We start from the raw sequence: 115,343 nt of genomic DNA, 5'->3' as shown, positions 1-115,343 counted from the left end.
GGTGCGCTGGATAAACAGTGCCTGATCGCTTTTTGTGGTGGCATGACCCAAGGGCAAACTCGCTCAGAAGCGAGCGCGATGCTTGAGCACTTCACTCTTCTTTGCCAGCAACAAGGGTTGGTCGTTGCGCCTGAGCGAATTCTTTTAGAAGAGCAATCAACCAGTACGGTAGAAAATATTCTGCAAGTCTCGCGGGTGCTGATCGAAAGCGGTGTTTGTCAGCGGGGTAGTCAGTTGAACGTGACGTTTGTCTCGAACGATTACCACTTGCAGCGCATCTTTGAGATCCAGCAATCGATGGACGAACAAGGTCTGCTGCGCGTTTTGCGAGAGCGCTGCGCGGCGCTTGGCGCTGAATTAGCCATCAGCTATCGCTTGCAAGATCATCTGAGTGTGCCGTATCCGCATCATGGCCCGCAGGCGGAGCTGTTTTTGTTGATCGACGAATTAACGCCCTATCGGGTCTATTTGGAAGGGGTGGCACGTGGCGTTTTCCAGCGGCCGCTTGCCGAGGTAAGAGCGCTACCACTGCAAAGCGCGACGCGTGCTTTGACGCGGATTGGGGCGATTATTGCCCAGCGCGCCGAGTACGCTGCGCTAAACTTTGACTTTGCGCGTTTGCAGGGCTGGATTGGTGATACACCACCTGAGGCAAATATTGAGTCGGTAAAAGCAATTGCTCGCGTGTTCAACCAACAGCTTATCTCGCTCAACCGCCAGCTCGATCCGGAACAAACCTCAATCTTTTGCCTCAATTAAGTGAGAGGTTTGTTAGTTATCAAGGGCTCGACTATCCTTACCTTAGTTTCAAAGTGGCGAAGTTCTTATTTTTGTCATTGATATTTACCGGGTTATTGCGCCGCTTTTCTCTCTCCGGTTATCGTATGGCAATCCATCATTGGCAAAGGAAATGTAAATGTCACAACAAAAATTCCGACTGGTAACGCGCAGTGATTTCGACGGTTTGGTTTGCGCTGTGTTGCTCAAGCAGCAAGATTTGATCGATGAGATAAAGTTCGTGCACCCGAAAGACATGCAAGACGGGCTGATTGACATTACGGCAAACGACATTGTGACCAACTTGCCTTACGTCGCGGAAGCGCACTTGGTGTTTGACCATCACTTATCCGAGACGATTCGTAACCGTGGCGAGCGCGCAAACCACATCATCGACCCTAATGCGCCTTCGGCGGCGCGAGTGGTATGGGATTACTACGGCGGTACATCGGTTTTCCCGCATGAGTGGTTGGAAATGATGGAGGCGGTGGATAAGGGCGACTCTGCGCAGTTTTCCCGCGATGAAGTGCTTGATTCCCAAGGGTGGAACTTACTTAACTTTTTGATGGACGCGCGCACCGGATTAGGCCGTTTTCGCGAATTTCGCATCTCAAACTACAACTTGATGATGGATCTGATCGAGTACTGCAAACATCACACCATAGAGCAGATTCTGGAGCTGCCGGACGTCAAAGAGCGTATTGATCTCTATCGTGAGCATGAAGTGATGTTTAAAGAGCAGATCCAGCGCTGCGCCACGGTGTATGACAATTTGGTACTGCTCGATTTGACCGGTGAAGAGACCATTTACGCCGGCAACCGTTTCATCATTTACGCTCTGTTTCCGCAATGTAACATTTCAATCCACAAGATGTGGGGCTTTCAAAAGCAGAACATCGTGTTTGCCACGGGTAAGTCGATTTTTGATCGCAGCTCGAAAACCAACATTGGCGCATTGATGCTCAACTATGGCGGAGGTGGCCACCACGCTGCGGGAACCTGCCAAATTAAAGTGGAAGACGCCGAGCGTGTCCAAGCGGAGTTGATCGCTCAGATCAATCGAGACGGATAGAGCAAGAACACTAGGAATCGAGAACTCCAACCGCGTTTTGGTGGTCAAAGCCAAAGTCGGTGACTATTCTCGGTCCCTCTCCTTTTCAAGTTAAACAGATATACTTGTCTTTAATTTAAATGATAATAAATATCAATTCTATTTGTAAAATAAGGTAAGATTCATATAATCAGTCGCTTCGATAATAACGATAAGCGGTTGCTATGAAACCTCATTTTCCAATTTCTTGTAAAGTAAGCCTAATCTCTTTAGCGGTATTCCACAGTCTCGTTCTGCATGCCAGTGAACAAACTGATGAATCAGTGGAAGTACTTGGGGTGCGTTACGCCAAACCCATCACCGTCGCCAAGCCGGCAGAAACCATCGTCGATTCTGATCAGATTGAAGAGCAGCAGTACGCAAACTTTGCTGAGCTAGTTGGCTCGGTACCCGGTGCGACGCTGGATGGTGGAGCGCGTTCTGGTGGCGAACGGATCAACATTCGCGGTTTTAGCGATCCAAGTGACATCGCTGTTTACGTTGACGGCGCACCGATCGGTTTTCAGCAGTATCGCTATGGCACCTTTTTCTTTGACCCATTCTTGATCGGAGAAACCGAAGTCATCAAAGGGGCACATGATTACCAAGCGTTGAACGGCAAATTTGGCGGCGTGATCCGCATCAAAACCAAAACGGTTGATGATCTTCTAGAGGTTGGGCAAAACTTGGGCGCGCGCGTTTCCACCGGTTACAACACCAATGGTAATGAGAGTAGCCAAACCTTAAGCTTTTACGGGCGCAGTGACACAGGGTTTTACTTCTTAGCCAATGGTTCACTCAAAGATTCGCAAGATGTGCAAGTCGGCGGCGGCGAAACAGTCGATTACTCGGCGTTTGTGCAAGATAACTTGCTGTTGAAAGTCGGTTATCTAAGCAATCATCACCAGTTGAACGTGATCACCACACGTTATCGTGATGAAGGACGCAAGCCTTGGGCGAACCGCCGTGGAAAAATGCCGGATATCTCCGACTACAACATCAAAAAATATGGTTCGCTTGAAGCGGCGCAGTACGCCAATACGGCATACAACACTTATCAAGACAACACCACCACCTTGTCTTATCGCTACATGCCCTCCAGTCCGTACCTCGATCTTACCTTGACTGCGGCGCGTTCCAAAAACGAACGGCACTGGGTTCGCCCGGATATCGCTTTTGAAAAAATGTTTGTGTCGGTTGGCAATTACGGGCACGAATCATGGCTCAGTTACCAACGTGACTACGTCGATTTGTCCAACCGCGCGAGTTTTCGTGACCACGATCTGGTGATGGGGCTGCAATACGAAAAAACCGATCGTCAGTCGCTGGTGTACAACGAGTCGTACAAAAGCAAAGCGGAGAAGAACTACGGTTGGTATACGCCCTATTTTGAACCGTCGGGCGAGCAATCGATTTATGCCGTGTATGTGGCGGATCACTATCGCCTGAGTGATGCGCTGCAGATTATTCCGTCACTGCGCTACGAGTACATCGAAAGCCAAGGGAAAGGCAACGCGGCGCCCGATTACAATGACCCTGATGCAGGGCATAATTATAGCAAAACCACACATAAGGGCTTTAGTCCACGTTTAGACATCAACTACCAGGCGAGCCCAAGTACGCTGCTCAATTTCTCTTACGCGTACGCACTTAAAGCGCCTACGATTGACGATCTCTATTCGGTGCAGTTTGCCAAGGCCAGCGCTCCCGCCTCAGCGCAAGATTTAGACGTGTCGCGCGTGCATGCTTATCAGGGCAGTGTCATTCAGATTGATGAGGATTTATTTGGCGACAACAGTGCACTGGCCACAGAGCTGACGATTTTTTTCAACGACATCAGCAACAATGTTGGCAACCGACAGGGAGACAACTTAGCGAAAGAGAGTAAAGCGCTGCAAAGTTGGAATACCAATCTCGATGGTTACAAAATTTATGGTTTTGAGCTGATTTCGCAACTTCGTTGGCACGATTTCTATTCCGATTTCTCCGCCAGTTATGCTCGCGGCAAAAACAAAGGCAGCTTGAAAGATTCGACGGGAGCCGATGAGGATCTCCCAAACGTACCACCGCTTAACATCAACCTCGGTCTTGGTTATGAGTGGATGGAAGGGTTACGCACCGGCTGGAAGGTACGTTGGTACGATGTTCAAAACAAAACCGAACCGGGCAATATGCTGTCAAATCTGCCGAGCGATCAATACACGCTGCAAGACGCTTATCTTAACTGGGACGTCAAACAAGTACCGGGGCTGCGCACCGGAGTTGTAGTGAAGAATCTTACGGATCGCTACTACGAACCCTATTTGATGAACGGGGTGCCAGCGCTCGGACGAGAAATCAAGCTGCACCTTAGCTACAAATATTAGCAGCAACAAATGCTTACGGTGTCGCCAAGAGCGCAGGCCGTGAGCAAAACGGTTGGTCCCCATCGCGATTAGCTTAGTGCGGTTCCTTCTTTTTGCTCTGTGATCAAGGTTGATTACAGAGCGATTTTTGCTAGTATCCCTGCCACTGTTTACCCAGAGCTGTGACACCATGAGACATCTACAAACCGCCGTTCATCCGGATATTGATCATCTCGACGATAAAATCATTGTCAAACGCAACGCCGCCCGGGCGATTTGCCTTGATGGTGAGGATATTCTATTGCTTTACACCGAGCGTTATCATGACTACACCATTCCCGGTGGCGGTTTGGACCAAGGGGAGGATGTGATTGCTGGGATGATCCGCGAGCTGCAAGAAGAGACGGGGGCGATGAATATTCATCACATCAAACCGTTTGGTATCTATGAAGAGTTTCGCCCTTGGTATAAAGGAGAGGCGAATGTGATGCACATGCACTCGTATTGTTATACCTGCAACATCGACCGAGAACTCGGTGAGACGCGCTTTGAACAGTATGAAATCAACAACGGTATGCGACCTATGTGGATCAATATTCATCAGGCGATTGTGCATAATGAGCACACCATGGCGCTAAGTTCGAAAAAGGGGTTAAGCATCGAGCGAGAGACCTTCTTGCTACGCTTGATTGCCAAAGAGTTGCTCTAACGTCCCCATCTCATTCAATTAACCATTTTTGTTATCAATAATTTAGCGCCACGATTGCCGCTAAATTATTGGTTTTCATAAAAGATTGCGACATTGTTCGAAGAAAGGTAACGATTAGTAACATAGACGCTGTAACTAAAGTGCGCTTGAATATACTCAAGTAAGTTTTGACTACAGATGATGGCTATGAATAGAAAACTTCTTGTGACCTTTAGTGCGACGCTGCTTGCCAGTTTGTGCAGCGTGGCGTCTATCGCTTCCCCTATGTTTGTGCCTGATCCACCGCAACTGAGCGCCAAAGGCTATGTGTTGATGGATTACCACTCCGGCGAAGTGCTCGTCGCCAAAAATGCCGACGTGAAGATGAACCCTGCCAGCTTGACCAAGTTGATGACCGCATATGTGGCGGGGCAGGAGATGAATCGCGGTAACATTCATTTTGACGATCAAGTGGTGGTGAGTCGCAATGCTTGGGCAAAAAACTTTCCCGACTCTTCAAAAATGTTCATTGAAGTCGGTACTTCAGTCAGCATGAGCGATCTGTATCGCGGGCTTATTGTTCAGTCTGGAAATGACGCCAGTGTGGCGATTGCAGAGCATGTTGCCGGCAGCGAGGCGGGGTTTGTCAGCTTAATGAACGCTTGGGCGGAGAAACTCGACCTGCAAAACAGTGCGTTTACCAATCCGCATGGGCTCGACAGCGATGGGCTTTATTCAACTCCACGTGATATTGCCAAGTTGGGCCAAGCGATTATTCGTGATTTGCCCGCCGTCTACCCGTTTTACAGTGAGACTTCGTTTACCTACAACGGTATCACCCAGCACAACCGTAATGGCTTGCTGCTCGATCGCAGCCTCAATGTGGACGGAATGAAAACGGGCTTTACTAGTGGTGCGGGGTATAGTCTCGCCACGTCCGCGACCAGCGGTAACATGCGCCTCATCTCGGTGGTGATGGGCTCAAACAGCACCAGTAGTCGAGAAATTGAGAGCAAGCAATTGATCAGTTATGGCTTTCGCTTTTTCGATACGATTTCTCCTACCGATGCAAACCAAGTATTAGCCACGCCAAGGATCTGGATGGGTAGCCAAAATGAGCTCAAAGTCGGTATCGCCGAACCCGTTTATTTAACGTTAAGCAAAGGTAAGAGCAAAAGTTTGCAAGCGGAGCTGGTGTACACCAGCGATATAACCGCGCCAGTGAAAAAGCAGCAGGTGGTTGGTCAGGTGCGGTATAAAATTGATGATAAGGTGGTCAAGCAAGTGGACTTGGTGGCATTGGAATCGGTGGACGAAGGTAGCGTGTTTAAACGTGTAGTAGATTGGTTTAAGCGTTGGCTGAGCAATCTATTCTAAGTTAAGAGTGAAAAAAGCACCGCGCTAAACGCTAAAACAGCAAGACCAAACAAAAATCCCTTTGCCAGTGCAAAGGGATTTTTCTATCCGGCGCGATCAGCTCACTTCAATCCGAGTGACCAATAGTTGGTCGACTTTGTAGTTGTCGATATCGACCACTTCAAATTTGTACCCTGAGTAGATGATGGAGTCGGTGCGGCGCGGGATCTTGCGCAGCATATACATCATAAAACCGGCGATGGTTTCGTAGTTTTGCGGGTGAGGAAATTCATCAATGTTGAGCGCGCGCATCACGTCGGTGATGGGGGTGACACCATCCACTAGCCAAGAGTTGTGGTCGCGGGCGACGATTTGCTCTTCCCCCTCGGCCAATACCCAAGTGCCCATTACGGCGCTTTGCAAATCGTTAAACGTGACGATCCCCAGCACCAACGCGTACTCATTCATGATCACCGCAAAATCGACGCGGCTGTTTTTAAAGTACTCCAGTGCTTCAGAAAGGCTCAGCGTATCCGGGATGATTGGACAGGTTTGCACCATACTGCCCTCTTTTAGGTTAAGTGGCTGGCCGTTAATCAGGCGCGTTAGTAGCTCCTTCGAATCGATGTAACCTTTGATCGCGTCCAACTGATCATCGCAGACCAAAAACTTATGGTGCGGGTCTTCGGAAATCTTCTTCTTCAACACCTCTTCATCATCTTTCATCGACAGATAGGTCAGGCTTTCACGAGGCGTCATCGCCGACGTCACCGGGACCGATTGCATCTCAAACACGCTCTCCATCATCTTCTGCTCGCCGCGATCGAGCACGCCCGCTTCGGCTCCCGCATCCATCACTGCGTAGATATCGTCCGAGGTAATATCGTCGTTGCGCTCAGCAGGCACGCTAAAGAGGCGGAAAATGGTGTTGGCCAAGCCGTTGAAGATCCATACAAAAGGTTTTAGCAGTGAAATGCAGATCAGCATCGGTCGAACCAATGTCATGGCAATTTTTTCCGGCATTACCATGGCGATACGTTTCGGCATCAAATCCGCAAATAGAATGAATAGGCTAGTGACCAAAATAAAAGAGCAGAAAAAGCTTAACTGGTTAACCCAAGTGGCAGGCAGCCAGCTTTCCAAGAGTGTTTTGATATGCGGAGTAAAGGCCGATTCACCGACAATACCGCCCATAATGGCGACCGCATTTAGGCCAATTTGTACCACGGTGAAGAAGTTGCCGGGATTGCTTTGTAAAGCCAGCACGAGAGTGGCACGTTCGTCTCCCTCTTCAGCAAGTTGACGGAGGCGAATTTTTCTCGCCGCAGCCAAGGCGATTTCAGACATAGAAAAGAAGCAGCTGGTGAGTATCAGCGCAATGATGATTGAGAAGTTCTCAAATAAACTCATGATGAGTGTCCAAGTAGCGTTCAATAAAATCCACCAACGAATGGAACAGGAAGATTGGGTTGGTGGCTTGTTTGCTTAAACTAGAAAGATATCCAAATCGCGGCTCGGTCAATGGAGCCGATTCGGCTCGGCTATTCTATACGTAAGGACGAAATAGATGAAGAAACGGATGCAGTGCTCACCACCTTTTAACGCTGTGAAGAGAAACATAGCGCACAGGCTTTGTTAATCTTGCGAGGAATCACGATTACGCCAGAAAGCATAGTCGGCTTGTTGTGTGACTTTACCCAGTAAATGAGCCGCAACGGGAGCGGTCAGAAAAATAAACAGCATGATGCCAACCAGTCGTGATATTACGTCAATCTCAGGCATACAGAGTGCGACAGCAAGGAGCAATAAAGACAAGCCTGCGGTACCGGCTTTGGTGGCGGCGTGCATGCGAGTATAGAGATCGGGCATGCGCAAAATCCCTAGGCTCGCAAATAGCGTGAATAAGGTGCCGAGAACCAGTAAGAGGGCCGCTAACATCGACATTAAAGTTCTCCTTTTCGTTTAGCGATAAATCGTGCAAATGCTATGGTGCCAAGGAAAGCCACTAAGCCTAGGGTTAAGGCAATATCCAATAGCGTTTGCTGACCACCGTCTAAGCTATAAACGACAATAAAGCCTATGGTGATAAAGGAAATTAAATCGAGAGCCACCACGCGATCGGCGAGCGATGGGCCTAACACTAAGCGGATAAACGCCATTGCCAAGCTAAGCAAAAGTCCCAGATAGGCGAAGTGAATCGCCAGCGGTAATGAATTATCCACGAGTGACCTCCAGTATCCGTTTTTCAAGACCATTTTTGATGTCGTTGATCACCGCTTGGTGCTCTGGTGCAAACATCGCGTGAACGATCAAATATTGTCTATCTTCGCTAACATCGAGACTTAAAGTGCCGGGAGTGAGCGAAACCATGTTGGCCAAAAGGGTAATCTCAAGATCGCTGCGGGCATCTAATGGCACGTAAACAATATCAGGATCGCTCAAATGCTTTGGCGTCACGACATCCCATGCGACTCGTGCGACAGAGACGATCATCTCGTAGATGAAATAGAGAATTAAAGTGGTGATGGCTCTAAAACGGCGAAAGTAAGTGGTTTTTAAGCCAAATGGCTGGCTGAGGCGCAATGCCCAAAACCCCACCACGAATCCCAATAAGAATTGCAAGCTGGAGTAGTCACCATTGAGCAGCATCCACGCTGTGGCAAGAAAGAGGTTGAGGAAGAGATAAATCATTTTGAGCCTCCCAAAACAGCATGGATATAAGCGGTTGGCGTTAATAATTGTTCTGCCGCTAAGGTTGCAAATTGGTAAAACGGCTGCGCAGCCAAACCAATCACTAGGCTAAACAGAGTGAGCACGAGGATCGGCAGTGCATAAAGACCGAGTGTTGAGCGGGCTAACGTCTCCTGCGGTAGAGCGGCAGGAGCATCTTTCCAAAACACTTCATTCCAAATTTTGCTCATCGAGAAAATCGTTAGCAGGCCAACCAATAGCGCAATTGCGGCAAGCCAATACAGCTCAGCAGCCAAACTCGCTTTGATGACTAGAAACTTACCCCAAAACCCCGACAGAAGAGGGAAGCCCGCCAAAGAGAATGCGGCGAGCAAGAAGCCAAAGGTAAGCCAAGGCATGGCGCGATAGACTCCGCCGAGCTGCGTCAATTGTGTAGTGCCGTACTTTCTGCCAATCAGGCCACCAATCAGAAAGAGGTTCCCCTTTACTAAGATATGGTGAATGACATAAAAAATCGCCCCTGTGATAGCTAAAGGGGTGTAAATGGCCAGCCCCATAATCATGTAGCCAATTTGGCTAATAATATGAAAAGAAAGAATTTTTTAATGTCATATTGGCTTGCTGCACCGAGTACGCCAGTGAGCATGGTCAGCGCCGCAATCCCCAGTAGAACCGGTTGCCAACCACTGCCATCGAGCGGAAACACCAGAGTGAAGACCCGCAGCAAAGCGTAGACACCGACTTTGGTGAGTAAAGCGGCAAACAGGGCAACAATGGCGCTCGGCAAGGTGTGATAAGACGCCGGTAGCCAAGCAAACAGAGGAAACAGCGCTGCTTTGATAGCAAACGCGAACAATAGCAACCCAGCGAGCATGGTTTTCATCTCAGGAGCGAGGGATTGAGCTTTGTCATGCAAATCTGCGAGGTTTAAGGTTCCTGTGGCACCATAAAGCAGTCCTATCGAAAGTAAAAACACCAAGGTAGAGATAAGATTGAGCAGCACATATTTGATGGCGCCATCGATTTGCTGCTGGTTTGCATCCAACACCATCAAGCCGAAAGAAGCGATCAGCATGACTTCAAACCAGACATAAAGGTTGAAAATATCCCCCGTTAAGAAAGCGCCATACACACCAGCCAGTAGAACATGCAACAGCGCGTGGTAGCGTGCGTATGAGGGTTTGGCGCTTAAATCGGCAATCGCATAGATAACGCTAACCAAACCAATAATGGCCGTCACCATGACCATAGCGACGCTCAATAAATCAGCGACAAAAACGATGCCAAAGGGGGCTGGCCATTGCCCAAAGGCAATAGATGCTGGGCCATGGGTGTAAATGGTGATCGTGAGTAGAGCGCCAGTAAAGAGATTGATGACACTGCAGATCACACTCAAACCGTTGGTTAGCCAACGATTACGCCCCGCTAAAAAGATCGCAACTGCGGTGAGCAGTGAGATCACAACGGGTAAGGTCAACCCAATCGCGGTCATTCTTCCTCCTCTGAGCGACGCATCTCATCGACGTCCGCGCTGCGAGTCTCAAAATAAGCTCGGTAAAACAGCATCAAAGCAAAAACCAGTAAGCCAAAACCGATCACAATGGCGGTTAAAATCAGCGCTTGTGGCAGCGGGTTCGCCGCACCTTCCGCTGGTAACAAGGCTCCTACCTCAATTAATGGTGGTGAGGCGGGGGTTAAGCGTCCTGCGGTAAAAATGGCCAAGTTCACTGCACTACTGAGGAGGATCAGGCCAAACAATAAGCGCAGTAAGTGTCGCTCTAGCATTAAGTAGATACCGGCGGCGACAAAAACACCGACAACAATGCTCCATAATCCTTCCATTAGTCGAGTTCCTCCTTAACGCGCAGCAACATGCTCATGACACCGCCGATGATCGCCAGATAGATGCCGACATCAAAGAGCAGTGGGGTGCCAAGCGGTAAAATTTCTTTCCACCATAATCCAGTTAGGAAAGGTAAACCGACCGCGACACTCATGGCTCCTGCCATAAAACTGAGCAGGATGCCAAACAGAGCAATATTGAGTGGCGAGAAGTGGAGACGATCTCTCACGTATTGGGGCGATTCGGCGAAAAGGAGCAGCGAAAAGCCAATCACCGCGATCAATGCGCCGATAAAGCCCCCGCCGGGAGCATTGTGTCCTCGCAGCAGCAGATAGAGGGAGAACATCAGCATCAAGGCGGTCACAATATGTGCGGTAGTGGCAAAGATTAGAGAATGAATCTTCTGTGGTTGCTCGGTTTGTTTGGGTAAGAGGCTAATCGCGACAAGGCTCGCCATGACGACCACAATGACTTCTCCCAAGGTATCAAAGGCACGAAAATCGACCAAAATGACATTGACGATATTGCGGCCATGACCGCCGGGAACGCTCTGCTGCGCAAAATAGTCAGACAAAGTGGTATCGATAGGATGCGCCGTGATATTGAGCAGGATTAAGGTTACGGATGCACCAATCACACTGGCTATCACCGCATTCAATGTGCGACGCGGTACAGAATGGCGAGCGACCGTCGACAAGTAGGGCATATGGCGCATCAAAAGCACTACAAACACCACCATCAGCGTTTCGACCAGCAAAAGGGTTTTGGCAACATCAGGAGCGCTGTAAATCATAAAGACCAGCGTCGTCATAAATCCAGCCATGCCGAGCGCTAATACCGACAGCAAACGTGACGTGCTCAGCACACACAACAGCGCAGAAGCGATGAGTGCGAGCGCAATTGCGACTTCATAAAAATGAACATCAAACAGCGAGGCGCTGAAAGTGGCTGGTAAAGGTAGCGGCTGATAGAGCAGCATTAAGGCTAAAACGGCAAAAAATAGCAGCATATAACCGCTTGAGCGTTTTTGTTGCAGCATTTGCGTTTGCCAGCTTGCCAATGTCGCTAAATAAGCCAGCACGGCATCAAACATTTGCTCAGCTTTGGGCAGCGGCTTCACCAGGCGCGTGAGCCATGTAACTAGGGTTGCGTAGTTCAGATACAGCACGCCCCCTAACACAAGCGTGATACCACTCAAAGCCAGCGGGATATTGAAGCCTTGCCATAATTTTGCGGCTTGTGGAACGCTGTTTGGATCCATCGCCATGACTGCTGGTATGACTAAATGCTGGTTAATCCAATCAAGGGCAAAAACAGGCAGTAGAAAACTGGCTATAGCCAATCCCATCGCAGGTAGCCAAAGGGATTTTTTCTGCTCGATCGCTTTGGGTGGGTGGCTTTCACTCTCCTTGGTCGCTTGGCCAAAAAAGGGTTTGTAAAGTAGTGCGATGGCTAACGCCACCATCAGCGCATTAATCAGTAATAAGACCAGCGAAATCCACGTAATGCCAGATTCCATACTGGATTTGTACATGTACTCCTTGCTCAAAAATCCGAGCATAGGCGCAACACCGGATTTGGATAAAGCGGCAATAACCGCAGCAATAAGGCTCAGCAGCAAGACGGATTTTAAGTTGCCGAGCTTGTCTCGCTCTCGAGTGCCCGTCGCTTTATCAATATTGCCGACCACCATAAAGAGTGCGGCTTTGTAAAATGAGTGGGCGAAAATAAACAACACAGCAGCGGTCAGCGTGACCTCGGTACCCAATCCCAGCAGCAGGGTCAATTTGCCTAATGCAACATTGGTGCTATAGGCCAACATCAGTTTTAGATCGGTTTGTTTGAACGCCAGTAGCGCGCACCAAAGTGCCGTTACCGCGCCCACAATGGTTAAGCAGTAGAACCAAAAATCACTATTGGCATAAATCGGCGATAAGCGGGCCAAAAGATAGATTCCCGCCTTAACCATGGTTGCGGAATGCAAGTAAGCGCTCACCGGTGTCGGTGCTGCCATGGCATTGGGTAGCCAGAAATGGAATGGAAATTGCGCAGATTTAGTGAATGCACCGAGTAAGACTAAAATCAGCGAAGGCATAAACCACGGATCTTGCGCGATGTGATCCGCGTGCTCAATGATGACGCTGATTTGATAACTATTGGCTATCAAGCCAAGTAAAATCAGTCCGGCTAAAAGCGCGAGTCCTCCGGCCCCCGTGACTAAAAGTGACTGTAGAGCATTTTTGCGTGAGACCGGTTTGTCATGATTAAAACCAATCAGCAGATAGGAAGTGATGGTGGTCAGTTCCCAGAAGATGAACAGCAGTAAAATATTGTCGCTTACCACCACGCCAAGCATGGCGAGCATGAAGAGAGTGAGGTAGAGATGAAATGAGAAGCGCGCTGCTTTCTCTTTCATATAAGCGAGGGCATAGATTTGAATCAAGGCACCGATGCCTGTGATCAGCGAGGCAAAAAGAAAAGAGAGCCCGTCAAGTCGGAAACTGAGATTCAGATCCAGCCCAGGAACCCAAGTGACTTGCCAAGCGTTACCGCCGGTTTGATGCCAATAAAACACCCACCCAAATAGAAGAATGGGTAAAACGGCGAAAGGAAGTAATCTCGCCGACACTGTATTTGGGGTGAGGGATGTATGCTTATCGAGTCCTCTCTTCAAGATGGCAGCCTCTTCGATGTCATATTTACGCCGCTCAGTGCGTCTTTGTTGCGACGTCCTGAGCGGTTACCAGTCTCTACTAAGTTGAAAAGTATAGGCTCATTCTAGATAGCGTCGAACTCGTTGCTGGAAGCGTGACGCATGATCTACTTTGATTGTGAATCAAATGAGGTTGCTCGTTGATCAAAATGGCTGCGCGCTGAGCCGAAAGGTTGGGCGGCACGTGGCGGCTCATCTATAAGCATGGCGTCGTAAACACAATCACCAATCGCATTTCTTGGGCAGATATAGAGGTTAGCACGCTCCAACATCTCACAGTGGCAGTGTGGGCAGAACTTTTTCATCACATCCTCCTTAGACTAAGGATCACAACGGTCTAACCAACAGACAAAAGTAGGTTGACCAAACGTGGTATTAGTTACTCGACTTTGATCGGTGAGACGAATCCCTCTGGCTTAAGGGCGACTAAAGAGCACTCAATCGACTGAACGATATTTTCTGCCGTATTGCCAATCACAAAGCCTGCAATACCTGTTCTAGCGAGAGTCCCCATCACCAGAATATCGATATTCTCTGTCGTGACCCATTTAGGGATCAGCTCATCGGGTTTACCGTGCAGATGGTGTATCACCAACTCGCCTGTAATGCCTGATTCATCAATCAGTTGGCGTAAAGCTTGTTCATGGCTGATTTTAGCTTGTGCGATTTCTTGTTCCATCTGCTGTTGATCCACTTGGATCCAGACATGATCATGCAGATAGTTTTCTAAATAGTATTCCCAGCAGGACACAATATGCAGGCGACTGTCACACGTATTGGCAATTGAACGTGATAATTCGAGTAAACGCAATGCAAGCGCCTTTTGCGGCTCGGTCGTGGTGACCGGGTCGATAGCAACCGCAACACGCCGATTGGCTTTTGGCTTGGCTAACGGGCGATGTAACCAAACCGGGCAAGGACATTTTCTCAGCAGTGTCATATCCAAAGCTTTAAAACCTTGCTGACTATGAGTCATAGGTTCCGCTTCTTTGATCAGCAGATCGATATGATGGTTGAGTGCCGACTTAATAATAGCGACCGCGGGTTGCTCACTGTGCTCAACCATTAAAGGAAAAGGGACCTCATCTTTATCGATGTGGTGCTGTGAGCGACATGTGTCTATCGCTTCCATCAAGCTACTTAAAAAGGACTGCTCATAGGGTTCTTGATAGCGTTGTAAATCGGCAGGAAATGCTGGAAATGCAATCAAACCAGCAAGTTGACCATGGTTGTTGTCAGCAAGTTGAATCGCTTGCTCTAAGGCGTCACTGTCTCCTGGTAAGCCTTGAGTTGCAAATAAGATATTCTTAAATTTTTTCATCGCCAGCTCCTTGGTTGATTAAATATTAGTCATCACAAGAGATTATGTACTAGCGAGTAATTGTAAGGGTTTGTGTAACAATGAGACCAATTCTCATTAAACTACCAAGCTATCTTTTGTCTTTTGAGAGATTTACAACTGGGTAAGAAAACACTATCTTACGCCGCGTTATTTTTATTCAATCGATGATTTAAGGAACTCATGGCTGTTTTAGATATTCTGACCGCACCTGATCCGCGACTTCGCGTGGAGTCCAAACCTGTAACCGATATTGCTGCTGTGCAAACACTGATCGACGATCTATTGGATACCCTCTACGCAACCGACAACGGTGTTGGTTTGGCAGCACCTCAAGTGGGCCGAGAAGAGGCGATTGTGGTGATCGATTTATCGGAAAAGCGTGATGAGCCTTTGGTTCTGATTAACCCGGTTGTTGTCAGTGGTGATAACAAAGCCATGGGACAGGAAGGGTGTTTGTCGGTGCCAGAATACTACGCCGACGTTGAGCGCTACACTTCTGTGGTGGTCGAAGCGTTGGATCGTGATGGTAAACCGCTGAGAATCGAAAGCAGTGACTTTCTTGCCATTGTGATGCAGCATGAAATTGATCACCTGTCTGGCAATCTGTTTATCGATTATTTGTCGCCACTCAAACAGCAAATGGCGATGAAGAAAGTGAAGAAGTTTGTCAAAAATCGCGCGCGTTAATCGCCAATTTGCTGGATTCAAGCGAAAACAAGGCCACTGCTAAACAGTGGCCTTTTCTTTACCCAAATTTACCAAGATGAAACGCTGCTTTACATTAGGTTGGTTACTCTAAAATAACCTTAGTTTAAAAGTGGGATTGGTTATGGATAAGGTTAAATATGGCGTTTTAAGCGTGGTTGCGCTTGTCACATTGCTGTGGATTCAAGCGGAGCCATTATTACTCACCTCGGATAACTTCTTCCAGTGGCGATCGGGATTAATACAGTATTCTGGCATTCTGTCTCTCATCCTGATGTCGATCGCGATGGTGCTAGCGCTGCGCTTGCCGATAATCGAGACTTGGACGCAAGGGCTGGATAAAGGATATCGCATTCACAAATGGCTCGGCATCGCCGCTGTGCTGCTTGGAGCGTTCCACTGGTTGGCATATTATTTACCCAAGTGGTTGATTTCACTAGCGGTGATGTCGAAGCCTGTCAGGTTTAATGGCTCCGGTCCGAATGCGAACTTGACGGGCTGGGCACAGTGGCTGAAACAACTCAAACCAATGGCACTGGAAAGTGGTGAATGGGGGTTTTATCTGTTACTCGCTCTGCTTGTGCTCTCGCTTTGGTCTGCCGTCAAGTATAAACCCTTTCGCCTCACTCACCGCCTAATGGCTGTCGTTTACTTGCTAGTGGCTTTTCATTCGTTTGCGCTGCTAAAACGTGCCTATTGGGGAGAGCCTATCTACTGGTTAACCACCAGTTTTCTTGTGGTTGGCTCTTTAGCCGCTTTGTACAGCCTTGCGGGATTGGTCGGACGCCGAGCGCGTTACTCTGCGTCGGTAAAAGCGTTACGCTACTGTGCGTTAAGTCAGACACTGGATCTCACCTTGGAAGCCGAGGCTAAGTGCCCAAGCCACCAAGCCGGGCAATTTGCTTATCTCTGTTTTGCCGGGGAAGAGCCGCACCCTTTCACCATCGCCAGCGCACCGAACTCTTCTCAGCTCAGGTTTTTGATCAAAGAGCTGGGGGACTTTACTACCGGGTTACATCAACGCTTAAGTCTGGGGGATGTTTTGCAAATAGAAGGGCCGTACGGCAAGTTTGCGTTTACTGCGGATAGACCACAGATCTGGATTGGTGCGGGCGTCGGTATCGCGCCGTTTATGGCGGGCCTAGAGTGGTTCGCCAGCCAACAAAGCCATCCGCAGACGCATCTGTTTTTCTGTTGTCAGCAGGCGGAGCCAAGCTTGTGTGATGAGCTTAAGCAAAAAGCGCAACAAGCCGGAGTGTCATTGACGAGCATTGACGCAAGCAATGGCCTACTACTCTCGGCGCAAACCATTGCCCAGCAATGTGGGGATTTGCGTCAGTTCGAGTTCTATTTCTGTGGCCCGGCGCCGTTTTCAAGCGCATTGAAAAAAGCGCTCAAACCATATCGAGTGAATGTTGATAAGGTTTTCCACGCCGAAAAGTTTGTGATGCGTTAGAAAATCAGTCAGCCCGTAAATCTGCGGGCTGACGGTTTTAGCGATTAAAAGCGATATTGGTAGTTAATAAACCACGTATCTTTGCTTTGAGGATAGATCTATACACATTACGATCACTTGTAGTTGTATTTGTGATGCATAGATAGGGTGAGGAAAATATCATGTGATTCATTGCTTTATTTTATAATTATTCTAAATATCAATGGTGAATCACAAATTTATTGGTTATTGATAATATTGTTTTTTTGTTGCAGGTTGTTAGCCCTATTTTGCTGCACGCTTGACATCGCCATTGTTCAATTGTTAACCTCCCGACATCCTTTCTTTCGGAGATGACGCCAACATGGATATCTAACTTTCTTATACCGATGATATTTCATTCATTCGGCTCTTGGAGTTAGTTGGCGTAGTTGCGTTTCCGTTTATCTAAAAATCTAAATTAGCTTAACCTTGTTTACTCGATGCTCCGTGCTATTTGAGCGGATTAACACTCGAGTCAGAGGGTAATTTTAGCCGACTGACTTCTTACTGTGTTTAATAGTAAGGGGGTCTCATGCCCAATATTCATGCTCATCAGTTGAGCTTTCAATTAAATAGCGGTGAATGGTTATTCCATTCGCTGGATTTTCATTTTCCTGCCGGAAAGAGTGGTTTAGTCGGGCGCAATGGCGGCGGAAAATCTGTGTTGCTACAACTACTCATCGGCAAACTCACCGCGACATCAGGCCATGTCCATGTTGGCGCAACGATAGGCTATTTCGATCAAAATATTCACGAGCAAGAACGTGATGCAACGATCGCGACCTACTTAGGGATGGCAGATCCACTTGCGGCTTTTCGCGCCATTGAGGCTGGGAGTGTGGACACTGAACACTTTACCCAACTTGGTGAGCAGTGGAACATCGTTGAAACGATACAAAGCATATTAGATGAGCTGAGAATCACGCTGCCACCTGATGCGAGCTGCCGTGAACTGAGCGGCGGGCAGTTTACTCTTTTAAAGCTCAAGCGCTTGTTTCTGGCGTCAAGTGATGCCTTAGTGTTGGATGAGCCCACCAATCATCTCGACACATTGAGCAGAGAGTGGCTGATAACTCAGTTGCGAAAAGAACAGCGTCCAGTTTTAGTCGCCAGTCATGATCGCGCCTTGTTGATGGAGATGGATCGTATCGCGCGTTTGACTTCAGAAGGGCTGCATTGGTTTGAAGGTAACTATGCGGCGTACCATAGCCAGTGGCAATTTCAGCAACAAGCACTAGAGAGAAAAGTCGCCCAACTGAAAAGTGAGCAAAAATCGATTGCGCGAGAGTTGCAAAAAAGCCGTGAAAAAGCGCAACAGCGCGCAGCTCAGGGGCGCAAAGCGCTAAGAACAGGTAGCCAGCCGAAGATATTGATGGACGGCAAAAAAAACAGTGCGGAAAAAAGTCGCTCTGCAGCTGTCATCAATGGGCAAAATCAACTGAAACGTAATCAGCAGCAGTTGTTGAGTTTGTCCGCAAAACGAGTGCGTGAATCGCCAACGGCAATCTACCTGACTGATGTTGAGAGCAGCAAAAATCGGCAGCTGCTGAGTGTTGAGCGTTATCGCTCTTGCGGTGCAAATCATCAGTTATTGGACTTTCAAGTTAGGCAATTTGAGCACCTGCGCCTAAGTGGTGCCAATGGCTGTGGTAAAAGTCGCTTACTCAAAGCGATTGCGGGGTTGCATCAAGAGTATCAAGGTCAAATCAAGCTCAACACATCGGTGGTTTATTTAGATCAAGATTACCGTTTGCTTGAGCTTGAACGCAGTGTGCTGGAAAACCTCGTGGATTTTTGTCCAAGTTTAGGTGAGGGTGATGCTCGTTTGCTGCTGGCTGGGATCGGCTTTCGTGGTGACTCAGTACATCGCAAAGCACGACATCTGAGCGGTGGGGAAAAAATGAAACTAGCGATGCTGATGGTTAGCCATGTTGACGGCGATCCTTTGCTGCTATTGGATGAACTGGATAACCACTTAGATATCGAGTCGAAAACAGTCTTAGCCTCTGCGCTGCGCGATTATCGTGGTGCTTTGATTCTCGTCAGTCACGATGACTATTTCGTTGAGGCCGCAAAATTGGACAAAGAGTGCAAAGTGGAGTCGCTCGGCTAGTGAGGCGTTGTGCGCAAAGGTAAGTGCTCTGTCAAGGATGACGGAGGCGGAATTTGGGCTAGACTTAAGGTTAACGAGCAATTATGAGCAAAGAGGAAATTGTGCAACGGAATCTCCAGTCGATGGACGTGAAGTATGAGAAGCGAAGAGTCGCGCTGCTGCACTCGCTGAAAATTCTCGATACAGAGCGAGAAGAGCGTTTCGAGCGTTTTACTCGTTTGGCTAAATTTATCGCTGGTAGTGATATTGCCTTGATAAGTCTGGTCGACAGTAATCGGCAGTGGTTTAAGTCTCGTGCTGGCTTGGATGTGTGTCAAACAGACAGAGACTCTTCTTTTTGCACTCACGCAATCCAAGGTTCTGAGCCGCTGATTATCAGCGATGTATTTGATGACCAGCGTTTTAAAGATAATCCCTTAGTTTTACACGAGCCTTTTATACGTGCCTATGCTGGTTTTCCTATCGCTATTGATGGTATTCACCGTCTTGGCACTCTGTGTGTTATTGATAAAAAGCCGCACCAACTTTCGACTGAACAGGTACAAGCGCTCAGTGATTTGGCGCGTATTCTGGAGACCGAGCTTAAGAGCAGTGGATTAGCGATTGTCGACGAACTCACTGGTTTGATGAATCGACGCGGCTTCTATCAAGAAGCGCTGCGCATATTGTCGGTCAGTAGCCTAAGTCATGACGGCTATACGCTGATCTATTTTGATCTAGATGGTTTTAAGCGGATCAACGATCAGTTCGGTCACGATGTTGGCGACGAGGTGCTGCGGCAATTTTCTTACAGTTTGGCTGAGTCGATTTGCTGTTCTCAGGATGTGGCTTGTCGATTAGGCGGCGATGAATTCTGTGCTCTGGTCCAACATGGCGGCCATTATGATGTGGCTAGCACCATTCAGCGTTTGGAGGAGAGCCTTAACTCTCAAGGCGAATCGGGTATTCCGCCAATTGAGTACAGTTGGGGAGCGGCTACACGGTTGCAACATCTCTGCGGAGACTCGGTTGAAGCGTTGCTCTCTGAAGCAGATGAGGCGATGTATCTTTGTAAGAAGCAGCGGCGTAAATTGCGACAAAGCTCAGTCTCCTGAACCTCATTTTCAATGACAGCCAGTCTCAATGACTGGCTTTTTCTTCGCCTAAAGTTCAGTCCACATTCTGCTTTATTAGCATTGACTGTTTGAATACTAGTCTAAACTGAGAAAATGGTCATAAAGCGATACTCCACTCCCTAGCTCGTGTGCAAATTGCAAAAAACGACGTGCGTTGTCTGGCAAGAGTTTAACGATTGGAAACAAGGGAACAGCATTTGTGACGAACGTGTTTATTTTGCGCAAGGACAAATGAATATGAAATGGTTAAACAATTTAACGATAACGCAAAAAATGAGTAGCTTAGTTGGCGCACTACTGAGCCTCATCATCGTTGTCTCTGCGTTTGCGGTCACTAAAATGGAGAAAGTCGCCTTAGAGATAGACAGTATCGCCAACAACAATATTCCTCTGACTAAAGTTGTCACTGACTTAACCGTTCACCAACTTGAAAGTGCAGTCATGCTGGAAAAGTTGCTGCGTTTCTCTCAGATCCCGCTTGAGTCCTCTGCGAACGAACAACAGCAATATCTCAACAAGTTGCGACTCGGTGTCGACAAGGGGCGGCTAGAACTAGAGAAAGCCAACCAGGCGCTAAACATCGCTTTACAACAAAACGTCATGCCAGAAGTTCAACGTTATTTACAAAACTTAGAGCGAGATTTTCAAGCGTTGCAGCAAGAACAAGCAAGTTTTGAGCGTCAACTGAATAAACTGCTGGAAGAGTTGCACAAAGGCGTTGCTGCGGCTGAACTCGTTACCTTAGCCGCAGAGTTAGAGGCCTATACAGAGCAACTGGATCATCATTTAGTTGAGGTGTTGGGCAAAATTGAAGCGGCAACGATTCAATCGATCCATATCGCCGAACAGGGAGAAAAAGAAGCGCTTAGTGGTATGTTGCTCCTTTCTTTGTTTGCGTTAGCACTCGGCGCGACATTGGGTCTGTTGTTTAGCAAGCAGATCGTTAAATCGGTGGCCTATGCAAGAAATCTCGCTTACAAAATCGCTCATGGCGATCTTACCCAACGAGCTCAGGTGGATTCCAATGATGAAATCGGTCAGTTGCTAACACACATGAACAGTATGGCTCAAGCACTTGAAACCATGGTAGGAGAGGTTATCGATCGTGCTAACACGATTGCATCCACGGTTACCCAACTAACCGCTGTGGCGGATAGCAACCGTCGCTCTGTTGAGCGACAACAGCAGAATATGGATCAAGTGGCGAGTGCGATGCATCAAATGGCTGCGAGCATTACCGAGGTTGCCAGCAGTGCGGAAGAGGCAACGACCTCGACAGCAAGAGCGGATGAAAATGCCAAACACACTTGCGTTGTGATTAGCCGAACTCAATCCCTATCTAAACAGTTAGTGGAAAGCGCGCAAAGTTCGCAGAAAATCATAGAAGAGCTGCAGACTAGCACTCAGCAGATCCAAAACTTTGTCATGGTGGTCGAAGGCATTGCTGAGCAGACCAATTTGCTCGCGCTAAATGCGGCGATAGAAGCGGCTCGTGCTGGCGAACAAGGACGAGGCTTTGCCGTGGTGGCCGATGAAGTGCGCGCGCTTGCCTCGAGAAGCCAACACGCGACACAAGAAATCGGTAATCTCATCAATACGTTAGTTGCACGTGCTGGCACGGCGGTCGCGATGATCAACTCCAGTGATGAAAAGATCGAGAGCAGTTTTGCGTCTATCGAAGAAGCGAAAGTGCAGTTGGATGTGATTTCAAATGCGCTTGCTGAGTTGACGGAAGCGAATACCCAAGTGGCAGCAGCAAGTGAGGAGCAGGCGGTATCTGCCGAAGAAATTAGTAGCAATCTCAATGGCATTCGCGATGCAGGGGAAGTGGTGATGCTGAGCACTCAAGAAACTTCCCAAGCCAGCGAAGATTTAGCACAGCAAGCACAGGCATTGAAAATGCTTATGGGCAGATTTGTGGTCAAACAGTCAATATGAGTAAAGCCGCCGTTTACACCACAGAGTAAATGGCGGCTTTGTTTTTTGCCTTGGATACAAAGCACTGATTACACACTTACGGCATTGGTGCCCAAGTTAGTGCTTTCCCATCACTGAGCTTGGCCATCAGAGTGTGTGGCGCGATAACTTCTCCTTCTGCGAGTTTAAACGGCAGCGCGCTAAAATTCGCACTGAGAATCGAGCCATCACTAAAGCGCGTTTGTTGCACTTGGCCTTGCTTATCCAGCCAGCGAAAATCGACCAAGGCTTTATCCCACAACTGCTCATGCAAGGGCAAAAAACCTTGTTGATAGTGCTTAAGCTGCTCGATACGCGCGGAGTTTTTATGCGTTTCATCGCGGCTTAAATGCACCATTGCAGGAGTGTTAAACAGCATGGAACGCAAATCGCGCACGGCTTTGACATTGGAAAACTTCAAACTGTCGCTGTGCCAGTGGTGGCTACTGATCAGCTCGTCATGAAACACCGCTTGATAGAGCGGCACTTTATACTCAGGGGCAAACAGTAAGCTGCGATAAGGCTCTTTGACTTGCGCTGATTTAAAGAAAAAATCCGGCTTTTCATCGGGATACCAGTTGCCCAAATAATAGGGTGACTGCTTGTCACTCTTCATCGCTTTGTCTGTCCAGCCAAAGCCGACTGTTTCCATACCATGAGCAAACACCAGCCCTTGAGTGGTCAGGGCATTGCCATCTTCCGATCCCAAAATCAGCGTCGGCGTGTTTGCAATATCCTGCATTCGGGTGTTAAAGGCGGCCAGCATCGCAGTTTCGTTGCTGCGCGAGCGGTAATCTTCCCGCGCCATGGCGGTGCCATCCACATCGAGAAACAGGCTGTTAAAGCGCCCGAAATGGAGAATATCTTGCACGCGCTGTTTAACGTAATCGAGTTCACAGGCGGGATTGAGATAAAAGCCGTTACCGCGAAAGCCCAGTTGCAACGTGCCATCGGCTTTTTCAATCGCGCAGTTTTCACGCATGCGATCCGGCAACTGCGCGGTCAGCCAACTGTCGTTGATGCCTTTTTCAATCGCGGTGTTGTATGAGTCATACACGCCAATCAGATAGCCGGCTTGTTTGGCGCTATCGACCACTTGCGGCTGATAAAAGGCTGGCATCCAGTTATCGAGACCTAGCCAGAGTTTGCTTAATCCCGCATTCTTGAGGGTGCTGATCATGGGTTGCGCTAACCCTTGTCCCCATTGATCGCTCGGTTTGAGGTATACGCCAGCGTGTTCAGTCAGCCACGCTTTGCTCTGCTGCGCGGCTTGGTACTGCGCTTGAATCGACGCCTGATTGGCGCTGAACTTTTGCTTCAAGGCTTGGTTTATCTCTCCGACCAGCAATTTTTTCTGATACTGATTAAGCCAGTCTTGGCCTTTTTTTAGGCTCGCCAGTTCCTTTTGTAATTCTGGTGAAGGGGTAAACTCAGAGCGCCAAAACCAATCGCGCAGTCCCCACCAATCCACCACATCTTGCACTGCGATTAAATCACGCCCGAACAGATAGACGTGGCTTGCACCAATCATTTTTTCGATCTGCGGATTTGCCTTGCGTTTTTCCGCAAGTGAAACACGCAGCCCCGCGGCTTCGCGCCAGTCGCGATAGGCTTTGGCTCCGGCCAGCATCTCATCGCCCACGGTGATGCGCACGCTAAAAGGCTCACTTTGGTTCAGTGGGGTAAACCAGTGCTCCGCTTGTAAGTCCAACTTATTTTGCTGCTCACTAAAGTGCAGCTGGTTATTGGTGGCGTTGAGCAGTTGATAGCTGATGAAGTGTTCGCCCTGCTGCGCGCTCCAGAACGGCATTTTGAGATCTTGCGTGGTATTGGCACCCGAATGATTGTCTATCAAATAACGTGTCCAAGTCGGGTTATCGGTCGGCACTCGCATTCCTTCGTCAAACGGCAGTAACAGCGTTTGGGTCGATGCTTCACTGAGATCAAACCAGCGCAGTGCTTTGGGAGCGTGGCGTTCAATCCCTACAGCACTTGGCCAGCGAAAATCGATGTTCAACCCTTGTTGCAACTGCGCAGACACTTGCACGCCACTTGGCTTGAGTGTCCATGAGGCTTGCTCGGCGCTTTGGGTTACTTGCGTTGCCTGTTGTGTCTGCCCGTCAATCTGTAGGCTGCCTTGGTTGATGGCGAAAGTTTGCGAGTCTTGCTTGAGGCTGATGGCCAGTGTGTCGGGGTCAATCTGCCAGTGCTGATCGCCCTGTTCTAAGGTCAACGCAAAGCTCGGTGCGCTCACCAGCAGCAGTAGCCCCAGTGTGAAAAAGGTCAATTTCATATCATTCTCCTATCGAGTAACCCAGATATTTAACCTTGTCTATCGATAGGTTTTGTCACCAGTATGTCTTTCCCTCTTTTGCCTGAACAAAGTGAAAGGTGGTTTAGTCAATCGGTATCGTCAGGCGCTGCATTTGCTCCACGCGAATGGTGCCTTGGTATTCACTTTGGATAACGCTGAGGCTACGCCAGCGCGCTTGAGAAGGCGCTGAGGGTGGGGCAGGAGGCTGATCACGGTTGACGGTTTGTGAGTGCAGCAGGGTAAAATTTTGATCAAAAAATTGCCAACGAGCCAGTGACGATGCGCAGCCTGAAGGCGTGGCGGGGAAGCGGATAGTGAGATCGGCCGCGCTGGATTGTTCAATCCACGGTGTGCTGGAAGGGGCCGAAATCAGCAGCGCCATGCGCTGCTCGCCCAGCTTGAGCCAATAGACACCTGCGGCATACGGCGAAAGCAGATCGCGACTTTCCACTTCGGCGTAATCGGCCGGCACAAGCTCTGCTGCTAACAAGGTTGCACCTTGCGCAGAAGCCAGACGCACCGCCAGCGGCTGGGTGAGGTTTTCGGCGCTCAGCCTCACTTGGTAGCCTTGGAAGGTCTGATTGAACTTATGAATAAAAGTCACCGCAATCGAAAGATCGTTAGTCGATGTGCTTGGCAGTGCTTGTCCGCATTGGGTTTGACTGAGAATGGCCTCTTTAATTGGTTGCCAAAAAGGCTCGGCTACAGGTGTGGTAGAAAGTGTGTGGATGAGCTCGTGCCACGCTTGCGTGGGATGCCCCTCAACCAATAGCTGGTAACTGCTTTGCAGCGGTGTGGTGCGAAACCAAGCATGGGTGGGGCTTGGCGGCGTTTCCGCTATCGCGGCGCCGCCTACTAACGCGCTGAGCATACCAAGTTGCGTAACGTGATTGCGAAAAGAGGCGCAGATCATACGGAGGCTCCTTTGAGGCGATAACCCACGCCGCGCAGGGTCTCGATATCCAGTTGTGGCAGTTTTTGCCGCAAATGCAAAATGTGGTTATCCACGGTGCGTGTGGTTGGGAAATATTGATAACCCCAAATAAGATTGAGCAGCTCATCACGGTGATAAACGCGCCCCGGATTTTGCAATAGCATCAACAGCAGTTGAAACTCTTTCGGTTTGAGCTCAACCGGCGTTTGGTTATGCAGCACAGATCGATTAGCCACATCGACCACAATATCCGCGTAGCTGAGTACGCTACTGCCGAGTGGGCGCAGTTGCGCTTCGATACGTGCCAGCAACTCTTGGTGGGAAAAGGGTTTGAGCACATAATCTTTCGCGCCAGCTTTGAGCCCTTCAATCCGTTGCTCCACTTCAATTTTGGCGGTCAGTACGATCACCGGCAGGGCTTTGAGCATCAACCAGTGCGGCAGATGTTTCAAGCTGTCACCATCGTGTAATTGCCGATCCAAAATCACCAGATCGGTACTGAACCAGTGCTTTTCGACCTGTTGGCTCTGCGTTACCCACTCGCATGCATAACCATGATCATGCAGATAATCGCGCAGACCTTGGCCGAGTAAGGTGTCATCTTCAATCAGCAAAATACGCTTCATAGCGGCAGCTCCAAAATACAACGGGTTGGATGACGACGGATCACAAGTTTGCCGCCCATTTGGGTGATGAGTTTTCGCACCAACTGTAAGCTAACGCCCATGTTATCTGTGTTTGGGCGAGAGTGAGTGTCTTGATGCCTCGAAAGTCGTTTGCACAGACGTTGGTAGAAAGAGGGAAATTCACCGCAATCTTCCACTTCAATGCGCAGCGTTTGTGCAACCACACTCACCGTAAGGCGAATGGGCGGCGCGCCATGCTGCTTGGCATTGCTGAGTAAGTTGGTGACGCACAGTCCAAGCCAGTAATAAGGTAGTGCCAGTATTGAGTCGTGTTTGAGATGAAGCTCAACCTCAAAGCCCTCGATACAATGCTCGATGAAGTCACTCAACTGCGCTGGATGGCGCGCCATGCTGTCGTGGCTTGGGCTTAAGTAGTGGCGACTGGTCTCGCTCAACTGCGCTAGCCGCTGATGATCGGCCATTAATCGCCATAAGCTCTCTTGCGCCTTGGGGGATAACTCATCAAATTGGCTGCGTAGTGATTCGACGGTAAACCCTAAACTGGTGATGGGCGTGCGCAGTTCGTGAGTCAGCAGTTGCAAAATAAAGCGCCGCTCGCGCCCTTCTTGATAGCGCAGCCAAAGTGAACGCAGCGCAGCGCCAAACGCAAGCAACACGCCGATCACCAAACCGCTATACAGCAACGCATGATTGCTAACACGCTGATTAAAGCAGAGGTTACTGTAACGCTCATCGCAAGGCTTTTGCGCTTGATAAGGCTCAAGTGTGAATGGCAGTGGTGCGGTGAGTGCGCGCCACTGCACGCTCGAAAGCACATGCCAGCCCGCTTCGCTGCTTAGTCACAGCTCATCATTTGGCGCAAGATAAAGGCGAAAACCGTTGAGCAGTGCATCCACTCCGGCAGCGCCCGGTCGTTGCCACAAGGCATGCAACGGATGATAGCGGCTCGCCAAAGTAAAACGTGTTGGATGCGTCGAAGCAAAGCTTGCCTGTTCTGAATCCGGTAAGTGTTCAATATAGCGATCTGCGTAGCTGCCTCCCGCCGGATGTTGCCACGCAACACGCTGAAACCACTCTGCGCCGAGCGGCGTTTGGCGACATAACGCCAACTCAAATTCGACCGCTTTCGCCAAATACGGTGAAGAGGAGTTTAGCGGCTGGCACTGCTTGGCCGTGGCGGCTAAATCTGCGATGTCTTGCCACGTATATTGAGTAAAATCAGGATATTGACTGTGACTGCTGAGTAGCGCAAACGGGTATTGATTGAGGGTTTGGCTCGCCACCAGTGGCGTGCTTTGCTGCTCAAGCGCTGCGCGATAAAAAATCGACCAGCGCTGAGTTTCAGGCAGGTCAATATTGGCCAGTGCGGGCACTGCCCATAAGCTACACAGTAAGAGGCTTAACCAGCGGTGAGTCAGCAGCAAGGTCATGATCTAAACACTTAGAATGGGGTTCATGCCAATAGTAGTGTCTCAAGACGGAGATTTGTAATCTCTATGTCAACAAATGTGTCATTCAGAGCAAAACGAGCGGCAGATTGTTCACATTAAGGAAGATATCCGCCGCTCGATTGGTTAAAAGTAAAACGATGCGCCTATAACTCGATGCTTTTCACCATACCCGCTTCGGCGTGGCCTGGGATGTTACAGGCAAACTCGACTTTGTTATCGCCATGGAAATGCCACAACAGCTGTTTGGCTTTGCCTGGTTGAACCGTCACGGTGCTGCCACTGTCATGAGTGTGATTTCCCATTTGTTTCATCATTTCGCGGTGTTTTAACTGCTCAGCCGCGGAGCCAATCGAAAACTCATGGTCAATTTTGCCTGTGTTCATCACAACGAACTGCACCACGTCGTTTGGCTCAATCGTCACTTCTTTTTTGAAGGTGATCTTCATGTCATCGCTCAAAATTACGTGCACCACTTTATCCGGCTTCGCCCCTTTTGCTGGCATGCCAACGTCAGACATGCCTTCCATACCCATCATCGATGAGTGATCCATTTTGCTGTGGTCCACTTTTCCATGATCCATCTTAGAATGGTCCATTTTGGAGTGATCCATGGTGTTGGCCAATACTGCGGTGGCAGAGAAAGTCAGTGCGGCTGCAATCAGTGTTTTTGTCATCTTGTTCATGGTGGTTTCCTTTTTAAGTCGTGTTCTTTTGTTTTCTGTTGTTGATTGTTTTGCTAAGGGGCAGTAAGCAAGCACTGCCCCTGATTTTTTATTCGGTTTTGGTCAATTCGGCGCTCTTCCATAACTTAAAGATGGCAGGGAGAACCAACAGCGTTAGCAGAAGTGCTGAAGCCATGCCACCAATCATTGGGGCCGCGATACGCTGCATCACTTCAGAGCCCGTGCCTTCACCGTACATGATTGGGATAAGGCCAATGATCACCGTTAGCACTGTCATCATGACAGGGCGTACACGTAAACCAGCGCCTTCGCGGATCGCGTCGGTGAGATCTTGTGGCTTAAGCGCCTGCTTGTTTTCTTCAGCGTGAAGCTTTTTGTAATGCCACGCTTGGTTGAGGTAGACGAGCATGATGACGCCGATTTCCACCGCCACTCCGGCCAGTGCGATAAAGCCGACCCCCACCGCAATGGAGAAGTTGTAACCGAGGTAATGCATCAGCCACAGTCCGCCCACCATCGCCAGAGGGAGTGTCGCCATGATAATCAGTACTTCGCCAACGCGACGGAAGCTGAAGTACAACAGCAGCATGATGATGGCCAGCGTAATTGGCACCACCACACTGAGCCGCTCTTTAGCGCGTTCCATATATTCATACTGACCAGACCAAGCGAGTGAATAGCCTGCGGGAAGTTCAAGTTGCTCCGCCACCACGCTTTGCGCTTCTTGTACGTAAGAACCCAAATCGCGACCATCAATATCGACAAACACCCAGCCGTTTGGACGTGCGTTTTCGGTTTTGATCATCGGAGGGCCATCTTCATAGCGAATGTCTGCCACGTCGGCGAGTGCAATGCGTGCTCCGTTGGGCGTTACCAGTGGTAGGTTTTGCAGTTTGACCACGGAATCACGGTAGTCTTGTGGATAACGCACATTGATGGGGTAACGTTCCAGACCTTCAATGGTTTCTCCCACGTTCATGCCGCCAACCGCGGTGGAAATCACTTGTTGAACATCTTTAATACTCAAACCGTAACGTGCTGCCGCTTTACGTTTGATGTCGATGGTGACATAACGTCCACCCGCAACACGCTCAGCGTAAACAGACGCGGTGCCTTGCACGCCTTTGAGGATCGGTTCGAGTTGTGAGCCGATCTGCTCGATCACTTTCAAATCAGGACCGGCGATCTTAATTCCGATCGGTGTTTTGATGCCTGTGGCAAGCATGTCGATGCGGGTTTTGATGGGCATCACCCATGCGTTGGTTAAGCCCGGGAACTGAACAAGGTTATCAAACTCCTTGCGAAGTGATTCTGTCGTTACGCCTTCACGCCATTGGTCGCGCGGTTTGAGCTGAATAACCGCCTCGATCATCGTCAGTGGCGCGGGATCGGTTGCGGTATCGGCACGGCCAATTTTTCCCCACACCGTTTCCACTTCCGGTACGGTTTTGATCAGCTTGTTGGTTTGTTGCAAGAGCTCACGCGCTTTACCGATGGAAATGCCCGGATAGGTGGTTGGCATGTACATCAAGTCGCCTTCATCCAATGGCGGGATAAATTCACTGCCTAATTTACTGGTTGGATAGTAAGCCGAGGCCATCAGTCCCAACGCCAGTACAATCATCGATTTCGGGTATTTCAGACTTAAACTCAGTAGTGGGCGATAGAGCGAAACCAACCCTTTGTTGACTGGGTTTTTGTGTTCAGGCAGTACGTTACCACGAATAAAGTACCCCATGAGCACGGGTACAAGTGTAATCGCTAGACCCGCTGCCGCCGCCATTGCGTAGGTTTTGGTGAAGGCAAGTGGCGAGAACATTTTGCCTTCTTGACCTTCAAGAGCGAACACGGGCACAAAGCTTAACGTAATGATAAGCAGTGAGAAGAACAGCGGTGCGCCGACTTCTTCGGCCGCTTTACCAATCACTTGCCAGCGGTTTTTATCCGTAAGCGGTGTGCGTTCAATGTGCTTGTGGACGTTTTCGATCATTACGATCGCCCCATCCACCATGGCCCCAATCGCAATGGCGATGCCACCGAGAGACATGATATTGGCGTTAATTCCTTGCCAGTGCATGACAATAAAGGCGGAGAGAATACCGACAGGGAGGCTCAGTGCGATGACTAAGGATGAACGAATGTGGAACAAAAACAGCGCACAGACCACTGCCACCACAATGAACTCTTCGGCGAGTTTTTTCCAAAGATTCTCAACCGCCGCATTGATCAGGGTCGAGCGATCGTAGGTCGACACGATTTCCACGCCTTCTGGTAGGCTGCGTTGCAGGTCTGCCAGTTTCGCTTTGACGTTGTCGATCACTTGGCTGGCGTTCTCGCCAAAACGCATCACGATCACGCCACCCACGGCTTCCCCTTCACCATTAAATTCAGAGATGCCGCGGCGCATTTGTGGGCCAATATTGATATCAGCAATGTCACCGAGGAGCAGTGGTGTGCCTTTATCGGTCACTTTAAGCGGTAGGGACTGAATATCCTCAACGCTGCTGAGATAGCCTGTGGTGCGCACCATATGCTCGGCTTCTGCCACCTCAATTACTGAGGCGCCCGTTTCTTGGTTGCCGTTTTGAATCGCCATGTTGATTTGCTGCAACGTTAAGTTGTAAGCACGCAATTTCGCAGGATCGATCTGCACTTGGTATTGTTTGACCATGCCGCCAACGGTGGCGACTTCCGACACCCCTTCGACGGTTTGCAGCTCATACTTTAGGAACCAGTCCTGTAGGCTTCGTAGCTGAGCTAAATCATGCTTACCTGTTTTGTCTTGCAGCACGTAGCTGTAAATCCAGCCCACACCTGTCGCATCGGGGCCGAGTGTCGGCTTGGCATTGGGTGGCAGTTTTGGCGCCACTTGGCTTAAATACTCCAAAACGCGCGAGCGCGCCCAATACATGTCGGTTTTATCGTTGAAGATGATGTAGACGTAGGAATCACCAAAAAACGAGTAACCGCGCACTGTTTCAGCACCCGGCACCGCTAACATGGCGGTGGTGAGTGGGTAGGTAACTTGATCTTCCACGACCTGCGGCGCTTGACCTGGGTAACTGGTTTTGATGATCACCTGCACATCAGAGAGATCGGGAAGCGCATCGACGGGCGTGTTTTTAACGCTGTACAGCCCGCCGAGGGTAAGAAATAGCGTGGCTATCAACACCAGAAAACGGTTGTTGAGAGACCAACGAATGATCGCTGCTATCATTATTGACCTCCCATCGCTTCAAGCTGTTTCAACTGGTAGTCAGAGCCTTCTTTGGCGACTAGAAAGCGCACTTTTTGTCCCTCCTCAAAGCCCGACAAGTTGATTTCGTCACCCACAGAGAAGTTGATTTCGCCTGCTTGCCAGTTCCACTCTGTAACGGGAAGGTGACTCAGCGTGACCATGCCAAAATCCGCCATCAACATGGAGATATCCCCACTGAGCCAAACTTCAGACGCCATGACGCTGTTGTCTGCCTTGATAGCGACGATTTGGTATTGGCCGTCGTCGTTTTTTTGCATTTCGAATTCGATGGCTTGTCCTTTGGTAAGACCCGTTAAATCCACCCCTTGCGCGGCGTTGAAATTCATCGTCATGCCGGGCCAGTTCCACTCTGGTACAGGCTGGTGGTTAATGGTTAACATGCCGTGTTCGACCATAAGATCGGTGATTTCACCTTTGGCCCACGCGGTTTCTGCTGGCGCTTCAACACCATTAATACGAGAGAGGTCAGCGCTTTGGCTCGATTCCGAATCAAGCATAAAGTGCGCAGAGGTGACAATGCGATCCCCTTGGTTTAAGCCTTGGAGCACTTCCACTTTGTCATCGGCTTCTCGGCCGGTTTCGATGCGTGCTGAGCGGTATTTGCCCTCACCTTCCGCCAAAACCACGCGCGTCATGCCACCTGAGCGGATCACCGAAGATTTTGGTACAGTGAGCACTTCGGAGTCGCTGACGGGCTGCAAGGTAATGTTGGCGAACATGTTTGGTTTGAGTTCACCATTTGGGTTGGCAAACTTAAGACGCATGCGTAATGTGCGTGTTTTCGGATCAAGAATTGGGTAAACGTAGTCGACCTCACCTTGCCAAGCTTTGCCGGGCAGTGCATCCAACGTCATGCTCGCTTGGCTACCATTAGTTAACCAGTGTGCTTGTCGCTCGAACACTTCCGCATCTACCCACACTTCATTGAGAGGGCCGGCGCTGATGACCGCCTGTGCGGGTGATAAATAACCACCCTCGCGAATGTTGAGACTGGCGATAACGCCATTAGCGAGCGCTTTGATCTCGATGGTTTGTGATGCTTTACCACGTCGAATCACTTGGTTGATCTGCTCGCGGTCGACGCCCAAAGAAAGTAATCGCTCTGTCGCGCCTTTCACCAGCCCATCACGGCCAGTGCGTTTGGCATTGAGCAGTTCTTCTTGCGCTTTGACCAGTTCAGGAGAGTAGAGGGTAAAGAGAACATCGCCCTTTTTCACCTGCTCACCCACGGCGTTGATATACAGTTTTTCCACCCAGCCAGACACACGCACGTTGGTCTGCCACAGCTGGCTTTCGTCAAACGCTATGTAACCCACGGTTTCGATGCGTGGTGATAGCTTGGCCAGTTCGACTGCGGCCGTTTTTACCCCTAGGTTGTTTTCAACTGAAGGGTCGATCTTCACCGTTCTGGGCTTGTCGTTTGCCCCAGCGAGATCGTCGGCATAGACGGGAATGAGATCCATACCCATAGGTGACTTGCCGGGTTTATCGCGTTTGTAATTTGGGTCCATTGGCGCAACCCAATACAGCGGCTCATGACTTGCTTTGTTGTCGGTAGCAGCCATGGCACTCATATCATGACCATTGAAATATTGGTTAGCCGTAAAACCGAGTACAGCGCCAATCAGTAGGGTAACCGTTGCGATTTGTAGTGATTTCATTCTGTCATTCCTTGGCAAATTAGCGACGATTCGCGTCAATATCAGCGAGTTCGGGTTGGGTGACGGTATAGGTGAAGCCGCCAAGCAACATCGCAAGATTACTGTTCACTTGATTAAGGTCGGTGAGAAGGCGCTGCGACTCCAACTCCACTGCCAATTCATCTCTTGTAGCGGCGATCACGTCGTTAAATTGTGCAGTGCTGTTTTGGTAGCCCCGCTCAACGGCTTTGGTGCGCGCTTTGGCTTGTTCAAGCAAGGTATTTTGGTAGCGTTCAAGGCGCTGTTCGAGATTGCTTCTATCCACCAATAACGCGTTCACTTTGGCGTTCATCTGCGCCAGGAGGAGATCTTTTTGCGACTGAGCCGCACCCACCTGATATTGGGCCGCAGCGTGCGCTCGGTCTTGACGATTCCCGGTAAACAGTGGGATATCCATCGTGAGATACGCGCTAACCAGATCGGAGGCGGGTTCCCCCTTCATATTGTTGGCTTGGCGGTAGGCATACATTACTTCGACACCAAATTGAGGGGTGTAAGATTGCTCGGCAAGCTCTACTTGCGTTTGGCTGACCGCAATATTGGCGTTGGCCATTTGCACCATCGGATGTTGGGCCAACATTGAAAAATGCTGAGTAGTGGATGACGCCGATAATAAACGCTCTAACGAATCCCAATTGAGTTGGTTACTCGCTTTGAGATCGCGTTGTTGATACAGCCATTCGCTGCCGAGCCATTCAGACATTTTTGCCAGAATGCGGCGTTGCATCTGCTGGTTGGCTTGCAGCTTTTCTTCTAATTGGCTGACTTGCAACTGTGCATTGATCAGGTCCTGGGCTTCACTCTTACCAATCGAATAGTTGGTGCTAATGAAACTTTCTAGCTCACGCATTAAGCGCTGATTTTCAAGCAGAACGCGCTCTGCTTGCTGTTGATAGCCGAGCTCCAGCCAGAGTTGGGTGATGCCATTGGCCACTTCGCGCTCTCGCGCTGCCACTTGCAAAGCCATTCCATCTGCTTGTTGTGATGCCTTTCTACTTTGCAATTCAAGAGTAGAACCACGTTCAAATTGCTGCATTAGGCCGACAGAAATGTTGGTCATTGGGTCTTCGTCGAACTTAAAGCTATCGACAGGTAAACCACCAAAGCCCACTTTCAGTTTGGGATCCATCAAGGTAGAGGCTGCAACGCCACTTTCCCGCATGGCTTGTGATTGGGCAAAAATCTGCTTGCGGCTGGCGTCATTCGCCAGAGCCTGTTCAATCAGCAGGGTTAAAGGATCGCTCTGTGAGAGCAACTGACCTGATGTGGTAGTTGAAGACTGCGCCATCACCGGAGTTGCAACCAGAGCACAAACGCTGATACACAGCGCCAATAAGCTTGGTTTCATTTTTATAATCCAATCTGCACGTCAAAAAGCGACGTGAAAATACACACCACAGCTCGTTAGAGCTTGTGACACGACATATTGATGATCGGATTACACTATTGGTGGGCGATAGAGAGATTGCTGTCTTTCAATAGACCAAGCCGCGGATTCACGAGGGATCAGCGCCATGTGATAAGAGGCAGGTAAGGAGTGCGCAGTTTGAGGCAAAAACGCAAAGACACTGGCACAAGCCGCAGTGCAGCAATTGTGTATCGATGGGGCGTCTGTGGCGCAGTGGTTGGTTGGCGTCTTAGCTGCTTGATTGCTTTCGGCTTGAGAGCTTGCCGAGTGATGGCTTCCAGAGTGCATAGCATGGGGATCAACCACCTTCATCCTCATGCCACAGTCGGATGTCATTGTGATTGGAGACTGCACCGTACTTTGAGATTGCGCCGTACCTAGCATCTGAAAAGTCATTAAAGGCGCGCTGGAAACAATACCAGAGGTCAGCATGGCAAAGATGCTGATGATGGATATCCAGAAGATGCGAACGGAAGAGAAACGCATGTCGTGCCTTAAATGAAAAAGATAGCCGTACTTTAAAGCTTAACCCTAGGGGAAGGTCAAGCAGAAAAGCGTTCTGAAGGATGGTTTTGCATCATCGTGTTAGCGCGAGTTTGCCGCAGAGCCCCAATTCTGTTTTCCATCGCTATTGAGATAGTAATTTGCGAGAAATCGCGCATAATCCTGCTATTCAACACTCACAGAAGAAATGACTTATGACTAATTTCCAATATTACTTTCATCCACTGCCTTGTTTTAACTGTAAAAAAACTACCGTTAGCACGGATCTGGGTTGGTTAACGGCAGCGATGAAAGAGGATGTGTTAGCGCAAGTGGCAGTAATTACTGCACAAGACAATGTGGAACCTGATCTGGCGGTCAACGTGACTTGTACTAAAGAAGAAGCGCGTGATTACTTGTTACTGAACTTCTACGGCTACTCAGAAGAAGAGCTGGTGGATCAAGTGGAAGAAGAAGATGAACAAGAAGTCGCGGCTGAAATCGCCGATCTCACCGCAGAAGGTAACGAGACAATGGTGTTCGAACACGAAATTGCCCTACAAAGTTGTACCGATTGCGATATGGATAGTGAGTGACACGGAGCGAAATGAGTTAGCTTAAACGCGCTTTTCAGGTCAAAAATAAAAAATCCCTCAACGTTGGTTGGGGGATTTTTGTTTCTAGAGCAGAGCCTTAAACTTCGCTCCACACTATTTCCCCGTTAATGTGGCGCATAGCTGACGTTGTACAAATTTGTTGCTAAGCTATTGGTCAGACCAGATAAGGTCATGGATGAAATGCCTAACTAAAGGCAATAAAGGGAAATTTTGGTGAGATTACATACAATTCAAGGCTATATCCAGATCATGTATTTGGCGGAATACCCTGACAAACTGATGCTCTTGGATGGAGCAAGCCGGGCCGATATTCCCTATCTTAAGCAATTTATTGAGCACGAGTTGGGAAAATCATTCTCCGACCTTAAAGTGGTGGTGGTGACGCACATGCATCCGGATCACGCGGGTGGGGCCCATCTTCTGCGACGTTTGACTGGGTGCAAACTGGTTTCGGCTGACAAAACGCACGATTGGTATCACGGCTGGGATGGTTTTTTGATGCATTTAACCGATCTGGCGTTAGCACGTTGGATGGCTAATCGACTAAAAAAGCCAAGGCGTAATCTTTGGTATTCGAGGCGGCTTAAACCGGACTACCGCTTGTGTGACGGTCAAGCGATTCCGGGCTTTGAAGATTGGCAAATTTTAGAAACGCCGGGGCATACCGATCGCGACCTCTCGGTCTATCATCCTCAGCAAGATATACTCTATGTCGCTGATTTAATGGTGGAAGTGAAAAAACATCTGATCGCGCCTTTTCCTGTTTTTCATCCCAATAAGTATCGTACATCGCTTAAGCGAGTGTTCGACATGCAGCCGAAAAAGCTACTTGCTGCGCATGGTGGACAAGTCGTATTTGATGAGGTTGCTTATCAGCACATTCTGAATACCGCACCGCGCAGCCCAGCAACACATTGGCGGGTAACCAAAGTTAAGCTGAGAGGGTTAGTTGGTTCGATATGGCGTTTTGCTGTTGGCAGCAACAAAGGTCGTAAAAGAGAGTGAGGAGGAGAAAATCTCCTCCTATCAACTCAAGAGGCTAATACGTGAGACTGACTTGGGTCCACGAGGACTTTATCTGACATGCCTTGACGGCCTAACAACATCATGTAGGTCATATCTTGGCGGTTACTAAGGGTGATCTCAATCGGCCACTCTTGGTCTCCCATCCGTAACAGGGTTTCGATCACACAGCGGTGTTCAAAGGTTCCGTTGGAAGATTTCACTTTTCTGCATGCTTTAAGAGGCGCACTGCAACGCACAATTTTTTCCAAATGATAAACATCAGGATGAAGGTCAAACTCGACGTACTTTCTGCCTTTCTTTCTCAGGCAAAGCAGATTATCAACGTGCAGAGAAGAAGTCTGCGCGCCAGTATCAATTCGTGTCTCTAAGTGAGTAATCCCTAACTCTGGTAAGCAGACAGCTTCAGTATTTCCGATGATCAATTTCTGAGTCATTGTATATATCCAAGCTTGCTACGCAATTTTAAGTATAGTGAAAGGCTCGCTTTCACCGCGGATGATTATCCTTTGCCTCGTGTGCGATTGGCATTCGGCTTCGCGTTCTTTTCGATAAACTCATAGATCATACCGGCGATGTCTTTTTGCGTGGCTTTTTCGATCCCTTCTAAGCCAGGAGAAGAGTTCACTTCCATGACCACAGGGCCGTTTTTCGACTGGAGAATGTCCACACCACAAAGGTTCAGTCCCATTGCTTTGGCCGCATTAATCGCGGTCGCACGCTCTTCTTTGTTCAGACGAATCAGTTGCGCCGTTCCACCACGGTGTAGATTGGAGCGGAACTCACCCTCTTTCGCTTGACGCTTCATCGCGGCGATGACTTTGTTCCCTACCACAAAACAGCGAATATCAGCGCCTTTGGCTTCTTCGATAAACTCTTGCACCATGATGTTGGCTTTGAGGCCCATAAAGGCTTCGATAACGCTCTCTGCCGCTTTGCTGGTTTCAGCCAATACCACGCCAATGCCTTGAGTGCCTTCAAGAAGCTTGATCACCAATGGGGCTCCACCAACGTTTTTGATCACGTCTTGGATGTTGTCTGGATGATGCGCAAACCCGGTGCGTGGTAAGCCAATGCCTTTGCGCGATAACAACTGCAAAGAACGCAGTTTGTCGCGCGAGCGGCTAATGGCAACCGATTCGTTGATACAGAATGTGCCCATCATTTCAAACTGGCGAACCACTGCAGTACCGTAGAAGGTGACTGAAGCGCCAATGCGTGGAATGACAGCGTCATATTCCGGCAATTCTTCACCCTTGTAGCGAATCTTAGGGTTGTTGCTCGTAATGTCCATATAGCAGTGCAACGTGTCGATGACATCCACTTGGTGTCCACGTGCTTCACCAGCCTGCTTTAAGCGAGTGGTGGAATATAGACTCTCATTACGAGAAAGAATAGCAATACGCATGGCATTTCCTTAGTAAGTCATTACCAATTTCAAATCATTTAAGAATAAAGCGAACGGGTTTAAATGATGTGACATACCCCTTAAATAACGCGGGCAAAAACCATTCGTTCACACGATTCAGGATTGTGGTAGAACACCACATCGTTTTTGAGGTGCGCACCTTAGATTTTTTTAACTAGCGATGAAAACGAAAAAAACTCATCGTAAGGACAAAAATATTCTATCAACGTGGTAGCCCTTACGGCTAATGATTGTCAAGTGAAAAAGGCGTCGGATATTAGAAAAATTGGTTATGGTAGCGTGAGTTACAACTGGTCCGATTAGACTTCTGGCCGTCTGAAGTAGCTTATAAGCGGATGATGCAACAAGTGGCTCGCTACCTGTTTAGTAATAATAGAAGAGGGAACTCATTTGGTGCGATTGTTTTTTCTTCTATCTATGTTCTTAGATAGGAGTGACAGTGCGTAGTCGGTAATCGATCTCGCCAAACAGCCCACCTCATTTCTTGAACGTTTATTAACCACTGGTAGCAACTTAATCGATCTCGACAAGGTTCTCTAGCACTGAAGGTTGAAAATGTGCAAAAACACAACTTTTTGTGCAGCTATCTTGCTGGCGGGATAAAATAAAACCCCGCCTGGTTTCCCAGACGGGGCTTATTCTCTTTCGCAGCAATCCAGCTACTGATAGTGCTCCCTGCATCTATCCATGATATTGGCTAAATCCTTTAACCTAATCCTTGTTACATCGCCTTCCTAGCGGTGTCCTTGCTGGCCTGTCATCCTGACGGGCGTAACTCTATCCCAGAGTGTCACTTCCTTGCTGATAACTCATCCTAAGTCATCAAATCTTCATCCTGAAGATACCCAATCCTTTAGGCTTTGTCCTGTTCCCGCCAACATCCTGTTGACGAACCTAGTATTGATTTTTTACGTAGCGCTGACAATTGCTGTTGTGGAAAATAATTAGTGAGAAAAAATACCATTTGAATGAAAATCATATAAAAACAATGGGTTGTGGCTTGTACTGGCTGTGGTCTTAGCTGAAAATAGTAGAAAGGCTTACATTGCTTGTAAGAGATCTCGCACAAATTCGATGGCAAAAGTCGTTATTAACCATTTTATTGTTATGGGAAAAGATGCTGCGCCTGTCACACTCTCGCTGATGGATGAATGCGGAGTGGGTGTGCCGTTACTAAAAATGAGGCGGATGGACTGGCATGAGAATTGTATGTGTTTTAATCATCAGGAAAACGGAACAAATTTGCCATTTTTCTGTCATATGAGCTGAGTAGATTGGTCAGTGCCATGACAATAGGTACCATCAGGGTCCAGAAAATGAGTTGCAACTCTTGATGCTTTGTCATTATCTTGTGAAGTCAATCACAGCCAGAGCCGAGGTTACTCGATATGTTATCGAGGCAAATAAACCTCAGAGAAAATAGATAAGCCTATATTTAGGCAGATAATTTAAGGAGATTGCTATGAGAAAAGTGAGAAGAGCTCAGCTTCATCGCATCCGTATCCAATATTGGAAAGATGTGAAAGATGCATCTAAAAAATCTTGCTAAGTAGTTACAACCGTAAACCGTAAAGTTAATACCGCAATAAATTAGTTATACCAAAGAAATCGAGCTGGCATTGGGACGAGTGATCCCCACAACTGCCAGCTCAAATATCTCTTCATCTAGTCAGTTTTATCTCACCAGAATCCGAGTTTGTATCAAGATCTTAAATAGATCTTATAAGTAGTTTGCGTCGGCTAGATCGCTTGCTAGAACCGATTTGACTTCTGCACGTGCGTTTAGCCATTCAAGTACTTGCGCTTTTTGCTCTTCTGTCGCGCTCGCGTAACGCTCTTTGGCACAAATGAAGCCTTCGAAATGTTCTAAACCGCCACCGCCAAAGCACAGACCCAACGCATCGATGAAATCAATGAAATCATCGACAAAAACGTCATAGCGATCAAAGTCGTGGATGTCGGTTTCACAGCTGATTTCGAAACCAAGAATAGCGAACTCGCCTAAAAACAGTTTTTTGCGAAGACGACGGTTTTTGTTTTCCACTTTATCTAGTTTCATTATGTTCTCTCGCTAGGGTTGTAATGATAAAAAGCCCATACTGCAAAAACCACTGAGTATGCTTTGCTTGTTCAGGCGTGCGTCTTTATAACGTTGTTTGTCCGAGAAACCAAAGACTATTGCGCTTATTCGCTTCTAATTGACTAATTCATAACATTTATTCAAACAAACCTTCATAAAGATAGACAAAATTTGTCATTTTTCTATCTCATGATGTTCCCCGCTCAACTCTAATTATTAACACTTGGGACAATAAACTTATGAGTAAGGAAACATTTGACGCGACGCGTTATAACCATAGCCAAAACAAGCCTTTTGAAGAGGTTTTAGAAGCGAGTCTTACTCGACGTAACATCCTCAAAGGAGGGCTTGGTATCAGTGCGATGACGGCGTTTGGCGCATTTGGTTTGGCGGGCTGTAACAGCTCTTCAACGGCCGCATCGGCTGGCAGTAACGCCGGAGCAGGAAAAGCAACGGCGGTGCTCAATTTTGACTCAATTGCCGGATCGTTAACCGATGCGGTGAGCGTTCCACCCGGGTATAAAGCGCAAGTTTTAGTTCCTTGGGGAACGCCGCTCAACAGCAAAGCGGCGGCATGGAAAGCGGATGCCAGCAACAGTGCAGACGACCAGCAATACTCGCTTGGTATGCACCATGATGGGATGCATTTCTTCCCACTCAATGGCGATCCTAATGATGGCTTACTGTGTATCAACCACGAATACATTGATGAAGATGCCTTGCACACCAATGGCCAAACTTTTGTCAACGGCGTTCGTACCATCGTCGATGAAGTGCGCAAAGAGATTAATGCACATGGCGTTTCCGTTGTGCGTATCAAGCTCGAAGATAATGTGTGGAAAATGGTGGACAATGACCCGCTGAACCGCCGCTATACAGGGGCGACGGTCATGGACATTTCCGGCCCGATGGCCTACTCCGAACATCTAGTGACGCGCTTTTCACCAGACGGCAGCCAAGCGCGCGGCACGCTAAACAACTGCGGTAACGGCTATACACCGTGGGGCACGTATCTCACCTGTGAAGAAAACTGGCCGGGTTACTTTGTTAATACTGGTACTTTGACCGCAGAGCAGTCTCGTATCGGTATTGAAAAAAGTGGCACAACGCGTTACGCGTGGGAAACGCTAGCAGGACATGCAGAAGAGCGCTTAGACGAATTTACCCGTTTTAGCGTTGCACCGACTGGGGCAAGCGCGATGGATGACTACCGCAATGAAGCGAGTGGTCACGGTTACATCGTTGAGATTGACCCATATACCGCGAACTCAAGAGCGGTAAAACGTACTGCGCTTGGCCGTTTCCGTCATGAAGGTTGTACGTTTGGTAAGCTGCAAGTGGGTAAGCCAGTAGTCTTCTATTCCGGCCATGATTCACGCTTCGAGTATCTGTACAAGTTTGAATCGAAAGCGCTGTGGGATGCAGCAGATGCTGAACCCGCTAACCGTTTAGCAACTGGCGATAAATACATGGACGAAGGCACCTTGTATGTCGCACGCTTCAACGAAGATGGAACAGGTACTTGGCTACCACTTACTCTGGAGAGTGTGACAACAGACGGAGGCACACTAGCAGACAGTTTTGCTTCGCTGGCCGATATCATTCTCAATACCGCAGGTGCTGCAGACTTGGTTGGCGCGACGCCTATGGATCGCCCTGAATGGTGTGCGGTTGATCCCTACACAGGCAGCGTTTATCTCACTTTGACCAACAATACCCGACGGGCAGAAGCCAACTCGGCTAACCCACGTTTGAACAATAAGTTTGGTCACGTGATTCGTTGGGAAGAAGGCGCAAGTGCGACGGAGTTTAGCTGGGATATTTTTGTCTTTGGTTCTCCTGCCAACGGCAATGCCGATACCAACCGCTCAGGTTTGACGGATTTGAACCAGTTTGCCAGCCCAGACGGCTTGGCCTTTGATGGCCGCGGCATCTTGTGGATCCAAACGGATAACGGCGCCAGTGAAGTCACCGGTTACACCAATGATCAAATGTTGGCAGTCGTGCCTTCACGTATGGTCGACGAAAATGGTAAGCAGGAGACGGTTGGTGCCGACAACCAAACGCAGTTGAAGCGCTTTTTTGTTGGACCAAATGGTTGTGAAGTGACGGGGTTTGCCATTAGTCCAGATTACAAATCGGTGTTCGTGAACATTCAACATCCGGGCAACTGGCCATATTCCGATGATGCAGCAGAAGCCACACCTGCTGGCGTTACGGTAAGACCTCGCGCTGCGACGGTGGTGATTCGCCGTGAAGATGGTGGAGAAATTGCGCTCTAATCGCATTTTTTCAGTCAAGCCACAGTCAAAAAAATGGCCCCGATTTTGAGGGGCCATTTCGTTCCTATCAATTTTCTTTCTCGATAGTCTCTTCTCATCAAATCCTTTTCATCTGAGAGCGCCGCTACTTAATGCCATATTTGCGTAATATGTTGTCGAACGTACCGTTTGCTTTGATTTCAGCCAGACCTTTGTTAAACGCAGCAATAATCTCACCATTTCGCGCGTTCGCGACCCCAGAGGTGACGTGGAGAGGGTTAATTGAAAGCGCATTTTGGGTGAACTCAAAATCAGCCAAATTCATTCCCGCGCCTGACAAGATGGATTTGGCCACCAACTCATCTTCTAAAGTAAGGTCAATACGGTTGCCCAACAGTTTTTTTGCGTTAGTCAGCAGATCGTTGGCTTCGGGCTTATTGAAATTGGTCGCATTGAGAAATTCGTCGCCGTAGCCATAGTTGCGCACGATGCCGACGTTCTTTCCGGTCAGGCTGGACATGTCTTGATACTCGAAGCTATCCCCTTTGCGTTTGATAAACTTAAGCGAGTTTTCCAGATAGGGCTGACTGTAATTGAGGTAGGAAGGTATGTAAGGCACTTGTAGGCTCAACCTAACAAGTCGCTATTACCTGTTATTTGCGTTTTTCTAGATAACATATAACTGAATGCAGATAGGTTGCGAATTAGGCTACGTGTTTTGAGTTATCGGATTTATCACTGATATATTCAATGTTTGATATTGGCCGTATTTATTCGTTACAATTCGGCTCGTTTAAGGGAGTAGCCTTCCACTACTGATCAGTAGTGGAGTGAATATCAACAGTCTCCAAGCCTCACGCTTGTGGTATTCACGTTCGACATGTTCTGGCAAGACTTAAGCTAAATCGCGATACGGGTAGGATTGCGATTTAGCTTTTGTTTTTTGCCTGCCCGAGATGACAAAAGGAAACCTGCTGTGGATGCATGGTACGCTTTGTTTTTAGGGATAGTGCAAGGAATTACCGAGTTTCTCCCCATTTCTAGCTCTGCTCATTTGATCTTAATGCCGACCTTCCTTGGTGTAGTCGATCAGGGAGTTAGCTTCGATCTCGCCACTCATATCGGTACGCTGCTCGCCGTGCTCGTCTACTTTCGACGAGATATTGCTCTATTGATCACTGAATGGGGTAAATCGATCACTCAGCGTCAATATTCCTCCGCCAACAGTCGCTTAGCCTGGGCGATTTTGTGGGGAACCTTTCCTGCGGCATTAGCTGGGTTATTTCTTCTTGACTTAATCGATGACCAGCTTCGCTCTGTTATGGTTATTCTGTTTACAACCGTTGCTTATGGCGTGATGCTGGGTTTAGCCGATATCTTTGGTCGAAAAGTTAGAGAGTTAGAATCTCTCGGTTGGAGAGATGTACTGATTGTCGGGTGTGCGCAAGCATTAGCCTTAATCCCTGGCACCTCTCGTTCAGGTGTAACCATCACCGCAGCATTGATACTAGGATTTAATCGACAAGCAGCTTCTCGCCTGTCCTTTTTGCTTGCAATACCGATTACTGCTCTCGCGGCAGCAGCCAAAATCGCTGAAGTAGCGATGGATAGTTCGGTAACCGTAGATTGGCTGGCACTTTTAATTGGTAGCGTTACCTCTTTTCTCACCGCAATACTTGCGATCCACTACTTCCTCAAATTCCTGAATCAATTTGGGATGATGCCTTATGTCATCTACCGATTAATTTTGGCCGTTATTCTATACTTTTACGTTATTTAATAGGGATTAAACATGCTATTAGCTTCACTCGCGATTATCGCTGGCTTTGCACTGCTTGTCTGGAGTGCAGATAAATTTGTTGAAGGCGCAGCCGCTAGTGCCAACTACGCAGGAATGCCACCTTTATTGATTGGTATGTTGGTCGTCGGATTCGGTACATCTGCACCTGAAATGGTGGTTTCGGCTATGGCGGCTATGGATGGCAACCCTGCTCTGGCGCTTGGAAATGCTGTCGGTTCGAACATTGTCAACATTACCTTAATACTCGGTGTAACCGCGATCATTGCACCGATTGCTGTACATTCAAGCATCATCCGTAAAGAACTTCCCATTCTTTTGGTCGTCACGCTTGTCATTGGCGCAATGCTGTGGAATCACCATATCAGCACATTAGAAGCCTGGGCGTTGATTGGTGGATTCATGCTTTTGATTGGTTGGTCAATCTGGAGCGCATTACGCTCAAAGGGAGACCACTTAGAACAAGAGATGGACGACGAACTGTCTAGCCAAAGTATGTCACTGAAGTCATCCATTTTCTGGCTGATTACAGGGTTAGTGTTACTGATTATCAGCTCGCGTATTTTGGTGTGGGGAGCGGTGGAAATCGCACAACAACTCGGTGTCAGCGATTTATTGATTGGCCTAACTATTGTTGCCTTAGGAACGTCCTTACCCGAATTAGCAGCATCCATCGTGGCAGCTCGTAAAGGCGAGCATGATATAGCTGTGGGTAATGTGGTCGGCTCAAATATGTTTAACTCCTTAGCCGTCATCGGTATTGCTGGTACCATTGAACCTATTGCCAATATTGGTGCTGAAGTCTTCTGGCGTGACTGGACATCGATGCTTTTTGTCACGGGATTACTGCTGTTGACCGCCGCTCGTTTTGGCAAATCACAGACGATTTCTCGCAGTGAAGGTGCTGTTCTGTTGTTGTGTTATTTGGGGTACAATGGTTATCTCATCTATGGAGCGCTGTAATAGACAAATACTGAACGGTGAACTTATTGATTCACGTAGTAACCATTATCAATCCGTACAAAAAGAGATAGAGGAGTAACCATGGAACATATCACGGGTTTTTACGATACGCATCAGGCGCTTATTATGCAGATCTTGCAAAATGCGCTCTTGACGATTTTTATTTTTATCTTGGCTTCTGTGATATCTAAGCTCGTCAATCGCGGAGTATTTAAAGCGACAGAGAAAGTCAGCGGTGGGGATGAAATTATCGCTCGCTTGCTTTCTCAAGTGGCTTCTTATGCGGTTTATTTAGTCGCGTTGGTCATCGTTTTAGACCTCTTTGGTGTGAATACCGCCAGCTTGGTTGCCTTAGTCGGTGCTGCGGGTTTAGCTATTGGCCTTGCTCTGAAAGACACACTGAGCAACATTGCCGCAGGTATCATGATTTTATTTCTGAAACCGATCAAAAAAGGCGAGTTCGTTGAATTCGGAAGCTACTCTGGTAGCGTGGTCGATATTGGCCTATTCACTTCTGTGTTCAAGACGGCGGATGGCCTCTACATTTCCAGCCCGAACAGTGCCGTTTGGAATTCAACTATCCGTAATTTTAGTCGAAACAGCAAACGTCGTATGGATATCACGGTTGGCATCTCTTACCAAGATTCAGTCGAGGTCGGATTGAATGTGCTTAAAGAACTGGCATTATCTCAGCCACACATTCTTAAAGATCCTGAGCCTAAAGTGATTGTCCACATGCTGGCTGACAGTTCAGTGAACCTCCAACTTCGCGCCTGGTGTCCAACGGATAAATACTGGGAGACTTATTGGTCTGTTCAGAAGGAGGTCAAACCAAGAATTGAAGCCGCTGGTTTAACCATTCCTTTCCCACAGAGAGATCTGAACATGAAGTGGGTTGATGAAGGCTCGGCTAAACATTAACCAATGCATAAGTCGAGGAAGTTACGATGTTATTTGTAACTTCCTCTGATTGGAGATTTCGTTTCTAGATCTCGCCATTTCTGTCCACCATTTTTTGATCTGCGCCAGAAGTTTTGGGCGAAGAGTTAAGGTTCTTTTCCATACTTTAGGTAATTCATTAAATGCTAATTTTCTAGTTCCCGAACCTCACTTTTGTCCATCTTCGTTTCAGCCTGATCTGGCTGAAACATTTTTGCCCCATACCTTCTACGGCAAAGAGCATTACTGTCAACTGTACTATGCGTAGCCCTAATAGAACTTATCTCTGATGAACGATGGATCCGTATCAGAACTAAGAGTTGCCTTTAAGAAATTTATCTGTTGTTCTTTGTTGTGTTTGGATTCATAAATTGAAGCAATAGCCAACATTGAGAGCTGAACGTTACAATCGTCATATACAGTGCTAAGTCGGTCAGAAATAATATGAGGAAATTGAGTTGGTATACCGAATCAACTTGAAGATGCTGGCTTGAGAACCTGAAAATTATCATTAATTCGAGATGTCAAAGAGCCTGCGATCTCTGGAAGAGGCACTGCAAAAAATTGGTCTATTGCCGCCTTGAAGTCCCGTTTTCTTTTGAAGTAAACGTTGTTCCTCGCCTTCTCATTCATTACTTTCCATAGCCGCTCGATTGGGTTGAGGTTTGGACTGTAAGGTGGAAGTTAATGCAGTTCAATATTCAGGACAAACGCCGCATCTTTGACTAAGTCACTGCGGTGATATCCCGCACCATCCAAGATGATATGAAGCTTATGGGCTAAGGTATAACTCTTTCTTAACTCACAGAAAAAGCGAACAATCGATTCACTGTTAATGCTCTCATAGTTGTGAACAATGGTTGCTCCAATATCCGACAAGTTCAGTGCGCCAATAATGTTCAATCGGCTACGATTACCCGTTGTTTCAATCACTTTATCCTGACCAGTTCGTATCCAGCCATGAGATATTTTTGTTGATAGTGTTGGGTGAACTGCGTCGATAAAGACTATCGATTCATCCTTGCCACAGCTTGCCTTTAACGCTTCATAAGCCTCTATAAATGCTTGCTGTTGTGCTTCATCAAACTTGTGTGGTACGCCTTTTGGTTGCTTGTAGCTAAAACTATTGTGGTGAAGCCATTTATTCATACCAGAAACCGTGTAATCCAGTCCAAATGTCTCTTTAACGTAAGTGACAATTTGATGCGTATGAGAATAGGTTTTCTCAGTCAAATGCTCGATTAGGTGCATGGTTTGAGTAGCAGAAAGCTTGCTTTGGCTTCCGCCATTTTCAGGCTTAAGTTTTTCAGAAAGAACGTAGTCGCTGAGATGACGAGCAACGGTCGATTCATGAATACGAAGAGCTTGTGAAATCATAGTCTGACTCCAGCCTTCAGAAGCCAGCAAAACAGCCTTAATACGGTCGCAAACTCGACTATCACGTTCAATGTCGTGCATTTGTTCGAGTTGCAGTTTCTGTTGAGGAGTCAGTGTAATTTTCATGGTTCGTAGCATGATCCTGATTCTATCGAAAATCAAGCATCTTCAATGATCACGGGTATATCACAGATTAATGAATCTCTATCTTCTCACCAACACCAAAAACATTAACACAATATTATTCCTCTCTTGGAAAGGAGGAAAAATCATAAATTAACCAATCTCCTCTAATTTCACGATTTTGCCAAATGCATCACATTATGCATCAATAAAAAGCCATCAAATTCAATAAAAATCAGATGGTTAAATGATAACTTAATCTCTATTCCAATTTTTATTTTTTATTTCATGCTTGATGTGTACATTTAGTGACTGTATTTAAATCTATCAAAACAAACACCGTACAAATAATGACCATTCTCACAATCACCTTTCTTTAAAGATGTATTCCTTTTTATCTGTCCTAAAGTTCTGCTGTCTTTTTAGACACAATACATTTTTTCTTACATTTTAAGATTTCAAACTTAAGGAAAGAATATGAAATTCAACAAGAGTTTGTCTGCCGGGCTCATGTTATTCGGGAGTTTAATCGGGGGGGCACCAAGTTATGCCCAAGACGTTCCCAAAACCGCCTTCGTCCATTTATTTGAATGGGGTTGGCAAGATATTGCTCAAGAATGTGAAGAGTTCCTAGGACCTAAAGGGTTTGCTGCGGTACAAGTCTCCCCTCCTCAGAAAAGTGTCGATAACCCGGCTTGGTGGTCTCGCTACCAACCCGTTAGTTATGCTTTTGAAGGCCGTAGTGGTAACCGTGCACAATTTGCGGATATGGTGCAACGTTGTAAAAACGTAGGGGTAGACATTTATGTGGATGCCGTCATTAACCATATGGCGGCATGGAATCGCAACTTCCCAGAAGTTCCATATGGAGTTAATGACTTTAATAGCTGCACCAGTGACATCAACTATTCTAATCGCTGGTCAGTACAAAACTGTGATCTTGTCGGACTTAATGATCTCAAAACCAGTTCTGAGTATGTTCGCCAAAAAATTGCAGACTACATGAATGATGCAATCAGTATGGGGGTCGCTGGGTTTCGTATTGATGCGGCGAAACATATGCCAGCCGAAGATATCGCGGCAATAAAGAGTAAGTTACATGGCACCCCTTATATTTTCCAAGAAGTGATCGGAGCGGAAAATGAGCCAGTAAAACCGGGGGAATACACTTATATTGGTGATGTTACTGAGTTCTTCTTTGCTCGCACCCTAGGACCTAAGTTTAAGCACGGGGGAATTAAAGACTTACAAGGTATTGGTTCTTGGAATGGTTGGCTAAGCAGCAGCGATGCCGTGACTTTTGTAACCAACCATGATGAAGAGCGCCATAACCCAGGGCAAGTACTCAGCCATCAAGGCTTTGGTAACCTCTACTTCCTCGGTAACGTTTTTACTTTGGCCTATCCTTATGGGTATCCCAAAGTCATGTCAGGCTACTACTTCAATGATTTTGATGCAGGCCCCCCCGCAACTGGCATACATACGGGTAACGCCTGTGGTTTTGATGGAGGAGACTGGGTTTGTGAACATCGCTGGCGCGGCGTAGCCAATATGGTGGCTTTTCGTAATCACACTGCAGCAGAATGGCGCGTGACCAACTGGTGGGATGATGGCTATAACCAAGTGGCCTTTGGCCGTGGTGGGCTAGGTTTTGTTGTCATTAACCGAGACGACAACAAAGGCATCAACCAAGGTTTTGCTACCGGAATGCCAGCGGGTGAATATTGCGACATCATCAGTGGTGACTTTAACTCACAAACGGGAACATGCAGTGGCACCACCATCAGTGTAGACAGTTCAGGTTATGCTCATTTCACCGTGGCTTCTCATAATGCGGCGGCCATTCATGTCGGAGCAAAAGTAGGACAAACCTGCACCGATTGTGATAAAAAACCAGCAACTCCCGTCACAGCAACCAACCTCTGCTACGACAATGCCGCTAATCACACTTCACCAACACTCTACTACTGGGGAGCACAACCAGCAGGCTCACTCACAAACGCCACTTGGCCTGGCGTTACCATGACGGCAAATGGTGATTTCTATTGCCATGATGTTGAAACTGAGCTTTCAAGTGTGAATGTGATTTTTTCAAATCAAGGTGCCAATAAGAGTAACGATCTCACCACCACTACTGGAACGTGTTATAGCGATGGTAGCTGGAAATCTTTAGCCGACTGTGGGTTTACCCTAATCACAGAAGAGGATAATGATAACGATAATGCCACCCAAATCTGTTATGACAATCAGCAAGGTTTCTCTCAACCTTACCTCTACTTCTGGAATGTGGATGCAGCAACGCCTATTGCTAACGCAACTTGGCCAGGGCAAGCAATGACTCAACAAAATGGTCAATATTGCTATGACTTTGGTACTAACCTCACTAGCTTGAAAGTCATTTTCAGTGATCAAGGCAGCCGCCAAACACTCGATATGAATGTTTCAGCACCAAACCTTTGTTATGCCAATGGTGAATGGAAAGATCTCTCCCAGTGCACCAGCAACACAAATGGTGGAAATGAAACTTGGTACTTCCGAGGAACAGCAAACGGATGGGGATTAACCGCATTGGATTACAATGAGCAAACCGGCCTTTACACAACAACCCAAACCTTCAATGGTGAAGAGTCACCCGCAAGGTTTAAAATTGATGATGGTTCGTGGACAGAATCCTACCCAAGTACGGATTATCAAGTCGGCGACTACGCCACCTATCAGATTCATTTCAATAGCAGTACAAAAGCCATCAGTGTGACACAACACTAATAACCTTATCGGTACAGTCTGAAGACTGTACCGATTTTCACCTCTTACAACCAATCCTTCGGATAAGCATTGAATTTATTTGCGGGGCTGCTACATTCATGAGGTTCAATAACAAGCAATGCGCAATTTCGGTCAATAACTCTAACTCAATTTATGTATGAATAACCAAGAATATCATCAGCTCGGTAACGCCATTGCAGCACTTATACCCGTTCAACTTGAAGATACAGGTTTCAATATCTGAAAATTATCCGTAATTCTGGATACGAGTGTACCTGCAACTTCTGGTAACGTTATATCGAAAAACTCTTTGATGGCTGAAGTAAATTCTGGCTTGGAGGAGAAGTAAATATTGTTCCTCACATGCTCATTCATCACTTTCCAAAGCCGCTCTATTGGATTTAAATTTGGACTGTAAGGCGGTAAGTAATGAAGCTCGATATTGAGCACTTTTGCCGCATTTTTCACCAACTCTGACTGATGATAGGCGGCACCATCAAGCACTAGGTGAACTTTTTGCTCCAACGGATAATGCTCCTTTTTGAGCTTCCAGAAGAAGCGAACAATGCTCTCGCTGTTTATCGTGTCATACGTTTCTGTCACGGTTGCGCCAATATTTTGAAGTGGTAACGCACCGATAATATTAAGACGACTTCGACTGCCTGTTGTCTCAATCACTTTGTCTTGGCCTTTTCGTATCCAGCCATAACTGAGTTTTGTTGACTGCGTAGGATGAACGGCATCCATAAATAACACAGGGTCTTCGCTGTTTCTTAGCGTCTCGTTGTAGTATTCGATAAAGGCTTGCTGCATCTCTGGGTCAAACTTGTGCGGTACACCTTTCGGCTTCTTATATGAAAAGCCGTGATGATGTAGCCATTTGTTCATGCCTGCAACGGTATAGCGAATACCAAACTCGGCTTTCACATAAGCGACTATTTGATGGGTATGAAAGTACGTCTTCTCAGATAAATGTTTGATAAGCTGCATGGTTTGCTCAGCAGAAAGTCGGCTCTGGCTACCACCATTTTCAGGCTTAAGTTTTTCAGAGAGAGCGTAATCACTGAGATGACGAGCAACGGTCGATTCATGAATACGAAGAGCTTGAGAAATCATCGTTTGACTCCAGCCTTCAGACGCAAGTAAAACCGCTTTGATGCGGTCACGCACTCGACCATCACGAGTTGAATCGTGCATCACTTCGAGTTGTTGTTTCTGTTGAGGAGTCAGTATTATTTTCATGGTGCGTAGCATGATCCTGATTTCATCAGAAATCAAGCATCTTCAATGATCACGGGTATATGATTACAGTTAATACTGATGTTCCCCTAAATATTTTTATTAGAGGAACATCGAAGTATTAGTATTACTGGTAGTTGCCCTTGATTGATTCTTGCTCAAATTGTTGTAGTTTTCCCTCTGCCAGTACTTTAGCGAGACCGCGGTTGAAAGCATCTAAGATCTCTTGCGCTCTGGGGGATGCGCCTACGCAGAATGGGCTGTAACAGCCCATTCTGCGTTGCAGCGGAAGCTAGGATTGCTTTTCAAATACCTCAACACCTTGTGGAATCTCATACCAGCTCTGTTTCTCCTTGACCCAAACATGGGTAGTCGGTTGAAACAGGGACTGCACATCAGGCGCAACGGGCTTGAGTTTCAGTTTAATGACCTCTGGTGCCGCGGGGTTGAAGTGATATATTCTGTTGCCACAGCCGGGACAAAATTTAGCAGCATTGATATTGCCACTTTCGGAGGAGCGTTGCCAATCATGCATCTCACCTTTAAATTCAATGTCTTGCACATGAACCAGCGCGGTAACACTAAAGGGGCTGGTAGCGAGTTTTTGACATTCAGTGCAGTGACAAGCAAGCACTTTAAAGGGAGCCTTGTGCAGTTGATACTCGACTTGTCCACATTGACAGCTGGCGCTAATTGGAAATTCCATAAACAGTTCCTTTGGTGAGTTGATGTTGGATACTGTAGGGAAAAAGAGCATTGCTCTGCCACTAGAATCGTGGCTTTAGTGTGATTTCATTGCAAAGAGTGATCTGGGTGGGAAATTAGGTGGAATAGAAAGGGCAGAGAGCGATGTGGCTTTCTGCCGTTGAGGGATCACAATCGGATAAGCATTGAGAGCCGGCCACTTAGTGCGCTTCAAATGCGAGGGCTTTTTTCTCAATCTGACGGAAAAGCAAGGTCAAGATCGCATTGATGGTGAGATAAAACGCCCCAGCGACACCGAACACGGTCAAGGTATCGTAGGTTTGTGCATTGATGCGTTGTGCATAACCCATCAAATCCATAATGGTAATGGTGCTGGCCAGCGACGTCCCTTTGAACACCAAAATCACTTCATTCGAGTAAGCCGGTACAGCACGTCTTAGCGCATAAGGCAGTAATACTTGTAAGGTTCTGATTTTATCCATGCCTAATGCACGGCAAGCTTGCCATTGTCCGGAAGGGATAGCGTTAAATGCGCCTTTAAACAACAGAGTACTGTAAGCTGCTGTATTGAGAGCCAGTGCCAGCATGGCGCAAAACCAAGGTTGGCTAAACCAGTGCCATAGAAAACTGTCGCGAATCCAATCAAACTGCCCTGGGCCGTAATAGATTAAGAAAATCTGTACCAGCAGCGGCGTGCCAGTAAACAGGGTAATCAAGCCGCGGCTTAGCCAATGCAACACTGGCACTCGTAAAATCAATGTTGTGGTCATTAAAAGCGACAGGATACAGCCCACAAGCAGTGAAGCGACAGTCAGTTCTAAGCTGGTGGCTAAGCCTTGCAGTAATTGCCAAACATGTTGCTCTTTCATGCTTTGCCTCCTTCGCTGATACTCATTCCTTGAATCGAGAATTTCTTATCGATCACTTTCACCAAGCGTTGGGTGATGAGTGTGATCAGCAGATAAATCGCCGCCGCTGTGGCATACCAAGTAAAGGCTTCATGAGTTGCTGCTGAGGTTAACTGCGCCTGTTTGAGCAGGTCCGTCACGCCGATCAAGGAAACCAAAGCGGTATCTTTTAGCAGCACCAACCACTGGTTAGTTAATCCAGGCAACGCGTGACGAATGGCCTGTGGCAGGACGATGCGAAAAAACGCATGACTTTTGGCTATGCCCAGCGCACTGGCCGCTTCACGTTGTCCTCTGCCAACCGCTTTGAGTGCGCCGCGTAGGGTTTGCGAGGCATAAGAGGCGAAAATCAGTGATAACGCCACCACACCAGAGAGAAACGGGCTGACTTCGATGAAATCCCCCGTGAGCAAAAACAGCACCTGCGTTGAGCCGAAATAGATGAACAGGACGACGAGAAGTTCAGGCAGGCCGCGTAGCAAGGTGACCAACAGCGTTGTTGGCCACTTGACGACGGCAAGCCGAGCCATCTCGCCACTGGCGAAAATGACCGCCAGAACCAGACCAACCAACAGGCTGACCACTGCAAGCTGAACGGTCATCCAGCTTGCTTGAACCAGTGAAAGTGAGTAGCCCGTCAGCCCCATATTAGTTTCCGAAGTACTGGTTAAAAATGGTTTGATACTCGCCGTTTGCTTTCACTGCTTTAAGTGCTGCATTCAGATCAGCGACCAGTTTCTGGTTGTCTTTATTGACCGCAATACCAAAGCCGTTTCCGAAGTATTGTGTGTTGGTAACGTATTCGCCGACGTAAGCGAGATTGTTCTCTTTCTTGAACCATTCCGCGACAACCGCAGTGTCACCGAACACCGAATCAATACGGCCATTTTTCATGTCGATAAAGGCGTCTTGATAGCTAGCGTAAGGTACGGCGGTCACGCCTGCCATTTGCTCAAGTAAGTAGCTTTGGTGAGTTGAACCGTTTTGCACCCCAACGCGTTTGCCTTTCAGAGCGCCTTGATCGGCCACTTTACCTGCAATGGAAACAAATGCTGCGGAGTTATCGTAATAAGCATCTGTAAAGCTCACTTGCTCAAGACGGGCTTCGGTGATGTCCATAGCGGAAATCGCGGCGTCGTAGCGTTTGAACTTCAGGGCAGGAATAAGGCTATCAAACGCTTGATTGTGGAAGCTGCATTTCGCTTGCATCTGTTTACACAGCGCGTTGGCTAAATCGACATCGAAACCTTGGATTTGATTGTTCTCATCCATGTATTCGAACGGCGCATAAGTGGCTTCCATGGCGAATTTAATTTCCTGCTGCGCAGCTACGTTGGCAGAGACGAGTCCGATAAGGGACGCCAGTAAAATCTTTTTCATTGTAATACTCCGTCTTTTTATGCGCAGATGCTCCTTCTGGAGCCCGCTTCTTGTTTTGTTTAGTGCTTTAAATAGTCCGCAAACTGGCTAGTTTGTGGCTGGGTAAACGCTTGTTTAGTGCCATGCTCAACGATCTTCCCTTTCTCAAGGTAGAGCACATGGCTGGCAATTTTTTTTGCAAAATCGACTTCGTGTGTCACGACCACTTGGGTAATACCCGTTTCACTCAACTGATTAATTATCTTCACGACTTGATTGGTGATTTCAGGATCGAGCGCCGCCGTTGGCTCGTCAAACAGCAGTACCTCGGGTTTCATCATCAGAGCGCGGGCGATAGCGACACGCTGCTGCTGACCACCGGAGAGTTCCAACGGCCAAGCATCTGCTTTTTCAGCCAATTGCAACGTGGTTAAGATCTGCGTCGCTTGCTCTTTGGCTTCGGCTTTGTTCAAGCCTAAGACCTTGACCGGGGCTTCGATTAAATTTTCTAGCACGGTCATGTGCGGCCAAAGATGGTATTGCTGGAAAACCATGCCAACTTTACGTCTTAGTTGCAAACCCAGATGTTCACTCATTGGCTGAGCGAAATCGAAAGTTTGCCCGGCGATGTTCAGCTGACCGCTATCGGCATTTTCAAGTAGGTTCAACACGCGCAAAAGAGAACTTTTACCCGCACCGCTTGGGCCGAGTAAGACTAAGGTTTCGCCTTTGTCACAACGAAAATGAATATCGTGCAATACTTGGGTGGTGCCGTAAGACTTATTGATGCCATTAACCTGAATCGTCATGTCTCATTTCTGCGTTAGTTGTTATGTGGCTTATGCTAGCATTTTTGCTGATCTATGCAATAAAAATGTATATAAATTTATTTTGTTGCTTTTTTGTATAGTTTTAAGCCGATCTGTCAGACAGACCTACTGGTTAAACCAGCATCTGTTTTGCCAATATTGAGTCAATAATAGCGAAGCGACGCTGTTTTTCTCAGCAAAGGAGCTAAGATGAGACGAAAGCAACGAAATAAGGAGTGAAAATGAAAATAAATGCAATTGTTGCCTTAGGAATTGCCTCATTATTGTTGGGTTGCCAGTCCAGCGAGAATCTTAGTGCGGACGTCCAAGCAACGAAAAGTGAGCCAGTGATGAGTGTTGCTGACAGCGAGCACAATGCGAGAAACTCACTCGATTGGAACGGCACTTACCAAGGTACGCTGCCTTGTGCTGATTGCGAGGGTATTGAAGTTTCTCTCACACTGAATCAAGACGGCACCTATCAGCTCATTCGCAATTATCTTGGCGAAGTCAGTGGGCAATTTACTTCGCAAGATCGCTTCCATTGGGATGAGCGCGGCAGTGTGGTGATTCTTTCTGGTGAAGATGCGCCGAATCAGTTCTTCGTTGGGGAGAATGTCCTCTTCATGCTCGATAGACAAGGGCAGCGCATTACCGGGCAATTGGCGGACCTCTACCGTCTGAGTAAACAGTAAATAACTCTGGTGAGTTAACGTTTTTGCCGCCGCCGTTTGAGCTCTGTCGGCCAGTTTTATAGAGTGTGCGCCTACACAAACTGAGGGATTGAGCCCTCTTTTTTCTATGGGGTATTTTGTGGAGAACGTACTGCTGGTTGTCAATTTTCTTCTGCAGCACAAATTGATTTTTACCGCGTTGATTGTGTTATTCGTCATCGCGATTCGCCGTTTTACTTTGTCAATTATCCGCGGTGATGCTGCGTTGATCACGCAGAAACAGCGTAACTGGATGTCGCGCACTAAAAATGGCACCTTCGCTGCGACGCTGCTTATTCTATTTGCCCTTTGGCAAGCGGAGATCAACCAGTTCGCTCTTTCGGTCACCGCAATTGCGGTGGCAATCGTGGTTGCCTCGAAAGAGATTATTCTCTGTTTTACGGGCTCCATTCAAAGAGCGAGTTCGCGCTCGTTTCGCGTCGGAGATTGGATAGAAGTGGGCAAGATCTGCGGTGAGGTGATCGAACACAATATGATGGCGACCGTGATTCAAGAGATCGATTTGCACCACGGCCAGTATCACTTTACTGGAAAAACCGCGACATTGCCGAACAGCATGTTTTTTACCTACCCGGTGAAAAACCTTAATTTTATGAAGCGCTACGTCTACCACAATTTTTCCATTGTGGTGCCGGAGTTCGTTAACTTGTATCCGCTTATCCCTCTTTTAACCGAAAAGATTGAAGAACACTGCCACTATTTCAGTGACGTGGCTCGCCGCTACAACGCCATGATTGAAAAGCATGCCGGTGTCGATTTGCCGGGTTCGGAACCGCACATACACATTACGACCACCGCCGCTGGTGAACAGGTTGTGCACTACATGATCTTCTGTCCGACCGATAAAGCGACTCATTTGGAACACTTGATCCGCCAGGATTTTATGCATGCGTACGAAGAGCGCTTTAAAATTCAGGAAAAGAAAACAGCTGAATTGTCCCTGTCCGCTTGAAGCTGCGTAGCCGAGGTCTAGACTGAAAGGTGTGATCAAAGGCAATGTCGCTGGGGAAAATGGCAGGACGATGGAGAAGACAGAGAATTGATTGATGAACGATGCTGTCAATTGAGAGCTGTTGACGTCGGCGTTGACTTGCAATTACCCGACTACTGATGCACATAAAGAAAAAAAGCCTTATCTTATGATAAGGCTTTTTAAAATTGGCTCCTCCTGCTGGGCTCGAACCAGCGACCTGCGGATTAACAGTCCGTCGCTCTACCGACTGAGCTAAGGAGGAAGTATTCTTTCATCGTGCTTGGCACTTACTGACGCTTTTATAAAACACCAGTCATATATGGTGCATCGAGGCGGAATAACGGGCTCGCCCAGAGCACTGACCGGGGTTTTCAACAAAAAACACCAGCTAATTTAAATGGTGCCTCGAGGCGGAATCGAACCACCGACACGAGGATTTTCAATCCTCTGCTCTACCGACTGAGCTATCGAGGCAAACTATCTAGCACAAGCTAAATAGTGCAAAAGTGGCGGAGAGATAGGGATTTGAACCCTAGGTACGCTATTAACGTACGCCGGTTTTCAAGACCGGTGCTTTCAACCACTCAGCCATCTCTCCGTAGGCCGCGATAATAGGGGGAAGCGATTCGCTTGTAAAGCGAAAAAAATTCAATTGCTTGATTTATCGCCATTTAAGCGCTTGTTCGCTGTGATTTTGAGCGCTTGATCTCTTTTTACGCGACGTTCCGTCGCAAAGTATGCGTGCAAATAACAAAGATAAAAAAAACCGGAGTAGTGTGACTCCGGTTGGTGACGTTTTTTCTGCTGCTGGGCAATTAGAATTTGTAAGTGACACCCGCATAAACTGCGCCGATGCTGTAAGCCACGTCTTTGGTGACCACAGTACTGTTTTGCACATAAGTGGTGCTGATACCGAAGATCTCGGTATCGTATCCAACGCGAAACGCTAAGCCATCCAGTGCTGGCGGCGCATATTCTAGACCGAGGCCGAAATGGATTGCGGTACCCTTATCGTCTTCGAGTGTTTGTGCCGTTTCGCTCAGGTCAAGCGCCGAAAGACCAATTAAACCGTACGGGCGAAAGCCGTTGTCAAAGCTGTATCCTAGGTTGGCGTTGATCGACAATGTCGTAGGCGACCAAGTATTCACGGGGTTAGTGAACTTAATATCACCGTATTTATTGTACTGTGCCTCGATACCCACGATACGGTTAAACTGATAGCCAACGATAAGTTTTAGCGCGCTGCCATCGGCTTTGCCATCCACACTTTCATCGCTGTCGAAATCGGTAGAACCCACGCCACCACCAACATAAAATCCTGACACTTTCGACTCAGCTTGAGCTGCAGACACGGCGGCTAAGCTCAATATGGCGAGCGCGATCGCTTTCATTTTCATTGTTATTTCCCACTAAGTTGGTCTTTGGTCTAAGGAGTTGCTTGCTGTATTTTTTTGGCAACCCACAACACTTTCTGTGCTCTGGTTTTGAACACTGTTTTATAGTGGGCAGGATGATATACAAATCTCATAATAATTGCCATAGCCAGGATGGAATTTATTGATGATGTCTATTTTAGATGGTGGTTTTTAACCCAACTCTTGTTGTGTTTAAAACGAGAATAGCGAATAAAGTGGTCAATCTGTTTGGCAATGAAGCGACTATAGATTAAGCCAGTGTGACTACTGCGTGCCATTAAATGGTCAGTCATGCCAGCGATTTTGGTCTCTTCGACAGTGACGGTGCCGTCCGAAAGGGTGTGATTGTCCATTAGCAGTAAAGGTCTTGCTCCTAAAGGCAGGGTGCCAGCAATACTGCCCGTTTTTGCGGCCATCGCCAACGGTCATCGTGCAGATCCAAACCGTGTTTAGGCGCGTTACCAAGCATGGCGCCAAAACCTAACTCTTTAATGCGCTCGGCAATGGATGCCCCTTGTAATGGTGAGCCTATCGCCACGACATGGGAAATGCTGGCTGTCGAAGGTTGCCGCGACGCAAGATACTGTTTAATCATCAGCCCGCCAAGGCTATGACCCACTAACACGTTGGGTGAGAAGGGGTCGAGCGCCTCATCGATCGTCTGATAGACTTTTTCCTCATCAATCTTGACTGAGTTGTAGGTCAGGGTTTTCGTTTGATAGCCCAGCTTTCGCAAGCGGTGGCTAAGTGGCTGCATGACCAAGCCATGCATATACAACCCATGTAAGATGATGATTTTCATCTCGACTCCTTTCGTGGCAGCGATGAGTATCGCATGCGATTTATTCTGTTACTGTGACTCTGCTTGAGCAAGCAAGTTTTGTACTTGCTGAAATAATTGGTGACGGTCAGTGACATCACCAGACACGACTTCGCCAATGTTGACGCTGACTTTTGACCAGAAGCGGCTTGGTCGCTTAGCACAAGCATGTCCATTTTTATGACTGAAAAACGATCCCCACAGCCCGACTAAACCCACTGGAATCACCTTGACTGGGTTATGTTGCAAAATCTTTTCTACTCCGGGGCGAAACTCCCCCAGCAACCCATCGGTGGTCAAACGACCTTCAGGGAAAAGACACACCACTTCGCCATTGTTGAGCGCTTGGTCTATTTGCTGAAAAGCGTTTTGATAGGTGTCACGACATTTTTTCGGCGAACAGATAGGGATAACGCCAGCGTGTCGGAATAGAGGTTTGAGCAGCGGTATTTCGCTGATCTCTTTCGCCATCACAAAACGAACTGGCCTTGGTGATACCCCCATCAGAATCAGCGCGTCAACGTAACTGACGTGGTTCGCCACCAGCAGGGCGGCTCCTTGCTGAGGGATCAACTCTCGGCCACGAATCGTCACGCGATACATCAGGTGGCTGAGTAAGTAGCTGACAAAACGTTGTGTAAACTCAGGCACTTGGCGATAAACGTATACCGCCACGATAAGATTGACGACCGCGAGCAGAGCAAATAACTGGACGATAGAGAGCCCGAGTACCGTTAAAAGGAGGATGGCCAAAGCGGCTGACGCGACCATAAACAGCGAATTCATGATGTTGTTGGCGGCGATTGCTTGCGCACACTGTCCTTGCTCGGCGCGTGATTGGATAAAAGCATACAGAGGCACAACGAACAGGCCGCCACTAACGCCAACCATGAAGAGATCAAACATGACTCGCCAGTGTGCTGACTGAGCGATAAATGCTCCTGCTTGCCAGTATGAATCACTCAACGGTTGGCTGTGCGGAAGAGCAAGCAGCAAGTCAATGCCAAACAGTGTTAAACCAGCAATGCCAAAGGGCAAAATACCGAGTTCGACTTGATCAAAAGAGAGCTTTTCACACAGCCAAGAGCCAGCGGCAATGCCGATAGAAAAGAGGGCCAGCAGCAGCGAGACCACAGTACTGTCGGCGTGCAAGTGGATTTTCGCAAAGTTAGGGAACTGAGTGAGATAAGTTGCGCCCAGAAACCAAAACCAACTGATGGCGAGGATTGCCATCCAGATGCCGCGATTACGCTGGCTGTGTTTGAGTGTGGTGATTAAGGCAGAAATTGGCTGGAAGCTTCCCTTGCCCCCAGTGCTGGCAGGTAAGGAAGGGATCAAACGGCTGGTGAACACCCCAATTAGTGACAAAACGAGCACGAGCCCTGCGGCAATCGGTAGCCCATCGTCGAGCGCGATGAGTAATCCGGCGGTTAGAGTACCTGCAAGAATCGAGATAAAAGTGCCCATTTCGACCCAAGCGTTGCCTTTGACCAGCTCACGAGGCAGCAACGCTTGCGGCAGCAGAGAGTATTTGACCGGGCCGAAGTACGCCGACTGGGTTCCCGTGAGAAACAGCAGCACCAGCATGGCGATAGGGCTTTGCGTCAAAATAGCCACGGCCGCGCAGCCCATGATAAAAAACTCGGCGATTTTCAAACGGCGGATCAGGCGTGCTTTGTCCATGTGATCGGCGATTTGCCCTGCATGCGCAGAAAAGAGTAAAAAGGGCAGAATAAACAGACCCGCAGCCAAGTTGACAAATAGATCGACAGGCATTGGCAAGCTATCGAGCTGGCTGTAAGTGACCATCAGCAGCAAGATATTTTTATAGACATTGTCATTCAAAGCGCCCAAACATTGGGTGCAAAAGTAAGGAAAAAATCGACGAGAAAATAACATTGTAGCCTCCATGAGTGCGTGGCTTAACCAGGTTCCAATGGCTGGCAGAGTGCCGCAAATCTCATTTAGGCGCGAGAATAGCGATAGAAGTAACGTATATTGTTACTCGAAATCTAATCTAATGTTACTTTTTATGTTGGCTCGCGTTTGCTTCTCGCTCGGCGAACAGCGGAAAAGTCCAGCGGCGAATCGCGAGCACCAAGGATGTGCCGTGACGATCTTTGATATCCAGTTCATTGTCACTTTGGCAGGTGGCGTAGAATTCGCCGACCAGTTTTTGCATCTTCTGCTGCATTTTCTGGTTGCTGGGTAACGACATCAAGCCCGTCGCCATCACCAGTTTCTCATCCTCTGCGGAAAAATAGCTGTTGAAAAAGGCGTGTTGCACTTGCTGCTGGAAAAAAGACTGAATGGGGCCACCGGCAATCCAGGCAAACTGCTTAGCGACCTTCAATTTAAATCGGTTGTTGGGCTGCAGTTCGATGATACCAAGACGATCGAGTTGCACGCACTTTTGTATTAGATCCGGTTCACTGAATTGGTACTGTTCGGCTATCTGTTTAAAGGTGTAGCCATTCACGACGCACACCGCGACCAGTAGCAGTGCTTTGTCGTCAATCAGCTCTTTCTCCTGTTGATAACTGAGCGCGGTCAGCTCCTGTTTTTGCGCATAGGCGAGCTTAAATAACTCACTCATCTCTAAGTCGATAAGCTGGCATATACGTTCCAAACGCGCCAAGCTGATGTGGTTGCCCTCTGCCAGCAAGCGTTTCACCGAGCCTTCACTAAGATCTAAGGCGGTGGCGATGTCGGCATAGTGCACACCACGTAATTTCAGTTGGGTTTTCAGTTCAGCGATCAGTTGCTGCGATTCGGTCATGGCCTTTGTTCCATCTGATTTGCTCAGTTTCCAGTTTGGCCTAGTATGCCCACCTCAATATAAAATTGCGAACAACAAAAAATGGCCCTAAATAGGGCCAAGGGGGAAACAACGTTAGCCTCTCGGGGAAGAGACTTCGTCGACCAAATACAAAATGGATTGATAGGGTATGCCGCTGTGATGCGACAAACCAATTTCACAGGTGCGGCTATTGCTAAAGCCCCGAGTGCAATCGCTTGGCACTTGTGCTTTGAGCGGATGAACAGCCGCTTCGTTCAGCTCTGGCGTGGTAAACCCTTTGTCGCCAGCCCAGCCGCAACACTGAATATGCTCAGGCACGATCACTTGGCTGGTGCAGGTTTTGGCCAGTGACAACATGTCGTTTTCTAGTCCCATGCGGCGTGAACTGCACGTGATGTGCAGCATCACGGTTTCATCGAGTGGCTCAATGTGCAGATGCTCCAGCAGATACTTGCGCACAAAACCCGTAGGCTCAAGCACTTCCAGCGGTTTGCTAAACTGTTCAATACTCCGCTTGGCGCAGGGGCTGGTGTCCATAAGCACAGCATATTTGCCTTGACGAGTGGCCTGCCACAGCACCTCTTCCAACTGTTTCGCTTTACTTTCAGCCAGTTCGCTCATGCCTTTGCTGTCGTAGGGCATACCACAGCACTGCTCATTCAGGCTCGGTGGAATAATCACATCGTAGCCCGCTTTCTCTAGGAGTGACAATGTCACCTCTGTCAGCGGGCGTTGATCTGCCGCGCTGCTCTGCTGGCCCATATTACGGCTCGCACAAGAGGGCATGTAAACCACTTTCTTCTCGTCGGAGCGCTGCGCCAGTGGGACTTTACCTAAGTCATGCGTATTGGCCTGCGGATATTCTGCATACCAGATAGGCGTCGCCCCTTTGGAAAGCGAGCGCAGCCCGTTGGTCAGTTTACCGACCGTTTCAGCGCCGAGCGCCTTAGTGGCGATCTGGTTGGCTTTGAGACCAGCGCGCGCCAGTGCGGTGGTGGTGGAAAAATGCTCCGCCGTCCATTTGGCGATCGGCGTAAACTTCTGATACTTAGCGGTGCGAAGTTTTTTCACCAAATCGCCAGTATTAATGCCAACTGGGCAGCGGTCGGCACACAATCCGGTTGCAGCACAAGTATCAATGCCTTGATAGTCAAAGACTTTCTTTAATTCCGACGCTTGAATATCTTCGCCTGCTCGTTCACGTCGTTGCAGCTCACGATACAATACGATCCGTTGACGTGGCGACAGCGTCAGTGTTCTCGAAGGGCAAACTGGTTCGCAAAAGCCGCATTCGATACAGCGGTCGACCAAAGGATCGGCGGCCGGCATGGGTTTGAGGTTTTCGATGTGGGAATGCGGATTGTCGTTGATAATCACCCCGGGGTTGAGCAGGCCCTGCGGGTCGAACAGCGCTTTGATCTGCTGCATCAGTTGATAGCCTTCTTTACCCCATTCCAGCTCAACGTACGGCGCCATATTGCGCCCTGTACCATGTTCTGCCTTGAGCGAGCCTTGATACTTGACCGCGACCAGCTCCGCAACCTCATCCATAAACTTGCCATAGCGGTCAATTTCTGTTGGGCTGTCAAACCCTTGAGTGAACACGAAGTGCAAGTTGCCTTCGAGCGCATGGCCGAAAATGATCGCTTCACTGTATTGGTAGCGATCAAACAAGGCTTGTAAGTCGCGCACGCCGTTAGCTAAGTTTTCCACTGGAAAAGCAACGTCTTCGATAATCACCGTGGTGCCGACTTCGCGCACTGCGCCCACGGCAGGGAACATCCCTTTGCGGATCCCCCACAGTGTGGCAACGGTTGCAGCATCGCTGGTGAAGGGCACGGACTCAATAATGGTGTACTCTGCCAACGCATCCATCACTGATTTACATTGTAAATCTAACGTTGTTTGGCAGCTTGCATGAGACTCAACCAAAATGGCCGCCGCTTCGAGATCCAGCGATTGAATAAAGCTCGGCATACCGGCTTTGTCGGCAACAGAGCGCAGCGCACGGCCATCCATCAGTTCCACAGCGGCCACGGGCAACTTAGATAATGTGGTGACGGCGCGACACGCTTCTTCAATGCTGGCAAAGACCAATAATGCTGAGGCTTTATTGGGGTGCTCAATCACAGTGTTGTAGGTAATTTCGGCAATAAAGCCTAAGGTGCCTTCCGAGCCAATCATCAGGTGTTCAATGACTTCAATCGGATCTTGGTAATCCACCAAGGCATTGAGGGCGTAACCTGTGGTATTTTTAAGACGATACTTGTGCTTAATTTTATCCGATAATTCTTTATTATCAGCTACTTGTTGGCAGAGTGCTTCAATGCCAGAGACGAGCGAAGCGTGGCTTTGCTTAAACGCAGCGATGCTGGCTTGATCTGCGGTGTTCAGTATGGTGCCATCACTAAACACGATCTTCATACTATCCACGGTGCGGTAAGAGTTTTGCGCGGTGCCGCAGCACATGCCACTGGCATTATTGGCCGCTATGCCGCCGATTTTGCAGGTATTGATCGAGGCTGGATCTGGGCCGATCTTGCGTTGGAAAGGCGCAAGGTATTTGTTGGCATCTGCGCCGATCACGCCGGGTTGCAGAGTGATCTTATGGCCATTGTCGATAATTTCATGCCCGCGCCAGTCATCGGTCAGTGTGATCAGTACTGAGTCGGACACCGCTTGCCCGGAAAGGCTGGTACCAGCGGCGCGAAAGGTGCAGTGCACGCCCAGTTCGCGGCAACTTTGAATGGCGAATATCACTTCGTCGAGATCTTTGAGGCGCAGAACAATCTTGGGGATCAAACGATAAAAGCTGGCATCGGTGCCGTAAGCGAGGCGCTTGGCTTCTTGAGTGATGATTCTCTCTGGCTCAATGCGTGTCGCCAACAGCGCTTCGAGTTGTTGATAAGTGGCGTTGGAAAGGGTGTTGGCCATCAATTGCTTCCTTCTTCAGTGCAGCCGATGTGTTTTTATGCTTGAAATGGCTGCGGTGCTGGACTCATGCTTTCCAGCACCATTTTTTATATCAATCGCTTAAGGCATTTTTACCAGAGAATCGCGCGAAAGATCGCCAATGGTTTTCGCCCCTGTGAGCGTCATCGCAACGCGCATCTCTTTAGCATAGAGATCCAGCAAGTTCTCCACTCCAGCACCGCCTTGCGCCGCCAGTGCGTACACAAACGAGCGGCCAATCAAAGTGCAATCGGCGCCAAGCGCCAGCATACGCACTACATCTAGGCCAGTACGGATGCCCGAATCGACGAAGATTTTCAGGTCGCCTTTGACGGCATCGGCAATCCCCGGCAGCGCTTTGGCGGTCGATAAGACGCCGTCTAGCTGGCGGCCACCGTGGTTCGAGACCACAATGCCGTCAGCGCCAAAACGAACCGCGTCTTTGGCGTCTTCTTGGTCTAAGATGCCTTTAATCACCATCGGCCCATCCCAGAAGTCGCGGATCCACTCGAGATCTTGCCACGAGATTGAAGGGTCGAAGTTTTCCCCCAGCCAACCGATGTAATCTTCCAGCTTAGTTGGCGTGCCGCGATAGGTGGAAATGTTGCCCAGATCGTGCGGTTTGCCCAGCAAACCAACGTCCAGCGCCCAGCTTGGGTGCAGCATCGACTGAAACACGCGACGCATCGCCGCATTTGGGCCGCTCATGCCAGAGTGCATGTCGCGGTAACGCGCGCCCGGTACTGGCATATCAACCGTGAACACCAGCGTGGTTACACCTGCGGCTTTGGCGCGCTCAAGCACGTTTTTCATAAAGCCGCGATCTTTGAGCACGTAAAGCTGAAACCACATTGGGCGCTGAATGGCGGGAGCGACCTCTTCAATCGGGCAGACGGAAACGGTCGACATGGTAAACGGAATGCCTTTCTTCTCCGCCGCTTTCGCCGCTTGCACTTCGCCGCGGCGAGCGTACATGCCGGTTAAACCGACAGGGGCAAGCGCGATCGGCATCGCCAACTTCTCACCAAAAATTTCTGTTTCTAAGCTGAGATCAGCCATGTCGCGCAGTACGCGTTGGCGCAGTGCGACGTCGCCGAGGTCATCGGTGTTGCGTTTGAGCGTGCGCTCGTCATAAGAGCCGCCATCAATGTAATGAAAAAGAAACGGAGGCAATTTGGCTTTTGCCGCAGCGCGGTAATCGGTAGAAGCAGAAATAATCATATTGGGTTCCTAGCTGTCAATCTAAGGGCGCGATTTGAGCGTGTTGCACTGCTCAATCCGCTTTCACTGACTGCGCGACAAGTCGCAGTCGACATCTGAAAGTAAGCTTGCCAAGCATGCGCGCCGAATCGATGTGGCGCGCGATGTTGTGCAATGACATGGTATTTATGGGATCATCAGGGCGTCGGTCAGTTGCAAGCCATAGATCAAGACCAAACCTATGATGCCTGTCATCACAAGATAGTAGAACGTGGGAATAATGGTCTTGCGCAGCGTCGCACCTTCACGCCCCAGCAGTCCGACAGTCGCAGACGCGGCGACCACGTTATGAATAGCGATCATATTGCCTGCGGCAGCGCCTACCGCTTGCAGCGCCACCACAATCGCACTGGAAATGGTCAGGGTTTGCGCCACTTCAAACTGGAACTGGCTGAACATCATGTTAGAGACGGTGTTGGAGCCAGCGATAAACGCGCCCAGTGCGCCGACGGTGGCACTCAGTGCCGGAAATGCCGAGCCCACTAAGTCCGCAGCGAAGTTCGCGGTAGTGACGGGCATACTGGCTAAATCCGCGGCGTTAACCCCTGAGTTGATAAAAATACGTACCATAGGGATAGTAAAGACCAGAACAAAGCCAGCACCAAGCAAGGTTTTGCTTGATTCACCGAACGCTTTCGCCATCGGCTTGACACTGCCCGATTGGATAAGCACGGCCAACAGTGCGACGAAGACTAAGATCCCACCCGGCAGATAGAGTGGCTGAAACGCGGTAGTGATGCCTGTTTCACCGAGAATATTGCCAGACGCAATACTGATGCCAGTGAGCAACGCTTTGAAATCGGGACTGACACGGCTGGCGACCAGAATCACCGCCAGTAGCACGTAAGGTGTCCACGCTTTGGCCAAACTCATCGGCTTGCCTTTGACCTCTTCAAGGTCGATTTTCAGTGAACCCAACCACTCCGTTGGCCATTTTTCTTCCGCTTCAAAATCCCATTGGCTTTTGGGGACTAAAAAGCCTTTTTTCGCCGCGGTTACCACAATGGCTAGGCCAAGCAAACCACCAATCAGAGACGGAAACTCTGGGCCAAGGAACACGCCAGTTAGCGCGTAAGGCACGGTAAACGCCAAGCCAGCAAACAGGGCGAAAGGCAGAATGTCCAAGCCTTCGCTCCAACTGCGATTCTTGCCAAAAAAGCGGGTCAGCATCATCGCCATCAGTACTGGCATCACAGTGCCAACGGCGGCGTGAATAAGCGCGACGCTTGAAGTGATTTGCTGTAGGTAGATATCCCAGCTTGAACCGTGGGCGAGCAGGCTTTCACTGATGTTATGAGTATCGAGACCTTTGTTGACGCCGACGATGATCGGCGTACCGACTGCGCCAAAAGAGACCGGCGTCGATTGTATCATCATCCCCATCAATACCGCTGCCAATGCAGGGAAGCCAATCGCTACCAGCAGCGGAGCTGCGATCGCCGCGGGCGTGCCGAATCCGGATGCGCCTTCAATGAAAGAGCCAAAACACCAAGCGATGATGATGGCTTGGACGCGCCGGTCAGCGGAGATGTCGGTAAAGCCGTTACGTATGGTGGTGATGGCACCCGTGTGTTTTAGGGTGTTAAGCAGGAAAATCGCGCCAAACACGATCCACAGTACTGACACTGTGATGCCAAGCCCTTGTAGGATAGAGGCCAGCACGCGTGTGCCGGACATATCCCAGAAGAATAGGGCAATGACAACGGTCAGGCCAAAGGCGACTGGCATGGCTTTTTTGGCTGGCCAGTTAAGGCCAACAAGTAGGATGGCGGCGACGACAATCGGCGAAAAGGCCACCAAGGCAAGTATGGTTTCACTCATGGGTACTTCCTCGTACTCTGACTTTCCAATCTCAGGCGAGTTCGGCTGAAATCTTGAAAATCCTTTATTGTTTTTGTAATGGGGTTGTTAATTTGTGGTGAATTTACCCCTTTATTTTTTATTGATATAGGGAAATAATGAAATTCATTATTTCCAAAAATCACATAATAAGATGCGAGCAGATGACCTAATTTTGTTTTGCCAAGTGGTAGAACAGGGCAATTTTAGTAAGGTAGCTGAAGAGAATAGCCTTACAAATTCAGTAGTTAGTAAAAGAATTGCCAGACTGGAAGAAGAGATAGGCGTGCAACTATTGTATCGAACCACGCGAAAATTGACGTTAACCGAAGCAGGCAAGGCGTTGTTACACAGTGCTAAAAATGTGAAGCAAGCCACGATGGAGGCGATGGACGCGATTTCCGGTTTCGGCGAAAACGTCAGCGGCCACATCAAAATGTCGGTGCCGACCATCTCGGGCGATCTGATTTTAGCCGATGCGGTGGCTGAGTTTTGCAACCTGCATCCGGGGCTGACGGTAGATATGTCGCTGGACAACCGCTTTGTTGACTTAATCGCTGGAGGATACGATCTGGTGATCCGCACTGGCTATTTGGAAGATTCCAGCCTGATCGCGCGTCACATTCTCGACTCGCAGTGGGTGGTGTGCGCCTCGCCCTCGTATATCGCCAAGCATGGTAAACCGATCAAACCGGATGATTTAACCAACCACAACTGTCTGCAATACGCCTATCAAACCACGGGCGCGTCAGATTGGGAGTTTAAAGGCAGCAAAGGTAACTACATTGTCAAAGTCTCTGGCTGCTTTTCCACAGACAACGCCACCGCACTGCGCAAAGCGGCGCTCGGTGGCCACGGTATCGCTTATGTGCCACGTTGTTTGGTCTACCACGATTTTCGCAACGGCCAGCTGGTGGATATTTTTCCAGAGCAAGTGGGGAAAAAGCTGGGCATCTACGCCGTCTATCCATTTACGCGTCAACCACCGAACAAAGTTCGCCTGTTAATTGAACACATTCGCGCGCGCTATCTCACCATCTCGCACTATTTCTGAACTGCGATCTATTCAGCATTTCGATGATTGTTGCCAATTTAACCTTGAAAAAGCCGCCTCTCACCCCGAACTAAGGGGTGAAAATTATTCTTATTAGCAAGGAATAGCCGATGGCTGGCGATTCCTTTCATTCCAAGCATAGAAAGACCACAGGGACGTTATGCAATATATAAACACACGAAAACAAGAACTTATCGAACACTATTTTGGCCATCCTGTCGCCGATCCTTATCGCTGGTTGGAAGACGATCGCAGCGAGGAAACCGCGCAATGGGTGGATGGACAAAACGCCGTGACCTTCGATTACTTAGCGCAAATCCCGTTTCGCAAGGCGCTGCGTGAACGAATCGCGGCCAGCCAAAATTACGCCAAGTACTCTCAACCGTTCGTGCGCGGCGAGTATACCTACTTCTATAAAAACGATGGCCTGCAAAACCAAAGCGTGTTGTATCGCAGTAAAGGTGAACAGGACGAGGCGCAGGTATTTCTTGACCCCAATGGCTTTTCTGCCGATGGCACCACTTCGTTAGATCAGGTCTATTTTTCTAAAGATGATTCGCTGGTGGCGTACACCATTTCTGAAGGGGGCAGTGACTGGCGCAAGATCTTTGTGCTCAACACACAAACAGGTGAGCAGATTGAACCAGAAATTGTCGATGTGAAATTTACCGGCGTGGCGTGGCTCGGTAGCCAAGGTTTCTACTATTCTCGCTACGACAAGCCGCAAGGCAGTGAGCTCTCGGCGCGTACTGAGCAGCACAAGCTCTATTATCATCAGCTCGGCACCCCGCAATCAGAAGATGTGTTGGTGTTCGGTGAAAATGAGGGCGAAGTGCATCGCTATGTCTCTGCTCAAACGACAGACGATGATCGCTATTTGCTGATTAGCGGCCATGAGTCGACCTCAGGTAACCGGCTGTTTTATATCGATCTGCATAGCGAGGAGCGCCAAGTCTTCACGCTGCTGGAGCATGTTGACTCGGACACTGAACTGCTCGACGCAACCGACAGCCACTTTATCCTCTACACCAATTTGCATGCCCCTAACGGCAAAGTGGTCAGCGTGGACATTGCCAGCGGCGAGTGGCGCGATGTGATCGCCGAGCAAGAGCAGCCCTTAGAGGTGGTAGCAGCGGGTGGCTATCTGTTTGCCACTTACATGGTCGATGTGCTGTCGAAAGTGGTGCAGTACAGCTACCAAGGCGAGCTGATCCGAGAAATTCAGTTACCCGGACAAGGCAGCGCGAGCGGTTTGGAAGGGAAAAAGTCGCAAACAACGCTCTACTATACCTTCACCAACTACGTGACGCCGCCGACCATTTTTGCCTTGGATGTACACAGTGGCGAATCGGTGGTGTATCGCGAATCGAGCGCGCCATTTAAGCGCGAGGATTTTATCTCTGAGCAGGTGTTTTACCCCTCAAAAGATGGCACCTTGATCCCGATGATCATCTCTTACAAAAAAGGCATTCAGCTCAACGGCAAAAACCCGACCATCCTTTATGGCTACGGTGGTTTTGATGTCAGCCTCACGCCTGCGTTTTCCGGCATGGTTTCAAGCTGGCTTGAGCTGGGCGGCGTGTACGCAGTAGCCAACTTACGTGGCGGCGGTGAATATGGGAAAGCATGGCACAACGCCGGCACGCAAATGCAAAAGCAAAACGTGTTTGATGACTTCATCGCGGCGGCCGAATACTTGATTGAACAGCAGTACACCGACAGTGCGCATTTAGCGATTCGCGGCGGCTCCAATGGTGGCTTGTTGGTTGGCGCATGTATGACGCAGAGGCCCGAGCTGTTTAAGGTCGCACTGCCTGCGGTGGGGGTGTTGGATATGTTGCGCTATCACACCTTTACTTCTGGTGAAGGTTGGAAATATGACTACGGCACTTCGGCGCAAAGTGAAGAGATGTTCCGCTACCTGCTGGGGTACTCACCGGTGCACAACGTGCGAGAGGGTGTACATTACCCGGCGACTCTGGTGACCACCGCCGATCACGATGATCGCGTTGTGCCTGCCCATTCCTACAAGTTTATCGCCCAGCTACAGCAAAAGCAGGCGGGAGACAATCCTGTTCTGATCCGTATTGATGTCAATGCGGGACATGGTGCGGGAATGCCAATGAGTAAGATGATCGATCTTTCGGCAGACTTATACGCCTTCACTCTGTTCAACATGGGGATCCGTGAGCTCAGCCCAGCTTAAGCCCGCGAGAAAGTGAAAATGCCGCGACAGTGTCGCGGCATTTTTGTCAGCGTCTGCTAAGCCTCAGACAACTGACGGGTCGGCGGCCATGCCGAAGGTAGCTATACCTACATTTTAATACTTCTGTTTTTTTGCTTGTTGTAACGATGACTGACGTTGTTATTTAATCTGCTGGTTTGGATAGTAATGTGTAATTGCGACAAACAGATGACGCTAGGCCACTTCCTCCACTTTGAGTTGGCTATCGAGATCAAATGAGGCGCTGATCAGCTTCTTGGTGTAGTCGCTTTGTGGATGATGGAAAATCGCCTCGGCGCTTCCTTGTTCCATCACTTCGCCTTTTTGCATCACCAACACGCGATCTGAAAGCGCTTTAACCACCGACAGATCGTGGCTGATAAACAGATAACCGATATTGTGTTTTTGCTGCAAATCTTTGAGTAGATCAATTACGGTTAACTGCACCGAGCGATCGAGCGCTGAGGTCGGTTCATCGAGCAAAATAAACGACGGCTCAAGGATCAAGGCGCGGGCAATGGCGATGCGCTGACGCTGACCACCAGAGAACTCGTGCGGGTAGCGGTTAATCGCGTTTGGCTCTAAGCGCACTTCTTTGAGCGCTTCACGGGCTCGTTGCATCCGTTCGGCTTTGCTCATTTGGGGGCGATGTACGGTGAGCGCTTCGGTGATGATCTCGCCGACTGTCATGCGTGGTGATAACGATCCGTAGGGATCTTGAAACACCATTTGCATCTCTTTCTTCAGCTCAAAACGTTGCTTGGCACTGATCTGATTGAGATCGTTACCTTGAAACTCAATGTGCCCAGTGCAAGGCAGTAGGCCAATCAAAGCGCGGCCTAAGGTCGATTTTCCCGAACCGGATTCGCCAACAATCCCCAAGGTTTCACCGCGTTTGAGTTGCAGCGAAATGCCTTTGACTGCCTCAAAATACTCACAGCGGCTAGGGATGAAGTGAGGTTTGGTGAGAAACTGCACTCGAATATCTTCTGCTTTGAGCAGCATGGGCGCTTGTTCATCCACCGCGGTTTTGCTCCCTTTCGGGATAGCGTTGATCAACATCTTGGTGTAATCGTGTTGCGGATTGTCAAACAGCGTCGCCGTTTCACCTTGTTCCACCACTTCGCCTTTGCACATCACCAGCACGCGGTCCGCAAAGTGCTTCACTACGCCAAGATCGTGGGTGATGAACAATATCGCCATGCCCATTTTGGCTTGGATCTCTTTGATCAGTTGCAGCACTTCCGCTTGTACCGTCACATCCAGAGCTGTGGTGGGTTCATCTGCGATCAAAATATCAGGCTCGTTGATCAGCGCCATGGCGATCATAATGCGTTGCAACTGACCACCCGAAAATTCGTGAGGGAACTTGCTATAGGCTTGCTGTGGATTCGGCAAATGCACCAGATGAAACAGCTCCAGCACTCTCGCTTTGGCTTGCTTGGGCGAAACGGGACGATGGCACATGATCGCTTCGGCGACTTGAATGCCGACGCGTAAATAGGGGTTGAGCGAAGTCATCGGCTCTTGGAAAATCATACCGATACGATCGCCGCGAATGGCGCGCATCTCTTTTTCACTTTTTTCTAAGATCGCTTGACCTTCAAAAACAATCGAAGAGTCTGGATGGATAATGGCGTTGTTAGGCAAAAGCTTCATTAAGGCGCTGGAAGAGACCGATTTTCCGGAACCAGATTCGCCAACAATCGACAACGTTTCTCCTGCGCGGAGCTGGAAAGTGACGCTTTTTACAGCATCCACGATACCGTCATTGGTGGTAAAGCTGACGGAGAGATTCTCTACCGTGAGAATGGTTTGCGATGACATTGAAATTCCTTGTCTTAATTGAGCACTCTGGCCACTTGAGCAGCCTCTGAGTAATGATGGAGCGCCGAAAACTGAGCATGCGCGTGGCTGACGTGTTCCAACTCCAGCATCCAGTGCGCGTTGCGTTGGGCGCGGCAGAAAGCCGTCATGTAAGAAAGAAGCGCGTCGGTATGTTGAACCAGAGTGGAGCGTAAACGGTCAATCAACTCGCCCGATTCCAAAGCGAGGAACTGAAACAACGCATAGGTTTGATTGAGAGTGCTGAAAGCATCGTGATGCAACCCCATGCGGTTATAAATTTCAGATTGCGCGATGCTGGCGTCCCGCAGCCCGCTCAGCAGGCAGGCAAACTGGCAGGGCTTGAGTGAACAGGCCTCGGTTGCAGATTGAATATGCATAGGCAGATGTGAAAGCACATCGTTAAACAAATGGTGCGCTTCCGGCCAGTGGCCTTGTTCCATCAGCTCTTGCGCTTTGAGGTAGCGCATCCAACATTGTTCCACATCCACTGTCTCAATCCTCAGCAAAATAATTTCCATAAGTTTAAATGAAAATTATTATCAATTGCAAGTGGGTATCAAAAGCATAAACTAGTGAGCCAGCTTGGTGGAAATATCGCCAGTTGCGCGGGGCTGTAGGTTAAGTCACTAAAAATCCTATTAAATCCAACTAGACTTGATGTACTGTGAAGCTAGATACGCCCAACCATCTCGACAGAACGCTCAATGACCACATTGTTCGGGCTTAGGGTAACAAGACAACAACAAGAACAAGGAGGCAGGTATGGCGATTCAAAGACTTACCGCAGACCAACTTTACTCTGTGGCTGAATTAGAACAACTGCCATGTAAGTCAACCAAAGAGTTGACGCCGATCGATGAGATAGTCGGACAAGAACGCGCGCAAAAAGCGGTCGAGTTTGCTATGTCGATCAAGGAGAAAGGCTACAACATTTACGCCATCGGCCAGAACGGTTTGGGTAAACGCACCATGATTCTGCGCTACCTCAATCGTCATCCTCACGATGCCAGCGCGCTGTACGATTGGTGCTATGTGGCGAATTTTGAAGATATCCGCACGCCGAAAGTGCTTAAACTTCCTCAAGGTGTCGGGGTACGTTTTCGTAACGACATCGAAAAGCTGATGACTAAGTTAGTCAATGCGATGCCGTTGGCGTTTGACAATGAAATGTATTTCAGCCGCGCCGACAAACTGAAAAATCAGTTGGCGCAAAAGCAAGAAGCGGAGCTGGAACGCATCTCCAAAGATGCCAAAGAGAAAGGCATTAGCCTTACGATTACCACGCAGGGTGATTATCAGTTTGTTGCGATGAATGGCGAAGAGCTGCACACCGAAGAAACCTTTGATGCGCTGAGTCGCAAAGAACAAGAGAGCTTTGGCGCTAGCATTGATGAACTTGAAGTGAGTCTGCGCTCCATGGTGCGCCAGCTTACTGAGTGGGAAGAGGCGTATACAGAGAAGATCAAAAAGCTCAATGATGATGTAACGCGGGATGTGATCACCCACTTTATCAAGCAGCTCAAACTCGACTATTCACAGTATCCGGAGATCAAAACCTATCTCACTGAGCTGCAAAAAGACATCATCGAGAACGCTGACATCTTTTTGGAAGAGAGCGGTGAGCAAGGGGAAATCGCCTCGGCGGCGCTGGATAAAAAGTTGCCACGTCGTTACAAAGTGAACGTATTGGTCAGCCGCAAAACCGACGAGTTTCCGATTGTGGTGGAAGAGACGCCCAACTATCACACTCTGTTTGGCTCGATTGAAACGGCGACTTTTAAAGGCACGGTGTTTACCGACTTTTCGCTGATTCGTGCAGGCAGTTTGCACAAAGCTAACGGCGGCGTATTGCTGATGGATGCGCAAAAAGTGCTCGAACAGCCTTACGTTTGGGATGGCCTAAAACGAGCGCTGCGCTCACGCCAACTCAGTTTTACGTCACTGGAAAAAGAGGTCACGCTGACTGGCGCGGTATCGCTTGATCCAGAGCCTATCCCACTGGATATTAAGATCATTTTGTTTGGTGACTATCGCACTTACCAACTGCTGCAACACTATGATCCTGAGTTTAGCGAACTGTTTCGTGTCACTGCCGATTTCGAAGACGAGATGAAACGCACTCCGGAATCCGAGCTTCACTACGCGCGGTTTATCTCTAGCGTGGTGCATGACAACAACATGCTGCATTGCGATAAAAAAGCCATTGCGCGCATCATCGAGCACAGTTCGCGTATCGTCGCTGATCAGGGCAAGCTTTCTCTGCATTCGGCGCACATCGCCAATCTGCTTCGTGAGTCGAACTACGTGGCGAAACAGTCCAATTCCAACATGATCCGCATCGGTCATGTGGAGGAGGCGCTGAGCAATCAAGAGATGCGTGTGAGCCGCTTAAAAGACATGGTGATGGAAGGCTTTATCAACGGCACCACCTTGATCCGTACCGAGGGAAAAGCGGTCGGTCAGGTCAACGCGCTGTCTGTGATCAGCACCAGTGACCATGCATTTGGCGCACCCAACCGCATTACGGCCACCACGTGTTATGGTGATGGCGAAGTGATCGACATTGAACGCAGTGTCGATCTTGGCGGCAGCATTCACTCCAAAGGGGTGATGATCCTCTCTGCCTATCTGTCGTCGGTGTTTGGCCGTAACGCGCGTGTGCCGTTAACCACCACGATCACCTTTGAACAATCATACGGTGGTGTGGATGGTGATAGTGCCAGTATGGCGGAGTTGTGCGCGGTGGCATCGGCATTTTCTAAACAGCCAAACCGTCAGGATATTGCGATCACCGGCTCCATGAACCAGTTTGGTGAATCGCAGCCGATTGGCGGCGTGAACGAGAAGATCGAAGGTTTCTTTGATGTGTGTGTGATCAAAGGACGTCATCCGCAGCAAGGCGTGATCATCCCGCGCTCGAACGTGCATAATTTGATGCTGCGCCCGGACATTGTGCGCGCAGTAGAAAAAGGGGAGTTTCACATCTGGGCGATTGAGCACGTCACCGAAGCGATTGAAATCTTCACTGGCAAACGGGCTGGTGAGCCGACCGACGATGGCAGCTACCCGATCGATACCATCTTTGGTATCGCCCAAGCGAAGCTCAACGCATTGCGTAAATAAATCTTTCAAGGGTCACAAAGTGGCCCTTTACTTTGTCTTCTCTGGCGAATTCGACACTTGTATCACACAGTCGAACAATTGACGTGTGTTTCAGAAGAGGTGGTGCTTGTTTCCACCGAGCTTTCACATCTAGCTGAAAAACAGAAAGAGCAGTTAAGCTTCTTCCGTCTGTAAAATCCACGTGCTGTAAAATACAAAACCGCCACAAATATGGGCGGTTTTTTATCATCTAGCTTCTTAGCTTCTTAGCTTCTTAGCTTCAGTTTGGTGCCATCGAAGGTGAGGTGGCTGAGCAGGCTCTTGGCGTTGACTTTGCCGTAGTCATCAAATTCCACTCCGTAGCGTGCGTAGTGGGTCGAGCGTTGCAAGTTGCACACTTTGCCTTTAAGCGGGGCGAGCGTCACGCCGCCATTTTTGCCTAAGACAATATCGAGCGACACTTCTTCGCCTACTTGGAAAGTGCGGCTCATCGGCGTAGTAATAAATCGGCAGCCACCACGGGAGAGATCGCGTATTTCGCAATCCACGCCAATCTCGCCCAAATAGGCTTTCGCGCTAAGGTTTACTTCATAGCGGATCTCTTTGCGCAGCTGCGACACCTGCATGGTGCTCGGCACACTCAGTACCAGCAGCGGGAATGGGTCGCCTAAGCGGTAGGAAATTTGGCTACGAAACTGAATGATCGCCCCTTCACCGCGATGCGACAGCGCTTTGATATTGATCCAAAAACCTGCTTGAAAATAAAAGCGCAGATCTTCATCCGAGATCTGTGGCACCTCGATCAAGATCGCATTGTTCGAATGCGAACCGATGAACTTACTTGTGGTTAAAAACTTGATGCCGACAGGTGTCGTGACGTTCAGCGTCATCTCACTGCCATGCTCAACCATCGCCAGTGCGTCCGTACTGTTTAAAGTGGATACGTTGTGCGTTTGATTGCTCTGTTGTACCGACGGACTACGTCCTTGAATTCTCGCCATAGAAAACGTCATTTATTGTTGTGATTCCTGATAGAGCAGCCCGAGAGATTCGGCAGAATTGTGTCACTGCCTTCTCGCATACACTAAGCGTATGCCCCAAATGGTATTCGCGCATATTTCGATTGGGAATTTTATTCAGGGGGATTAACATGTTCAATGATAAATACCTGAAATTTTGGAGGAATAGTGTGAATAACGTCACTCATGATGAGAAAAGTCAACGTTACAGCGTGCATTTGGAAGGAGAGTACTATGCCACGCTCGCTTACCAACTGGTCGATGGGGTGATGCACATTACCTCAACTAAGGTGCCAGAGGCCCTGCAAGGGAAGGGATACGGTAAAGTATTGATGGAAGCGGTACTGCCTGAAATTGAGCGAGCTGGCTACAAAGTGGTGCCTATTTGCAGCTATGTGAAGCATTATTTGCAGCGCAATCCGCGCTGGCAGAGCTTGGCCGCCTGACAAAAACAGGGCCAGCACGGCTGGCCTTGATAACCTATGCTTGCGTCTTAACTAGCACGCTGGCGAATGCGCCCCATGATGTAAGTATTGATGAACTGGCCATCGCGAAATGACGCATCCACCGCTTCTCCCTCAATCACAAAGCCATGTTTCTTATACAGGGCGATGGCTTTTTCGTTATCGCTGTTGACTTCAATCTGAATGCGGTGAACGTTAAGCCAGTTGTCTGCCAGCTCAGTCACCGTTTCGATCAACCTGCTGCCAATCCCCAAACCGTGGTAATCGTCATGCACGCCAATGCCAAATGAGGCTGTGTGCGCGGTGCGCGGGCGTTGAGAATGGTGAAAGCCGATATTGCCGACCACTTTGCCATCGACAACCGCAACATAGCTATACACTCCGGCGGGAATATTCGATAAGCGCTCTTTCCACATTGCTACTGACGGTTTTGGGAGTTGCAGGGTTTCACGTTGCGCTTTCGGTTGTGAGTAGAGTTCCACCAGTGCTTGCGCGTCATCAACGCAAGTCGGACGAACGATAATTTCCATGCTTTTCTCCTTGTTTGTTGTTTTTTTAACCAATCTAACTAGAAAAAATCATAAAAACCAGATTTTTTGTTAATAAATTGAGTGACTTGATTTCAGAAAAAACTAAGGAAAATCGCCGAGGTTTGCGGAGATTTCAGTAGAGTTATTGGAGGCTTGGCTGATAAGTGAGCAGTTGCACTATTTTTTGTGGCCATTTTTTTGTTCAGAAAGATTTTGTTCTGTAATAGGATGCCGTGTCACTGTTGAATCAACAGGGCACATTAAATAACTAAAAAGTAATAAGGAAAACTGATGCAATTGCGACGTTTTACTCCTAGCTCCGTGGTGTTGGCGATGACTCTCGCTTGCCCAATGATGAGCGTTGCTCAGGAAAGTGTTGTTCCAAAGACCGAAATGCCATCCCCAACTTGGATGCGCGATATTGCCTTGTCGCCAGATGGCCGACATATCGCTTTTACCTATGCCGGACAGATTTGGTTAGTGCCTTCGCAAGGGGGCGATGCACAGCCGCTGACCTCGGCTGACAGCTACAGCGAGCACCCAGTTTGGTCGCCAGACAGTCGGTCGATAGCTTTTACTGCTGATCGCTTTGGCCCGGGTGACGTGTTCATCACCTCATTACGCGGTGGCGAAGCGAAGCGTTTAACTTACCACTTCAGCAAAGATGTGCCTTACGCTTTCAGCGCCGATGGCAAACAGGTGTATTTCAGCTCAGCGCGTTTGGGCGATGCCGATGCCAGTGTGAACAATGGCTTTGCCGGCACCGCGTCTGCGCAGCTGTATGCGGTGAATGCAGAGGGTGGGCGAGAAAAGTTGATGCTGTCGAATCCGCTCAGCAGTTTGTCCATCAATGGGCAAAATGGCCAGTATCTCTATACCGATCTGCCATCCCCGATGGAACAGCAATGGCGTAAACGCGATGTCTCTGAGGCAGCGCGCGACATCTGGCGCTTTGATCCACAAACCGGCAAGCATAGCCGTATCACGCAATACCGCGGTGAAGATCGCGATGCCGTTTGGTCTGCCGATGGGCAGTCGCTCTACTATTTGTCGGAGTGCTCAGGCAGCTTCAACATTTGGCAAAAAGGGTTGAATGAAGCGGATAAACCAGTGCAAATCACTCAGCACGAGTTTTTGCCTGTGCGTTTTCTTTCAACCAGTCAACAGGGCGATCTCGCCTACGGTTTTGACGGGCAGATCTGGCATAAAGCGGCGAGTGAGTCCGCTGCTAAGCCAGTTGAGGTCAATATCCGTCAGGTGTTTCTCGGGCAAGGCAAACACTTCGTTAATCTCAATTATGAAGCGACAGAAATCGCGGTTTCGCCAGTGGCGCCTGAAGTGGCGATAGTGGCCCGTGGCGATGTCTATACCGTGTCGCTGCTGTCGGGGGCAACCAAACGCATCACCAAAACCCCGCAAGCGGAGCGAAATGTCTCTTTCTCGGCTGACGGTTTGTCGCTGGTGTACGCTTCAGAACGCCATGGCAACTGGGATATCTTCCACAGTTATGTTAACGATACGGGCAAGAGCTTTTCCACTTCACTGGATGTGCGAGAAGAGCAACTGTCGGATGAGCCAGTTGATCAAACTCAGCCACTCTACTCGCCTGACGGCAAAAAGCTGGCGTACCGTGAAAACAGCAACACGCTTAAAGTCTACAATCTGGAAGAAGATAAACACTATGTGTTACTCAATGATACCCAGCTCTATTCCTACTATGACCAAGATCTAAGCTACGCATGGTCGCCCGACAGCCAATACTTGGTGACGCGTAACCGCGCGGTTTACAACGCCGATATCGTGCTGCTGAAAGCCGACGGCAGCGAAGCGCCAGTGCAGATCACCAACAGCGGTTTTGTAGAAGGTGAGCCGAAATTTAGCGCCGATGGACAGATGGTCTACTGGTTAACCGACAGAAATAGCCTGCGTGATATCGACGATTGGGCAGTACAGTCGGATGTCTACGTTACGGTGCTCAACCAAAAGGCCGATTATGAGCTGAAGAAAAGTAAAGAGCAGAAGTGGCTTGATCGAGAAATCGCGCTCGACAAGGGCGAAGAGGGCGAGCAAGCCATGCCGATGGAGACACAGGTTGAGCCGCGCGGACTCAAGCATCGTACTTACCGCATCACGCCGTACTCCATGTCGCCACGCTTTACCTACCTCTCGCGTGATAACAAAGCGCTGTTGGTGGCAAACCAAGTTGGCGACAGCGTCGAGTTCACTAAGATCATGATTGAAGATAGCAGCACCGAAGTGTTGTTTACTCGTGCTGCGGAAGAGGTGAGAGCGATCGAAATGGAGCCAGACAGTGAGACACTGGTGCTGATTGGCGATCACGGCATTGAAGAACTTCATTTGCCCAGCGGCGAATCCAACTATGTCGACTACCAAGCTGAAGCCAATTACGACTTTAGCGCAGAAGTGGCGTACATTTTTGACCATGCTTGGCGTTTAACCGCAAGCAAGTTTTACGATAAAGGGCTGCATGGCGTGGATTGGGCCGCTTACGGCGAAGCGTATCGCAAGCATTTGGCAGGAATCCGTACCTACCAAGATTTCGCCGAGCTGCTGAGTGAAATGTCGGGTGAGCTCAATGCCTCACACACTGGCGCGTTCTTCTTAGACGGAAAATCTGGCTGGCCAGAACAAGCTTCTTTAGGGCTTTTCTATGATGACAACTACCGTGGAAAAGGGGTGCGTGTTAAGGCCGTGCTGCCTGCGGGCCCTGCTGATACCTATCAGACCATCATCAAACCGGGCAGCATTATTTACTCGGTAGATGGTCAAGAGATCACGCCAGAGATGAACATTTATCCGCTACTGGATGGCAAAGTTGGCAAAATGGTGCGTCTGAATGTGCTGAGTCCGGGCGAAAAAGAGCCGCAAGAGACTCAATTGGTGGCGATTGATCTAAGCCGCGAGGCGGAACTGGCCTACGAGCGTTGGGTCGACGAGCGCAAAGCGCTGACGGAGCAGTGGTCTGACGGGCGCTTGGGTTACGTTCATGTGCCAGAGATGGGACCGACCGCTTACGAAAGGTTGATCAATGAGTTGTTTGGTGAATACAACGACAAAGAGGGTGTGATTGTCGATATTCGCTACAACATGGGCGGCAATTTGCACGACCAGCTCATGGAAGTGCTCTCCGGTACGCGCCACAGCGCCCAAGTCACACGTGACGGCTATCAGTTGTCGACTTTCCCTGAGCGTCGCTGGGCGAAGCCGAGTATCATGTTGGCTAATGCGGCGAGCTATTCTGATGGCTCGATTGTGCCCTATTTTTACAAGCGTGAAGGCATTGGCCAATTGGTCGGTGAACGTGTGCCGGGTACGGGCACGGCGGTGTTGTGGGAGCCTCAGCAAGAGTCTCGACTCGTCTATGGTGTGCCTCAACTTGGTTTTAAAGACGACCAAGGGCAGTGGTTTGAAAACCAAGAGGTGATTCCGGATGTGTTGGTCTATAACTCACCGGAAGACATGGCCAAAAATTACGACAGACAACTGAAAGTCGCGGTTGAAACCCTACTCGCAGATTTGGATAAAGCGAAGTAGCAGAGCCTCTATTCCTCACTGTTCGAAGTCGATTGAGCCCCCCGAAGATTGTCCATCTCGGGGGGCTTTTTATCCTTTTCTTCCCACCGATACCTTTTGTAACAATTATTTCACCTTTCGATGCCAGCGGAGTATGATGACGACTGTTCTGAATCGGCCGCGCTGGGCTTATTCACGTTAAAACTAGGGACAGATCATGACCGCAAACCGCCAAGGTTGGAAAACACCGCAAAACTTCTTACTGCTCGTTTCTATTATCGTACCCATCGCCTTCTCAACTTGGATGGCGCTTCTCAATAACTTCGTTATAGAAAAAGCCAACTTTGATGGTGCAGACATTGGTTTGCTGCAAAGTGTGCGTGAGATACCCGGTTTTCTCGCCTTCACCGTGGTATTTGTCTTACTGTTTGTTCGCGAACAGCGTTTCATGTTGATTTCACTGGCGATGCTCACGCTCGGTACGGCGATCACTGGGCTGTTTCCTTCCCTGTTTGGTTTGCTGCTGACTACGTTATTGATGTCGACCGGTTTTCACTATTTTGAAACCCTCAAGCAGTCGCTCTCCTTACAGTGGCTGAGTAAAGCAGAAGCGCCGGAAATGTTGGGTAAATATGTCTCAGTGGGCGCACTGGCTTCGCTGGTTACTTACGGCTCCATTTGGTTAATGTTGGAGCAACTGAAACTCGATTTTCGCACCGTATACCTCATCGCTGGTGGAGTGGGTTTTGTGTTGGTGCTGGTGATGGTGTTTGCTTTTCCAGAGTTTAAAACCGAGGTACCACAAAATAAAAAACTGGTGCTCCGCAAGCGTTACTGGCTCTACTACGCCCTCACTTTTATGAGTGGTGCACGTCGGCAGATCTTTACCGTGTTTGCGGGCTTTTTGATGGTGGAAAAATTTGGTTACTCGGCGGCAGATATTACGCTGCTGTTTTTGATCAATTACCTATTCAACTTTTTGTTTGCCAAACGGATTGGCCGTTTTATCGGTGTGGTGGGCGAGCGCAAGGCGCTGATGTTTGAATACGTTGGGCTGATTTTTGTCTTCGTCGGTTACGGCTTAGTCAAAAGTGCAGAGTGGGCCGCTGCGCTGTATGTGGTTGACCACCTCTTTTTTGCGCTGGCGCTGGCGATCAAAACCTACTTCCAGAAGATTGCTGATCCCGCAGATATGGCCTCAACTGCAGGCGTTGCTTTCACCATCAATCACATCGCGGCGGTGGTGATTCCGGTGACCTTTGGTATGATCTGGCTGGTTTCGCCTTCCAGCGTGTTCTACATTGGCGCGCTAATGGCCGGGGTGAGTTTGCTACTTTCGCTCAATATTCCGGCCAAACCCGAGGAAGGGAACGAAACGCGCGTCTTGCGCTGGAGCTAAATTCCTTGCAACGCTGGGCTTATTGGTCGTTAAGATAACAATGTTGCTTTCGCGGCTGATGGTCTTGAATTGGCGCCGGGCTGTAGAGCCTCGGCGCGCTGTTTTTGGGCAGATGGACAAGGTTCAAATGATGGCGACGAGCCCATTGCACCGTCAGTGAAGTCGGTGCCGAGAGCGTCACTAATGTGGCGATTCTGGCGCGCACCGCTTTGTGGATCAGCTCCAAACTGCAGCGACTGGTCATCACCACAAAGCCTTGTTCTGGATTGACGTTCGCTCGCACCATCGCGCCTATCAGTTTATCCAAGGCATTGTGACGACCAATATCTTCGCGGCACAGTGCCAGTTCACCGACGTCAGTGACATACAGCGCCGCGTGCAATGCGCCGCTATGTTGAGCTAACACTTGCGCTTGCTGAATGCGCTCACGTAGCCCAGCAAACAGAGCTGGCTTAGGCGGCGCAATCTCTGGTAGCACCTCCAGCGATGGCAAAGCTTGCTCCAGCGCCTCAACCCCACAAATGCCACAGCCGCTGGTTCCGGCTAACTGGCGACGCTGGCTTTTCAACGCCCAAAATGCACGATTGGCGATCTCAACCGCCGCGTGCAGTGAATCTTGGCCAACGCTTAACTGTACATCGTGAATTTCACGAGCTGAGTGCACCACGCCGCTGCTGAGGCTAAACCCGGTAACGAAATCTTCGATGTTGCCCGGTGTCACCATCATCACCGCGTAGCTGATGCCATTAAAACTGATGGAGAGCGCCGTTTCACTCGCCAGCGCTTTACTGCCTTGAGTGCGCCCAGTATTCATCTCTACATATTGATAACGATCTGGTTTGTGTGCAGCGAAGTTGGCTTCACTCAGTTGCGTCAGAGGTGTGATGGTGCAGGTCATGAGTTTTTCTCTCTTTATGCCGTGGCGAGCGAGTCAGCGGCAAATATCGTCTTTGCTTTGGCAAAGCATCTCTCAGCCAGCACCGAACGCGGTTCACTGCTGCGAATCAGTAGGCCAATCCGAGAGTGTACCTTGGCGTTGGAGATCGGGATCATCCGCAGATGCTCATTCATGGCTTCCATGCCACCATTAAGTGGCATAATGGTGCAACATAGCCCGGCGTTGACCGCTTGCAGCAACTGAAATGTCGAGTCACTCTCTAACTGAATGTGTGGTTCAATTGCGTGACTGTGAAAACTAAGGTCAATCGAGCGGCGGTAATGCATCCCCTGAGTAAGCAAGCCTAGCGGGATCTTATCGAGACTCTCCCAAGCCATTTCGCTCTCGACGAAGGAAAAATAGCGGCTATCGTGCAGTAGCCCCATACGGGTAGGTTGAAGTTCAAAAACCTCAAATTGGCGCGTATCGAGTTGATCGAGATAGCAAAGACCGAGATCAAGCTGATTGCGTTTTAACGCGTCAACCACTTGTTCCGAGGCCATTGAAAAGAGCTGATAGCGCAGAGCTGGGTAGTGTTGGGTGAGTGGCTTGAGCAACGTCATAGGGTCAAGGCTGGCTAGAGGGACCATGCCAAAACGCAGATTCCCGACCAGCTGTCCGCGGCAGTTGGCAGCTTCTGCTTGCAAACCGTCGTGCGCGGCGAGCACACTGCGCGCCCAAGCGAGAATGCGCTCGCCTGCATCGGTAAATCCTTCGAAGCGCTGGCCACGGTTAATCAAAGTGAGTTGCAACTCCTCTTCTAAATTTCGAATGCGCATCGAAAGAGTTGGCTGGGTAATGTGGCACATCGCTGCGGCTTGCCCAAAATGCTGGGTTTCGTCGAGAGCAATGAGGTATTTCAATTGCTTAATATCCATAGTGCTTTCCTAAGCCGCCAAGCGTAGAGAGGTTGCAGGCGTTAAAATGGCCTGACTTGAGTCGTTTTGCTCAATATTGACGATCAGCGCTTCGGATTGCAATCGGTGAGTACGCATCGCTTATTGAAAGCGCCATATCTTTTTACTCAGGCGCATGACAGAAAAATGTCGTGAATTGAATCGGGGGCGCGTAATGACAGTGGTTGAAGCTGGTTAATAAATAAGCTTTGATAGTCGTGATGACGTTCTCATGGAATACAGTCATCTCACCAGTGAAATAAATATGTCGCTCAGAATGTCACAACTATTTTAATTTTTTATCGAATACATTATTTTACTAATATTAGAGACTTGCAGCTTCTATAAAATATTCAATCTTCATTTTAATAATAACTTTTAATGTCAAAAATAGCTGTTTATAGAAATATTTCTGAGCTTTTAATACACTTTTACTCTGTGCTGATTTTCACTTTCTTTGATTGTGGTCAAGAATAAAGTTGAAAATGACCCAGATCAAATTGATTGTTTTTATCAATTGATAGATGAGCTCTATCAAGATCGAAATTCGGACTTGCCTGGCAATCATGGCCCTCAACGCTTTGTTTTTAAGAGAGCAATAGCGAGACAAGTGATGAAAATGCAAACTTTGTATTTAATTATCCTGATAGTTCCTATCAATTAAAATTAAATCAATCAATTTGACTAACGTAGAAATAGGGATTAACCTCTATCTAAAATAAAAATCGCCCAAATAATTTGTGGCATTGAATAATCAGTCAGTGAACTTTATCTCCTCAACGTTATTTCACCGAAATCAAAGTGCTTGACGCTAGGATCGCTATTTTCTATCGCTCATTAATAAATCCGAGTGGTAAATCAGAGTGGTAAATCAGAGTTCATTGTCATTCCGAACGAGGAGTGTCGTCATGAAGCAAAAAGAACAGATTGAACAATATTCTGGCCCTGCGGGTGGCTGGGGAGCGCTCAAAGCGGTCACGAAAAGCTGGTTAGGCAGCGACAATGCCTTTCGAAACTTACGCGCGATGCTCAAGACTAACCAAAATGGCGGCTTTGACTGTCCGGGATGCGCTTGGGGAGAATCACCAGAAAACGGCATGGTCAATTTTTGCGAAAACGGCGCCAAAGCCGTTAACTGGGAAGCCACCAGCCGCTTAGTCGATCCGGAGTTTTTTGCCCAGCACAGTGTCAGTGAGTTGGCAAAGCAAACTGACTACTGGTTGGAATACCAAGGTCGTTTGAGTCATCCGATGCGCTACGATGCGAGTAGTGATCACTATGTCGCTATCTCTTGGCAAGAAGCGTTTGATTTAGTCGCCAAGCATCTCAACGCGCTGCAATCGCCTGATGAAGCGGAATTTTACACCTCGGGGCGAGCCAGCAACGAAGCGGCCTACCTCTATCAGCTGTTTGTGCGTGCCTTTGGCACCAATAATTTTCCCGACTGTTCCAATATGTGCCACGAAGCCAGCGCGATAGGGTTGTTTGAAACCATCGGGGTGGGTAAAGGCACGGTGGTGTTTAAAGATTTAGAGCACGCTGATGCGATTTTTATTATCGGGCAAAACCCCGGTACTAACCATCCGCGAATGTTAGAACCGCTGCGCGCGGCGGTAAAACGCGGCGCACAGGTTGTCTGCCTTAACCCACTCAAAGAGCGTGGTTTGGAGCGTTTTCAAAACCCACAATTGCCGATTGAAATGCTACGCAACGGCTCAAAACCGACCAGCAGTGCTTATTATCATCCGGCGCTGGGCGGCGACATGGCGGTGTTTCGTGGCATGGCGAAGTTTCTATTGCAATGGGAACGTGAAGCGCACGCACAGGGCGGGGAACCTGTGTTTGACCACGAGTTCATTCGTCAGCATACCAACGGGTTAGACGCCTATTTAGCCGCTGTTGAGCAAACATCATGGCTGCAAATTGTTGAGCAATCAGGTTTGCAACTCGATGAGATTGAGTCGCTAGCGCACATCTATCGCCACGCCGATCGCGTTATCATGTGCTGGGCGATGGGGCTGACGCAGCATCGCCACTCGGTAGTGACTATTCAGGAAGTGGTGAATCTGCAATTGCTGCGCGGCAACGTGGGCAAACCGGGCGCAGGTTTATCGCCAGTGCGTGGTCACAGTAATGTGCAGGGCGATCGCACCATGGGGATCAATGAGAAACCGCCTGCGTTTTTGCTTGATGCACTGGAGAAACGTTTTCAGTTCAAGGTGCCTCGCTCACATGGCCACAACGCCGTACAGGCGATTCAGGCGATGGAAGAAAAACGCGCCAAAGTCTTTATCGGTCTTGGTGGCAATTTCGCCCAAGCAACACCGGATACGCCTCGCACTCACCAAGCCATGCGCAACTGCGAGCTAACGGTACACATTGCCACTAAACTCAACCGCTCTCATTTGGTGACCGGGCGTGATGCCTTGATCCTGCCGTGCTTAGGTCGCACTGAAATCGATGTGCAAGCCCATGGCCCGCAAGGTGTGACGGTGGAAGATACCTTTAGTATGGTGCACCTCTCGTATGGTCAACTGAAACCGCGCTCGCCGCATTTGCGCTCTGAACCCGCCATTTTGGCCGGGATTGCCAAAGCAACATTGGGCAATTTCCCGATTGACTGGGATTGGGCCATTGCTGATTACAGCCGTATTCGTGATTTAATTGAGCAGACCATTCCCGGCTTTAAAGATTTTAACCAACGCGTGCAGCACCCCGGTGGTTTCTATCTGGGCAATGCGGCGGCGCGGTGTGAGTGGAATACCGCCAGTGGCAAAGCACAGTTTTCTCCTTCAGCTTTGCCCGCACAACTGGTGAATGAGCACGTTACGTCACGTGGTGATAATCCGGATTTGATTTTGCAAACGCTGCGCTCGCACGATCAATACAACACCACGCTGTATGGTTTGAACGACCGTTATCGTGGTGTGTTTGGCCGACGTGATGTGGTGTTTGTCAATCAAGAGGAAATTCGCCGTTTGGGTTATCAAGCGGGTGACAAAGTCGACTTGGTGAGCTTGTGGGAAGATGGCGTGGAACGCCGGGTGAGCGGCTTTGAGCTGGTGGCGTATGATATGCCCGCGGGACAAGCTGCAGCCTATTACCCTGAGACCAACCCTTTGGTTCCGCTGGAGAGTTACGGTGAACGCACATTTACCCCAACTTCCAAGTTTATTGCGATTAAACTTAAAAAAGCCCAGCCAAGTGAGGTGATTGCGACCACCGCAGTGTAATCACTATGCTAAACAGCGAGGCCCTGCATCATGCAGGGCCTCGCTGTTTTTACGACCACGGATACCAGAATAGCGCCGTGTCGAGTAAGCGCTTACCAATCGCTGCCGCGACGATCACGACAATCGCGGTGAGGCAAAGATAATCCACTTGTTTGAGCGGTTTTAAACTGTACCAAGTACGCGAATTATGCCGACCAAAGCCGCGTAGTGTCATCGCGTTGGAAATTTGATCTGCGCGTTCCAAGCTGGAAAAAATGAGCGGGCCAAGAATTTTGGCGACGTTTTTCAAACGCGTAAACAGCGGTGCTTTCTTGCTGAGTTCGACTCCGCGAGCTTGCTGGGCGTGCATGATATTGACGAAATCTTTCTTCACTTCCGGTAGGTAACGCAACGTTAAACTGACCGCGTAGGCGATTTTGTACGGCACGCCGAGGCGGTTAAGGCTCGCGGCAAACTCCGTCGGATGGGTTGTGAAGACAAACACCAACGCAATCGGGAACATGCTGAAATATTTCAGTGTCACGGTGACTAAGTAAAACAGCGTCTCTTGGGTGAGCGAGTAGTCTCCGGGCAGCGAGAGCAGCACGTGCGCTGTGCCGATGTATTCGCTGCCTTGCTGCGGAGCTAAGGCAAACATAAACAGCGCGTTGAGCAGAAGTACGCTCCCAGTACCCAGCAGCAAGGATTTATACACGCGAAATGGTACTCGGGTGAGTTTGAGCAGCCCAAGCCCCGCGATGATCAACAAGCCAATCATCCGTAAGTCAAAGGTAGTGAGTACTACCGTGATCCACGCGATGAACAGGGCGAATTTTGTGATGCCGTTAAGCTGATGCAAAGGCGATTGGGTATCAATGTAGTTGATACCAAACTTCATTTTGGTCTCTTTCATGCCTGCTTCTCGTGACAGCGCTCGGTTGACAAGGTTTCACTTTCGTCGACTTTCTCGCGATGGTCTTTCTCGCTGGCGATAAAGTGGCGCATCAATCCATCACGGTCGGCAATAGCAAACTTTTCCGCCAACGGATACAAGCTGGTGACCGTGAGGTTGGCGTTATCGAGCAAAGCGGGCGAGCTCAAAACGTGGGTCATCGGTGCATCGGCGATCAATTTGCTGTCGGCAATGACCAGCGAACGTGTGGTGTATTCAAGCACTAGGTGCAGATCGTGCGAGATGATCATCACCGTGATGCCAAGCTCGCGGTTGAGTTTTTCGATAAAGCGCAACATCGCAGTGTAATTGCGATAATCCTGACCCGCGGTCGGTTCATCAAGGATCAACAGTTGCGGCTTTAAAGCGAGAATCGAGGCGATGGTCACGCGTTTTTTCTGTCCGTAGCTCAACGCTTCAATCGGCCAGTGACGATACTTACTCAGTCCACACAGCGCCAGAGCCTCGAGCACTTTGCTCTCGATCTGCATTTCGTCGAGGCCACGATTACGCAGGCCAAAAGCGACTTCATCGAAAATCATGTGATGGGAGATCATATGATTGGGGTTTTGCATCACAACGCCGATTCTTTGGCTGCGCTCAAAAATCGACAACTGACTGAGATCGTCGCCATGTAAGTGCATTGAACCTGCATCTGGCGTCAGTACCCCCATCAGTAGTTTGGTGATGGTTGATTTTCCTGAGCCGTTTTTACCCAGCACGGAGACAAACTCGCCACGTTGAATATCGAAACTGACGTTCTCAAGCGCATTTTTCTCACCATCATAGGAATAGGTCAAATCACGCACTTGCAAAAGAGGCGCCGATAGTGAACGCTCAGAGACAGGCTTAGCGGCATCAAACCAAGCGCGAAGCGGCTTGGCAAACGGTTCAACAGGGATGTGCGACAGCTTCGATGGATGATGCTGTGCAGTAAGCTGGCAGCCAGCCGCTTTTAAAGCCGAAAGGTAGAGCGGCTCACGAATTCCGTACTGCGCCAGCAAAGAAGAAGCAAGTAGCTTGTCAGGTGTGGTGTCAGCAATTATTTCGCCGTTATCCATCAAGATGATGCGATCCACTGGCCGATGCAGCACATCTTCCAGGCGGTGTTCAATAATCACCACGGTTTTGCCACTTTGTGTGTGCAGATCATCAATGATTTCAATGGTCTTCTTGCCCGTTTTCGGGTCAAGTGCGGCTAGCGGTTCATCAAACAGCAAAATATCGACATGGTCGACTAAAATGCCCGCCAGTGAGACTCGCTGTTTTTGCCCACCGGAGAGATCGTGCGGCGAGCGCTCCAGCATCATCTCCAGATCAACCATACGCGCAGTGGCTTTGACCAGCGGGTACATCTCAATATTGCTAGTCAGTTGGTTTTCCAGCGCGAACGCAATATCTTCACCAATGCTCAACCCGACAAACTGGCTGTCGGTATCTTGCAAAACCGTGCCCACTTGTTCGGTGAATTGGTGCATGTCAAAAGTGTCAGTATTTTGCCCATTGATACGCAGCTTGCCAGAGATTTCTCCTTTCACCGCGTGCGGAATCAGCCCGTTGAGGCATTGGCCAAGCGTCGATTTACCGCTACCGCTTGGGCCAATGATGACGATTTTCTCTCCTTTCTCTATCCTTAGATTGATATTTTTTAGCGTCGGTTTGTCCAGCGACTCATATCGAAAAGAGAAGTTAGAAAATTCGATGGTCATGCGCGATTAAGCCTCAGTTAAGTTGCGGCTCTGCTTATTGCGCTTCGCGACCGATTTAAGAATGAAATAGCCCACAACGGCGATCAGGACGGTGTTACCTGAGGCAATAATCGTCAGTTGGGTAAACACTTTTGTGAAAGGTTCGGCATATAACAGGGTATCGAGGAACGCAGAACAGCCATAACCAAACACGTTGCCAAGCAGCGCAAGCAACACAAACAGGGCAAAGTCTTTCATACTAAACTCGCCTTTTTCCAAGCGGTTGCGAGTCAGAGATGGGAAGAAGCCGATAATCAAACCAACCAAACCAGAGCCGAGAGCCCAAGTCAGCCACACGCCCCAACCGGCGAACAGGTCCGTCACCCAGTGACCAATAAAGCCCACCAAAAAGCCGACCAGAGGGCCAAAGAGAACAGAAAACAGCGCGAGTACCGCCATCGCCGGCTTGAGTGTGGTATTGGCAAAAACCGGAATGCCAAACATGGGCAAGCCACCAATGCCGTAAAGCGCCGCACCGATTGCAATCACCACTACGGTTTTAGCTGAAAGATTCATAGTTAACCTCTGTTCAATTGTCGAAAGAACACATCATTGTTTGCGATGAGCCGCCTGATTGTCTATGAAATAGACAAAACAACCAAGTCGCTTATGGTCGGTGCGATTAATCATCAGAAAAGTTGTGATGTTTTCTGCATATCCTTTTGACACGCTTGCTTTTTCCGCACACATAAAAATAAGGCGCGCAGTATACAGAATTATATGAGGTGAGGGAATGGACTCTGATTAAGCGGCTTGCATGAAATGGGGCTGAAATGACAGCCCCAAAATAAAAAGAAACGAAGGGATGGAAATTAGTGGTCTAAGTATAGGTAGTTCTGCCAGCTTTTCATGCGAATCAAAACCTTACGCATGATAGAGACATGGGTGAAGGTGTCTGAGTAAACGGCTACTTCAACGGCCGTTCCCATAGGTAGCTGATACTCAGAGATATCATCTGTAAGTCGTAAAGTGACAAAAACGCGCCCTGAGGTTTTCAGTGCTTCTGTACCTAACAATGAACCTCGAGCTTGGATTTGGCTCTCGCCAATCGCAGGTAACACTTCGATCACCTCGCCCTTAAATATTTTTCCTGGAAGCGCGCGGAAAAGAAACTCCGCTTCAAAACCACGCTTTAAACGTTGAAGTGAGTTCTGACGAAAAGCAGCGGTGTAAATCTTTTCTTCCGTATGAACAAATGTCATCACTGGCGCTAAAGGCAGCGGAACAGACATTACTCCAGGACGCAGCGCCAACTGAGTAACGTAGCCATCGCTTGGCGCTCTCACCACCGTTTGCTCTAGATCGAACTCTGCTTTTCGCAGCTCGGCTAACAGTTGGGCGACTTGAGTGTTTTCCCCTCCAATCTCTGAATCGAGAGATATTTTGGCTTGCTCTTGCTGAGACTGTGCAACCTCCAACGCGGCTTGAGCAGCCTTATAAGCTTGGCGAGTGGTATCCATTTGTTGCTCTGTAAACGCACCACGCTCAAAACCTCTGAGATAGCGATCATACTCACGTTTGGCTTTATCTCTCTCTGCCATCGCTTTTAGCACTGCCGCTTGTGACTCTTTGACATTGGATTCCAAGCCTAGTGCGCCTTGGCTGGCTTCCTTGACTTTTGCTTTCAGTCTTTCTACTTCTGCTTCAAAAGGGACAGGATCAATACGAAACAGGACATCCCCTTGATAGAGAGGTTGATTTGCTTGAACAGGAACATCAATGACTCTACCACGCACGCCTGAAACAATAGGAGTAGTGGAATAAACTTGGTTACCGAGTTGCGTAAAAGGATGGTTGTAGTTCATCAATAGAATCAAGGTCCCAATAAGAACGACACCACCCAAAACGGCGGTAGGGACTGTCCACTTGTTCAGCGGGATCTTAAACACTTTAAAAATGGCGATGCAAAGGGCGGTATATGTGAGGACAAGCAGTAAATCCATTATTGTTTCTCCTTTTCAATGTCCGCATGGTCAGCATCAACCGAATTGTCACGATGCTGAGGAGACTTCAGTTGTTCTATCTCACTGCGCAGTTGCGTCACCTCATCCATCAGCGCTGTAACACGATGATGGATATCATGTTGTTCTTCTTCTAGCTTCTGAAAGCCCCAGCCACGCTCTTTGCGCCAAAGTGTTGCCCAAATCCAAAGAAAGGGCCACAGTGCGTGAAGGGTGAATAGACTTACCCAGCCAGCATAGTGAATGGCGTCTTGATGTGGATGCTCGCGCTCTTTGGCAATTTCGTATGGAATATCGTGAATCACGATGATGCCGTAAAAAATGACTAAGGCGACGAAGACGAGCAATCCCAATGCAAAATAATCGAGAAACATCTTACTTCCTTGCTAAAAATGGAGTGAATTAAAGGTGTAGTAAGTATTCATTATAGGATTTATTACTGCAAGGGAATTGGCTAAGTATCAGAGAGTTATTAGATTAGGAGCAATAAAATGAAGCTTAACGCTCAACGGAACGTCGGCGTTAAGTCATTTGAGAATTATTCTTCCGTACACACCTGATTGCGTCCGTTGGCTTTGGCGCGGTAGAGCGCTTTATCGGCGCGATAGAAGGTGCGTTGGGTATTTTCACCGTCGCGATGCATGGTGATGCCGATTGAAACGGTCAAACCGCGTTCACCTAAAATCTCCGTCCAGCCAAACTGGAAAATGCGTTCGCGGTAATTTTCTGCGTGCAGCTCGGCTTTAGCGAGGTCGGTATTTTCTAAGATCACTAAGAACTCTTCTCCGCCAAAACGCACGCACGAGGCACCGCGAAACTTAAAGTAAGCGGCAAGCTCATGTGAAACGCTGACGATCGCCTTATCGCCGACTAAATGGCTCAGCTCATCGTTGATCGATTTGAAGTGGTCGATATCGATCACCATCAGCGCAAACGGTGTTTCATGCAGCAGCAGATCTTTGAGTTTCACGTCCAGCCAACGTCGGTTGTGCAGCGCGGTGAGCGGATCGGTGAACACATCCTGTTGCAACTGCGCCATGGTATTTTTGTGTTGCTGTGTGGTCTCTTTGAGTTCCTTGTTCTCAATCTCAGAGAGGATCAATTTCAGTTGCAGATCAAAACGGGAGATGCGGCGCAGCTGGCTTGCTCCCAGCTCACTGATCGGGATGTGCTTCATCAGATCCGACTCAATGCGAAAGCCTTTCTTCTCACACGCCAACGCGTCTTTAAATCGACCTTGCGCGGCTAATACCTTACTCATTGCGTCGTAAAACTGCTTTGCGACGATAGGAGAGGCTTTCAGCTCAATGTTCTTCGCTGCACTGACGAGCAGCATATTGGCGAGCTCTTGTCTGCCAATCGCACATAGCGAGTAAGCGAGTTCGATACGATTCATGATCGACAACCAGTTTGAGTGCAGGCTGCTCGAAGAGTACTGCGCTTTTGACAGAGCCAGCAAGGCTTGCATGTGTTGGTTTTGCAATCGGTGCAACTTGGCTTGGTAAAGCAGAACTTGCCCTGAGAGAATTTTATCGCTGACCAGAATACTCAGCTCTTCACACTCTTTTAAAAGATCCTTGGCCACATTGACACGGCCCAAATGGATGTAGCAGGAGAGCAGATAGAGTTTATAACGTAGCCGCAGTGAACGGCTGCTGATGGAGTGGTCAATACCATCAATTTTTTGATAGTAACGCAGCGCGCGGTTGTGATCGCCAAATGCATCGCAAAGGTTACCCATGCCGACAATCGAGGTCACATATTCATCGATAAATCCGTGTTCAACGGCAATATTCGAGGAGGAGACGTACTCATTGAGCGCGGCGGTATAGTCGCCAATGTCGACCAATCGCTCACTCAGGCTAGCCTTAACCGTAAGAATGTCTTCTGCGTCTTCAGGTAATTCAAGCAATTGCAGCGCTTGACGCAACTCATCAATGCTTAGTTGTAACTGCTTTAACTCGTAGCGATACTCCGCGCTGATGATGTAGCAGTGCGCGCGCTCTTTGCGGGTGGAAGCAACATGCTGGCGAACATGATTCCAAAGAATAATGGCCTCTTCTCCGGCCACGGAGGCAGGATCAAAACCCGCGTCGGTGACTTTATTCAGCAGCTTTTCCATGCTTCTTTACCTTTGTCTTTTTTCTTTGGCTCTCTTCCAACTGCTCAAGCGTAAACGGAAAAGTGAGAATATCGTGCAGCGTGATTTCGGGTAGGGCGCCGTTTAGTCCTTTGCGTTTCCAAGGATAGATGCTCAGCATACTGGAGAATATGGTGAACAACTCTTCAGCCGCCTGTTCTTTTTCGCTGATCAGCATCGCCACACGATCAGCGCTCAAACGGGAAATCAGATCTTTGGTGGTGGAGAGGCTGTGCGCCAGTTCAGTACAAACGTCTAAATACGCAGAGTCGCTGTGGCGGATCATGATCACCGCGTGGTTGCCTTTTTTCAGTTCGGTCTTAAACAGAACCAGTTGTTCCCACCAATAAGTCTCGGACACCACATTGGAAAATTGTTTTTCCGGATCATATTCGTGCTGCGCACGTATGCGGTTAATCAGTTTGCGCGCGCGTTGCTCCAGTTGTCTTTTTGAGCCACGAGCTTTGTCCATGCTGACGCGGCTGGTTTGTTCTCGGAGCATCTGCAGTGAGTGGCGGCGATACTTCTGAAAAGCTTGATACGCCAACTCATAATTGCCTTGCTCTTCGGCGACTTTAGACTGTTGAAAACAAATTTGGCTGAGCAGTTCGCCATTGTCAAAACGAACGGCGGATGCTTCTGCCTGTGCGAGCAGTTTCGCCGCATTGAGGGTATTTTTACGCAGCAGTTCCAAGCGCGCTCGGCTGATGTACGAATGAGCTTTCATCCACGTCAGGTTGTGCTCAACAGCGAGTTCATGGGCTTTTTGCGTCGCTTCATCGGCAGCATCAAGCCGCTCTAGCCCAAGTAAGGCTAACCCGCGAAAATCCCAGATTTCAGCTTGCCAAGTTTTGTCGTGGTAGTCCTTCAGCACTTCGGCCGCACCATCCAGCACGGTTAACATTTCCACATAGTTGTTGAGCAAGTAGTAATCCCAAGCCAGCAAAATACGTGCTTTGCCTTCTAACCAGTCAATGCGGGCGTTATTGGCGACTTTAACCGCGAGTGCATGGGTGGCGGCGGCCAGTTTGTAGTCTGTCGTGATGCGCCAAACATTGCCAAGGCCAATCAAAGCCTCAATTTGGATCTCCACCTCATCAACTAGTGCGGATTGCTCGAGGGTGTTTATCCAATACTGCTGGGCGGAGTAATACTTGGCTTGTCCCCAGTATTGCAGGGCGTGAAGGTGGAGAATTTCCGGAAGATGATCGTCGTTATCTAAGCGGTTTTGTTTACTGTAAGCGTCTTTAACAAACTTTAGCCCACGGCGATAGTCCATCAAGTTCCAACAGCACTGCGAGAGGATCAGCAGTGCGCGAATTTCACCTTCAGGGTAGAGAATCTGTTCCGCACGGACGTAGCACTGTTCAGCGACTTTGAGTACCGCTTCTGGCTCTTGATTGATGCGAGCCTTGAGCTGTCTGAGTTCTGTATCTAACTGAAATTGGCTTTTATCCAAAGTTTACATCCGTGACAGTAAAGAGGGCGTCTAACACTTTCATTATATTGACGTGTCAAAAATTAGCACTATATCTGGGCTTAATTGTTCCGCTCGCTGTCGCTGGGTTATGAATATTGGGCGTTATTTCACATTCTTAACTCAGGTTAAACCTTCTACAGTGCTGCATTAGGACAAAAGCTGCTTGAGTGTCAGTGGCTTTTCGGTCACACCGAGCCGCTGTGCCGCGGTTTGCCCTTGTTTGTCTTGATAGCATAAATTGTGCCACGCTCTGAATATGTCTAGCAGTGACAAAATGCCTCCGGGGCGGAGTTTACGTCTTGGCTCGTTGATAAAGCTTTCAAACAGAACTTGGAAGCGACGCTGGAAGAAGGCGATGTTGCGCGTAGTGGCGGTATTAAACCATTGTTCGGGATGGTTATTATTGCCAGCAAGATAATAGATGCCTTTTTGTACCTCACCTTGATTGGCAATCGCCCAGCGATCTCGCCACCAGCTCATATAGACAATGTCGACTCGTTCAAAAGGCTGATCCATTTTCCAGTCCGCATCTTCTTCAACATACATCAGGTCAACATTCTGACTCTTGATCCGCGAGAGGCAAACACTCAGTGCCGCAGAGCGCAGTAATGGATCTTGTGGCATGTAAATAGAGACACGACAAGCGTCGTTGCACATATCCAATACATGAAGATAGTGAGCGTAAGAGGTGTAGGGCGGACGAACCACCGCGCCTTTTGACGGATAGTTAAACACCGTCATGTTGCCCATCGGGTCTTCTACGTTTCCGCGTGCCAAGATGGTTTGATATTTCTGATCAATTCGCTCGCGCAAATAGTCTGACGGTGCTCCCGCTGCTTCTTTGGCTTCAGCAACGTATTCGGTAGAGACAAAACGCGAAAGCGGTTCGTAAGGGTTATGATCCACCGAGCCTAAAGGCTCTTCATTGGCTGAGTAGTTGACGTGCTGGCAAAGAATGTAGCCGGACTGGGCTTCACCCGACGCGATCCAGTACACGCCGTTATCGCTGTTAGGCTGTAACGGAACATAGTGGGAAGCAAGTTGATAACTTTGTGCATGATTGACCCAGCGTGCATCAATGGTGGCCAATTTGCGTCGGCAACGGCTGGCAATGTGATCGACGTGATCGTAAAACGTTTTTGGATTGATGTGCAGCTTGCGACAGATTTCTCGCACTGAGTAGCCAGTAAACAGCAGACCCATCAAGTTTTCTTGGAATTGCAGCTTTTTATTTGCCCCAGACCATTTATCGACAAAGGTTGATTGACAACTTTTGCAGCGATATCTTTGTCGATCGCCACTGTAGCCAAATGCATGGTAGAGGTGTTTGTGAGTATGAACCGATAGGCCAAAGTTGGCGCAATCGTCATTGCGACAAGCAGGTAAGCCGTCGCTGTGAAGCTGACGCAAGCGATGCAGCTCGTTCAGCACTTCACGGTTGTTAAGTAAGGGGGGGAAAGCTCCACATTCACGGCAGACCATCGCTGGACGCTTAGGGTTTGCATGTTGCAAAACATATCGTTTTGCATCGCTCAGACCAAAGTTGTCACACGCCAATGTTTTACAAAAGTTGAGTTGTAACCCATCTGCGTCTTTTGGCAGTTCGCCGTTAGACACGATCACCCCCTCGGGATTATTCGCATGGCCGAGCGAACCCGGCCAAAAGTTTAGATATTGATTGCTGTTTCTAGCGCAACTTTCATCATGTCATTGAATGACTTCTGACGATCTTCAGAGCTCAGTTTTTCACCGCGGATAATGTGATCAGAAACGGTCAGAATAGTCAGCGCTTTTGCTTTAAGATCAGCGGCTACGCCGTAGATGCCCGCCGCTTCCATATCCACACCTAGAATGCCCAGTTTCTCCATCTTCTCGAAGATATCAGCTTCCGGGGTGTAGAAAAGATCTGCAGAGAACACGTTACCCACTTTTACAGGGACGTTTTGCGCACGTGCTTGCTTCACCGCTTCTTCAAGTAGGCCGTAGTCTGCTAGAGCGGCGAAGTCGTGATCGTTAAAGCGGATGCGGTTCACTTTAGAGTCAGTGGATGCGCCCATACCGATAACCACGTCCATTAGGTTTACATCGTCACGTACCGCACCACAGCTACCGACACGGATAACGTTCTTAACGCCGTACTCTGCAATCAGCTCATGCACATAGATACACGCGGATGGGATGCCCATGCCGTGGCCCATCACAGAGACTTTCTTCCCTTTGTAAGTGCCAGTAAAACCAAACATGTTGCGCACATCGCAAACCTGTTTAACGTCTTCAAGGAAGGTTTCTGCGATGTATTTCGCGCGCAGCGGGTCACCTGGCATCAGGACGGTTTCTGCAAAATCACCAGGTTGTGCGTTGATGTGTGGGGTTGCCATAGCGTTCTCCAATATTTCTATTGAGGTAATTGTCATCAAAATGAATTCTAATTACCAATTCTGTTGAAACTGTTTCTGTTCGTTGAGGCAATACTAGCTAGATAAATGGATATTCCATGAGACAGGGCTCACAGATTGCTTTGATTTATATCTCCGTGCCTCTATTGATAACTAAATGTGTTGAAAGCAAAAAGGCAATCGATTTGTCTTAGGTAAACCAGTAGTGAACTTGGCTTGCTGTTAATGATATTGATGTAATTGGCTGTGTAAGCTCACAAGGTATTAACCTTGTTAATCATAAAGTAACCTATTCTGTTTGCGAAAAGCTGGATGTATACAAAAACAAATCTTGTATAACTCATGATTTTTTTGCTATATCTATACAGGAGATTTTTTTGTATAAGGTGTGGTGTGATGGAAAAGACAGGTATCAAAGTTGGCGTCAGCGCCTGTGTGCTTGGCGATAAAGTCAGATTTGACGCTGGACACAAACTGAGCCGATTTGTTGTTCAGGATCTTGGTGCTTATATGGATTTCGTTTCTGTTTGTCCGGAAGTGGGGATGGGCATGCCTGTGCCACGCCCGACAATTCGTTTGGTCTCGGACGCCGAGCGCATTGCTTTAGTGGAAACCAAAAATCCTGACAAGGATTACTCGCATGCGATGTTGGCCTACGCCGAACAGAAAGTATCGCAATTGATGGATCAAGAGTTGAGTGGTTATATTGTCTGCGCCAAATCGCCAACCTGTGGCATGGAAAAGGTCAAGGTGTACAAACTGCATGGCGCGGAGAAAGAGGGAGTCGGCTTATATACGCAGACTTTGATGCGCAAAATGCCGTGGTTGCCCGTAGAGGAAGATGGCCGACTGCATGACCCGGTATTGCGTGAAAACTTCATCACCCGCGTCTATTGCTTGCATGATTTCAATCAGAATGTGGCACGTGTGCGCACGCGCAAGAGCATTGTCGATTTCCACTCACGCTATAAACTGACCTTGATGGCCCATCATCCGCAATCTTATCGTGAGCTTGGTCGTTTGGTTGCCGCGATTGCAGAGTACGACTTGGAAGCCTTTATTCCCTTATATCGCGAGGGTTTGATGCGTGCATTAACCCACCGTGCCAGTCGCAAAAACAATACCAATGTGTTGATGCACTTGCAGGGCTATTTTAAGAAAGTGCTCAATAAAGAGCAGAAAGCGGAATTGGCGCAAACGATAGACGAGTATCGTCAAGGCATGCTGCCTTTGCTGGCGCCACTGACGCTGATAAAACATTATCTCAACACTTATCCCGATGATTATCTGCACAGTCAGAAGTTTTTAGCTCCTCATCCTCAGGAATTGAAATTACGTTATGGTTTATAAGCAAACAGAAGAGAAACTCTACGCTATCCGCGAAGTGGCAGAAATGACGGGCGTGAAGCCCGTGACACTCAGAGCTTGGCAGCGTCGCTACAATCTCGTTCAGCCGCAAAGAACGGAAAAAGGTCATCGGCTGTACAACGAAGAAAACTTGGCGATGATCCGCGAGATCCAAGGCTGGCTGGCTAAAGGGGTCGCGATTGGTAAAGTGCAGGCTTTGTTGGGCCAAGCGGCGGATATTAGCCGCCTAGAGAGCTAAGCGCTTGAAGAAGTCGAAGCCATGCTCTCTGCGTTAGCCGATCTCAGTGCAGGCAAAGTGGAAAGCCTGTTGAACACCGTGCTGCGCGAGTACCCCTTTAACGTGGTGAGTGAGCAGTTTTTATCGCCGATATTGCAGTCCGTAGAGTTGGTGAAAAGCGCAAGCCGTTCACTGCAAAAAGGCTTGTTGCGTTCGATCCTTGTGCGCCGTTTAGCCGCAATTTTAGATGCCGAAAACAAAGCGGCGAGCAAAGGCAAGTGTTTGATCGTCAGTTATGAAAGCAGCGATTCATTGGCGAGTTGGATAGAAGCGGCGCGTTTGAGTGATAAAGGCTGGCATATCACTTTGATTGATCACGTTGATGATGTCAGTGGTTTGCTGCAAGCCGATGTGTTAACTAAATATCAGCGGGTGCATCTGTTTTCCAATCGTGCGCTGCAGGAAAAGCAGCAAACTATCGTACGCCAACTACAGCAGCAACATAGCGCTGTCACGTTGTCAGAAGTGCTGAGTAAACTCCATTTTGAGCAGGTAAGCCCATGAAACTGGTTTGGTTTAGACGCGATCTACGCGTGATCGATAACCCCGCTTTGCAATATGCTACAGAAAACTCGCAGCAGGTGGTCGCCTGTTTTGTCGCCACGCCCGCTCAGTGGCAATCTCAGCACATGGCGCCTATTCAAGCTGACTGGATTTGGCGTCGCTTACCTGAGTTGCAGCGCGACCTCGCGGCGCTCAATATTCCTATGCTTTACGCCGAAGTGGACACTTACCAACAGAGCGCAGAACAGGTCGCAAGCTGGGCTAGGCAGCTCGGTGCAGACAGCGTGGCGATCAATGCCGAATACGAAGTGAATGAGCAGGCGCGTGACCATTGGCTGGAAGCTGAGTTAAGGCAAAGCGGCATGCATCTACAAAGTTTTCACGACAAATGTCTAATGCCACCTGGTTCAGTGCGCAACAAGCAGGGCGAGTACTTCAAAGTCTTTACCCCGTTTAAACGTGCTTGGTTAAGCCAGTTTACGCTGCCCGTGATTACCACCTCTTCTGCGGTTGCACCTTGTCACTTGCCGCAAAGCTTGGCTGAGCAAATTTTAACGCCTGACGCGCCATTTTCTTTCCCAAGAAAAGCCAGCGATGCTTGGCCAGCAGACAGCACTTCGATTTTGCAGCGCCTTAGGGACTTTTGCGCAACGTCGGTGGATACCTACGACAAGCAGCGCGATTTTCCCGCAGTGGCTGGCACCAGTCAGCTATCGCCCTATTTAGCGTTAGGCGCGTTGTCGGTACGTCAATGCATCGTGCGTTTGCATTGGCAGCAGGCGTTTTTATCTCCGGGGCGGGAAACATGGCTGAGTGAGCTGATCTGGCGCGAGTTTTATCAACATCTGATTTGGTTTGAACCTAAGTTGGTAAAAGGGGCGGGCTTTGTCGAATGGGAAAGCAAACTCTGTTGGCCGGGTAAGTCTGCATGGCTTACAACGTGGCAGCAAGGGCAAACCGGGTATCCGATAGTCGATGCGGCGATGCGCCAACTGAACGAAACCGGGTGGATGCACAATCGTCTGCGCATGATCGTGGCGAGTTTCCTCACTAAAGATTTGCACCTCAACTGGCGCGATGGCGAGCAGTATTTTATGCAGAATCTGATTGACGGTGATTTTGCGGCCAATAATGGCGGCTGGCAGTGGTCGGCATCCACCGGGTGCGACGGTCAGCCCTATTTTCGCATTTTCAACCCGACCAGTCAGGGGGAAAAATTTGACCCGGATGGCCGCTTCATTCGCCGCTGGGTACCTGAACTGACAAGCGTACCCGATAAATACATTCATCAGCCGTGGAACTGGCCTGGGAAAAGCATGCTCAGTTACCCAGCGCCGATGGTTGATCACAAACGGGAAAGAGAGATAACCTTAGCGGAGTACAAAAGAGCAAAGGACAGCGACTAGATGAAAGGCAAGACGGCGCGATTATCGGCTTATTTTATCTCACTTTTTGCCAGCAGCAGTTTATGGGCGGCGACATTTGATTTGCCGCGGGAAGGGAGCCGCTTGATTGGCCGGATTCAGCACCATGTGGTTGAAGGTGGTGAAACCATGGCCAATATTGCCAAGCACTACGATGTCGGCTTTCTTGCTTTGATGGCGGCCAATAAAGGGGTTGATCCTTTTTTGCCGCAAGAGGGTTACGTGCTCTCCGTGCCAACGCAGATGATCCTGCCGCCTGTAGAATACAAAGGCATAGTGATCAATCTGGCTGAGCTGCGTCTTTACTATTTTGAACCTGAGATCAACAAGGTACATGTGTTCCCAGTCGGGATTGGTCGTGTTGGCCGAGACACGCCAGAAATGGTGACCAAAATCAGTGAAAAGCGGCCTAACCCAACGTGGACGCCGCCCGCTTCTATTCGCAAAGAGTATCTTGAGAAAGGCATTGAACTTCCTCCCATCGTCCCCTCAGGCCCGGAAAATCCGCTCGGAGAATTTGCGCTGCGTCTTGCCTATGGCAGTGGTGATTATTTGATCCACGGTACCAATAAAGATTTTGGTATCGGTTTGCGTGTGAGCGCTGGTTGCATTCGAATGGAGCCAAAGGACATCGAATGGCTGTTTTCTCAAGTGCAAAAAGGGGATAAGGTGACGGTTATCAACCAGCCGGTTAAAGTCAGCTTGGAGCCGGGGCGCATTGTCTATCTTGAAGCGCATGAACCTTTGACACGCAGTAACGGCGTACAAGATGAGCTGACTGTGCCTATCGAGTTGGATTGGTGGATGGGAGAGCTCAATTTGGATGACACCAAAGCCAGAGCGGTACTGACATCACAAAACGGGGTGCCCGTTGAAGTGGCAGCGCCAGACTTTGGTTAAGTCCGGCGCTGAGTGAAGCTTATTTGGTATAAGATTGCGCGATATTATCAATACGCTCGTTAGCACGCACTGCTTCTTCTTGTGCTGCCATCGCGGCCATTGACGCTTCTTTTGCCGCCATTGAGGCGTTTTGGGCCTGCATTTCTGCATCGGCTTGATTGCTCTTCAATGCCGCGACTTCTTTGCTCAGCATCTCAACCTGATTCTTCAGTTCGTCGACTTGCGACATGGCTGCTTTGGTCTGTGCATCCGGACCAGATGCACAACCTGCCAGTAAAAGGACAGACGTTGCGGCAGCTGCAATTAGGATTTTGTTCATAAAAACTCCTTGTTCTACTTTTTAGTTAGTCACTGCTTAGATAAATCACAAAGCTTAGATCAATCAAAAAGACTCCATGATTGTAAACAGTATAAGTGACAAGTGTGAGTTAAACTGTGGCAGAGGCGCAAATACCTGAATTTTTGACCAAACACTCACTTTTTGCCCGTTGTACCTCGCGGCTAGCGGATGTTGAGTCTGAAACTATGCCGCAGAGGTGGATTAATTTTCTGTGATCTCTATCCTTTATCAAGTGGTTTGCGGTATCATTGCGCGTTTTTTAAAAGCCATTTCCAGCGTAAAATTTGCCTGTCTGGACTGGTGCGAATAAGTGGAGAACCCTTTGCAATTTAAAGATTTAGGCCTAGATAATCGTTTGTTGAAAACCTTAAAGCATTTTGATTTCAAGCAAGCGACCAAAATTCAGCAGCAAGCCATTCCCGTGGCGATCGCAGGAAAAGACTTGCTGGCATCGTCGAAAACCGGTTCAGGTAAAACCCTTGCGTTCGTGTTGCCGATTTTGCACAAATCTTTAAAGAACAAAGCATTATCTGCAAAAGATCCTCGAGCGCTCATTCTTGCGCCAACCCGTGAGTTAGCCAAACAGGTGTATGGCGAGTTGCGCTCTATGCTGGCGGGCTTGTCTTACGATGCGACCTTGATTGTTGGTGGGGAAAACTTCAATGATCAGGTGAAAGCGCTCAGCCGCTACCCGAAATTTATTGTTGCCACGCCCGGACGTTTAGCGGACCACCTTGAACACCGCTCACTTTATTTAGACGGCCTAGAAACTCTAGTGCTGGATGAAGCTGATCGCATGTTAGATCTCGGTTTTGCTCCAGAGCTGCGTCGTATCCACAACGCGGCCAAGCATCGTCGTCGTCAGACGCTCATGTTCTCTGCGACGTTAGATCATGCGGAAGTGAATGACATCGCATCGGAAATGCTTGATTCACCGAAGCGCATTTCCATCGGTGTTTCGAATGAAGAGCACAAAGATATCACACAGCGTTTCTATTTGTGTGACCATCTGGATCACAAAGAAGCGTTACTTGATCGCGTGTTGAGCGAAGCCGAATACCGTCAGGTAATCATTTTCACCGCCACGCGTGCTGACACTGATCGCCTGACGGAAAAACTCAATCAGCAAAACCTCAAAGCGGTAGCACTGAGCGGTGGGTTAACTCAAACCCAGCGCAACACCATCATGAGCCAGTTTGAGCGCGCGGTGTTTAAGATCTTAGTGACTACCGACATTGCTTCGCGTGGTTTGGATATTGCCAACGTGACTCATGTGATTAACTTTGATATGCCAAAACACACCGAAGAGTACGTGCATCGCATTGGCCGTACTGGACGTGCTGGCAACAAAGGTGACGCGATTTCTCTCGTTGGACCAAAAGATTGGGACAGCTTTAAGCGTGTTGAAGCGTTTTTGCAGCAGGACATTACCTTTAGCCACTTCGACGATCTGAAAGGCAAGTTTACTGGTCTGAAACCACGCAAACCGGATTACCGTAAAAAAGCAGTGGCGCAAAAGAAAGCCAAACCGCAAGCGAAATCGACAGCGAAGAAGCCTGTCAAACGCGATAAGAGTTTCTATCAGAACGTGGCCGTGGGCGACAGCATCTTTATTCCGAAGAAAAAGTCACCATCCGCCGCTGACGAGTAAGCGTCAACCTTCTTGTTTGAAAAACCGCCGACTGGCGGTTTTTTTCTGTCCCTAAATCTTTGCGATATGATCGATTGGCCGCTTTTACCGTCGATCGTATGTAAACGAGATGTATTCCTACTACGGTCATGTGACATTAATCTCAAAAATAATGCCAATGATAATTGATATCATTTCTATTTATAGGCAGAATAGGCACGTTTATTAATTCTATAAATCTAAGTGCCTTTTCTCATGAAATTTGCTCATGTTTTACTCATGCTGGCTGTGGCTCCGGCAGGGATTACTTTTGCCCAAGATTCTTACCAATGGCTGCGCGATGAGAGTCGCCAGTCTCCGCAAGTGCTGGAGTATTTGCAGCAACACAATCGCTTGACTGACGAGGCACTGTCACCTTTACGTGATTTGCAGCATTCGTTGCTGAGCCAATGGCAAGCGATGACGCTGAGTAAGGCTGATGAGCCTTGGCAAAGCCGTTTCGCAATGGAATGGAAGCTCTCATCACAACGGGGCGAGCTTAGTTTGTTGCGCCGAGCAAACGCAAAAGCGCAAGCTCAGCTGGTCTACTCGTTTGCGCCAAGACAAGCGCAAGCCGAATACTATCAAATCGGCGCTTGGGCGGTCAGCCGCGATCAAAGTAAGTTGCTGTTTAGCGAAGATATCGACGGCTCAGAGCGCTATCAACTGGTGGAAGTCGACCTCAAACAAGGGGGAGAGAAAATTTTAGCCACCGGGCTCGATCAGTCAATGCTTTACTCGGCCGATGGGCAATCTGTTTACTTGATTCGTAAAGATCCCACCACGCAAAGGCCAAGTGAAATCCGCCGCCTAACCGTCGCCGATTTGAGCGAACAACGGATTTGGCAAGAGGAGAGAGCGGACTGGTTACTCTCTTTTTATCAAGCCAGCGATCCGCGTTATGCCTTGCTGCAAAGTAACAATGAAAATAGCAGTGAACAAAAACTGCTCGATCTACAAAGCGGTGAAGTGCGGCCAATTCGCCCAGCGCAAGCTGGCCTTGAGTATTACGCCGATGTCGCCAAAGACACGCTGTTCATCAAGAGTAATTTGCACGGCCAACCGCGCTTGTATACCGCGCCGCTGAAACAGCCAAGCGAGTGGACGCGCTTTACTCAGGCGCTGGATGGGTTGCAGCAGTTCCATCTGTTTGCCGACGCGCTAGTGGCCGTGACTCAGCAAAAGGCCGATTCACAAGTCTTGGTATTTGACTATGCTGGCGAGCTAAAAAAGCGTTTGCCACTTAATCAGCAAGGACAAGTGGCGTGGGTATCGCGCAATGGCGATTTTGCCAGCAATCAACTTCGTCTGCGCAGCATGTCCATGACCACTCCGCCAATGTGGCAAGAGCTGAATGTAAAGACGCTTGATCTGGTGACGTTGTCACGAGATGTCTATCAAAACTACCATGCTGAGCACTACGTTTCTGAGCAGGTGATCCTTGATCAAAATGGCGTTGAGGTGCCGATCACGCTTGCCTATCGCAAAGATAAACTTAACGCGCACTCGCCAGTGATTTTGTACGGCTACGGGGCTTACGGTTTTACCATGAAACCTTACTTTATGCCGCAAATCATCAGCTTGCTGGATCAAGGGGCGATTTACGCCATTGCCCATGTGCGCGGTGGCGGGTACTACGGCGACGCTTGGCACCAAGCGGGGCGAGGTGAGCAGAAACGCCACTCGATGGATGATTTCGTCGCCGCCGCCAAAAGCCTGCAACACTACCAACAGGGTGAGCGCTTGGTTTACGCCATGGGCTCTAGCGCGGGTGGCACTTTAGTGGCCGGAGCGCTCAATCAAGCGCCGCAAGCTTTTGCCGGAGCGGTGCTCAAAGTGCCGTTTGTCGATGTGGTGAACAGCATGACCGACACCAGCCTACCGTTGACTGAGCAGCAATATGGCGAGTGGGGTAATCCGCAGGTGGAAAGCGCGCTAAAAGCGATGCAAGCCTATGACCCATATGGAAATATCAAAGCCGTTCCTTATCCGCCCTTATTGGTGCAGATCGGCCTTAATGATCAGCGTGTGCCTTATTGGGAAGGAGCCAAATATCTCAGCAAGTTGGCCGAACTGAGCACCGGTCAAGGTCCTTATTTACTGCAAACCGATTTCGAATCGGGCCATTCCAGCGATCGTCGAAAAGCGCTGGAGCAACAAGCGTTGGAATACGCGTTTCTGATTTCACTATTTAAAACATCGAGCCAAGCGGAGCAAAAATGAAGTTGAATCCTGTTTGTGCGGCGGTACTGTCGGTACTGGCTGCAAATGTCGTCCACGCGCAAGAAAACCTAGCGGTGATGGAAGAAGTGGTCGTTACGGCGAATAGGATTGAGCAGCCGATCTCGAAGGTGGCGGGCAGTGTCGCGGTAGTGACGGGGGATGCGCTGGAAGAGAAAGGGGTGACTGAGCTGTACGATGCGCTGCAAGGCGAGCCCGGCGTGAGCGTGACGGGCGGTGCGGGCCGACCACAAAACATCACCATTCGTGGTATGACGGGCAATCGTATCAGCATCATTCGCGATGGCATTCGCTCTGCTGACGGCTTTGGCGCGAATGACATCAATGATCAAGTGGGGCGCGATACCTTTGATCTTGCCAATGTCAGTACCATTGAGCTTATCAAGGGCGCGAGCTCATCGGTGCATGGTTCGGGGGCGATTGGCGGCGCGGTGATCTTAAAATCCAAGCAGCCGAGTGATTTTCTGCAAGGCAAGGATTTCTACGCCGATGTGTCTGGTACATACACCGACATCAGCCAAAAGTACAAAGGCGCGAGCAATCTTGCTTTTCGTTCTGGCGATACTGACAGCCTGATCAGCGTGGCTTACTGGCAAGGGCAAGAGACGCGCAATTTTGATCAAGATACCTATAACCGTGAGCTTGATGGTTATAGCGTAGCGTACAGCCTCAACCATTTTTACAGCGACGAGCTGATGTTAAAAGCGCGCGCCGAGCTGTACACACAAAACCAAACTCGTTTGGAAGGCTCCGCCTCGATTCAAAAAGATGGAGAGTGGAAAATCGATGACTTCGCGCAAGATCAAAGCAGCGAAGAATACAGCGCTTACCTTGGCGCTGAACTTACCCCGCTGGATCCCACTTGGTTCCGTCAGTTAGATACGAAACTTTATTGGCGTCATACTGAGTCAGACGAGCAAACCAACCGTTTGATGCATCAAGTGGATCACAATAATTTGCTGGTCAAACGCCGCGAACAGGAACACAAAACCTTCACCGATGAAACCATCGGCATGCGCGCTGATTTCACGCAGTCGCTTTTCGCCGCAGGCACAGATCATCAGTTAGCATTTGGCATCGAACTGGCGAGTGACTACTACCAACGCACCGATCGCGATAAGGTGCTGGATTGGAACGGCGTCAAAATCTCAGCCAAGCAGCCGTTTGCCCCGGCTCGCGCTTACAACCTTGGGCTGTATGTGCGAGACATGATCGAGTTGCAACAATGGACCCTTACCGGCGGCTTGCGCTTTGACGCTCATCGCTTGACGCCAGATGCCGATGGCGAAGTCGGCGGTTTCCCGCTGAAAGATATCGACAGTTCAGAGCTGTCGCCGAGTTTGTCGTTGTCGCGTGAGCTATTTGCCAACAACCGGGTTTATGTCTCTTACAACCACGGTTACCGAGCCGCGGAATATGACAAAGCCTATGGCTATGTGTCACACGAGTTTGTTCCTCTGACCCCTTTTGTGATTGCGCCGAATCTGGATCTTAAAGCGGAAACCTCGGAATCTTTTGAGATTGGCAGCAAATTTAATAACGGCCGCGCGCGTTTGTCGCTGGCTGCGTTTTACAACAAGTTTGACAATTTCATCGATATCGTCACCATCAGCTTTGATGCCAACAGCGGCAATTACATCAAGCAATATCAAAACCTTGAGGGCGTAGAAACTTACGGCGCTGAAGTCTCTGCGGGTTATGCCTTGAGCCAAAAGTGGGACGTCGGCGCCAAGCTGGGTTACGTCGATGGTAAAGAGGCAGACGGCGATTACATTCGCAGTATCACGCCACTGGAAGGCAGTGTGTCGCTCGGCTATCACGTGCAAGATTTTAGCGCCTACGGCTTATGGAGCTGGGCAACGGCGATGGATCGCGTACCAACCTGCCAAACCGATCTCGGTTTAGCCGCTCAGTGTGCTACCACCAGCGCGTGGAATCGCGTGGATATCGGAGCGACCTACCAGCTGTCTAAAGATCTTCGTCTCAGTGCGACGATCGCCAATCTGTTTGACAAAAAGTACATCCGTTATCAAGACGTTGCCGGCATTCTTGACCAAGACAAGCACTACTCGAGTGAGCCGGGACGCTATTTCACTCTCAATGCCAAATATCAGTTCTAGGATTTCACCATGAAGTTAACCCCTTTAGCGCTGTCACTTTTGGTTGCGGCAGCGCCAGCGATTCAGGCCGGACAGTGGGATTACCCTGCCGAAGGCACGACGGTCACCGATGCCGCGCAAGCTAAAAGCTACCTTGATGCCCATTATGCGCAGGACGGTGAGTTTATCTTGCGCTACCAAACGGCGTCGAAGTTGGGCCGCCATTACAACTTTGATGTTTGGGTCAATGGTGTTTATCAGCCGCAGCGCACCTTGGTCGTGACGACTAACCCAGAGCAGCAAGTGGTGCGTGTATTTAAAAGTGTGCAAGACACGCAGTTGCGTAACGGCCAAGCGCTGGTGGCGGCAGAAATCGAGTCACCGCGCACGCTGGAAGCAAAGGAGCCGCCAGCACTGAGCTCAGGCAATTTGCTGGACGTCACTGTCTCGCTGTTTGACCCAGATCTGCGCACCATGCAGCAACAAGCAGCACCAGAGACGGTCTGGTCCTCATTGGATGAATACCCGCAAGCGGTCGAGTATGTTGAGAAATCCATTCAAGTGTTGCAAGCCGATGGCAAGCTCTACCTTGCCAATCCGCGTGTTAAGCAAGTGGACGCGCAGGCGCTGCTCGCGGTCACTGAGCAGGGTGGCGAGCCTGTGCGTGACAGTGGTGATTTCTTAGCGCCTGAGGGCGTTGAAGCGTTTCCTTCTATTGATGCGTTGCAAAGTGTGCGTTTGGGTGACGACGCTTTTCCGCAGCTCATGGCGTTTTATCATCTCGATAGCTCGCTGCGCTATTTAGCCAGCCTGAATTACACCTTGTTTAGCGAGCCACTGCGTTTTGATGCGCGCGGTTTAGCCAAGGACAACTCCAGTTACTACTACGGCCCGCGTGCGGTGATGTTCGGTATCGGTGGCGCTTCACTTGATGCCATCGATGCCGACGTGATCCGTCATGAGCTCGGTCACGGCATCCATTATCAGATAGTACCGGACTGGGCTTATGGACACACAGGAGCGATTGGCGAAGGGTTGGGAGACTATTGGGCAGGCAGCGCCAGCTATCGTCAGCAATATTTGGACGCTTCTCGTCGTGGCCAAGAGTTTGAGATTGATACCGTATTTAATTGGGATGGTGTGTTTGGCGTACGCCGCTCGACCCGCAGCTTGTGGAATCAGCGTGCGCGTTATTTCGAAGAGGCCGAATACCCCGCGCACGTGAGTGTGGGAGGTGAATTAGGTGACGAGCTTTGGTCAACGCCGCTGTTTCAAGCGCTCAAAGCGGCGGTCGCCCGCTATGGCGATGGCAGCGATAGCGTGTTTCGAGAGTTTGACACCATTGTGCTTGAGGGCATGTACGGGGTTGGCCGTGGGGTAAAAATGCACGATTTAGCGGAGTCGACGGTTTTTGCTGCCAAAACGCTGTTTCCAAACAAGGAATATGCGCAGTTTCTTATTGAAAGCTTCAATCGTCATAACCTGCTCAAAGCGCCATTCAACGTGCGCTACAACTCCCGCTATATTGGACAAAGCGAACCCGTTGAGCTCAGCCTGACGGCCAATGAGCGCCAAGCGAGCATTCAAGGTCAATGGCAGCTCAACGGAGCGAAGGTGCGAGAGATCGCGACCACCTTATCGGATGCGCAAACCTTGCAGGTCGCACTGCCCGATGGGCTTGTTTGTGGCGCGCAGTTTGACTCGACTGTGGCGTTGGATTATCAGTTCGCCGACAGGCTAAAAGCGCAGTCGTGGCGCGACGTCGTATCGCTAGTGAACGGCACGCCGCTGCTGCAAACTCCAGCCAGAAACCTGAATGCGCCTTTGTTGGATGCCAAAGTCGATAGCCAAGGCCGGACAAGCCCCGGCAACAAGATCTTTGTGCAAACCCTAACGGACAAAACGCGCAAAATTGACAGCAGTTTCGCCGTTTATTTGCACATCGAGCACAGCGCACTGCAAGACCTGCAGGTGACGTTGATCTCTCCGCAAGGCAAATCGGTGCCACTGCTCAATCACCAATCTGGCGCTCAACACGGTTTTCAAGGTTACTTCACGGCTCAGTATGACGACGAGCTGCAAGCGCTACTCGGTGAACCAAGCTGGGGCACTTGGCGTCTTGAAATATCTGATCGCGTTTCGGGGAATGTTGGGGTTCTGAAAGCGTGGGGCGTAAGTCATTTTGCTCAATATCAGTGCAGTGCGGGCAGCCGCAACAATACGGAAGGTGAGAGCCAGAGCAGCCGTTCTGGCGGCAGCGGTTCTCCTTTTGCCTTGCTCGGGCTGCTACTGCTTGCCATGGTGAGAGCCTTGCGCTCTCGATAACAACAAACGCAATTTACTAGAAGAAGATCAATCTATGAAGTTTCAATATTCTGTCATTGCTATCTCTTTGGCTCTTGCTGGCTGCGGTGGTGGAGGCGGCGGTAGCGAAGTGCCAACCTACCAAGTGTCAGGAAATATCGCGATGCCCGGCTCACTGCTCGATACCTCGGTGTGTATCGATGACAACCAAAATTTTGTCTGTGATAGCACTGAGCTGAAAGTGAAAAGCGACAATAGCGGCAAATTTTCTCTTACCTCGACCAACAAAAACATCTTGATCAGTACGATCCTCGCGCAAGTGGATAACGGAGCAGGGCAGATCGTACCGCTGGCGGCTCCGGGACAACGACTCGCGCAAGGGAATCGCATCAATGGCGTGACCACCTTGCTGGCGGGGTTGGTCAATGATGGTTACACCCTAGTGCAAGCGGAGCATATCGTGCAATCGCAGTTGAACGCGGCGGGCATATGGCTAAGTGGCAGTGTGCTGACAAATGCCAGTGAAAACGCGTTGGTGACGCTGGAACAAAACACGCTGGCTTTGCTGGCTGAGATGACGGCAGATCAAATGAGAAGCGGCGTTTCTTTGTTAGCGCAGGATCTGAGTTTTGACGGCAAATCCCTTACGGCTGCGCTCCTTACTCAATCGGAGCGCGCTGCGCTCGTGGCGAACATCGTCTCCGAGGTACAGCGTCGTATCGGCCACAATGACACAGGCGCGACACTCTATTTCACCGATGGCGATCAAGAGGTGGCCGAAGCGCAAGAGTCTTACCCTGGGCAGGATGCAGAATATGGCCTTGATAACAGCGACCAACAAACGCTGACGGGCAACGGTTTCAAATTTGTTAAGTTGGATGCCAAAGGTCAAACCTTAGCCGATGACGCGACCAATTGGGCTTGTACGCTGGATGAGCGTAGCGGGCTGGTGTGGGAAAACAAAAGTGGCGATGCCAGCTCAGTGCAGTTTAAGGATCGCACCTTTGTGTTTGAGTCACAGACTTTCAAACCTTACAGCGACGATCTGCAAGTGGTTGGTTGTGTCGAGGCCAAAGATAATCTCTGCTCTACCCAACAATACGTTGCACACATGAACCAACAAAGTCTGTGTGGCATCACTCAGTGGCGTTTGCCGACCTACCTTGAGTTTTACGACATCATCGACTTTGGGGAAACAGCCAAAGATGAGAACGACCACGTCTATGGTCTCGATGTCCGCTATTTCCCCCAGCAAACACAAGGCAGCCCAGATCTTAATACTGGCGCGATTTGGCTGAACAACATTAGCTTCAACAACTATTCGCCATATCAAACTTTGGGCGCGGTTCAGTATCCTGTGGTCGCGACCAAAGGTGCGGATCGTGGATACGTGAGCTTTGTGGAAATATACTCCGACAAGGTGACTCCAGATAGCGGCACTTCCTTCCAATTCCCAATCCGTCTGGTTGCAGCAAAGGAGCAGTAAGATGAAAAAATTAATCACCGCACTGGCGCTCGCTGCGGCGTCTCAAACGGCGATGGCCGCGCAAGAGTGTTCAATTGATATCGCCAAAAGTGCCCCAAACTCGCGTTATGATTACTCCGCGCAAGGTACAGTAACCGATTTAAAAACAGGTTTGACGTGGATGCGTTGCCCGGTTGGTATGCGTTGGAATACGGCGCAGCAAGCGTGTTCGGGTACGGCTGACCAAGTGACGTGGCAAAGTGCACTTTTGACCGCCCAGCAGATCCGCGATGAGTCGGGTAACCATGCACTGCACAATTTTGCGCAGAAAAAGCAGTGGCGTTTGCCGAACATTAAAGAGTTGGTCGCTTTGACCGAGCACGCTTGCTTCGGCCCGGCGATGAATGGGACGGCGTTTGCTAGCGGCTACACGGTGGAAACAGGGGATTTAAAAGGTTACATCTGGAGCAACACACCAAGTGGTGATGGACAGGGGATCATGACCTTTGATTCCGTTAATGGTGAGGTTTACAACTACTCTCATTCTGCGCAGAATAGCACCTTCTCAATGTTATTGGTGACCGACGAACAATAATCACGCTGTAGCGAGAACCGCTGTCTACTAAAACTCAGCGGTTTACTGAAAATCAATAGCAACAAGCTCCGCACTGGCGGAGCTTGTTGTTTTTCGTCACATGAAATGGTTTATCGAGGCGCTTAAAGCGAAACCTTAAGCGTTTAAACCTTAAAGTAAGCCAATTGTTGCTTTTGGTTCTCCGCCAAGCTAGAAAGCTCGTGGCTTGCCGCCGCCGCTTGGGTAATGCCTGTGACATTTTGACTCACCAGCTCGTAGATATTGCTCAGATTGCTGTTGATGTCTGACGTCACCTGATTCTGTTCTTCAGACGCGGTCGCCACTTGGGCGTTGATCAGCGCCAGTTCTTCAATCGAATGGCTGATCTCCTGCAGTGTGGCACTGACATCGCTGGCTAAGGTTTGGTTACTGGTCAGCATTTGCAAACTGGAGTTCATGCTCTCGTTGGCCCGTCCCGATTGATTTTGCAGCTCTTCAATAATGGCTTGGATCTCTTTGGTTGAGTCTTGCGTTCTTGCTGCGAGCATACGGACCTCATCGGCAACCACCGCAAACCCTCGGCCGCTTTCACCCGCTCGTGCGGCTTCTATGGCGGCGTTGAGCGCGAGCAGGTTGGTTTGCTCCGAGATGCCTTGAATCACTTCAATCACTTTGCCAATTTGTTCCGATTGGGTTTTCAGCGAGTTAACCACTTGGGCGGCGTTGTTTAGCTGCTCGGCCATCTTGTCGTTGGCGCGGCTGTTTTGTTCGAACATACTTAGGCTACGCTTAGCCAGTTGATTGGCTTGATTGGCCGCACCATCTGCCTTGGCTGCGTTGGCGGTCACATCGGCGGCGGTCGATTCCATCTGGTTGACAGCGGAAGCCACTTGTTCGACTTCGCTCTTTTCTTGATCAGAATTGACACTCGATTGTGTCATTATGGCAGCGAGTTCGGTCGACGCTGACGCCACATCGACACTGATACGCACCAGAGAATCGA

General features: G+C 49.1%; 83 protein-coding genes, 3 tRNA genes and 6 pseudogenes (2 of these 92 only partly in view). 36 read left to right on the top strand and 56 right to left on the bottom strand.

Annotated elements, in window-relative coordinates:
- From EA26_RS13230 to EA26_RS13210, 5 genes are all read left to right on the top strand, one after another.
- Positions 1-759 carry the 3' portion of a YdcF family protein gene (locus EA26_RS13230; protein WP_039428293.1) on the top strand. 108 nt of this gene lie to the left of the window's left edge, so the window shows 759 of its 867 coding nt (coding positions 109-867); the start codon falls outside the window, past its left edge; its stop codon occupies positions 757-759.
- A gap of 157 nt (positions 760-916) precedes the next feature.
- Positions 917-1,849 (top strand): exopolyphosphatase, encoded by a 933-nt coding sequence (locus EA26_RS13225; RefSeq protein WP_039428291.1) that lies wholly within the window; start codon positions 917-919, stop codon positions 1,847-1,849.
- Between the two features lie 203 nt (positions 1,850-2,052).
- The gene (locus tag EA26_RS13220; protein WP_039428288.1) at positions 2,053-4,233 is read left to right on the top strand and encodes a TonB-dependent receptor domain-containing protein; all 2,181 of its coding nucleotides are present in this window, start codon (positions 2,053-2,055) and stop codon (positions 4,231-4,233) included.
- Positions 4,234-4,402: 169 nt separating this feature from the next.
- Entirely contained in the window at positions 4,403-4,921 is a 519-nt protein-coding gene (locus tag EA26_RS13215; protein WP_039428286.1) for an NUDIX hydrolase, read from the top strand.
- A 180-nt stretch (positions 4,922-5,101) separates the two neighbouring features.
- Positions 5,102-6,277 carry a D-alanyl-D-alanine carboxypeptidase family protein gene (locus EA26_RS13210; RefSeq protein ID WP_081947139.1) on the top strand — a complete coding sequence of 392 codons (1,176 nt, stop codon included), beginning with the start codon at positions 5,102-5,104 and terminating at the stop codon, positions 6,275-6,277.
- A 96-nt stretch (positions 6,278-6,373) separates the two neighbouring features.
- Here EA26_RS13210 and paeA read toward each other — a convergent pair whose 3' ends face one another.
- The 9 genes and pseudogenes from paeA to EA26_RS13165 all read right to left on the bottom strand — a co-directional run bounded on the left by paeA (position 6,374) and on the right by EA26_RS13165 (position 14,824).
- Positions 6,374-7,666, bottom strand: a complete 1,293-nt coding sequence (paeA, locus tag EA26_RS13205; protein WP_039428283.1) for a polyamine export protein PaeA — start codon at positions 7,664-7,666, stop codon at positions 6,374-6,376.
- Positions 7,667-7,891: 225 nt separating this feature from the next.
- On the bottom strand, positions 7,892-8,200 hold the full coding sequence (gene mnhG / locus EA26_RS13200; RefSeq protein ID WP_039428280.1) for a monovalent cation/H(+) antiporter subunit G: 309 nt from the start codon (positions 8,198-8,200) through the stop codon (positions 7,892-7,894).
- The gene (locus EA26_RS13195) at positions 8,200-8,478 is read right to left on the bottom strand and encodes a cation:proton antiporter (protein WP_039428279.1); all 279 of its coding nucleotides are present in this window, start codon (positions 8,476-8,478) and stop codon (positions 8,200-8,202) included. The genes mnhG and EA26_RS13195 overlap by 1 nt, the downstream gene beginning before the upstream one ends.
- Positions 8,471-8,947 (bottom strand): Na+/H+ antiporter subunit E, encoded by a 477-nt coding sequence (locus EA26_RS13190; RefSeq protein WP_000639705.1) that lies wholly within the window; start codon positions 8,945-8,947, stop codon positions 8,471-8,473. Before EA26_RS13190 ends, EA26_RS13195 begins: the two co-directional genes overlap by 8 nt.
- Positions 8,944-10,439: pseudogene (locus EA26_RS13185) on the bottom strand (proton-conducting transporter transmembrane domain-containing protein). Before EA26_RS13185 ends, EA26_RS13190 begins: the two are co-directional and overlap by 4 nt.
- Complete coding sequence (locus EA26_RS13180) at positions 10,436-10,789, bottom strand: Na+/H+ antiporter subunit C (protein WP_000398830.1); 354 nt, start codon at positions 10,787-10,789, stop codon at positions 10,436-10,438. The pseudogene EA26_RS13185 and the gene EA26_RS13180 overlap by 4 nt, the downstream one beginning before the upstream one ends.
- Entirely contained in the window at positions 10,789-13,365 is a 2,577-nt protein-coding gene (gene mbhE, locus EA26_RS13175) for a hydrogen gas-evolving membrane-bound hydrogenase subunit E (RefSeq protein WP_039428209.1), read from the bottom strand. Before mbhE ends, EA26_RS13180 begins: the two co-directional genes overlap by 1 nt.
- Before the next feature lie 245 nt (positions 13,366-13,610).
- Positions 13,611-13,808 (bottom strand): hypothetical protein, encoded by a 198-nt coding sequence (locus tag EA26_RS13170; protein WP_000712918.1) that lies wholly within the window; start codon positions 13,806-13,808, stop codon positions 13,611-13,613.
- Positions 13,809-13,882: 74 nt separating this feature from the next.
- Positions 13,883-14,824 (bottom strand): universal stress protein, encoded by a 942-nt coding sequence (locus EA26_RS13165; RefSeq protein ID WP_039428205.1) that lies wholly within the window; start codon positions 14,822-14,824, stop codon positions 13,883-13,885.
- A gap of 201 nt (positions 14,825-15,025) precedes the next feature.
- On the opposite strand from EA26_RS13165, the gene def reads away from it, so the two are divergent.
- From def to EA26_RS13140, 5 genes are all read left to right on the top strand, one after another.
- Entirely contained in the window at positions 15,026-15,532 is a 507-nt protein-coding gene (def, locus tag EA26_RS13160) for a peptide deformylase (protein WP_039428204.1), read from the top strand.
- A gap of 142 nt (positions 15,533-15,674) precedes the next feature.
- Entirely contained in the window at positions 15,675-17,006 is a 1,332-nt protein-coding gene (locus EA26_RS13155; RefSeq protein WP_039428202.1) for a ferredoxin reductase family protein, read from the top strand.
- Between the two features lie 553 nt (positions 17,007-17,559).
- Complete coding sequence (locus tag EA26_RS13150) at positions 17,560-19,140, top strand: ATP-binding cassette domain-containing protein (protein ID WP_039428199.1); 1,581 nt, start codon at positions 17,560-17,562, stop codon at positions 19,138-19,140.
- Positions 19,141-19,223: 83 nt separating this feature from the next.
- Complete coding sequence (locus tag EA26_RS13145; RefSeq protein WP_052079757.1) at positions 19,224-20,234, top strand: sensor domain-containing diguanylate cyclase; 1,011 nt, start codon at positions 19,224-19,226, stop codon at positions 20,232-20,234.
- Positions 20,235-20,492: 258 nt separating this feature from the next.
- Positions 20,493-22,193 (top strand): methyl-accepting chemotaxis protein, encoded by a 1,701-nt coding sequence (locus EA26_RS13140; protein ID WP_039429130.1) that lies wholly within the window; start codon positions 20,493-20,495, stop codon positions 22,191-22,193.
- Between the two features lie 76 nt (positions 22,194-22,269).
- On the opposite strand, the gene EA26_RS13135 is transcribed toward EA26_RS13140, so the two are convergent.
- The 9 genes and pseudogenes from EA26_RS13135 to EA26_RS13095 all read right to left on the bottom strand — a co-directional run bounded on the left by EA26_RS13135 (position 22,270) and on the right by EA26_RS13095 (position 35,093).
- Entirely contained in the window at positions 22,270-24,504 is a 2,235-nt protein-coding gene (locus tag EA26_RS13135) for a glycoside hydrolase (protein ID WP_039428198.1), read from the bottom strand.
- A 103-nt stretch (positions 24,505-24,607) separates the two neighbouring features.
- Positions 24,608-25,438: a DUF2861 family protein gene (locus tag EA26_RS13130; RefSeq protein WP_039428196.1), complete on the bottom strand. Its 831-nt coding sequence runs from the start codon at positions 25,436-25,438 to the stop codon at positions 24,608-24,610.
- On the bottom strand, positions 25,435-26,085 hold the full coding sequence (locus EA26_RS13125; protein ID WP_000821694.1) for a response regulator transcription factor: 651 nt from the start codon (positions 26,083-26,085) through the stop codon (positions 25,435-25,437). The genes EA26_RS13130 and EA26_RS13125 overlap by 4 nt, the downstream gene beginning before the upstream one ends.
- Positions 26,082-27,536, bottom strand: a pseudogene (locus EA26_RS13120) (ATP-binding protein). The gene EA26_RS13125 and the pseudogene EA26_RS13120 overlap by 4 nt, the downstream one beginning before the upstream one ends.
- A 164-nt stretch (positions 27,537-27,700) precedes the next feature.
- Entirely contained in the window at positions 27,701-28,231 is a 531-nt protein-coding gene (copI, locus tag EA26_RS13115) for a copper-resistant cuproprotein CopI (RefSeq protein ID WP_193244123.1), read from the bottom strand.
- A gap of 97 nt (positions 28,232-28,328) precedes the next feature.
- A complete protein-coding gene (locus EA26_RS13110) occupies positions 28,329-31,457 on the bottom strand; it encodes an efflux RND transporter permease subunit (protein WP_039428142.1) in 3,129 nt (1,042 codons plus the stop codon).
- Positions 31,457-33,160 carry an efflux RND transporter periplasmic adaptor subunit gene (locus EA26_RS13105; protein ID WP_039428140.1) on the bottom strand — a complete coding sequence of 568 codons (1,704 nt, stop codon included), beginning with the start codon at positions 33,158-33,160 and terminating at the stop codon, positions 31,457-31,459. Before EA26_RS13105 ends, EA26_RS13110 begins: the two co-directional genes overlap by 1 nt.
- Positions 33,161-33,179: 19 nt before the next feature.
- Entirely contained in the window at positions 33,180-34,547 is a 1,368-nt protein-coding gene (locus tag EA26_RS13100) for a TolC family protein (protein ID WP_039428139.1), read from the bottom strand.
- A gap of 90 nt (positions 34,548-34,637) precedes the next feature.
- Positions 34,638-35,093, bottom strand: coding sequence for a hypothetical protein (locus EA26_RS13095; RefSeq protein ID WP_052079755.1), 456 nt, complete (start codon positions 35,091-35,093; stop codon positions 34,638-34,640).
- A 212-nt stretch (positions 35,094-35,305) separates the two neighbouring features.
- Here EA26_RS13095 and EA26_RS13090 point away from each other — a divergent pair, with 212 nt between their 5' ends.
- Both EA26_RS13090 and EA26_RS13085 read left to right on the top strand, forming a co-directional pair.
- Positions 35,306-35,686 carry a hypothetical protein gene (locus EA26_RS13090; RefSeq protein ID WP_039428137.1) on the top strand — a complete coding sequence of 127 codons (381 nt, stop codon included), beginning with the start codon at positions 35,306-35,308 and terminating at the stop codon, positions 35,684-35,686.
- 234 nt (positions 35,687-35,920) lie between these two features.
- Positions 35,921-36,712, top strand: a complete 792-nt coding sequence (locus tag EA26_RS13085; protein ID WP_039428134.1) for an MBL fold metallo-hydrolase — start codon at positions 35,921-35,923, stop codon at positions 36,710-36,712.
- Positions 36,713-36,738: 26 nt separating this feature from the next.
- Here the strand turns inward: EA26_RS13085 and EA26_RS13080 are convergent, their stop codons facing one another.
- The 3 genes from EA26_RS13080 to EA26_RS13070 all read right to left on the bottom strand — a co-directional run bounded on the left by EA26_RS13080 (position 36,739) and on the right by EA26_RS13070 (position 40,218).
- A complete protein-coding gene (locus EA26_RS13080; RefSeq protein ID WP_039428131.1) occupies positions 36,739-37,167 on the bottom strand; it encodes an ATP-dependent zinc protease family protein in 429 nt (142 codons plus the stop codon).
- 65 nt (positions 37,168-37,232) lie between these two features.
- Positions 37,233-38,138, bottom strand: a complete 906-nt coding sequence (gene rimK, locus EA26_RS13075) for a 30S ribosomal protein S6--L-glutamate ligase (protein WP_039428130.1) — start codon at positions 38,136-38,138, stop codon at positions 37,233-37,235.
- A gap of 1,741 nt (positions 38,139-39,879) precedes the next feature.
- Positions 39,880-40,218: a YggL 50S ribosome-binding family protein gene (locus EA26_RS13070; protein WP_039428128.1), complete on the bottom strand. Its 339-nt coding sequence runs from the start codon at positions 40,216-40,218 to the stop codon at positions 39,880-39,882.
- 260 nt (positions 40,219-40,478) lie between these two features.
- On the opposite strand from EA26_RS13070, the gene EA26_RS13065 reads away from it, so the two are divergent.
- Positions 40,479-42,521, top strand: a complete 2,043-nt coding sequence (locus EA26_RS13065) for a PhoX family protein (protein WP_039428126.1) — start codon at positions 40,479-40,481, stop codon at positions 42,519-42,521.
- A gap of 124 nt (positions 42,522-42,645) precedes the next feature.
- On the opposite strand, the pseudogene EA26_RS13060 reads toward EA26_RS13065, so the two are convergent.
- Positions 42,646-43,104 (bottom strand): annotated as a pseudogene (locus tag EA26_RS13060) (transporter substrate-binding domain-containing protein); the annotation flags it as partial.
- Between the two features lie 372 nt (positions 43,105-43,476).
- Between EA26_RS13060 and EA26_RS13055 the strand changes: the two are divergent.
- The 3 genes from EA26_RS13055 (at position 43,477) to EA26_RS13045 (ending at position 46,182) form a co-directional block, all read left to right on the top strand.
- A complete protein-coding gene (locus EA26_RS13055; RefSeq protein WP_039428124.1) occupies positions 43,477-44,280 on the top strand; it encodes an undecaprenyl-diphosphate phosphatase in 804 nt (267 codons plus the stop codon).
- A 12-nt stretch (positions 44,281-44,292) separates the two neighbouring features.
- Positions 44,293-45,261: a calcium/sodium antiporter gene (locus tag EA26_RS13050; RefSeq protein WP_039428122.1), complete on the top strand. Its 969-nt coding sequence runs from the start codon at positions 44,293-44,295 to the stop codon at positions 45,259-45,261.
- A gap of 81 nt (positions 45,262-45,342) precedes the next feature.
- Positions 45,343-46,182 carry a mechanosensitive ion channel family protein gene (locus tag EA26_RS13045; protein ID WP_039428120.1) on the top strand — a complete coding sequence of 280 codons (840 nt, stop codon included), beginning with the start codon at positions 45,343-45,345 and terminating at the stop codon, positions 46,180-46,182.
- Between the two features lie 489 nt (positions 46,183-46,671).
- Here the strand turns inward: EA26_RS13045 and EA26_RS13040 are convergent.
- A pseudogene (locus EA26_RS13040) lies at positions 46,672-47,703 on the bottom strand (IS630 family transposase).
- Between the two features lie 474 nt (positions 47,704-48,177).
- Here EA26_RS13040 and EA26_RS13035 point away from each other — a divergent pair.
- A complete protein-coding gene (locus EA26_RS13035) occupies positions 48,178-50,466 on the top strand; it encodes a starch-binding protein (RefSeq protein ID WP_039428119.1) in 2,289 nt (762 codons plus the stop codon).
- Between the two features lie 213 nt (positions 50,467-50,679).
- Here the strand turns inward: EA26_RS13035 and EA26_RS13030 are convergent, their stop codons facing one another.
- The 6 genes from EA26_RS13030 to artP all read right to left on the bottom strand — a co-directional run bounded on the left by EA26_RS13030 (position 50,680) and on the right by artP (position 55,486).
- On the bottom strand, positions 50,680-51,708 hold the full coding sequence (locus EA26_RS13030) for an IS630 family transposase (protein ID WP_081947138.1): 1,029 nt from the start codon (positions 51,706-51,708) through the stop codon (positions 50,680-50,682).
- Between the two features lie 289 nt (positions 51,709-51,997).
- Positions 51,998-52,411 (bottom strand): GFA family protein, encoded by a 414-nt coding sequence (locus EA26_RS13025; protein WP_039428115.1) that lies wholly within the window; start codon positions 52,409-52,411, stop codon positions 51,998-52,000.
- A 199-nt stretch (positions 52,412-52,610) separates the two neighbouring features.
- A complete protein-coding gene (gene artM, locus EA26_RS13020; protein WP_039428113.1) occupies positions 52,611-53,279 on the bottom strand; it encodes an arginine ABC transporter permease ArtM in 669 nt (222 codons plus the stop codon).
- Positions 53,276-53,965: an arginine ABC transporter permease ArtQ gene (artQ, locus tag EA26_RS13015; RefSeq protein WP_039428111.1), complete on the bottom strand. Its 690-nt coding sequence runs from the start codon at positions 53,963-53,965 to the stop codon at positions 53,276-53,278. Before artQ ends, artM begins: the two co-directional genes overlap by 4 nt.
- A 1-nt stretch (position 53,966) precedes the next feature.
- A complete protein-coding gene (locus EA26_RS13010) occupies positions 53,967-54,698 on the bottom strand; it encodes an arginine ABC transporter substrate-binding protein (RefSeq protein WP_039428109.1) in 732 nt (243 codons plus the stop codon).
- A 59-nt stretch (positions 54,699-54,757) separates the two neighbouring features.
- On the bottom strand, positions 54,758-55,486 hold the full coding sequence (gene artP / locus EA26_RS13005) for an arginine ABC transporter ATP-binding protein ArtP (protein ID WP_039428106.1): 729 nt from the start codon (positions 55,484-55,486) through the stop codon (positions 54,758-54,760).
- A 242-nt stretch (positions 55,487-55,728) separates the two neighbouring features.
- Here artP and EA26_RS13000 point away from each other — a divergent pair, with 242 nt between their 5' ends.
- Positions 55,729-56,181 (top strand): copper resistance protein NlpE, encoded by a 453-nt coding sequence (locus tag EA26_RS13000; protein WP_052079753.1) that lies wholly within the window; start codon positions 55,729-55,731, stop codon positions 56,179-56,181.
- A gap of 118 nt (positions 56,182-56,299) precedes the next feature.
- Positions 56,300-57,172: a mechanosensitive ion channel family protein gene (locus tag EA26_RS12995; RefSeq protein WP_039429126.1), complete on the top strand. Its 873-nt coding sequence runs from the start codon at positions 56,300-56,302 to the stop codon at positions 57,170-57,172.
- A gap of 207 nt (positions 57,173-57,379) precedes the next feature.
- Here the strand turns inward: EA26_RS12995 and EA26_RS12990 are convergent.
- The 10 genes and pseudogenes from EA26_RS12990 to EA26_RS12945 form a co-directional block, all read right to left on the bottom strand.
- Positions 57,380-57,455 (bottom strand) — tRNA-Asn (locus EA26_RS12990).
- 136 nt (positions 57,456-57,591) lie between these two features.
- Positions 57,592-57,667: transfer RNA gene (locus EA26_RS12985), tRNA-Phe, on the bottom strand.
- 33 nt (positions 57,668-57,700) lie between these two features.
- Positions 57,701-57,791 (bottom strand) — tRNA-Ser (locus tag EA26_RS12980).
- A gap of 217 nt (positions 57,792-58,008) precedes the next feature.
- Positions 58,009-58,590, bottom strand: coding sequence for a porin family protein (locus EA26_RS12975; RefSeq protein WP_039428104.1), 582 nt, complete (start codon positions 58,588-58,590; stop codon positions 58,009-58,011).
- A 170-nt stretch (positions 58,591-58,760) separates the two neighbouring features.
- Positions 58,761-59,410: pseudogene (locus EA26_RS12970) on the bottom strand (esterase/lipase family protein).
- A gap of 48 nt (positions 59,411-59,458) precedes the next feature.
- Positions 59,459-61,327, bottom strand: a complete 1,869-nt coding sequence (locus EA26_RS12965) for an MFS transporter (RefSeq protein ID WP_039428102.1) — start codon at positions 61,325-61,327, stop codon at positions 59,459-59,461.
- Between the two features lie 124 nt (positions 61,328-61,451).
- Positions 61,452-62,207, bottom strand: a complete 756-nt coding sequence (locus tag EA26_RS12960; protein ID WP_039428099.1) for a helix-turn-helix domain-containing protein — start codon at positions 62,205-62,207, stop codon at positions 61,452-61,454.
- Positions 62,208-62,321: 114 nt separating this feature from the next.
- The gene (locus EA26_RS12955; RefSeq protein ID WP_039428096.1) at positions 62,322-65,162 is read right to left on the bottom strand and encodes an FAD-binding and (Fe-S)-binding domain-containing protein; all 2,841 of its coding nucleotides are present in this window, start codon (positions 65,160-65,162) and stop codon (positions 62,322-62,324) included.
- A 99-nt stretch (positions 65,163-65,261) separates the two neighbouring features.
- Complete coding sequence (gene lldD / locus EA26_RS12950) at positions 65,262-66,401, bottom strand: FMN-dependent L-lactate dehydrogenase LldD (protein ID WP_039428094.1); 1,140 nt, start codon at positions 66,399-66,401, stop codon at positions 65,262-65,264.
- A gap of 165 nt (positions 66,402-66,566) precedes the next feature.
- Positions 66,567-68,261 (bottom strand): L-lactate permease, encoded by a 1,695-nt coding sequence (locus tag EA26_RS12945; RefSeq protein WP_039428093.1) that lies wholly within the window; start codon positions 68,259-68,261, stop codon positions 66,567-66,569.
- A gap of 172 nt (positions 68,262-68,433) precedes the next feature.
- Between EA26_RS12945 and EA26_RS12940 the strand changes: the two genes are divergently transcribed.
- The gene (locus EA26_RS12940) at positions 68,434-69,333 is read left to right on the top strand and encodes a LysR family transcriptional regulator (protein WP_039428091.1); all 900 of its coding nucleotides are present in this window, start codon (positions 68,434-68,436) and stop codon (positions 69,331-69,333) included.
- A gap of 160 nt (positions 69,334-69,493) precedes the next feature.
- Positions 69,494-71,539 (top strand): prolyl oligopeptidase family serine peptidase, encoded by a 2,046-nt coding sequence (locus tag EA26_RS12935; RefSeq protein WP_039428089.1) that lies wholly within the window; start codon positions 69,494-69,496, stop codon positions 71,537-71,539.
- Between the two features lie 213 nt (positions 71,540-71,752).
- On the opposite strand, the gene EA26_RS12930 is transcribed toward EA26_RS12935, so the two are convergent.
- Together EA26_RS12930 and EA26_RS12925 are read right to left on the bottom strand one after the other, a co-directional pair.
- Positions 71,753-73,384, bottom strand: a complete 1,632-nt coding sequence (locus EA26_RS12930; protein ID WP_039428087.1) for an ABC transporter ATP-binding protein — start codon at positions 73,382-73,384, stop codon at positions 71,753-71,755.
- A gap of 14 nt (positions 73,385-73,398) precedes the next feature.
- Positions 73,399-73,893, bottom strand: coding sequence for a hypothetical protein (locus EA26_RS12925; RefSeq protein ID WP_039429125.1), 495 nt, complete (start codon positions 73,891-73,893; stop codon positions 73,399-73,401).
- Positions 73,894-74,167: 274 nt separating this feature from the next.
- Between EA26_RS12925 and EA26_RS12920 the strand changes: the two genes are divergently transcribed.
- Positions 74,168-76,528, top strand: coding sequence for a Lon protease family protein (locus EA26_RS12920; RefSeq protein ID WP_039428085.1), 2,361 nt, complete (start codon positions 74,168-74,170; stop codon positions 76,526-76,528).
- A gap of 245 nt (positions 76,529-76,773) precedes the next feature.
- Here EA26_RS12920 and EA26_RS12910 read toward each other — a convergent pair whose 3' ends face one another.
- Positions 76,774-77,508, bottom strand: a complete 735-nt coding sequence (locus tag EA26_RS12910) for a flagellar brake protein (protein ID WP_226975386.1) — start codon at positions 77,506-77,508, stop codon at positions 76,774-76,776.
- A 188-nt stretch (positions 77,509-77,696) separates the two neighbouring features.
- On the opposite strand from EA26_RS12910, the gene EA26_RS12905 reads away from it, so the two are divergent.
- Entirely contained in the window at positions 77,697-77,972 is a 276-nt protein-coding gene (locus tag EA26_RS12905) for a GNAT family N-acetyltransferase (protein WP_039428082.1), read from the top strand.
- A 47-nt stretch (positions 77,973-78,019) separates the two neighbouring features.
- Here the strand turns inward: EA26_RS12905 and EA26_RS12900 are convergent, their stop codons facing one another.
- Positions 78,020-78,520, bottom strand: coding sequence for a GNAT family N-acetyltransferase (locus EA26_RS12900; protein ID WP_039428081.1), 501 nt, complete (start codon positions 78,518-78,520; stop codon positions 78,020-78,022).
- A 291-nt stretch (positions 78,521-78,811) separates the two neighbouring features.
- Here EA26_RS12900 and EA26_RS12895 point away from each other — a divergent pair, with 291 nt between their 5' ends.
- Both EA26_RS12895 and EA26_RS12890 read left to right on the top strand, forming a co-directional pair.
- The gene (locus EA26_RS12895) at positions 78,812-82,075 is read left to right on the top strand and encodes a S41 family peptidase (protein WP_039428080.1); all 3,264 of its coding nucleotides are present in this window, start codon (positions 78,812-78,814) and stop codon (positions 82,073-82,075) included.
- Between the two features lie 196 nt (positions 82,076-82,271).
- A complete protein-coding gene (locus tag EA26_RS12890) occupies positions 82,272-83,453 on the top strand; it encodes an MFS transporter (protein WP_039428078.1) in 1,182 nt (393 codons plus the stop codon).
- 19 nt (positions 83,454-83,472) lie between these two features.
- Here EA26_RS12890 and fdhD read toward each other — a convergent pair whose 3' ends face one another.
- Positions 83,473-84,351 (bottom strand): formate dehydrogenase accessory sulfurtransferase FdhD, encoded by an 879-nt coding sequence (gene fdhD, locus EA26_RS12885; RefSeq protein ID WP_052079192.1) that lies wholly within the window; start codon positions 84,349-84,351, stop codon positions 83,473-83,475.
- 14 nt (positions 84,352-84,365) lie between these two features.
- A complete protein-coding gene (locus EA26_RS12880) occupies positions 84,366-85,268 on the bottom strand; it encodes a LysR family transcriptional regulator (protein WP_039428075.1) in 903 nt (300 codons plus the stop codon).
- A gap of 926 nt (positions 85,269-86,194) precedes the next feature.
- Between EA26_RS12880 and EA26_RS12875 the strand changes: the two genes are divergently transcribed.
- Complete coding sequence (locus tag EA26_RS12875) at positions 86,195-88,519, top strand: FdhF/YdeP family oxidoreductase (protein WP_039428073.1); 2,325 nt, start codon at positions 86,195-86,197, stop codon at positions 88,517-88,519.
- A 49-nt stretch (positions 88,520-88,568) separates the two neighbouring features.
- On the opposite strand, the gene EA26_RS12870 is transcribed toward EA26_RS12875, so the two are convergent.
- From EA26_RS12870 to deoD, 9 genes are all read right to left on the bottom strand, one after another.
- Positions 88,569-89,411 carry an energy-coupling factor transporter transmembrane component T family protein gene (locus tag EA26_RS12870; protein ID WP_039428071.1) on the bottom strand — a complete coding sequence of 281 codons (843 nt, stop codon included), beginning with the start codon at positions 89,409-89,411 and terminating at the stop codon, positions 88,569-88,571.
- Positions 89,408-91,159 carry an ABC transporter ATP-binding protein gene (locus EA26_RS12865; protein WP_039428069.1) on the bottom strand — a complete coding sequence of 584 codons (1,752 nt, stop codon included), beginning with the start codon at positions 91,157-91,159 and terminating at the stop codon, positions 89,408-89,410. Before EA26_RS12865 ends, EA26_RS12870 begins: the two co-directional genes overlap by 4 nt.
- Before the next feature lie 6 nt (positions 91,160-91,165).
- Positions 91,166-91,714 (bottom strand): ECF-type riboflavin transporter substrate-binding protein, encoded by a 549-nt coding sequence (locus tag EA26_RS12860; protein ID WP_039428067.1) that lies wholly within the window; start codon positions 91,712-91,714, stop codon positions 91,166-91,168.
- A gap of 296 nt (positions 91,715-92,010) precedes the next feature.
- Positions 92,011-93,141: an HlyD family secretion protein gene (locus EA26_RS12855; protein WP_039428065.1), complete on the bottom strand. Its 1,131-nt coding sequence runs from the start codon at positions 93,139-93,141 to the stop codon at positions 92,011-92,013.
- A complete protein-coding gene (locus tag EA26_RS12850) occupies positions 93,141-93,533 on the bottom strand; it encodes a DUF3302 domain-containing protein (protein ID WP_039428063.1) in 393 nt (130 codons plus the stop codon). Before EA26_RS12850 ends, EA26_RS12855 begins: the two co-directional genes overlap by 1 nt.
- 164 nt (positions 93,534-93,697) lie before the next feature.
- Complete coding sequence (locus tag EA26_RS12845) at positions 93,698-95,281, bottom strand: GGDEF domain-containing protein (RefSeq protein ID WP_039428061.1); 1,584 nt, start codon at positions 95,279-95,281, stop codon at positions 93,698-93,700.
- Positions 95,262-96,758, bottom strand: a complete 1,497-nt coding sequence (locus EA26_RS12840; protein ID WP_039428058.1) for a tetratricopeptide repeat protein — start codon at positions 96,756-96,758, stop codon at positions 95,262-95,264. Before EA26_RS12840 ends, EA26_RS12845 begins: the two co-directional genes overlap by 20 nt.
- 168 nt (positions 96,759-96,926) lie before the next feature.
- Positions 96,927-98,396, bottom strand: a complete 1,470-nt coding sequence (locus EA26_RS12835) for a lactate dehydrogenase (RefSeq protein WP_039428057.1) — start codon at positions 98,394-98,396, stop codon at positions 96,927-96,929.
- A gap of 50 nt (positions 98,397-98,446) precedes the next feature.
- Positions 98,447-99,157, bottom strand: coding sequence for a purine-nucleoside phosphorylase (deoD, locus tag EA26_RS12830; RefSeq protein ID WP_039428053.1), 711 nt, complete (start codon positions 99,155-99,157; stop codon positions 98,447-98,449).
- A 414-nt stretch (positions 99,158-99,571) separates the two neighbouring features.
- On the opposite strand from deoD, the gene EA26_RS12825 reads away from it, so the two are divergent.
- From EA26_RS12825 to EA26_RS12810, 4 genes and pseudogenes are all read left to right on the top strand, one after another.
- The gene (locus EA26_RS12825) at positions 99,572-100,525 is read left to right on the top strand and encodes a YbgA family protein (RefSeq protein WP_039428051.1); all 954 of its coding nucleotides are present in this window, start codon (positions 99,572-99,574) and stop codon (positions 100,523-100,525) included.
- A pseudogene (locus EA26_RS12820) lies at positions 100,515-101,324 on the top strand (MerR family transcriptional regulator). The gene EA26_RS12825 and the pseudogene EA26_RS12820 overlap by 11 nt, the downstream one beginning before the upstream one ends.
- Positions 101,321-102,730: a deoxyribodipyrimidine photo-lyase gene (gene phrB, locus EA26_RS12815; protein ID WP_039428048.1), complete on the top strand. Its 1,410-nt coding sequence runs from the start codon at positions 101,321-101,323 to the stop codon at positions 102,728-102,730. The pseudogene EA26_RS12820 and the gene phrB overlap by 4 nt, the downstream one beginning before the upstream one ends.
- On the top strand, positions 102,731-103,648 hold the full coding sequence (locus EA26_RS12810; RefSeq protein WP_039428047.1) for a L,D-transpeptidase family protein: 918 nt from the start codon (positions 102,731-102,733) through the stop codon (positions 103,646-103,648). It abuts the gene before it with no gap.
- A 19-nt stretch (positions 103,649-103,667) separates the two neighbouring features.
- Here the strand turns inward: EA26_RS12810 and EA26_RS12805 are convergent, their stop codons facing one another.
- Complete coding sequence (locus EA26_RS12805) at positions 103,668-103,967, bottom strand: Lpp/OprI family alanine-zipper lipoprotein (RefSeq protein WP_039428045.1); 300 nt, start codon at positions 103,965-103,967, stop codon at positions 103,668-103,670.
- A 331-nt stretch (positions 103,968-104,298) separates the two neighbouring features.
- Between EA26_RS12805 and EA26_RS12800 the strand changes: the two genes are divergently transcribed.
- The 6 genes from EA26_RS12800 to EA26_RS12775 all read left to right on the top strand — a co-directional run bounded on the left by EA26_RS12800 (position 104,299) and on the right by EA26_RS12775 (position 114,361).
- Positions 104,299-105,639 carry a DEAD/DEAH box helicase gene (locus EA26_RS12800; protein ID WP_039428041.1) on the top strand — a complete coding sequence of 447 codons (1,341 nt, stop codon included), beginning with the start codon at positions 104,299-104,301 and terminating at the stop codon, positions 105,637-105,639.
- Positions 105,640-105,873: 234 nt separating this feature from the next.
- Positions 105,874-107,880, top strand: a complete 2,007-nt coding sequence (locus EA26_RS12795; protein WP_039428039.1) for a prolyl oligopeptidase family serine peptidase — start codon at positions 105,874-105,876, stop codon at positions 107,878-107,880.
- A complete protein-coding gene (locus EA26_RS12790) occupies positions 107,877-110,018 on the top strand; it encodes a TonB-dependent hemoglobin/transferrin/lactoferrin family receptor (RefSeq protein ID WP_039428036.1) in 2,142 nt (713 codons plus the stop codon). Before EA26_RS12795 ends, EA26_RS12790 begins: the two co-directional genes overlap by 4 nt.
- A gap of 9 nt (positions 110,019-110,027) precedes the next feature.
- Positions 110,028-112,322: a proprotein convertase P-domain-containing protein gene (locus tag EA26_RS12785; RefSeq protein WP_039428034.1), complete on the top strand. Its 2,295-nt coding sequence runs from the start codon at positions 110,028-110,030 to the stop codon at positions 112,320-112,322.
- Between the two features lie 34 nt (positions 112,323-112,356).
- A complete protein-coding gene (locus EA26_RS12780) occupies positions 112,357-113,787 on the top strand; it encodes an Lcl domain-containing protein (RefSeq protein ID WP_039428033.1) in 1,431 nt (476 codons plus the stop codon).
- A 1-nt stretch (position 113,788) separates the two neighbouring features.
- Positions 113,789-114,361 carry an Lcl C-terminal domain-containing protein gene (locus EA26_RS12775; RefSeq protein WP_039428030.1) on the top strand — a complete coding sequence of 191 codons (573 nt, stop codon included), beginning with the start codon at positions 113,789-113,791 and terminating at the stop codon, positions 114,359-114,361.
- A gap of 143 nt (positions 114,362-114,504) precedes the next feature.
- Here the strand turns inward: EA26_RS12775 and EA26_RS12770 are convergent, their stop codons facing one another.
- Positions 114,505-115,343: the 3' portion of a methyl-accepting chemotaxis protein gene (locus tag EA26_RS12770; protein WP_039428028.1), read on the bottom strand. It continues 805 nt past the right edge of the window; the window shows 839 of its 1,644 coding nt (coding positions 806-1,644); its start codon lies off the right edge, out of view; it ends in the stop codon at positions 114,505-114,507.

Source organism: Vibrio navarrensis (assembly GCF_000764325.1).
In the GTDB taxonomy this organism is placed as follows: Bacteria; Pseudomonadota; Gammaproteobacteria; order Enterobacterales; family Vibrionaceae; genus Vibrio; species Vibrio navarrensis.
The sequence above is the reverse complement of the archived record's forward strand: the minus strand, read 5'-3'. Positions and strand labels throughout refer to the sequence as shown.

Bases quoted from the DNA above. Each gene is read 5' to 3' on its own strand.
- EA26_RS13225 (WP_039428291.1), top strand. From the start codon at position 917: ATGTCACAACAAAAATTCCGACTGGTAACGCGCAGTGATTTCGACGGT.
- EA26_RS13220 (WP_039428288.1), top strand. From the start codon at position 2,053: ATGAAACCTCATTTTCCAATTTCTTGTAAAGTAAGCCTAATCTCTTTA.
- EA26_RS13215 (WP_039428286.1), top strand. From the start codon at position 4,403: ATGAGACATCTACAAACCGCCGTTCATCCGGATATTGATCATCTCGAC.
- EA26_RS13210 (WP_081947139.1), top strand. From the start codon at position 5,102: ATGGCTATGAATAGAAAACTTCTTGTGACCTTTAGTGCGACGCTGCTT.
- paeA (WP_039428283.1), bottom strand. From the start codon at position 7,666: ATGAGTTTATTTGAGAACTTCTCAATCATCATTGCGCTGATACTCACC.
- mnhG (WP_039428280.1), bottom strand. From the start codon at position 8,200: ATGTCGATGTTAGCGGCCCTCTTACTGGTTCTCGGCACCTTATTCACG.
- EA26_RS13190 (WP_000639705.1), bottom strand. From the start codon at position 8,947: ATGATTTATCTCTTCCTCAACCTCTTTCTTGCCACAGCGTGGATGCTG.
- EA26_RS13180 (WP_000398830.1), bottom strand. From the start codon at position 10,789: ATGGAAGGATTATGGAGCATTGTTGTCGGTGTTTTTGTCGCCGCCGGT.
- EA26_RS13170 (WP_000712918.1), bottom strand. From the start codon at position 13,808: ATGAAAAAGTTCTGCCCACACTGCCACTGTGAGATGTTGGAGCGTGCT.
- EA26_RS13165 (WP_039428205.1), bottom strand. From the start codon at position 14,824: ATGAAAAAATTTAAGAATATCTTATTTGCAACTCAAGGCTTACCAGGA.
- def (WP_039428204.1), top strand. From the start codon at position 15,026: ATGGCTGTTTTAGATATTCTGACCGCACCTGATCCGCGACTTCGCGTG.
- EA26_RS13155 (WP_039428202.1), top strand. From the start codon at position 15,675: ATGGATAAGGTTAAATATGGCGTTTTAAGCGTGGTTGCGCTTGTCACA.
- EA26_RS13150 (WP_039428199.1), top strand. From the start codon at position 17,560: ATGCCCAATATTCATGCTCATCAGTTGAGCTTTCAATTAAATAGCGGT.
- EA26_RS13145 (WP_052079757.1), top strand. From the start codon at position 19,224: ATGAGCAAAGAGGAAATTGTGCAACGGAATCTCCAGTCGATGGACGTG.
- EA26_RS13140 (WP_039429130.1), top strand. From the start codon at position 20,493: ATGAAATGGTTAAACAATTTAACGATAACGCAAAAAATGAGTAGCTTA.
- EA26_RS13135 (WP_039428198.1), bottom strand. From the start codon at position 24,504: ATGAAATTGACCTTTTTCACACTGGGGCTACTGCTGCTGGTGAGCGCA.
- EA26_RS13130 (WP_039428196.1), bottom strand. From the start codon at position 25,438: ATGATCTGCGCCTCTTTTCGCAATCACGTTACGCAACTTGGTATGCTC.
- EA26_RS13125 (WP_000821694.1), bottom strand. From the start codon at position 26,085: ATGAAGCGTATTTTGCTGATTGAAGATGACACCTTACTCGGCCAAGGT.
- copI (WP_193244123.1), bottom strand. From the start codon at position 28,231: ATGACAAAAACACTGATTGCAGCCGCACTGACTTTCTCTGCCACCGCA.
- EA26_RS13110 (WP_039428142.1), bottom strand. From the start codon at position 31,457: ATGATAGCAGCGATCATTCGTTGGTCTCTCAACAACCGTTTTCTGGTG.
- EA26_RS13105 (WP_039428140.1), bottom strand. From the start codon at position 33,160: ATGAAATCACTACAAATCGCAACGGTTACCCTACTGATTGGCGCTGTA.
- EA26_RS13100 (WP_039428139.1), bottom strand. From the start codon at position 34,547: ATGAAACCAAGCTTATTGGCGCTGTGTATCAGCGTTTGTGCTCTGGTT.
- EA26_RS13095 (WP_052079755.1), bottom strand. From the start codon at position 35,093: ATGCGTTTCTCTTCCGTTCGCATCTTCTGGATATCCATCATCAGCATC.
- EA26_RS13090 (WP_039428137.1), top strand. From the start codon at position 35,306: ATGACTAATTTCCAATATTACTTTCATCCACTGCCTTGTTTTAACTGT.
- EA26_RS13080 (WP_039428131.1), bottom strand. From the start codon at position 37,167: ATGACTCAGAAATTGATCATCGGAAATACTGAAGCTGTCTGCTTACCA.
- rimK (WP_039428130.1), bottom strand. From the start codon at position 38,138: ATGCGTATTGCTATTCTTTCTCGTAATGAGAGTCTATATTCCACCACT.
- EA26_RS13070 (WP_039428128.1), bottom strand. From the start codon at position 40,218: ATGAAACTAGATAAAGTGGAAAACAAAAACCGTCGTCTTCGCAAAAAA.
- EA26_RS13065 (WP_039428126.1), top strand. From the start codon at position 40,479: ATGAGTAAGGAAACATTTGACGCGACGCGTTATAACCATAGCCAAAAC.
- EA26_RS13050 (WP_039428122.1), top strand. From the start codon at position 44,293: ATGCTATTAGCTTCACTCGCGATTATCGCTGGCTTTGCACTGCTTGTC.
- EA26_RS13045 (WP_039428120.1), top strand. From the start codon at position 45,343: ATGGAACATATCACGGGTTTTTACGATACGCATCAGGCGCTTATTATG.
- EA26_RS13035 (WP_039428119.1), top strand. From the start codon at position 48,178: ATGAAATTCAACAAGAGTTTGTCTGCCGGGCTCATGTTATTCGGGAGT.
- EA26_RS13030 (WP_081947138.1), bottom strand. From the start codon at position 51,708: ATGAAAATAATACTGACTCCTCAACAGAAACAACAACTCGAAGTGATG.
- EA26_RS13025 (WP_039428115.1), bottom strand. From the start codon at position 52,411: ATGGAATTTCCAATTAGCGCCAGCTGTCAATGTGGACAAGTCGAGTAT.
- artM (WP_039428113.1), bottom strand. From the start codon at position 53,279: ATGAAAGAGCAACATGTTTGGCAATTACTGCAAGGCTTAGCCACCAGC.
- artQ (WP_039428111.1), bottom strand. From the start codon at position 53,965: ATGGGGCTGACGGGCTACTCACTTTCACTGGTTCAAGCAAGCTGGATG.
- EA26_RS13010 (WP_039428109.1), bottom strand. From the start codon at position 54,698: ATGAAAAAGATTTTACTGGCGTCCCTTATCGGACTCGTCTCTGCCAAC.
- artP (WP_039428106.1), bottom strand. From the start codon at position 55,486: ATGACGATTCAGGTTAATGGCATCAATAAGTCTTACGGCACCACCCAA.
- EA26_RS13000 (WP_052079753.1), top strand. From the start codon at position 55,729: ATGAAAATAAATGCAATTGTTGCCTTAGGAATTGCCTCATTATTGTTG.
- EA26_RS12975 (WP_039428104.1), bottom strand. From the start codon at position 58,590: ATGAAAATGAAAGCGATCGCGCTCGCCATATTGAGCTTAGCCGCCGTG.
- EA26_RS12965 (WP_039428102.1), bottom strand. From the start codon at position 61,327: ATGTTATTTTCTCGTCGATTTTTTCCTTACTTTTGCACCCAATGTTTG.
- EA26_RS12960 (WP_039428099.1), bottom strand. From the start codon at position 62,207: ATGACCGAATCGCAGCAACTGATCGCTGAACTGAAAACCCAACTGAAA.
- EA26_RS12955 (WP_039428096.1), bottom strand. From the start codon at position 65,162: ATGGCCAACACCCTTTCCAACGCCACTTATCAACAACTCGAAGCGCTG.
- lldD (WP_039428094.1), bottom strand. From the start codon at position 66,401: ATGATTATTTCTGCTTCTACCGATTACCGCGCTGCGGCAAAAGCCAAA.
- EA26_RS12945 (WP_039428093.1), bottom strand. From the start codon at position 68,261: ATGAGTGAAACCATACTTGCCTTGGTGGCCTTTTCGCCGATTGTCGTC.
- EA26_RS12940 (WP_039428091.1), top strand. From the start codon at position 68,434: ATGCGAGCAGATGACCTAATTTTGTTTTGCCAAGTGGTAGAACAGGGC.
- EA26_RS12935 (WP_039428089.1), top strand. From the start codon at position 69,494: ATGCAATATATAAACACACGAAAACAAGAACTTATCGAACACTATTTT.
- EA26_RS12930 (WP_039428087.1), bottom strand. From the start codon at position 73,384: ATGTCATCGCAAACCATTCTCACGGTAGAGAATCTCTCCGTCAGCTTT.
- EA26_RS12920 (WP_039428085.1), top strand. From the start codon at position 74,168: ATGGCGATTCAAAGACTTACCGCAGACCAACTTTACTCTGTGGCTGAA.
- EA26_RS12910 (WP_226975386.1), bottom strand. From the start codon at position 77,508: ATGGCGAGAATTCAAGGACGTAGTCCGTCGGTACAACAGAGCAATCAA.
- EA26_RS12900 (WP_039428081.1), bottom strand. From the start codon at position 78,520: ATGGAAATTATCGTTCGTCCGACTTGCGTTGATGACGCGCAAGCACTG.
- EA26_RS12895 (WP_039428080.1), top strand. From the start codon at position 78,812: ATGCAATTGCGACGTTTTACTCCTAGCTCCGTGGTGTTGGCGATGACT.
- EA26_RS12890 (WP_039428078.1), top strand. From the start codon at position 82,272: ATGACCGCAAACCGCCAAGGTTGGAAAACACCGCAAAACTTCTTACTG.
- fdhD (WP_052079192.1), bottom strand. From the start codon at position 84,351: ATGACCTGCACCATCACACCTCTGACGCAACTGAGTGAAGCCAACTTC.
- EA26_RS12880 (WP_039428075.1), bottom strand. From the start codon at position 85,268: ATGGATATTAAGCAATTGAAATACCTCATTGCTCTCGACGAAACCCAG.
- EA26_RS12875 (WP_039428073.1), top strand. From the start codon at position 86,195: ATGAAGCAAAAAGAACAGATTGAACAATATTCTGGCCCTGCGGGTGGC.
- EA26_RS12870 (WP_039428071.1), bottom strand. From the start codon at position 89,411: ATGAAAGAGACCAAAATGAAGTTTGGTATCAACTACATTGATACCCAA.
- EA26_RS12865 (WP_039428069.1), bottom strand. From the start codon at position 91,159: ATGACCATCGAATTTTCTAACTTCTCTTTTCGATATGAGTCGCTGGAC.
- EA26_RS12860 (WP_039428067.1), bottom strand. From the start codon at position 91,714: ATGAATCTTTCAGCTAAAACCGTAGTGGTGATTGCAATCGGTGCGGCG.
- EA26_RS12855 (WP_039428065.1), bottom strand. From the start codon at position 93,141: ATGGATTTACTGCTTGTCCTCACATATACCGCCCTTTGCATCGCCATT.
- EA26_RS12850 (WP_039428063.1), bottom strand. From the start codon at position 93,533: ATGTTTCTCGATTATTTTGCATTGGGATTGCTCGTCTTCGTCGCCTTA.
- EA26_RS12845 (WP_039428061.1), bottom strand. From the start codon at position 95,281: ATGGAAAAGCTGCTGAATAAAGTCACCGACGCGGGTTTTGATCCTGCC.
- deoD (WP_039428053.1), bottom strand. From the start codon at position 99,157: ATGGCAACCCCACACATCAACGCACAACCTGGTGATTTTGCAGAAACC.
- EA26_RS12825 (WP_039428051.1), top strand. From the start codon at position 99,572: ATGGAAAAGACAGGTATCAAAGTTGGCGTCAGCGCCTGTGTGCTTGGC.
- phrB (WP_039428048.1), top strand. From the start codon at position 101,321: ATGAAACTGGTTTGGTTTAGACGCGATCTACGCGTGATCGATAACCCC.
- EA26_RS12810 (WP_039428047.1), top strand. From the start codon at position 102,731: ATGAAAGGCAAGACGGCGCGATTATCGGCTTATTTTATCTCACTTTTT.
- EA26_RS12805 (WP_039428045.1), bottom strand. From the start codon at position 103,967: ATGAACAAAATCCTAATTGCAGCTGCCGCAACGTCTGTCCTTTTACTG.
- EA26_RS12795 (WP_039428039.1), top strand. From the start codon at position 105,874: ATGAAATTTGCTCATGTTTTACTCATGCTGGCTGTGGCTCCGGCAGGG.
- EA26_RS12790 (WP_039428036.1), top strand. From the start codon at position 107,877: ATGAAGTTGAATCCTGTTTGTGCGGCGGTACTGTCGGTACTGGCTGCA.
- EA26_RS12785 (WP_039428034.1), top strand. From the start codon at position 110,028: ATGAAGTTAACCCCTTTAGCGCTGTCACTTTTGGTTGCGGCAGCGCCA.
- EA26_RS12780 (WP_039428033.1), top strand. From the start codon at position 112,357: ATGAAGTTTCAATATTCTGTCATTGCTATCTCTTTGGCTCTTGCTGGC.
- EA26_RS12775 (WP_039428030.1), top strand. From the start codon at position 113,789: ATGAAAAAATTAATCACCGCACTGGCGCTCGCTGCGGCGTCTCAAACG.